This is a genomic window from Pseudomonas sp. 5C2, from assembly GCF_034314155.1.
Lineage (GTDB): Bacteria > Pseudomonadota > Gammaproteobacteria > Pseudomonadales > Pseudomonadaceae > Aquipseudomonas.
Genome location: NZ_JAVIWH010000003.1, coordinates 1,841,015 through 1,956,357 on the forward strand (window position 1 = coordinate 1,841,015; position 115,343 = coordinate 1,956,357).

94 protein-coding genes, 1 other RNA gene and 2 pseudogenes (2 of these 97 running past the window's edge) are annotated in these 115,343 nt (G+C 57.2%); 49 read left to right on the forward strand and 48 right to left on the reverse strand.

From position 1 onward, the window contains the following. A protein-coding gene (gene recB / locus RGU44_RS23075) for an exodeoxyribonuclease V subunit beta (RefSeq protein WP_322278109.1) crosses the window boundary here: on the forward strand, window positions 1-1,938 show its 3' portion. The gene continues 1,788 nt to the left of window position 1, outside the view; the window shows 1,938 of its 3,726 coding nt (coding positions 1,789-3,726); its start codon lies beyond the left edge, outside the window; its stop codon occupies window positions 1,936-1,938. Continuing rightward, window positions 1,935-4,034, forward strand: coding sequence for an exodeoxyribonuclease V subunit alpha (gene recD / locus RGU44_RS23080; RefSeq protein ID WP_322278111.1), 2,100 nt, complete (start codon window positions 1,935-1,937; stop codon window positions 4,032-4,034). Before recB ends, recD begins: the two co-directional genes overlap by 4 nt. Here recD and RGU44_RS23085 read toward each other — a convergent pair. The 5 genes from RGU44_RS23085 to RGU44_RS23105 all read right to left on the reverse strand — a co-directional run bounded on the left by RGU44_RS23085 (window position 4,029) and on the right by RGU44_RS23105 (window position 9,652). Next, window positions 4,029-5,543, reverse strand: coding sequence for an amino acid ABC transporter permease/ATP-binding protein (locus RGU44_RS23085; protein WP_322278113.1), 1,515 nt, complete (start codon window positions 5,541-5,543; stop codon window positions 4,029-4,031). The genes recD and RGU44_RS23085 overlap by 6 nt on opposite strands. A 54-nt stretch (window positions 5,544-5,597) precedes the next feature. Next, window positions 5,598-6,401 carry an ABC transporter substrate-binding protein gene (locus RGU44_RS23090; RefSeq protein ID WP_322278116.1) on the reverse strand — a complete coding sequence of 268 codons (804 nt, stop codon included), beginning with the start codon at window positions 6,399-6,401 and terminating at the stop codon, window positions 5,598-5,600. 63 nt (window positions 6,402-6,464) lie between these two features. Next, the gene (locus RGU44_RS23095; protein WP_322278119.1) at window positions 6,465-7,532 is read right to left on the reverse strand and encodes an isopenicillin N synthase family dioxygenase; all 1,068 of its coding nucleotides are present in this window, start codon (window positions 7,530-7,532) and stop codon (window positions 6,465-6,467) included. A 15-nt stretch (window positions 7,533-7,547) separates the two neighbouring features. Further along, window positions 7,548-8,399, reverse strand: a complete 852-nt coding sequence (locus RGU44_RS23100; RefSeq protein ID WP_322278121.1) for a sugar phosphate isomerase/epimerase family protein — start codon at window positions 8,397-8,399, stop codon at window positions 7,548-7,550. 290 nt (window positions 8,400-8,689) lie between these two features. Continuing rightward, window positions 8,690-9,652, reverse strand: coding sequence for a LysR family transcriptional regulator (locus tag RGU44_RS23105; protein WP_322278494.1), 963 nt, complete (start codon window positions 9,650-9,652; stop codon window positions 8,690-8,692). A 180-nt stretch (window positions 9,653-9,832) separates the two neighbouring features. Between RGU44_RS23105 and RGU44_RS23110 the strand changes: the two genes are divergently transcribed. From RGU44_RS23110 to RGU44_RS23135, 6 genes are all read left to right on the forward strand, one after another. Next, a complete protein-coding gene (locus tag RGU44_RS23110) occupies window positions 9,833-11,161 on the forward strand; it encodes an MFS transporter (RefSeq protein WP_322278123.1) in 1,329 nt (442 codons plus the stop codon). A 63-nt stretch (window positions 11,162-11,224) separates the two neighbouring features. Further along, a complete protein-coding gene (locus RGU44_RS23115; protein ID WP_322278125.1) occupies window positions 11,225-12,763 on the forward strand; it encodes a CoA-acylating methylmalonate-semialdehyde dehydrogenase in 1,539 nt (512 codons plus the stop codon). A gap of 22 nt (window positions 12,764-12,785) precedes the next feature. Then, a complete protein-coding gene (mmsB, locus tag RGU44_RS23120) occupies window positions 12,786-13,673 on the forward strand; it encodes a 3-hydroxyisobutyrate dehydrogenase (protein ID WP_322278127.1) in 888 nt (295 codons plus the stop codon). Between the two features lie 399 nt (window positions 13,674-14,072). Then, complete coding sequence (locus tag RGU44_RS23125; RefSeq protein WP_322278129.1) at window positions 14,073-15,440, forward strand: efflux transporter outer membrane subunit; 1,368 nt, start codon at window positions 14,073-14,075, stop codon at window positions 15,438-15,440. Beyond that, window positions 15,437-16,642 (forward strand): efflux RND transporter periplasmic adaptor subunit, encoded by a 1,206-nt coding sequence (locus RGU44_RS23130; protein WP_322278132.1) that lies wholly within the window; start codon window positions 15,437-15,439, stop codon window positions 16,640-16,642. The genes RGU44_RS23125 and RGU44_RS23130 overlap by 4 nt, the downstream gene beginning before the upstream one ends. Further along, window positions 16,639-19,716, forward strand: a complete 3,078-nt coding sequence (locus tag RGU44_RS23135) for an efflux RND transporter permease subunit (RefSeq protein WP_322278134.1) — start codon at window positions 16,639-16,641, stop codon at window positions 19,714-19,716. Before RGU44_RS23130 ends, RGU44_RS23135 begins: the two co-directional genes overlap by 4 nt. A gap of 44 nt (window positions 19,717-19,760) precedes the next feature. Here RGU44_RS23135 and RGU44_RS23140 read toward each other — a convergent pair whose 3' ends face one another. Together RGU44_RS23140 and RGU44_RS23145 are read right to left on the reverse strand one after the other, a co-directional pair. Beyond that, the gene (locus RGU44_RS23140) at window positions 19,761-20,402 is read right to left on the reverse strand and encodes a DUF1109 domain-containing protein (protein WP_322278136.1); all 642 of its coding nucleotides are present in this window, start codon (window positions 20,400-20,402) and stop codon (window positions 19,761-19,763) included. Further along, window positions 20,399-20,971 carry a sigma-70 family RNA polymerase sigma factor gene (locus RGU44_RS23145; RefSeq protein ID WP_322278138.1) on the reverse strand — a complete coding sequence of 191 codons (573 nt, stop codon included), beginning with the start codon at window positions 20,969-20,971 and terminating at the stop codon, window positions 20,399-20,401. Before RGU44_RS23145 ends, RGU44_RS23140 begins: the two co-directional genes overlap by 4 nt. 283 nt (window positions 20,972-21,254) lie before the next feature. On the opposite strand from RGU44_RS23145, the gene RGU44_RS23150 reads away from it, so the two are divergent. Next, window positions 21,255-21,563 carry a hypothetical protein gene (locus RGU44_RS23150; RefSeq protein ID WP_322278140.1) on the forward strand — a complete coding sequence of 103 codons (309 nt, stop codon included), beginning with the start codon at window positions 21,255-21,257 and terminating at the stop codon, window positions 21,561-21,563. A 472-nt stretch (window positions 21,564-22,035) separates the two neighbouring features. On the opposite strand, the gene RGU44_RS23155 is transcribed toward RGU44_RS23150, so the two are convergent. Further along, window positions 22,036-22,380 (reverse strand): cupin domain-containing protein, encoded by a 345-nt coding sequence (locus RGU44_RS23155; RefSeq protein ID WP_322278142.1) that lies wholly within the window; start codon window positions 22,378-22,380, stop codon window positions 22,036-22,038. A 314-nt stretch (window positions 22,381-22,694) separates the two neighbouring features. On the opposite strand from RGU44_RS23155, the gene RGU44_RS23160 reads away from it, so the two are divergent. From RGU44_RS23160 to RGU44_RS23170, 3 genes are all read left to right on the forward strand, one after another. Then, window positions 22,695-23,279: an NAD(P)H-dependent oxidoreductase gene (locus RGU44_RS23160; protein WP_322278144.1), complete on the forward strand. Its 585-nt coding sequence runs from the start codon at window positions 22,695-22,697 to the stop codon at window positions 23,277-23,279. A gap of 98 nt (window positions 23,280-23,377) precedes the next feature. Next, the gene (locus RGU44_RS23165) at window positions 23,378-24,274 is read left to right on the forward strand and encodes a LysR family transcriptional regulator (RefSeq protein ID WP_322278146.1); all 897 of its coding nucleotides are present in this window, start codon (window positions 23,378-23,380) and stop codon (window positions 24,272-24,274) included. 109 nt (window positions 24,275-24,383) lie between these two features. Continuing rightward, window positions 24,384-25,526 carry an alpha/beta hydrolase gene (locus tag RGU44_RS23170; protein WP_322278148.1) on the forward strand — a complete coding sequence of 381 codons (1,143 nt, stop codon included), beginning with the start codon at window positions 24,384-24,386 and terminating at the stop codon, window positions 25,524-25,526. Between the two features lie 48 nt (window positions 25,527-25,574). On the opposite strand, the gene RGU44_RS23175 is transcribed toward RGU44_RS23170, so the two are convergent. Further along, window positions 25,575-27,158 carry a peptide chain release factor 3 gene (locus RGU44_RS23175; protein ID WP_322278150.1) on the reverse strand — a complete coding sequence of 528 codons (1,584 nt, stop codon included), beginning with the start codon at window positions 27,156-27,158 and terminating at the stop codon, window positions 25,575-25,577. A 331-nt stretch (window positions 27,159-27,489) separates the two neighbouring features. On the opposite strand from RGU44_RS23175, the gene RGU44_RS23180 reads away from it, so the two are divergent. The 5 genes from RGU44_RS23180 to RGU44_RS23200 all read left to right on the forward strand — a co-directional run bounded on the left by RGU44_RS23180 (window position 27,490) and on the right by RGU44_RS23200 (window position 32,560). Then, the gene (locus RGU44_RS23180) at window positions 27,490-28,203 is read left to right on the forward strand and encodes an ABC transporter permease (RefSeq protein ID WP_322278153.1); all 714 of its coding nucleotides are present in this window, start codon (window positions 27,490-27,492) and stop codon (window positions 28,201-28,203) included. A gap of 15 nt (window positions 28,204-28,218) precedes the next feature. After that, window positions 28,219-29,142, forward strand: a complete 924-nt coding sequence (locus tag RGU44_RS23185) for a glycine betaine ABC transporter substrate-binding protein (protein WP_322278155.1) — start codon at window positions 28,219-28,221, stop codon at window positions 29,140-29,142. Then, complete coding sequence (locus tag RGU44_RS23190; RefSeq protein WP_322278157.1) at window positions 29,139-29,792, forward strand: ABC transporter permease; 654 nt, start codon at window positions 29,139-29,141, stop codon at window positions 29,790-29,792. The genes RGU44_RS23185 and RGU44_RS23190 overlap by 4 nt, the downstream gene beginning before the upstream one ends. 14 nt (window positions 29,793-29,806) lie before the next feature. Further along, window positions 29,807-30,976, forward strand: coding sequence for an ABC transporter ATP-binding protein (locus RGU44_RS23195; RefSeq protein ID WP_322278495.1), 1,170 nt, complete (start codon window positions 29,807-29,809; stop codon window positions 30,974-30,976). A gap of 420 nt (window positions 30,977-31,396) precedes the next feature. Then, window positions 31,397-32,560 (forward strand): type III PLP-dependent enzyme, encoded by a 1,164-nt coding sequence (locus RGU44_RS23200; RefSeq protein WP_322278159.1) that lies wholly within the window; start codon window positions 31,397-31,399, stop codon window positions 32,558-32,560. A 69-nt stretch (window positions 32,561-32,629) separates the two neighbouring features. Here the strand turns inward: RGU44_RS23200 and RGU44_RS23205 are convergent, their stop codons facing one another. The 5 genes from RGU44_RS23205 to RGU44_RS23225 form a co-directional block, all read right to left on the reverse strand. Beyond that, entirely contained in the window at window positions 32,630-33,463 is an 834-nt protein-coding gene (locus tag RGU44_RS23205) for a hypothetical protein (RefSeq protein ID WP_322278162.1), read from the reverse strand. Window positions 33,464-33,556: 93 nt separating this feature from the next. After that, the gene (locus tag RGU44_RS23210; protein ID WP_322278164.1) at window positions 33,557-34,567 is read right to left on the reverse strand and encodes an alpha-xenorhabdolysin family binary toxin subunit B; all 1,011 of its coding nucleotides are present in this window, start codon (window positions 34,565-34,567) and stop codon (window positions 33,557-33,559) included. 1 nt (window position 34,568) lies between these two features. Next, entirely contained in the window at window positions 34,569-35,819 is a 1,251-nt protein-coding gene (locus tag RGU44_RS23215; RefSeq protein WP_322278165.1) for an alpha-xenorhabdolysin family binary toxin subunit A, read from the reverse strand. Between the two features lie 200 nt (window positions 35,820-36,019). Then, window positions 36,020-36,793, reverse strand: a complete 774-nt coding sequence (locus RGU44_RS23220) for a tetratricopeptide repeat protein (RefSeq protein ID WP_322278167.1) — start codon at window positions 36,791-36,793, stop codon at window positions 36,020-36,022. A 3-nt stretch (window positions 36,794-36,796) separates the two neighbouring features. Continuing rightward, window positions 36,797-37,477 (reverse strand): Fe2+-dependent dioxygenase, encoded by a 681-nt coding sequence (locus tag RGU44_RS23225; RefSeq protein WP_322278171.1) that lies wholly within the window; start codon window positions 37,475-37,477, stop codon window positions 36,797-36,799. 111 nt (window positions 37,478-37,588) lie between these two features. Here RGU44_RS23225 and RGU44_RS23230 point away from each other — a divergent pair, with 111 nt between their 5' ends. Further along, window positions 37,589-39,844 carry a TonB-dependent siderophore receptor gene (locus RGU44_RS23230; protein ID WP_322278173.1) on the forward strand — a complete coding sequence of 752 codons (2,256 nt, stop codon included), beginning with the start codon at window positions 37,589-37,591 and terminating at the stop codon, window positions 39,842-39,844. 117 nt (window positions 39,845-39,961) lie between these two features. Then, window positions 39,962-42,343 (forward strand): sulfite reductase flavoprotein subunit alpha, encoded by a 2,382-nt coding sequence (locus RGU44_RS23235; RefSeq protein WP_322278177.1) that lies wholly within the window; start codon window positions 39,962-39,964, stop codon window positions 42,341-42,343. A 71-nt stretch (window positions 42,344-42,414) separates the two neighbouring features. Here RGU44_RS23235 and RGU44_RS23240 read toward each other — a convergent pair whose 3' ends face one another. The 11 genes from RGU44_RS23240 to RGU44_RS23290 form a co-directional block, all read right to left on the reverse strand. Next, the gene (locus tag RGU44_RS23240) at window positions 42,415-43,386 is read right to left on the reverse strand and encodes a peptide ABC transporter ATP-binding protein (protein WP_322278179.1); all 972 of its coding nucleotides are present in this window, start codon (window positions 43,384-43,386) and stop codon (window positions 42,415-42,417) included. Beyond that, entirely contained in the window at window positions 43,383-44,354 is a 972-nt protein-coding gene (locus RGU44_RS23245; RefSeq protein WP_322278181.1) for an ABC transporter ATP-binding protein, read from the reverse strand. Before RGU44_RS23245 ends, RGU44_RS23240 begins: the two co-directional genes overlap by 4 nt. A gap of 10 nt (window positions 44,355-44,364) precedes the next feature. Further along, the gene (locus tag RGU44_RS23250) at window positions 44,365-45,276 is read right to left on the reverse strand and encodes an ABC transporter permease subunit (RefSeq protein WP_322278183.1); all 912 of its coding nucleotides are present in this window, start codon (window positions 45,274-45,276) and stop codon (window positions 44,365-44,367) included. 10 nt (window positions 45,277-45,286) lie between these two features. Continuing rightward, window positions 45,287-46,297, reverse strand: a complete 1,011-nt coding sequence (locus tag RGU44_RS23255; protein ID WP_322278185.1) for an ABC transporter permease subunit — start codon at window positions 46,295-46,297, stop codon at window positions 45,287-45,289. Between the two features lie 75 nt (window positions 46,298-46,372). Continuing rightward, on the reverse strand, window positions 46,373-47,968 hold the full coding sequence (locus tag RGU44_RS23260; protein WP_322278187.1) for an ABC transporter substrate-binding protein: 1,596 nt from the start codon (window positions 47,966-47,968) through the stop codon (window positions 46,373-46,375). A 92-nt stretch (window positions 47,969-48,060) separates the two neighbouring features. Then, complete coding sequence (locus RGU44_RS23265) at window positions 48,061-49,437, reverse strand: OprD family porin (protein ID WP_322278189.1); 1,377 nt, start codon at window positions 49,435-49,437, stop codon at window positions 48,061-48,063. Window positions 49,438-49,863: 426 nt separating this feature from the next. Next, complete coding sequence (locus tag RGU44_RS23270; protein WP_322278190.1) at window positions 49,864-51,489, reverse strand: ABC transporter substrate-binding protein; 1,626 nt, start codon at window positions 51,487-51,489, stop codon at window positions 49,864-49,866. Between the two features lie 270 nt (window positions 51,490-51,759). Next, window positions 51,760-53,361: an ABC transporter substrate-binding protein gene (locus RGU44_RS23275; protein ID WP_322278192.1), complete on the reverse strand. Its 1,602-nt coding sequence runs from the start codon at window positions 53,359-53,361 to the stop codon at window positions 51,760-51,762. A 114-nt stretch (window positions 53,362-53,475) separates the two neighbouring features. Continuing rightward, window positions 53,476-54,237, reverse strand: a complete 762-nt coding sequence (locus RGU44_RS23280) for a hypothetical protein (protein ID WP_322278194.1) — start codon at window positions 54,235-54,237, stop codon at window positions 53,476-53,478. A gap of 367 nt (window positions 54,238-54,604) precedes the next feature. Further along, window positions 54,605-58,141 carry a toxin VasX gene (locus RGU44_RS23285; RefSeq protein WP_322278196.1) on the reverse strand — a complete coding sequence of 1,179 codons (3,537 nt, stop codon included), beginning with the start codon at window positions 58,139-58,141 and terminating at the stop codon, window positions 54,605-54,607. Between the two features lie 239 nt (window positions 58,142-58,380). Next, entirely contained in the window at window positions 58,381-59,094 is a 714-nt protein-coding gene (locus RGU44_RS23290) for an SIMPL domain-containing protein (protein WP_322278198.1), read from the reverse strand. A 263-nt stretch (window positions 59,095-59,357) separates the two neighbouring features. Here RGU44_RS23290 and RGU44_RS23295 point away from each other — a divergent pair, with 263 nt between their 5' ends. The 8 genes from RGU44_RS23295 (at window position 59,358) to garD (ending at window position 69,509) form a co-directional block, all read left to right on the forward strand. Beyond that, the gene (locus RGU44_RS23295; protein ID WP_322278200.1) at window positions 59,358-60,620 is read left to right on the forward strand and encodes an ATP-binding protein; all 1,263 of its coding nucleotides are present in this window, start codon (window positions 59,358-59,360) and stop codon (window positions 60,618-60,620) included. After that, the gene (locus RGU44_RS23300; protein ID WP_322177726.1) at window positions 60,613-61,173 is read left to right on the forward strand and encodes a response regulator transcription factor; all 561 of its coding nucleotides are present in this window, start codon (window positions 60,613-60,615) and stop codon (window positions 61,171-61,173) included. Before RGU44_RS23295 ends, RGU44_RS23300 begins: the two co-directional genes overlap by 8 nt. A 98-nt stretch (window positions 61,174-61,271) precedes the next feature. Beyond that, window positions 61,272-63,008, forward strand: coding sequence for an ABC transporter ATP-binding protein/permease (locus tag RGU44_RS23305; protein WP_322278202.1), 1,737 nt, complete (start codon window positions 61,272-61,274; stop codon window positions 63,006-63,008). A 98-nt stretch (window positions 63,009-63,106) separates the two neighbouring features. Then, window positions 63,107-63,856, forward strand: a complete 750-nt coding sequence (locus tag RGU44_RS23310; protein ID WP_322278205.1) for a FadR/GntR family transcriptional regulator — start codon at window positions 63,107-63,109, stop codon at window positions 63,854-63,856. A gap of 189 nt (window positions 63,857-64,045) precedes the next feature. After that, window positions 64,046-64,957 (forward strand): 5-dehydro-4-deoxyglucarate dehydratase, encoded by a 912-nt coding sequence (gene kdgD / locus RGU44_RS23315; RefSeq protein WP_322278207.1) that lies wholly within the window; start codon window positions 64,046-64,048, stop codon window positions 64,955-64,957. Between the two features lie 62 nt (window positions 64,958-65,019). Beyond that, complete coding sequence (locus RGU44_RS23320; RefSeq protein WP_322278213.1) at window positions 65,020-66,465, forward strand: aldehyde dehydrogenase family protein; 1,446 nt, start codon at window positions 65,020-65,022, stop codon at window positions 66,463-66,465. Window positions 66,466-66,570: 105 nt separating this feature from the next. Continuing rightward, the gene (locus RGU44_RS23325) at window positions 66,571-67,944 is read left to right on the forward strand and encodes an MFS transporter (protein WP_322278215.1); all 1,374 of its coding nucleotides are present in this window, start codon (window positions 66,571-66,573) and stop codon (window positions 67,942-67,944) included. Window positions 67,945-67,955: 11 nt separating this feature from the next. Continuing rightward, complete coding sequence (garD, locus tag RGU44_RS23330; RefSeq protein ID WP_322278217.1) at window positions 67,956-69,509, forward strand: galactarate dehydratase; 1,554 nt, start codon at window positions 67,956-67,958, stop codon at window positions 69,507-69,509. Between the two features lie 108 nt (window positions 69,510-69,617). Here the strand turns inward: garD and RGU44_RS23335 are convergent, their stop codons facing one another. Then, window positions 69,618-70,499 (reverse strand): LysR family transcriptional regulator, encoded by an 882-nt coding sequence (locus RGU44_RS23335; RefSeq protein ID WP_322278219.1) that lies wholly within the window; start codon window positions 70,497-70,499, stop codon window positions 69,618-69,620. Between the two features lie 139 nt (window positions 70,500-70,638). Here RGU44_RS23335 and RGU44_RS23340 point away from each other — a divergent pair, with 139 nt between their 5' ends. The 6 genes from RGU44_RS23340 to RGU44_RS23365 all read left to right on the forward strand — a co-directional run bounded on the left by RGU44_RS23340 (window position 70,639) and on the right by RGU44_RS23365 (window position 79,906). Then, entirely contained in the window at window positions 70,639-71,787 is a 1,149-nt protein-coding gene (locus tag RGU44_RS23340; protein WP_322278222.1) for a muconate cycloisomerase family protein, read from the forward strand. A gap of 13 nt (window positions 71,788-71,800) precedes the next feature. Then, window positions 71,801-72,091, forward strand: coding sequence for a muconolactone Delta-isomerase (catC, locus tag RGU44_RS23345; protein WP_322177734.1), 291 nt, complete (start codon window positions 71,801-71,803; stop codon window positions 72,089-72,091). Between the two features lie 54 nt (window positions 72,092-72,145). Beyond that, window positions 72,146-73,075 (forward strand): catechol 1,2-dioxygenase, encoded by a 930-nt coding sequence (catA, locus tag RGU44_RS23350; protein ID WP_322278224.1) that lies wholly within the window; start codon window positions 72,146-72,148, stop codon window positions 73,073-73,075. 616 nt (window positions 73,076-73,691) lie between these two features. Then, window positions 73,692-77,096 (forward strand): PAS domain S-box protein, encoded by a 3,405-nt coding sequence (locus RGU44_RS23355; RefSeq protein ID WP_322278226.1) that lies wholly within the window; start codon window positions 73,692-73,694, stop codon window positions 77,094-77,096. Further along, the gene (locus RGU44_RS23360) at window positions 77,093-78,160 is read left to right on the forward strand and encodes an HD-GYP domain-containing protein (RefSeq protein ID WP_322278229.1); all 1,068 of its coding nucleotides are present in this window, start codon (window positions 77,093-77,095) and stop codon (window positions 78,158-78,160) included. Before RGU44_RS23355 ends, RGU44_RS23360 begins: the two co-directional genes overlap by 4 nt. Window positions 78,161-78,220: 60 nt before the next feature. Then, window positions 78,221-79,906 (forward strand): methyl-accepting chemotaxis protein, encoded by a 1,686-nt coding sequence (locus RGU44_RS23365; RefSeq protein WP_322278496.1) that lies wholly within the window; start codon window positions 78,221-78,223, stop codon window positions 79,904-79,906. A gap of 99 nt (window positions 79,907-80,005) precedes the next feature. Here the strand turns inward: RGU44_RS23365 and RGU44_RS23370 are convergent, their stop codons facing one another. From RGU44_RS23370 to RGU44_RS23380, 3 genes are all read right to left on the reverse strand, one after another. After that, window positions 80,006-80,278, reverse strand: coding sequence for a hypothetical protein (locus tag RGU44_RS23370; protein ID WP_322278231.1), 273 nt, complete (start codon window positions 80,276-80,278; stop codon window positions 80,006-80,008). 117 nt (window positions 80,279-80,395) lie between these two features. Further along, window positions 80,396-80,692, reverse strand: a complete 297-nt coding sequence (locus tag RGU44_RS23375) for a DUF2845 domain-containing protein (protein WP_322278234.1) — start codon at window positions 80,690-80,692, stop codon at window positions 80,396-80,398. Window positions 80,693-80,700: 8 nt separating this feature from the next. Continuing rightward, window positions 80,701-81,345 carry a metalloregulator ArsR/SmtB family transcription factor gene (locus RGU44_RS23380; protein WP_322278236.1) on the reverse strand — a complete coding sequence of 215 codons (645 nt, stop codon included), beginning with the start codon at window positions 81,343-81,345 and terminating at the stop codon, window positions 80,701-80,703. A 98-nt stretch (window positions 81,346-81,443) separates the two neighbouring features. Between RGU44_RS23380 and RGU44_RS23385 the strand changes: the two genes are divergently transcribed. Next, the gene (locus tag RGU44_RS23385; RefSeq protein ID WP_322278238.1) at window positions 81,444-82,856 is read left to right on the forward strand and encodes an MFS transporter; all 1,413 of its coding nucleotides are present in this window, start codon (window positions 81,444-81,446) and stop codon (window positions 82,854-82,856) included. Window positions 82,857-83,389: 533 nt separating this feature from the next. On the opposite strand, the gene RGU44_RS23390 is transcribed toward RGU44_RS23385, so the two are convergent. The 6 genes from RGU44_RS23390 to RGU44_RS23415 form a co-directional block, all read right to left on the reverse strand. Further along, window positions 83,390-84,880, reverse strand: a complete 1,491-nt coding sequence (locus tag RGU44_RS23390; protein WP_322278240.1) for a histidine ammonia-lyase — start codon at window positions 84,878-84,880, stop codon at window positions 83,390-83,392. Window positions 84,881-85,004: 124 nt separating this feature from the next. Further along, window positions 85,005-85,796 (reverse strand): ABC transporter ATP-binding protein, encoded by a 792-nt coding sequence (locus tag RGU44_RS23395; RefSeq protein WP_322278242.1) that lies wholly within the window; start codon window positions 85,794-85,796, stop codon window positions 85,005-85,007. Next, a complete protein-coding gene (locus RGU44_RS23400) occupies window positions 85,793-86,551 on the reverse strand; it encodes an ABC transporter permease (RefSeq protein ID WP_322278245.1) in 759 nt (252 codons plus the stop codon). Before RGU44_RS23400 ends, RGU44_RS23395 begins: the two co-directional genes overlap by 4 nt. 16 nt (window positions 86,552-86,567) lie before the next feature. Beyond that, entirely contained in the window at window positions 86,568-87,290 is a 723-nt protein-coding gene (locus RGU44_RS23405; protein WP_322278247.1) for an ABC transporter permease, read from the reverse strand. 159 nt (window positions 87,291-87,449) lie between these two features. After that, on the reverse strand, window positions 87,450-88,208 hold the full coding sequence (locus RGU44_RS23410) for a transporter substrate-binding domain-containing protein (RefSeq protein ID WP_407074634.1): 759 nt from the start codon (window positions 88,206-88,208) through the stop codon (window positions 87,450-87,452). 197 nt (window positions 88,209-88,405) lie between these two features. Continuing rightward, complete coding sequence (locus tag RGU44_RS23415; RefSeq protein ID WP_322278251.1) at window positions 88,406-89,194, reverse strand: 2OG-Fe(II) oxygenase; 789 nt, start codon at window positions 89,192-89,194, stop codon at window positions 88,406-88,408. 106 nt (window positions 89,195-89,300) lie between these two features. Between RGU44_RS23415 and RGU44_RS23420 the strand changes: the two genes are divergently transcribed. Next, the gene (locus RGU44_RS23420) at window positions 89,301-90,197 is read left to right on the forward strand and encodes a LysR substrate-binding domain-containing protein (protein WP_322278253.1); all 897 of its coding nucleotides are present in this window, start codon (window positions 89,301-89,303) and stop codon (window positions 90,195-90,197) included. Between the two features lie 106 nt (window positions 90,198-90,303). Here RGU44_RS23420 and RGU44_RS23425 read toward each other — a convergent pair whose 3' ends face one another. Continuing rightward, window positions 90,304-91,227, reverse strand: a complete 924-nt coding sequence (locus RGU44_RS23425; protein ID WP_322278255.1) for a LysR family transcriptional regulator — start codon at window positions 91,225-91,227, stop codon at window positions 90,304-90,306. On the opposite strand from RGU44_RS23425, the gene RGU44_RS23430 reads away from it, so the two are divergent. The 4 genes and pseudogenes from RGU44_RS23430 to RGU44_RS25220 form a co-directional block, all read left to right on the forward strand. After that, window positions 91,207-91,545 (forward strand): hypothetical protein, encoded by a 339-nt coding sequence (locus tag RGU44_RS23430; protein WP_322278257.1) that lies wholly within the window; start codon window positions 91,207-91,209, stop codon window positions 91,543-91,545. The two genes, RGU44_RS23425 and RGU44_RS23430, sit on opposite strands and share 21 nt — an antisense overlap. Continuing rightward, window positions 91,521-92,639, forward strand: a complete 1,119-nt coding sequence (locus RGU44_RS23435; protein WP_322278259.1) for an S-(hydroxymethyl)glutathione dehydrogenase/class III alcohol dehydrogenase — start codon at window positions 91,521-91,523, stop codon at window positions 92,637-92,639. Before RGU44_RS23430 ends, RGU44_RS23435 begins: the two co-directional genes overlap by 25 nt. A gap of 91 nt (window positions 92,640-92,730) precedes the next feature. Continuing rightward, window positions 92,731-93,114 (forward strand): VOC family protein, encoded by a 384-nt coding sequence (locus RGU44_RS23440; RefSeq protein ID WP_322278261.1) that lies wholly within the window; start codon window positions 92,731-92,733, stop codon window positions 93,112-93,114. 165 nt (window positions 93,115-93,279) lie between these two features. Then, window positions 93,280-93,456 (forward strand): annotated as a pseudogene (locus RGU44_RS25220) (MFS transporter); the annotation flags it as partial. Here the strand turns inward: RGU44_RS25220 and RGU44_RS25225 are convergent. From RGU44_RS25225 to RGU44_RS23480, 9 genes and pseudogenes are all read right to left on the reverse strand, one after another. Further along, window positions 93,422-93,754, reverse strand: a complete 333-nt coding sequence (locus RGU44_RS25225) for a phage integrase central domain-containing protein (RefSeq protein WP_416194658.1) — start codon at window positions 93,752-93,754, stop codon at window positions 93,422-93,424. The pseudogene RGU44_RS25220 and the gene RGU44_RS25225 sit on opposite strands and share 35 nt — an antisense overlap. Window positions 93,755-93,817: 63 nt before the next feature. Continuing rightward, a pseudogene (locus RGU44_RS25230) lies at window positions 93,818-94,077 on the reverse strand (integrase arm-type DNA-binding domain-containing protein); the annotation flags it as partial. Between the two features lie 143 nt (window positions 94,078-94,220). Further along, window positions 94,221-94,614, reverse strand: a transfer-messenger RNA (tmRNA) gene (ssrA, locus tag RGU44_RS23450). Between the two features lie 118 nt (window positions 94,615-94,732). Then, window positions 94,733-95,002 carry a hypothetical protein gene (locus tag RGU44_RS23455; protein ID WP_219063857.1) on the reverse strand — a complete coding sequence of 90 codons (270 nt, stop codon included), beginning with the start codon at window positions 95,000-95,002 and terminating at the stop codon, window positions 94,733-94,735. Between the two features lie 215 nt (window positions 95,003-95,217). Next, window positions 95,218-98,028 (reverse strand): FAD-binding and (Fe-S)-binding domain-containing protein, encoded by a 2,811-nt coding sequence (locus RGU44_RS23460; RefSeq protein ID WP_322278263.1) that lies wholly within the window; start codon window positions 98,026-98,028, stop codon window positions 95,218-95,220. Further along, window positions 98,025-98,696 (reverse strand): lactate utilization protein, encoded by a 672-nt coding sequence (locus RGU44_RS23465; RefSeq protein ID WP_322278265.1) that lies wholly within the window; start codon window positions 98,694-98,696, stop codon window positions 98,025-98,027. The genes RGU44_RS23460 and RGU44_RS23465 overlap by 4 nt, the downstream gene beginning before the upstream one ends. Next, window positions 98,693-100,168: a LutB/LldF family L-lactate oxidation iron-sulfur protein gene (locus tag RGU44_RS23470; RefSeq protein WP_322278267.1), complete on the reverse strand. Its 1,476-nt coding sequence runs from the start codon at window positions 100,166-100,168 to the stop codon at window positions 98,693-98,695. The genes RGU44_RS23465 and RGU44_RS23470 overlap by 4 nt, the downstream gene beginning before the upstream one ends. Next, window positions 100,165-100,989 (reverse strand): (Fe-S)-binding protein, encoded by an 825-nt coding sequence (locus RGU44_RS23475; RefSeq protein WP_322278270.1) that lies wholly within the window; start codon window positions 100,987-100,989, stop codon window positions 100,165-100,167. The genes RGU44_RS23470 and RGU44_RS23475 overlap by 4 nt, the downstream gene beginning before the upstream one ends. 150 nt (window positions 100,990-101,139) lie before the next feature. Continuing rightward, on the reverse strand, window positions 101,140-102,834 hold the full coding sequence (locus tag RGU44_RS23480; protein WP_322278273.1) for a lactate permease LctP family transporter: 1,695 nt from the start codon (window positions 102,832-102,834) through the stop codon (window positions 101,140-101,142). A gap of 410 nt (window positions 102,835-103,244) precedes the next feature. Between RGU44_RS23480 and RGU44_RS23485 the strand changes: the two genes are divergently transcribed. Then, complete coding sequence (locus tag RGU44_RS23485) at window positions 103,245-104,012, forward strand: GntR family transcriptional regulator (RefSeq protein ID WP_322278275.1); 768 nt, start codon at window positions 103,245-103,247, stop codon at window positions 104,010-104,012. 123 nt (window positions 104,013-104,135) lie between these two features. On the opposite strand, the gene smpB is transcribed toward RGU44_RS23485, so the two are convergent. Continuing rightward, window positions 104,136-104,618: an SsrA-binding protein SmpB gene (gene smpB / locus RGU44_RS23490; protein ID WP_322278498.1), complete on the reverse strand. Its 483-nt coding sequence runs from the start codon at window positions 104,616-104,618 to the stop codon at window positions 104,136-104,138. Between the two features lie 118 nt (window positions 104,619-104,736). On the opposite strand from smpB, the gene RGU44_RS23495 reads away from it, so the two are divergent. Genes RGU44_RS23495 through RGU44_RS23505 form a run of 3 tightly spaced genes read left to right on the forward strand, consistent with a single transcriptional unit; the run spans window position 104,737 to window position 106,895 of the window. Then, window positions 104,737-106,140, forward strand: coding sequence for a sodium-dependent transporter (locus RGU44_RS23495; protein WP_322278290.1), 1,404 nt, complete (start codon window positions 104,737-104,739; stop codon window positions 106,138-106,140). Between the two features lie 7 nt (window positions 106,141-106,147). After that, window positions 106,148-106,582 carry a type II toxin-antitoxin system RatA family toxin gene (locus RGU44_RS23500; RefSeq protein ID WP_322177803.1) on the forward strand — a complete coding sequence of 145 codons (435 nt, stop codon included), beginning with the start codon at window positions 106,148-106,150 and terminating at the stop codon, window positions 106,580-106,582. Then, a complete protein-coding gene (locus RGU44_RS23505; protein WP_322278294.1) occupies window positions 106,575-106,895 on the forward strand; it encodes an RnfH family protein in 321 nt (106 codons plus the stop codon). The genes RGU44_RS23500 and RGU44_RS23505 overlap by 8 nt, the downstream gene beginning before the upstream one ends. Before the next feature lie 78 nt (window positions 106,896-106,973). Here RGU44_RS23505 and RGU44_RS23510 read toward each other — a convergent pair whose 3' ends face one another. Next, a complete protein-coding gene (locus RGU44_RS23510) occupies window positions 106,974-107,495 on the reverse strand; it encodes an outer membrane protein assembly factor BamE (protein WP_322177805.1) in 522 nt (173 codons plus the stop codon). A gap of 98 nt (window positions 107,496-107,593) precedes the next feature. Between RGU44_RS23510 and fur the strand changes: the two genes are divergently transcribed. Beyond that, window positions 107,594-108,001: a ferric iron uptake transcriptional regulator gene (gene fur, locus RGU44_RS23515; protein WP_322278297.1), complete on the forward strand. Its 408-nt coding sequence runs from the start codon at window positions 107,594-107,596 to the stop codon at window positions 107,999-108,001. Between the two features lie 129 nt (window positions 108,002-108,130). Here the strand turns inward: fur and recN are convergent, their stop codons facing one another. Continuing rightward, the gene (recN, locus tag RGU44_RS23520) at window positions 108,131-109,804 is read right to left on the reverse strand and encodes a DNA repair protein RecN (protein WP_322177807.1); all 1,674 of its coding nucleotides are present in this window, start codon (window positions 109,802-109,804) and stop codon (window positions 108,131-108,133) included. A 274-nt stretch (window positions 109,805-110,078) separates the two neighbouring features. On the opposite strand from recN, the gene grpE reads away from it, so the two are divergent. The 5 genes from grpE to carA all read left to right on the forward strand — a co-directional run. Further along, a complete protein-coding gene (gene grpE / locus RGU44_RS23525) occupies window positions 110,079-110,642 on the forward strand; it encodes a nucleotide exchange factor GrpE (RefSeq protein WP_322177808.1) in 564 nt (187 codons plus the stop codon). 104 nt (window positions 110,643-110,746) lie between these two features. Continuing rightward, window positions 110,747-112,660: a molecular chaperone DnaK gene (dnaK, locus tag RGU44_RS23530; protein ID WP_322177809.1), complete on the forward strand. Its 1,914-nt coding sequence runs from the start codon at window positions 110,747-110,749 to the stop codon at window positions 112,658-112,660. A 325-nt stretch (window positions 112,661-112,985) separates the two neighbouring features. Beyond that, on the forward strand, window positions 112,986-114,110 hold the full coding sequence (dnaJ, locus tag RGU44_RS23535) for a molecular chaperone DnaJ (protein WP_322177810.1): 1,125 nt from the start codon (window positions 112,986-112,988) through the stop codon (window positions 114,108-114,110). A gap of 24 nt (window positions 114,111-114,134) precedes the next feature. Continuing rightward, a complete protein-coding gene (gene dapB, locus RGU44_RS23540) occupies window positions 114,135-114,938 on the forward strand; it encodes a 4-hydroxy-tetrahydrodipicolinate reductase (RefSeq protein ID WP_322177811.1) in 804 nt (267 codons plus the stop codon). Between the two features lie 264 nt (window positions 114,939-115,202). Continuing rightward, a protein-coding gene (gene carA / locus RGU44_RS23545; protein WP_322278299.1) for a glutamine-hydrolyzing carbamoyl-phosphate synthase small subunit crosses the window boundary here: on the forward strand, window positions 115,203-115,343 show its 5' end (the start). Its footprint extends 996 nt past the window's final position; only the first 141 of its 1,137 coding nucleotides appear in the window; the start codon lies at window positions 115,203-115,205; its stop codon lies off the right edge, out of view.

Sequence of the window (115,343 nt, forward strand, 5' to 3'; positions counted from 1 at the left end):
GAGGCGCAGGCCGTGCGCGGAGAGCTGTCGGCCCGTGGTGTGCGCAGTGTTTATCTGTCGGACAAGGATTCGGTGTTCGCCGCCCAGGAAGCCCACGACGTCCTGAGCTGGCTCAAAGCCTGCGCCGAACCGGACTCCGAACGCACCCTGCGCGCCGCCTTGGCCTGCATCACTCTGAACCTGTCACTGGCCGAGCTTGAGCGTCTGAATCAGGACGAATTGGCGTGGGAAGCACGCGTCATGCAGTTCCGTGGTTATCGTGCGATCTGGCGCAGCCAAGGTGTGCTGCCGATGCTGAGACGCTTGTTGCACGACTTTCAATTGCCGCAGGCGTTGATCAGCCGCAACGACGGCGAGCGCGTGCTGACCAACTTGCTGCACTTGTCTGAACTGCTGCAACAAGCCGCTGCCGAACTGGATGGCGAACAAGCACTGATTCGCCATCTAGGCGAGCATCTGGCGTTGTCCGGTCAGGCCGGTGAAGAACAGATCCTGCGCCTGGAAAGCGACGAGCAATTGGTCAAAGTGGTGACCATCCACAAGTCCAAAGGCCTGCAATACCCGTTGGTGTTCCTGCCGTTCATCTGCTCCTCAAAACCGGTGGATGGCAGCCGTTTGCCGTTGCACTTTCATGATGCGGACGGAAGGGCACAGATCAGTCTGAAGCCCACGGCGGCCTTGATCGAACAAGCAGATAACGAGCGTCTCGCAGAAGATTTACGCCTGCTCTACGTCGCCCTCACACGAGCAGAATTCGTCTGCTGGTTGGGTGTGGCGGACCTCAAGCGTGGCAACGCTAACAGCTCGACGCTGCACCGCTCTGCGCTGGGTTATTTGCTGGGTGGCGGGACGCCGTTGACCGAATCCGCAGGGCTGAGCCAATGGCTGCACCAACTGAAAGAACACTGCACGGCCCTCAGCGTCGAAGCCATGCCTGCGCCGACGAACATCACGTTCAGTCCGCCGCGCAACGAAGCCGTATTGCTTAAACCACGCCTGCCAAAACGCCGCGCGGCCGAAAACTGGTGGATTGCGTCTTACAGCGCCTTGCGTATTGGCGACACCCTCACCGCAGGCAGCGACGAATCCCCGGACAGCCCGCAGGCGCAAAAACTGTTCGACGACGAACGACTCGATCCCGATGCACCTCGCGAGGTGCTGGTCAGTGGTGGCGACATCCATCGGTTCCCGCGCGGACCTAATCCCGGGACCTTTCTGCACGGCTTGCTGGAGTGGGCCGGGCGTGAAGGTTTTGCCGCAGCGGCAGCCGACCCGGTCAAGCTGGAAAAAGCCATCGGCAGCCGCTGCAATCGGCGTGGCTGGCAGGGCTGGATTCCGACGCTCACCGACTGGATGACGCACTTGCTCAATGTGCCGTTGTGTCTGGAGGCTAATGACCAGCCTATGTCGCTGGGGCAGTTGGGTCAGTATCAGGTCGAAATGGAGTTCTGGTTCGCCTGTCACAAGGTCGACGTGGCACGGATGGATGCGCTGGTTCGGCGCTACACCCATGACGGCGCGCCGCGAGCACCGGCGGAAGCGGCATCGCTCAACGGCATGTTCAAAGGGTTTATCGACCTGACGTTCGAGCACCAGGGTCGTTATTACGTGGCTGACTACAAGTCCAACTGGCTGGGCGTTGATGAAGAGGCCTACACCGAGCAAGCGATGACCGCCTCGATTCTGGACAACCGTTACGACCTGCAATACGTGCTGTACCTGTTGGCCCTGCACCGCCAGCTCAAGGCGCGTCTGCCTGACTACGATTACGACCGGCATATGGGCGGCGCGCTGTACCTGTTCCTGCGCGGCACCCGTGCGCCGAGTCAGGGCGCCTACTTCACCCGTCCGCCGCGTGAGCTGATCGAGCGTCTGGATCGACTGTTTCAAGGCAAGTCGTTGCCCCAGGAAGATGTGCTGTCAGGAGAGCCCGCATGAGTCGTTCATTCGCTGAACTGTTGCCCACACCGCTGGATGCACAAAGCCTGGCCGAGCTGACGCCGCTGAGTCGTGTCGACGATCTGCTGCTGTTGCTTGAACGCTGGGTCGAACGTGGCTGGCTGCGGGCGCTGGATCGGGCCTTTGTCGCGTTCCTCAGTGAACTGGACCCGCAGGCGGATTCGCTGGTGCTGCTGGCAGCGGCCTTGACCAGCCATCAACTGGGTCATGGGCACGTCTGCCTGGACCTGCATGAAACACTGAAGGAGCCGGACTTCGCCCTGTCGTTGCCACCTGAGGGCGATCTGCAGTCAGGTCCGATGCTGTTGCCCTCGCAATTGCTGGTGGCGCTGGACGGTGGCGCCTGGTGTCAGGCGTTGGCTGGCAGTGCCTTGGTGGCGCAGGCCGATGATCACAGCGAGGCCGCTGCGCACAGGCCATTGGTGCTGTCGGGTCGGCGTCTGTATTTGCGTCGTTACTGGAGCTACGAAAGACGTATCGCCGCTGCATTGCGTCAGCGTCTGGCGCAACAGGAAGCCGCACCCACAGATCTGGCGCAACGACTCGATGCGTTGTTCGGCAAGGCCAATCCGGCTCCTGATGCGCTGATCGACTGGCAAAAGCTGGCGTGCGCGCTGGCGACACGCGGCGCCTTCAGCATCATCACGGGTGGTCCTGGTACCGGTAAAACCACGACTGTGGTGCGGCTGTTGGCGTTGTTGCAGGCGCCTGCCGTGGAGAGCGGCCAGCCGTTGCGCATTCGTCTGGCGGCACCCACCGGTAAAGCGGCTACGCGGTTGACCGAGTCCATCAGTCATCAAGTCCAGTCCCTTGAAGTGGCTGAAAACGTGCGGCAAAAAATCCCCAGCGACGTGACCACCGTGCACCGTCTGCTGGGCAGCCGTCCGGGCACTCGTCATTTCCGCCATCACGCGGGTAATCCGCTACCGCTGGACGTGTTGGTGGTCGATGAGGCTTCCATGATCGACCTGGAAATGATGGCCAATCTACTGGCTGCGTTGCCGGCCCATGCGCGCCTGATTTTGCTTGGTGACAAAGACCAGTTGGCCTCGGTGGAAGCCGGTGCCGTGTTGGGTGATTTGTGCCGCGATGCGGAGGCGGGCCTCTACAGCCCGCAAACCCAAGCCTGGCTGCAAGCGGTCAGCGGCGAAGACCTGGGCAAAAGCGGACTGCAGCAAGGTGACGCCACGCAATTCCCGTTGGCCCAACAAGTGGTGATGCTGCGCCATTCCCGGCGTTTTGTGCAGGGCAGCGGTATCGGCCAGTTGGCCCGGCTGGTCAATCAACAACAGGCCGAAGACGCACGGGCATTGCTAGCCGCGCGCAGCCACAATGACTTGTTCGCACTGGCGCTCAAGGGTGAGCAGGACCGCTCGCTGGAGCGCTTGCTGCTGGAGGGGTTGGGACAGGGCACCGAAGGCCCGCAAGGTTATCGGCATTATCTGGGTGTGCTGGCCGATCAGCGGCCAGCCGCAGGGGCCGCGCTTGAAGATCCATGCTGGACACTCTGGGCGCGTTCGGTGCTGGAAGCGTTCGATTCGTTCCAGTTGCTGTGCGCGGTGCGGAAAGGCCCGTGGGGTGTTGAAGGGCTGAATCAACGCATCACTCAGGCGCTGTTCAACGCGGGCCTGATCGAAAGCGACCAGCACTGGTATGAAGGTCGTCCGGTATTGATGACGCGCAATGATTACGGGTTGGGCTTGATGAACGGCGACATCGGCATCGCCCTGCGCTTGCCTGAACGCAGCACCGAGGAGGCGGGACGCCAGGTGCTGCGCGTCGCGTTTCCGCGCAATGACGGCAGTGGCGGCGTGCGTTTCGTGCTGCCCAGCCGGCTCAACGATGTTGAAACCGTGTACGCGATGACCGTACACAAATCTCAAGGCTCGGAGTTCGCCCACACCGCGCTGATCCTGCCTGAGTCCTTGAATCCGGTACTGACCAAAGAGCTAATCTACACCGGCATCACGCGGGCCAAGCACTGGTTCAGCCTGATCGAGCCGCGCCAGGGCATTTTCGACGAGGCGCTCAGGCGCAAGGTCAAGCGCCTGAGCGGTTTGATGCTGGGGTTATAGCGGATGTAACCCCATAAACCGCCTGACCCGCTCACCCGCGTCATGCGCCCTGATCACTTGCGGCGTGGCGTCGACCTGGATGAGCCCGTCCTCCATAAAAATTATCCGGTCGGAGATCGACAGGGCAAAGTCCATTTCGTGGGTGACGATGAGCATGGTCATGCCCTCTTTGGCCAGGTCGCGGATGACGTTGAGCACGTCGCCCACCAACTCTGGATCAAGGGCGGAGGTGGGTTCGTCGAACAGCATGATCTGCGGGTCCATCGCCAAGGCACGAGCAATGGCGACGCGCTGTTGTTGACCGCCAGACAGCTGATGCGGGTATTTGTGGGCGTGGGCCAGCAGGCCGACTTTGTCCAGCAGTGCATAGGCGCGCTGTTCGCTCGGTGGCTGTTCGCGGCCGTGGTAGAACGGTGCGAGGGTGATGTTGTCGACGATGGTGCGGTGCGGGAACAGGTTGAAACTCTGAAAAACCATACCGATGCGCTGCACGCCGTAACGGATCTGGGCGCTGTTAAGGTTGTCGCCGGCATGGATGAAGCTTTCGCCGAACAGGATGATCTCGCCCTGATCAATGCTCTCCAGGCTGTTGATGGTGCGGATCAGTGAGGTCTTGCCCGAGCCGGACGGGCCGATGATGGAAATCACCTGGCCGGCGTTCACGTCCAGATCGATGCCTTTGAGCACGTCATGCTGACCATAACTTTTGTGGATGTTATGCAGCTGTAGCGCGGGTGCGGCACCGATGCCGTTTTGCGGACGGACGACGCTGGATGTCGGTATCAGGCTGGCGCGCAATTGAGCGACGCCGGCCGCGTCGAGGGTTTGTGGCGTGCGGTTGTTCAATTCCAGGTGTTGCTCAAGCCGCTGCAGCAACCAGCCGAACAGGCTGACGATCAACACGTAGTACACCGCCACGGCTGACAGGGTTTCCATCACCAGAAAGTTCTGCGCGTAGAGGCGCTGGCCGACAGTCAGCAGCTCGGTCAGCGAGATGACCGAGACCAGTGACGTCAGTTTCACTACGGTGATGTATTCGTTGATCAGGGTTGGCAGGGAAATCCGAAAAGCTTGTGGGATCACGATCAGCCGTTGCATGCCAATCAGACCAATACCCAGTGCCCGACCGGCTTCCTTCTGCCCTTTGGCGACTGAAATCAGGCCGCCACGATGAATCTCCGCCATGTACGCCGCCTCGGTCACCACCAAGGCGAACAAGCCGGAATAGAAGGGGTTGGACAGCACTTCGCGGGTGAACGGAAACAGTTGGGGCAGGTTGTAGACGAACACCACCAACACCAGCAGCGGGATGCTGCGAAAGAACCAGATATAAATCGACGCGGGCACACTCAACCAGCGTGAGGTCGAGAGTTTGGCCGAGGCCAGCAGAAAACCGAGCAGCATGCCGATGAACCAGGCCAAGGCACTGAGCTCGATCACCGTGATGCAGGCTTCCCAGAAATCCGACACGGAGAACAGAGAAAAAAAGTACGACCATTCAAATTGCATGTACACCTCAAGCTGCCGGCCTCACAGGGGGCCGGCAGGTCACACAGGGAAAAATCAGTGGGTGGGTTCTTCTAGGTTGTATTTCTTCAACAGGGCCGCGTATTCGCCGCTTTTCTTGCTGTCGTCGAAGGCTTTAAGCAACGCCTGATACAGCGCTTCGTTACCCTTTTTGACGAAGATGCCCAGGGTCTGTTGATAGATGGAATGCTCGGTGCTGACCACCACACGGCCTTTGGTGCGCTCGGCGATCATGCCGGCCGCGCCATCGATTTCAACCTGAGTCTGGACGTTGCCGGACAGCAGCGCCTGGGTCACTTCCGGTGCTGACGGAAATTCGCTGACCGCGATGACGCCTTTGTTGTTCGGCACGCAGTAGTCAGTGGACAGCTTGTTGAACTGCGCCACCCAGGTCGTGCCTTTTTCCAGGCCGACTTTCAGGCCGCACAGGTCTTCCGGGGTTTTCGGTTTCAGCGGGCTGTCCTTGAGCACCATGATCGCAGCGCCGGTTTTGGCGTAGGGGATGGTTTGGGCCTGGGTTTGGCGCTCAGGGGTGATGTACATCCCGGAGATGATCGCATCGTAGTGGCCGGAGTTGAGGCCAAGGATCAGGCTCGGAAACTTGGTGTCGACGAATTCGGTCTTGAGGTCCATGTGCCTGGCCAGCAGTTTGGCCAGCTCGGGGTCGGAGCCAACCACGTTCTTGTCTTTGTCATAGGACTCGAACGGCGGGTAAGTAATCTCCATACCCACCTTGAACTGCCCCGGCGTCACCGTTGTAGCGGCGTGGGCCAGGGTGGCGCCAAACACGGCGGCGGCAAGTACGGTCAAGCGAACAGCGGTGTTGTTTTTGTTGCGCATCGTCGGTGACTCCACAGTAGAAAAAAGGCGACATGGGTTAACGGGATCGTGACAGGACTGCATTTAGGGAGCGTCCGGGGTCTGGTTTTTCAGGTGCCCGAAGCTCGACGGTTTGCGGGCTTTTTCCGGCAGTGCTATCTCGCCGTTTTCTACCCGTTTGCGCAGGTATTGGTAGGTCTGCAGGGCCTGGCCGAACATGTGTTCACCGATGGCGATTTCCTCGTAGTCTTTGCCGGCCTGAGCGAAGCTGGGCAGCGGCTTGATCTGGGTGTGGAAGTCGCAGGCGTAGAACAGCGGGAAGGAGTAACGCTCCTCACTCACCGTTCTGACCCGATGAGCCGTAGCAACGAACGTACCAGCGGTCATGACCTCGAGCATGTCGCCGATGTTGACCACAAAGGCGCCCTCAATGGGCGGCGCATCGATCCACAGGCCCAGATCGTTCATGACTTCCAGACCCGGCTTGTCGGCAAGCAATATTGTGAAGCACTCGTAATCGGTGTGTGCACCAATACCGGGCGCGTCCTGCGCAGCGTCGTCGAACGGGTAATGGATCAGCCGCAGCTTGGACGGTGGGCGCGTGACCATCGCGTCGAAGTAGTCTTCTTCCAGGCCCAATGCCAGGGCGAAGCCACCGAACAGCCTGCGGCCAAGGGCGAAAATTGCGGCGTAATAGGCTTGCACCGACGTTTTGAAACCGGGCAGCAGCGGCCACTCGTTGGGCCCCAGCAGCGGCGTATTGGCCAGCACCAACGGGTCATCGGCGGGTACTTCGAAGCCGATGTCGAAGGCTTCTTTATGGTCGGGCTTGCCCTTGGCGTAAACCTCTTCACCTTCGGGCACGAAGCCTTTATGGGTCTTTGAGGTGCCAATGTAGTGCTGCATCTTGGTGTCGAAGGGCTGGTCGAAAAAATCCTTGGCCGCTTGATACAGGCCAGTGATCAGCTGCGCGTCGATGCCGTGGTTTTTGATGTACAGAAAACCGACCTCGCGGGCGGCAGCACCTAGCGCTGCGGCGACGGCCTGACGCTGAGCGACGTCGGTGCTGAACAACCCGGCAATGTCCACCACGGGGATGCTGCTGAAGTTGGCCGCGACCGAGGGTGCCGAGGTTTGGGAGAGATCAGGCATAACGAAAACGCTCCTTCAAAGACAAGTCGATTGAGTGAAACGCTGGAAGTGCTCGCGCTCGGTCTGGCCCATCCACACGTTCAGCGACCACAGATCGGCCACGGGCACGTTGGTGAAGGGCAGGTGATGCAAGTAACCGTCGGCGCCGAATTCCGGGGTCAGAGTGCTAACCTGATAGCCGCGTCTTTTTTGCGAGTGCCAGATCGCTTCCCAATGCTGCTGATGGAAGGCCAGCTCCTTGGCGTATTCCGGCGCGGCCGGGTGCGGGACCTGTGGGCCCTGGTCATAGCCGACCCGGGCTTGAATGTGATGCACGCGATCAACGAACGCGCTGAGGTCGTCCTCGGGGTCGTTGAGCAGGCGCTCGCAGGTGACGATCCAATGGCTGATGTCGCTGGTGAACAACAGATCAGGCAGTTGGCGGATCAGTTCGAGGGTAATCCACGGATTGAACAGCGAGCGCGAGCGATGGGTTTCGAAGCTGCACACTTGACCGTGTTTGCGTGCCAGTTCCAGCGCCCGACCGAAAAAGTCGACCTGCTGTGGCAACTGCCAGCGGTCATTGCCGGCGAGCACATTGACGAAGCGCGGCGACAGTTCGGCGGCCCAGGCGAGTTTTTTGTCCAGGTCGACCAAGTGTTCAGTGACTGGTGCCGCCTGCTCGGGCAAGACGTTGTAGGCGGTGAAAACGGTGCTGATATAGCCGAGTTGGTTGGCCCTTAGAAACGCCGAGAACTCTGCACGCTCGCTGGCTTCCAGCGGCAGACGCGCTTCCATACCGTCGAAGCCAGCATCCAGCAGCTCTTCCAGCGCCTGGGTTTTGCTCGCGGTATAGCCCCAGAGTGTGCGGAAAATATCCAGTTTCATTGATGACCTCAAAGATTCCTCGGGCTACGGCACAGCGCGACGACGGCATAAGCCGGGTCGGCAACGATGGGCAGTAGCGAAGGGGTAATCTTTAGGCCGAATCTCTGGGTATCCGGTCCCTTGGTGGAATGGATCTTAGGGGTGGCGCGGGAGTGGGAAGAATAGGAAAGCTCAAATCCATAGTTCAGAGATTTCTAAACTATCTAGACACAGATCAACTGTAGGAGTGGGCTTGCCCGCGATCCGCCGTGAGCCCGGCTTATCGCGGGCAAGCCCGCTCCTACACAGGGTTAGTGTTCACCCGGCTGGTCTGCAAACAGCATTTTCTTCGTTTCACCCAGTAAAAGCTGGCTGTTTTTCTCGGTCACCGCCCGGATGTAATCCCACAACAGGGTAATCCGCTTGAGCTTGCGCAGGTCTTCGCGGCAGTACATCCAGAATTGTCGTGTGATCTTCACTTCGCTTTCCAGAACGGGCAGCAGGCGCGGGTCTTGTGCTGCCAGGAAGCACGGCAGGATCGCCAGTGACCGACCTTGCAGCGCCGCTACGTACTGGGCAATGACGCTGGTGCTGCGCAGATGCGCGTTGGCGCCGGGGAGTAAATTGCTTAGATAAAGCAGCTCCGAGCTGAAGGCCAGGTCGTCGACGTAACTGATGAACTGATGGTCAGCCAGGTCTGCGCTGCGCCGGATCGGTGGATGGCGGTCGAGGTATTCCTGGGTGGCATATAGGCGCAGGCTGTAGTCGCACAGCTTGCAGCAGACATACGGTCCATGTTCGGGGCGCTCCAGGGCGATGACGATGTCGGCTTCGCGCTTGGACAGGCTGATGAAGTGTGGCAGCGGCAGGATATCCACCGAAATAGCCGGGTACGCGTCGAGAAAGTGCGTCAGCTGTGGCGTGATGAAAAAGCTGCCAAACCCTTCGGTGCAACCCATGCGTACATGGCCGGACAGGGCCACTCCCGAGCCTGACACCTGCTCGCAGGCCAGGTGCAGCGTGCTTTCGATCGACTCGGCATAACCGAGCAGGCGCTGGCCTTCGGGCGTCAGGATAAAACCGGTAGTGCGCGATTTCTCGAACAGTAATGTCCCCAGCGATCCCTCCAGCGAATTGATCCGTCGGGACACCGTCGTGTAGTCCACCGCCAGGCGCTTGGCCGCAGTGCTGGCTTTGCGGGTGCGGGCGACCTCAAGGAAAAACTTCAGGTCGTCCCAATTGAGGAGGTTCAAGGACGTGATGTTTTTTTGCATATTGATCCGGCTTTTATGAGCGTTCTTATTAGAAGTTTGCACATCTATACTCCAAAACACGCCCATGACCAACTTCTTGATCAGCGGCTCAGGAGCAAGACCCGCAAGGCCGCGAGCCACATCCCAGGCAACACCCACCTGCCATAACACCCTGCACAAAAATAATAAGCGGAGGAGTTTATGAAGAACGCTACAACGGCGGACGCTGGCGCAATCGGTGCCAACCCTGCGAAAAAGGCCAAACCTTATCGGCTTGCCGGTATGGCGAGCATGGCCGGTACGACCATCGAGTGGTACGACTTTTTCCTCTATGGCACGGCTGCCGCGCTCATCTTCAACAAGATTTTCTTTCCCGCCCTGGACCCTATCAGCGGTGTGTTGGCAGCTTTCGCTACCTATGCCGTGGGCTTTCTCGGCCGGCCATTGGGCGGCGTGATTTTCGGCCACTTCGGCGACCGTATCGGGCGTAAGTCGATGCTGTTACTGACGCTGCTGATGATGGGGATACCGACCATCATCATCGGCCTGATCCCCACCTATGATCAGATCGGCTACTGGGCCGCATTGATTCTGGTGCTCATGCGCTTTCTCCAGGGCATGGCGGTGGGCGGCGAGTGGGGCGGGGCGGTGTTGATGGCCGTTGAGCATGCGCCTGAAGGCAAGAAAGGCTTTTACGGCAGCTTGCCGCAAACCGGTGTGGGTGCCGGTCTGGTGCTGGCATCGCTGGCCATGGGCCTGGTTGCCAAATTGCCTGAAGCGGACATGCTCAGCTGGGGTTGGCGCCTGCCGTTCATCGCCAGCATCGTGCTGCTCGGCGTCGGCTGGGTGATTCGTCTGAAAGTTCCGGAATCACCCGACTTCGAAAAAATGAAAAAGCAGAATATCGCGGTCAAGATCCCGCTGTTTCAGGTGCTGCGCAATCATCCGCGCGAAACCCTGACCATCATCGGCGCCCGAACGGCAGAAAATGCCTGGTTCTATATGTCGGTGACGTTCGCCCTGGCCTACGCGGCCAACCAGTTGCAGATTCCGCGTGGCGATGTGCTCAACGCCATCACTGCTGGCGCGGCCCTATCACTGATCACCATGCCACTCTGCGGGCACCTGTCCGACAAGGTCGGGCAACGTCGCTTGTACTTCGCCGGGCTATTACTGCTTTGCGCATTCGTCTACCCGTTCTTCGCCATGCTCGAAACACGCGAGCCACTGTTGGTCTGGTGGGCCATGGTGCTGGCGGTCGGCGTGGTGTTTCCGATTCTGTATGCGCCTGAATCGCTGTTGTTCGCCCGGCAATTCCCGGCAGAAATTCGTTACAGCGGCATCTCTGTGTCGGTGCAACTGGCCGGCGTGCTGGGAGGTGGTTTCGCACCGATGATCGCCACCAAATTGTTGGCCTACTCTGATGGTAGCCCTCATTACGTCATCGTTTATCTGATCGGCATGGGCGTGGTGGCATTGTTCTGCACCGCCCTGATGAAACCAGACCCGGCACGGCACAGAACCTTATAGCCGCCGCATGCTTTGACTTTTTTTGCCGCCCGCATCGGGCCGCTCGAATCCAGGAGAACTCCAATGAACGCTTCGCTCAATCCTTCCATCAATAAAAACGGCACCGCCGTGGCTCGCGTCAAACTGCTGATCGGTGGTGAGTGGGTCGATTCTCAGACCAACGAATGGCACGACATCGTTAATCCGGCAACTCAGGAAGTGCTGGCGCAAGTTCCCTTCGCCACCGAGTCTGAATTGAATGCTGCGGTTGCGGCCGCCGAGCAAGCCTTCAAGACCTGGCGCTTGACCCCCATTGGTGCGCGGATGCGCATCATGCTCAAGCTCCAGGCGTTGATCCGCGAACATTCGAAACGCATCGCTGTGGTGTTGAGTGCAGAACAGGGCAAGACCATCGCCGATGCGGAAGGCGACATCTTCCGTGGTCTGGAAGTGGTCGAACACGCGTGCTCCATCGGTACTTTGCAGATGGGCGAGTTCGCTGAAAACGTCGCGGGCGGTGTTGATACCTACACCCTGCGTCAACCGATCGGCGTTTGCGCCGGGATCACGCCTTTCAACTTTCCGGCAATGATTCCACTGTGGATGTTCCCGATGGCCATCGCCTGCGGTAACACCTTCGTCCTCAAACCGTCGGAACAAGACCCGCTGTCGACTATGCTGTTGGTGGAACTGGCCGTCGAGGCGGGCGTACCAGCCGGTGTGCTTAACGTGGTCCACGGCGGCAAGCAAGTGGTGGACGGGATCTGCACCCACAAAGCCATCAAGGCCGTGTCCTTCGTCGGTTCGACCGCAGTGGGTACTCACGTTTACAACCTTGCTGGTCAACACGGCAAACGCGTGCAATCAATGATGGGCGCGAAAAACCACGCCGTGGTGCTGCCCGATGCTAATCGCGAGCAGACCCTGAATGCGTTGGTCGGTGCCGGCTTCGGTGCCGCCGGTCAGCGCTGCATGGCGACGTCTGTGGTGGTGTTGGTGGGCGCGGCAAAACAATGGCTGCCAGACCTCAAGGTTCTGGCGCAGAAACTCAAGGTCAATGCCGGTAGCGAAGCCGGTACTGATGTCGGTCCGGTGATTTCCAAGCGGGCCAAGGAACGTGTGTTGGGCCTGATCGAAAGCGGTGTTCGCGAAGGCGCCAAGCTGGAACTGGATGGCCGTGATGTCTCGGTACCCGGGTTTGAAGACGGTAACTTCATTGGCCCAACCTTGTTCTCGGGTGTGACCACCGAAATGCAGATCTACACCCAGGAAATCTTCGGCCCGGTACTGGTCGTGCTGGAAGTCGACACCCTCGATCAGGCGATTGCCCTGGTCAACGCCAACCCGTACGGCAACGGCACAGGCCTGTTTACCCAAAGTGGTGCAGCGGCGCGCAAATTCCAGAGTGAGATCGATGTGGGCCAAGTGGGTATCAACATTCCGATCCCTGTACCTGTCCCATCCTTCAGCTTCACTGGCTCGCGTGGTTCGAAACTGGGTGATCTGGGTCCGTACGGCAAGCAAGTGGTGCAGTTCTACACCCAGACTAAAACCGTCACCAGCCGCTGGTTCGACGACGACAGCGTGAACGATGGCGTGAACACCACGATCAACCTGCGCTAAGTCGCCTGACAGGAGAACGATTATGAAAATTGCATTCATCGGCCTCGGCAACATGGGCGCGCCCATGGCCCGCAATTTGATCAAGGCCGGTCATCAGCTGAACCTGTTTGACCTCAACCAGACAGTGCTGGCCGAGCTCGCCGCACTGGGTGGTCACATCAGCGCCTCGCCCAAGGACGCGGCGAAGGGCAGTGAGCTGGTCATCACCATGCTGCCGGCTGCAGCGCATGTGCGCAGCGTGTACCTGAATGAAGATGGCGTATTGGCCGGCATCGCCCGAGGGGTGCCCGCAGTGGATTGCAGCACGATCGATCCACAGACGATCCGTGATGTCGCGGCGACTGCGGCCAAACAAGGCGTGGTGCTGGGTGATGCCCCTGTTTCAGGTGGCACCGGCGGTGCGCAAGCCGGGACCCTGACCTTCATGGTTGGCGCCAGCGCAGAGCACTTCGAAGTACTGAAACCGGTATTGGCGCAGATGGGCAAGAACATCGTCCACTGCGGTGACGTCGGCACCGGGCAGATCGCCAAGATCTGCAACAACATGCTGCTGGGGATTTCCATGATCGGCGTGGCCGAAGCCATGGCTCTGGGCAATTCGCTGGGGATCGATACTGGCGTTCTGGCCGGTATCATCAACAGTTCCACTGGGCGTTGCTGGAGTTCCGAGGTCTATAACCCATGGCCGGGTATCGTCGAAACCGCGCCAGCGTCACGCGGTTATACCGGTGGCTTCGGGGCGGAGCTGATGCTCAAGGACCTGGGCTTGGCGACCGAAGCCGCGCGGGTCGCCCATCAGCCGGTGATTCTCGGCGCGGTGGCTCAACAGCTGTATCAGGCGATGAGCCTGCGTGGCGAAGGTGGCAAGGATTTCTCGGCGATTATCGAGTCGTATCGCAAGGCTGAGTAAAGCGGCAAGCCTGATAGCCACCGGCCCGCTCGTTGAACGTCTCAACGAGCGGGCTGAGGGTATTGATGGCGCAAGATCCATTCACCTTCGTGTCGAATGACGTCACCCCATCAAATCACCCCATCAAATCGATCTGACAACCCGGTTCAGCATCCTGCGCGCTCAAAGTCATGTTGTGCGGATGGGCTACTTAAACAATTGTTTAAGTACAGAGGACCGCTCTGACAGTCGTCGTTCGCTATCTTCGTGCCATTCGTGGGTTATGCCACAAGGGTTAACGGAGACAATCAGCACATGCCAGCCGCAACACTACCGTCGGCGCTCACGCAGCGTTTATCTCCAGGGCGAACGATCAGATCAGGACGGGCAGTCCGGTCCCTGGTGTTCACTGGATGGCTGATGCTCGGGGGATGTTCTCTGGTGCCTTCCTACAGCCAGCCCGACGTGCCGCTCGCCCTTGCGTGGACGGGGGCGCAGGGGGGCGCTGAGGCGCCAGCGTCAGGTGGGCTGTGGTGGAAAGAGTTTCACAGTCAGGAACTCGACGGGCTGATCGCCAAGGGGCTGAGCGAAAACTATACGCTCAAGGCCGCCATGAGCCGGATCGATGAAGCGCGGGGCCTTGCACAGGTAGCGGGGGCTGCGCAGTACCCGCTGCTGTCCCTCGGCGGTAATGTTCAGCGCCAGGATAATTACGGGACCACCGCAAAACGCAGCGTGTTTGCCGATGCCACCTACGAGGTTGATTTCTGGGGCAAATCGCGGGCGGCGGCTGATTCTTCCACCGCGCTGGCGAATGCGAGTGTGTTCGACGCCCAGACGCTTCGAATGACCTTGGGCGCGACCATAGCTACCACGTATTTTCAGGTGCTGTCGCTGGATGATCGACTGCGCCTTGCTCAATCGATCGCCGACGATGCGCAGCAGGTGCTTGAACTGGTTGAGGTCCAGGCCAGCCAAGGCGTGGTTTCCAACCTTGAGGTAGAACAGCAACGCAATGCCTTGCAGACGTTTCAGGCTGCGATGCCGCCATTGCGTCAGCAGCGCGATCAGGCGTTGTATCAGCTTGCGGTATTGGTGGGTGTCCCACCGCAAGGTTTCCAGGTTAATCAAACCGGCTTGCAAGACCTTGCGATTCCGCACCCGGCTATGGGATTGCCCATCGGCCTGTTGCGGCAACGCCCGGACGTGCAAGCAGCGGAGGCTCGGTTGAAATCGGCCAACTTCGATGTAGGTGTCGCACGGGCGGCGTTTCTTCCCAATATTTCGCTGGATCTGATGGGGGGTGTCGACACTCTCGCGGGCGGCGGCATCTGGAGTGCCATCGGCACGCTGGCCCAGCCGGTGTTCGCGGGCGGCCGGCTCACAGGTCAATTGAATGTCGATCAGGCCCATGCTCAGGAGTTGACCGCCAGTTACCGGGAGTCAGTGATTGAGGCTCTGCAAGATGTGGAGACGCAGCTCAGCGCCGCGCATCAGCTTGATCAGACCTACAGGCTTAATCAGGCCGCAGTCACTTCCGCGCGTGAAGCCGCCAGGCTGGCTCAGGTCCGTTATCGGCTGGGCTCCACCGACTTCCAGACACTGCTCATTGTCGAGTGCACCCAATACCAGGCCGAAGACAGTCTGTTGCAGGTCCGCTTGCAGCATTTGCAGGCTGCAGTCGGCCTGTTTCGGGCGTTGGGGGGGGACTTCACGCCCGCAACCATTACCGCCTATTCGAAAACCTCAGTGTTTTCTTCACCCACCGTTAAGGCCGACCATCCATGAACTTCATGCCATCCGCTTTGCCTACACGTTGGCGTTTTCCTGGGCTGGTCATCGTGATGATCGTCGTGATTTTACTGGCTCGTTTCGCGTGGGCGGGGCGAACCCAGGCCGCGCCGATTGGCCAACAGGATTCCGCAGTCCCTGTACTCATGCAGCAAGTCCAGCAACAGGACCTGCCTATATGGCTCGAAGCAATCGGTAACGTGCAGCCGCTCAACAGCGTAAACGTGCGGGTTCGGGTCGATGGTGAGTTGCAGAAGGTGCTGTTCGCCGAGGGCCAGATGGTCACCGAGGGCAGTCAACTGGCGCAGATCGACCCCCGGGTCTATCAGGCCCAGGTAGCGCAGGCAGTGGCCTTGGTGGCCAAGGATCAGGCGCAACTGGCGAACCTGCGTGTCAATCTTGATCGGGCCATCAAGCTGGCGCAGGCCAAGGCGGGACCTACGCAGGATGTGGACACCTTCCGCGCTCAACTGGCGGCCCAGCAGGCCACCGTTCAAGCGGATCAGGCGGTGCTCGATAACGCCCGGCTGCAGTTGAGCTTTACCCACGTCATGGCGCCGCTGACTGGGCGCACCGGCCAACGCTTACTGGACGTTGGCTCAATTGCGCATGGCGCGGAGGCCAGCGGGCTGGTCACCATTACCCAGATGAATCCGATTTCTGTGGCCTTTTCTGTCTCCCAGGACGACCTGCCCGAAATACTCGAGGAGAACGGTCGACAGGCATTGCAAGTGGTGGCTGTAACGCGGGACGGTAAAAAGCAGATCGCGACCGGTCATCTCAGTTTCATCGACAGTCAGGTGTCGGCGGCCAGTGGGCAGATCCAGCTCAAGGCCGAGTTCGACAATGCTCAAAGCCAATTGTGGCCTGGTCAATTGGTCAGCGCGCGGTTGCTCTTGCACACCCAGCGCGGTGCCACGGTGGTGCCAGCTACCGCTGTTCAGCAAGGTCAGAAAGGTTCGTTCGTGTACGTCGTCAATGCTGATCAACGGGTGGAGCCACGTCAGGTGGATGCCTCGTCGGTAGTGGCCGATCAACAATGGATTCGCCAAGGTCTGGCTCTCGGTGAAACCGTCGTCGTGCAGGGGCAGTCGCGTATCGCACCGGGTATTCGGGTCGCGGCGATCAAGTCCGAAGCAAGCGCCGCACAAACACTGGCTGAATCGCAATCGACCGCCGTTATAGAGGTTCCTCGATGAACGCACTGTCGAGCTTGATCCCGCGTCGCGTAGGTCTGAGCCTGTTGGCGGTGGGGGTGATGCTGCTGGGGAGCTTCGCGTACTTCCAGTTGCCCGTGGCCCCACTGCCGACCGTGGATTTCCCGACCATTCAAGTCACTGCGAAATTGTCCGGGGCCAGTGCCGAAACCATGGCGACGTCGGTGGCGACCCCGCTGGAGAGAGCGTTTTCGGCGATACCACAGGTCACTTCGATGACCTCCACCAGCGCGGCGGGCAAAACCCAGGTCGTGCTGCAATTCGACCTGTCCCGCGATATTGATGGTGCTGCTCAGGACGTGCAGTCGGCGATCAATACTGCCAGTGCCACGCTTCCAAAAACCATGACCAGCACGCCGACGTTCAACAAGGTCAACCCTGCGGAGTTCACGGTGTTGTCGTTGGCCCTTACCTCACCGACCCGCACCTTGCCCGAGCTGGACCGCTATGCCGATAACTACCTGGCCCAGCAGCTGTCGCAGCTGCCTGGGGTCGGCATGGTGGATTTTCATGGCGAACAAAAACCTGCCGTGCGTATCCAGATCGACCCGGACGCGTTGGCCGCTCGCGGTCTGACACTGGAAGATGTGCGCAGTGTGATCGGCCTGAGTACCCTCGACCAGCCCAAAGGCAGCCTTGATGGCCAGTACCGTTCGATCACCCTTGGCGCCACTGACCAATTGCTTGATCCCAAGGGCTATCGTGATCAGGTCGTGGCCTACAAAAGCGGTGTGCCCATCAAGCTGGGCGACCTGGGTAAGGTCATCGATGGTGCCGAAGACACCCGGCAAGCAGCGGCCATCGGTGGACAGCCGACTATCATTGTCGACATCCATAAACAGCCTGGTTTCAACGTTCTGTCGACGATTAAGACGATTAAATCACGGCTGCCGGAGCTGACCGCTTCATTGCCTCGCGATGTTCAGGTTCAAGTGGTGGGCGACCGTACGCAGACCATCGAAGCGTCGGTTAACGACGTTCAGTTCACCCTGATGCTCTCTATTGCACTGGTTGTCGTGGTCATTTTCGTTTTTCTGCGCAAAGCGACCGCAACGCTGATTCCGAGTCTGACGATTCCGTTGTCGTTGGTGGCGACTTTCGCGGTGATGTACCTGCTCGGCTACAGCCTCGATAACCTGTCGATCATGGGACTGGCGATTGCCGTGGGGTTTGTGGTCGACGATGCCATCGTGGTCATGGAAAACATTGTCCGCCATCTGGAGATGGGAAAGTCCCGAATGCAGGCAGCGGTGGATGGGCTGCGTGAAGTGGCGTTCACCATTGTCTCGATGACGGTGTCGCTGATTGCCGTGTTCTTGCCAATTCTGCTGATGGGCGGCATCGTCGGGCGGCTCATGCGTGAGTTTGCGGTGACCGTCAGTGTGGCCATTTTAATGTCGTGCATTGTGTCGCTGACAATCACCCCGATGCTCTGCGCCTGGTTACTCAAGCACGAGGAGGAATCCCGTCCAGGGCGCTTCTCGCAGGGCTGTGAAAACGCATTTACCGGCATCCTGAATGGGTATCGCCGCAGCCTTGACTGGGTGCTCGACCATCAACGCTTGACCCTGGCGGTCGCGATGGCGACGTTCGTGGCGACGGCGGCATTGTATGTCTACATACCCAAGGGCTTTTTCCCGCAACAGGACAATGGCTTGATTCAGGGCGTGGCTGAAGCTGCACCGGATATTTCGCCCAAGGCGATGCGTGATCAGGTTGCTCTTCTCGCGAATATCGTCGGCCAGGACCCGGCCGTGGCCAAGGTCTATTTCTGGATCGGACCGAACCCTACGATCAGCCAGGGCAAGGTGATGATCAACCTCAAACCCTTCAGCGATCGCACCACGTCTGCCCAGCAGGTGATCGCCCGGTTACAGCCGCAGCTCGACAAAGTCCCCGGGATCAAACTGTTCATGCAAGCCAACCAGGACATACAAGTCGGCGGGCGGGCCAGCAAGACGCAGTATCAATACACCCTTCAGGACCCGGACAGTGTTGAACTGGATCATTGGAGCGGGGTGCTTTTGGAAAAGCTCAAGGGTTTGCCGCAGCTACAACATGTCACCTCCGATCAACAGCACGCGGCGACACAGGCAACCCTAGTGATCGATCGGGCAACGGCGGCTCGGATGGGGGTCTCGGTACAGTCCATCGACGACGTGTTGTATGACGCCTTCGGCCAGCGTCAGGTGGCGACGATGTTCACGCAACTGGACCAGAATCAGGTCATCCTGGAGATCGATCCGCGCTGGCAGTTGTCCATTGCGACACTGGGTCATCTGTACGTCCGTTCGAGTTCTGGCACGTTGGTGCCGTTGAACCTGCTGTCCGACATCAAGAACGAACTGATGCCGATTATCATCAACCATCAAGGTGTGTTCCCGGCGATCACGCTGTCGTTCGACCTGGCACCGGGACACGCCTTGAGCGAGGCCGTTACCGCGATTCAGCAAGCATCGCTGGCGGTGGCGTTGCCTGACAGTGTTGTGGGTAGTTTTCAGGGGACCGCTCAGGCATTTCAAGACTCACTAAAGTCCCAGCCATGGCTGATTCTTGCGGCGATCCTGACCGTTTATATCGTGCTGGGCGTCCTGTACGAAAGCGCGATCCATCCGCTGACGATTATCTCCACGCTGCCATCGGCGGGTTTCGGGGCGCTGTTGGCGTTGATTATGTGCGGACAAGACCTGTCGGTGCTCGGGATGATTGGCATCATTCTGCTGATTGGCATCGTCAAGAAGAACGCGATCATGATCGTCGACTTTACGCTGGCGGCAGAAGCGCAGGGCTTGTCGCCTCGCGAGGCCGTACGTGAGGGTTGTCTGCTACGCCTAAGACCGATCCTGATGACCTCGCTGGCCGCATTGCTGGGTGCAGTGCCGTTGGCGTTCGGTCATGGCGCCGGTTCTGAATTACGGCAGCCACTGGGTATCGCCATCGTCGGCGGTCTGGCGGTCTCACAACTGTTGACGTTGTACACCACACCGGTGGTTTACCTCTGGTTCAACCGTTTTCGAACGCGTCCGGAGGTCGTTCCCGCACTCGTCAACGTCTGAATGTATCTAACGTGCTGGATAAGCCCGCACGGTGAATGCGTTGGTTACCAGCGCAGACAGCGTGGCCCCAATGCTGCGCCGATGACTGTTGGCAGTAACATGCCAAGCGTGTACCAGACACCCCAGAACGGCACTCCCGTCTCGGGACAATGAAGGCAATAGACGAGGGTCGCCATCGATCCCGCGAGCAAGCCACCACAGGCACCGGTCAATGCCAAACGGGTCGGTGCAAGGCCTCTCAGCGCCCAGAACACCGCGATGAATCCGGGGATCGAGAGCAGCATGATATTCAGCACACACACTCGCCAGGTTTTGCCGAGCAGCATGGAGACCCGTGTGCCGGGCGTCGCGACGGCCAGCACATAAACCCCGCTCAACCAGACCGCGGCGACTGCAGCGCTGACCAGTAACCCGCCGTATCCGCTGCTCATGCCCGGTCTGCCCAAGCGGGTTACCATCAACAGCGCCCCGATCGCCAGACTCAGCGGGAAGGCGGTTTTTGCCCAGAAAGTTGCGGTTACTGATACTTGGGCGAGGTCTGCGCGCACACCCAGGGTCGAAACCAGTAGCAGGCCCGCACCGAGCACTCCAATCAGGACTGCGATGCCGAAGCGCTTGGCAAGCGCCCACCGGTCTATTGGTGTGACGCCAGCGGCGAGCAGTGAAACAAGATCATCAGTTTTCATCGTGTGCCTCGGATCTTTGCCGCCAGGGCTTTGAGCCCGCGGTGTACGCCAATCTTTACCGCTGACTCGGACAATCCCGTCATCTGAGCTGTTTCTGCGACCGACCAACCTTCGAGTTTCACGTGCATGATGGGTAGGCGCTGACGGTCGGGTAACTGCTCAAGCAGTTTGTCCAGGTCGCGGCTAGCCTGCGCAGGCTCTAGATGTGACTCGGCAAGCAGCTCCATCGCATCGTCGATGGAGTCATTGAATACGTCGTGACGCGAACGTGCCCGGAAAAGATCCGTGAGTTTATAACGCGCAATGGCGAAAACCCAGGCGGTCAAAGGCTGCTCGCCCCGGTATGTCTGGCGTCCGTTATGCACGGCCAGCAATACCTCTTGCAGCAAATCTTCGATTTCGCCCGGCTGGCGCTGAAGCCTGGCCCTGAGAAAGCCGCGTAGATGCGTGCTCAATTCAGAAAGAAACGTCCGGTAGGCCGTTTCATCACCCCTCAGTCCTGCGAGGAACAGCGCTTGAAGATATATTTCGCGGCTGCGTAACGACTCGTTATGTGTAGTTCGGTCCATCGCTCGCTCTGGTTACACAATAGGTGAATTATTTTTTAGCACGGCCTTCCGCTGGCCATCTCGCAGCGAGCGGGGATCGAAACTGCTGTGAGCGTTGATTACGCCAAAACCGCAAACATTCTTGCCGGGGTTGACGGAGCAGGCCAGAAAAAACGTTCGAAAAAATATTTCCAGATCGCTGTAACCAGATGGCGAGCGACGGCGAACTACCTTACGGATCGTAAGTACAGTGCTCGAGCGCACTGGCATGCGGACTACCCCTCATTGCTCTGGAGAAGTCATCATGAACATTCTTAAACTCGTTGCCGTGGCACTCGCGTTCTCTTCGATGGCCACTGGCGCCATTGCGGCTGACACTATGGCTCCTGGCTCTATGGCGGCTGGCACTAAAGCTGCTGGCGCCATGGCTGCTGACACTATGGCTCATGGCTCTATGGCGGCTGATACCATGGCTCATGGCTCTATGGCCGCAGGCACCAAAGCTGCTGGCGCCATGGCGGCTGATACCATGGCTCCAGGCGCCATGGCTCCAGGCACTAAAGCTGCTGACTCTATGGCTCCTGGCGCCATGAAGTCAGGTGCTATGAAGTAATGTTATTGCGTGGTGATGGCTGGTCATAACGATTGCAACGCGGGCGCGGGCCCAGCCAATGGACTACCAATCCAATGCCTGGGAAAACGCCTCCGCCGTGACATGCACCAGCATCAAGACGCTATACGGCATGGGCACTTTCAAAGTGATGTAATTGCAGGCTCACAGGGGGCGCTCCGATCATAAAGGCATCACTCGAGATGGGCGGCAGGGCATCAAACCGAAGCACTATGAGGCTGCATTCGAATGCGCAGCTAGTGGTGTGTAGCTCGAAGTCCATCTTGAAAGCCGATGTGGTCGGTAGTAGTCCGGGCCTGCAGCGTCCGAGGGCACTCGCGGATCGCGCCAGGCACTCATTTCCGAGCGCCTGGCGCGGCCAGCGTTCCACGTACAGCCGTCGCTGGACCTCTCCGGTCTACTTGGTCACGGCTGATGTTTTCACCATGACTGGCGCTGATCGATAAACAACAGCTCAAGCAAAAACAAAATACTTGCGCACAGTCTCAACGACTTCCCACGTCCCCTTCATTCCAGGCTCAACAATAAAAATATCGCCCGCCCGCAGGTGGATCGGCGCCATGCCGTCAGGGGTGATGATGCAGTAGCCTTCCTGGAAATGGCAGTATTCCCACTTCACATAATCCACCCGCCACTTGCCAGGGGTGCAGATCCAGGTGCCCATGATCTTGCTGCCATCCTCGGAGGTGTAGGCGTTGAGGTTGACGGTGTGCGGGTCACCTTCGAGTTTTTCCCATTTGCAGGCGTCGAGCAGGGGCAGTGGGTGAGTATTGCGAAGGACGGTAATCGGCGTAGACATGACAACTCCAAGGGTGGGGGCGCGGTTGTCAGACGGTGCAGTCCGCGCTCGGACACCATAGGTCGGTTACGTCAGGGGCAATTGTCTGTGCTCGACACTGAGCTATCCAGAAGCGCGGGGCCCGCACGCGATGCCTCAAAACCCAGCAGCAATAATCTAAGTGCTATTCGTGCGCTTGAGTCAAAAGTATTTTGCCCGGCTGCGGCTTATTCATTCGCGGTCTTATCGGTACTCTGCCGTCAGTCAATTTTTTAACCTCCTCAATCAGCCGCGTCTGCAGTGCGGCTTGCAATTGAATACTGATGAGACCTTTCATGAAAAAAATTCTGTTATTGAACGGCGGCAAAAAATTCGCGCACTCCGAAGGTTTGTATAACGCCACCTTGCATAATGCGGCAGTGGCGTTCCTTGATCACTCCGGTTTTGATATCAAAGAAACCCAAATCGACGCCGGTTATGACGTGGCTGAAGAAGTGGCCAAATTTATCTGGGCCGACGTGATCATTTACCAGATGCCAGGCTGGTGGATGGGCGCGCCGTGGACTGTGAAGAAGTACGTCGATGAAGTGTTTACCGAAGGTCATGGCAGCCTGTACGCCAACGACGGTCGTACCCGCTCCGATGCATCGCAGAAATACGGTAGCGGTGGTTTATTGCAGGGTAAGCAGTACATGATTTCCGCCACCTGGAACGCGCCACAGCAAGCATTCGATGACCCGAGCGATTTCTTCGAAGGGGAAGGCGTGGATGCGGTGTACTTCCCGTTCCATAAAGCCAACGAGTTTTTGGGCCTGACAGCGTTGCCGACGTTCCTCTCTGTCGACGTGATGAAAGTCCCGGCCATAGAGGCTGATGTGAAGCGCTATGAGCGGCATCTGGCTGACGTATTCAGCATCTGATTCTGTAGGCGCAACCAGGGACATGCGTCGCGAATGAACAGCCTGTCTTTTGCGAAAAACAAGGCTAATATTTAGCCGGTTTTGAGCAGGAGACAAAAGTGAAAGCCAGATCAGATGAGTTGCAGGTATTCGTTTCGGTGATTGAAAGCGGCTCGATTTCCGCTGCTGCCGAACACATGGGGCAAACCCCTTCGGCGATCAGCAGGACATTGTCGCGGCTTGAGGCGAAGCTGGAAACCACCCTTATCAATCGCACCACGCGACGCATGGACTTGACGGAAGAGGGCAAGTTTTTCCTCGAAAAAGCCAAGCAGATTCTGGCGCAAATGGATGAACTTGAAGAACGCTTGTCCCTGCGCCAACACGTGCCCTCCGGCCGTTTACGGATCAACGCCGCGTCGCCGTTCATGCTGCACGCGGTGGTGCCTTACGTCGCCGAGTTCCGCACGCTGTACCCGGACATTCAGCTTGAACTGAACAGCAACGACCTGGTCATCGACTTGCTTGAGCAAAGCACGGATGTGGCGATTCGCATTGGTGTCCTCGCCGATTCGACGCTGCATGCGCGCTCGTTGGGCAGTAGTCCGTTGAGTATTCTCGCCAGCCCGGCTTACCTCAAAAAACATGGCACGCCGACCACCGTTGAGGCACTGGCAAGCCATGCTTTGCTCGGCTTTACCCAGACAGAAAGCTTGAACCATTGGCCGTTGCGTCACGCTGAGGGTGATCGATTGCAGATCCAGCCTGCGGTGTCCGCCTCCAGTGGCGAGACCTTGCGTCAATTGGCGTTGGCCGGGGAGGGCATTGTCTGCCTGTCGCACTTCATGACTCACGAAGACATCCGCCTTAAGCGCCTGCAGGTGATTCTGCCGGAAGCCAACAGCGGTTATCGGCAACCGATTCATGCGGTGTACTACCGGAACTCGCAGTTGGCGCTGCGCATTCAATGCTTTCTGGATTTCATCCAAAAGAAGTTGGCGAACTACGCCGCGTAGGGATGATTTACCTATTATTTACCGTGCCCCACTCGTTGCATGAGGCCGGTACGGTTAGGCTTGCTCGTTATGGCCGAGCCAACTGATAGGGATGAACTTTGTGGGGCATATGATTCTTCAACCGCGACACTGGCTTGCTGCAAGTGTGCTGATCGGCACCCTGGGCCTGATAGCTGGCTGCGCCAGCGACCCAGCTGACCCGCACATCAAATTCGCCGAATTGGTTAATCAGGATCTGGCCACGGCCTATCAACCTGCCCGCAACGACATTTCCAACTGGAATGAGACCTGGCAGCTCGGGCGGCAATCGGTCGATGTTGCTTGGTTGGCGCCCGACACCCACGAGCGTTTACCGCTGATTATCTACTTGCCGGGCCTCGGCGAGTCCGCCACGGCAGGTGAAGAGTGGCGTAATGCCTGGGCGCAGGCCGGGTACGCGGTGTTGTCGATTCAGGGGCAATACTACGGCCCGGCACTCTATTCCACGAGTCAGGCCCAAGCGGTTGTATTTCGTGAGCTGGCGGCTGATCGCTACTCCGGTCCAGCCCTGCGCGACCGTCTGGCAACCCTGCAAAAGGTGCTGACTGAAGTACGGGCACGGGCAGCGAAAGGTGATGCGCAACTTGCTTCCATCGACTGGAATCAAGTGGTCGTGGCCGGTTTTGACTTGGGTGCGCAGACTGCCGCTGCGGTGGCTGGCGCGGGAGAAGCGGGAGTCGCATCGGGCGTTGATATTCAGCCCAAAGCCTTGCTGCTGCTCAGTCCTTATGTTGACGTCGGGGCCAGGCCTGAGGTGTTCGCTCGCATAACTTCGCCGGTACTGACGATAACCAGCCCGGACGACGAAGACCCCTTTAATTGGGTCAGCTCTTACCAACAGAGGGAATTACTCGGCGAGTCGGTGACGGTTGCTGGCAGCTATCGCCTGAAGCTGGCGCGCTCTACTTACAAAACCTTGTCCGGCTCTGATTTGGTACCTATTCCGCCTGACAGAAAAGGTATAAGCAAGCCGCCAGGCGACGAGCACACCCCTGGCGGGAAAAGTCATGCCAAGGGCAAAAGCGCCCGATCTGCAAGCTCCAGTCACAGCCCGGTCGGTGCCGAGCCTGTTCCGGACCCTAAACAAGTCGCCGCCATTCAGGTGATCAGCCAGGCCTTTTTCGACAGCCGCGTCAGGCACAATCCGGTCGCCAGCGAGTGGCTGCAAAAAGCTGCGCCGGGCTGGCTGGGGCGCGCGGGACAGCTGCAATAGCGACCGCTGGAGCCATCTTCGTGCCTGAGCTGACTGCCGACAAGACTGTCAGTGATGCTCACGCGTTGCGCGGAATTTCACATCGGGCCAGCGCTCTTCCATCAGGGCCAGGTTGACCCGGGTCGGTGCCAGGTAGGTCAGGTGACCGCCGCCATCGACTGCAAGGTTTTCCACGGCCTTGATCTGGAATTCCTCGAGCTTTTTCTTGTCGCTGCATTCAATCCAGCGGGCTGACCACACGGTGATCGGCTCGTAGGCGCACTCGACTTTGTATTCTTCCTTCAGGCGGCTGGCAACCACATCGAACTGCAGAACGCCCACGGCGCCGAGGATGATGTCGTTGCTGCGCGTCGGGAAGAACACCTGCGTGGCGCCTTCTTCGGCCAATTGCTGCAAGCCCTGACGCAACTGCTTGGACTTGAGTGGATCCTTCAGACGCACGCGGCGGAACAGTTCCGGTGCGAAGTGCGGGATACCGGTAAAGCCCAGGTTCTCGCCTTCGGTGAAGGTGTCACCAATCTGGATCGTGCCGTGGTTGTGCAGGCCGATGATGTCGCCAGCGTAGGCTTCTTCCAACTGCTCACGTTCGGAGGAGAAGAACGTCAGCGCGTCGCCGATCCGCACTTCTTTACCCAGACGCACGTGGCGCATCTTCATACCTTTGTCATAGCGACCCGAACAGATACGCATGAAGGCGATACGGTCACGGTGTTTAGGGTCCATGTTCGCTTGAATCTTGAACACGAAACCGCTGAACTTTTCTTCGTTCGGTTCTACCGTGCGCTCATTGGCAACCCGGGCCAACGGTTGAGGTGCCCAGTTCACAACAGCGTCCAGTACGTGATCGACACCGAAGTTACCCAGTGCCGTGCCGAAGAACACCGGGGTCAACTGGCCGTCGAGGAACTCTTGCTGGTTGAACTCGTGGCAGGCGCCTTGCACCAATTCGAGCTGATCGACGAAGCGTTTGTACTCATCACCCAAGTGGGCGCGGGCTTCATCCGAATCGAGCTTTTCGATGATCTTGACGTCGGTACGCTCATGGCCGTGACCGGCGGTGTAGACAATGATGTAGTCGTCGGCCAGGTGGTACACGCCCTTGAAATCGCGGTAGCAGCCTATGGGCCAGGTGATCGGCGCAGCCTTGATCTTGAGGACGGCTTCGATTTCGTCGAGCAGTTCGATAGGGTCGCGGATGTCGCGGTCGAGCTTGTTGATAAAGCTGATGATCGGTGTGTCGCGCAAACGGCAGACATCCATCAACGCGATGGTCCGTGGTTCGACGCCTTTACCACCATCGAGCACCATCAATGCCGAGTCCACTGCCGTCAGGGTGCGGTAGGTGTCTTCGGAGAAGTCTTCGTGGCCCGGGGTGTCGAGCAGGTTGATCATGTGATCGCGATACGGGAACTGCATGACCGATGTGGTGATGGAAATCCCGCGCTGTTTCTCCATCTCCATCCAGTCGGACGTCGCATGGCGGTCGGATTTACGTGACTTCACCGTGCCGGCGATAGCAATGGCCTTACCCATCAACAGCAATTTTTCGGTGATGGTGGTCTTACCCGCATCCGGGTGGGAAATAATGGCGAAAGTGCGGCGTTTCGCGACTTCGGCGGCCTGGTTGCTCATGGGAAATCGCCTGGCAGGTGATTCAAAAAAGGGCGCCGATTATAGCCCAAATTGATGCAATAACCGAACCGCTCAGTCGATCAAAGGTGGCGAAATAGTGTCTTTCGTGGGAACCTTTCAGGTCGTGGAGACGTCCACTCCCCTGTTACAGCCAACGTCAGGGGTTGAAAAATCAGCAAGTTAGCTTGACGAAGCTGCGCTTATGGCTTGTGTTTTCGCCGAGGTTAACCCCTTAACGGCGACCCACCCGCTGCTCTTCGCGAACGTTTGTGTGCTGCCAGTATTGGCTGGCCTTGCAACGCGTTTGCCGACTGAAATAAGGAGTCCGCCTGTGGCTAATCGCTATGGCAAGGGGCTATTGGGAGGTGCGGTTGTCATCGCATTTCTGGCCCTGCTGATCCACTGGATCGGCATCAGTACCCTCTTACAGTACCAAGACGATCTATTGTTTTATCTGCAAGCCCATTTGATTCTGGTGATGTTTTCAATGTTGGCAGCCCTGTTGGTCGGAATCCCGGCTGGCATTGCCCTCAGCCGACCGAACATGGTTGGCCGCGCCGAACGCTTCATGCAGATTTTCAATATTGGTAACACCGTCCCACCTCTCGCCGTGCTGGCCATTGCCCTTGGTATTCTCGGGATTGGCAGCGGACCGGCCATCTTCGCCCTGTTCCTCGCCTCATTGTTGCCCATCGTGCGCAACACCTATGAAGGCCTGAAAAATGTTCAGGGTTCACTCAAGGAAGCCGCAGTCGGCATCGGTATGACACCCACCCAGGTGCTGCTGCGTGTCGAATTGCCGAATGCCGTGCCGATTATCGTCGGTGGTGTGCGGGTGGCCTTGGCGATCAATGTCGGGACGGCACCGCTGGCCTTTCTGATTGGCGCCAACAGTCTGGGCAGTCTGATTTTTCCCGGCATCGCCTTGAACAATCAGCCGCAGCTATTGCTCGGCGCGGCGTGTACCGCCTTGCTCGCACTGCTGCTTGATGGCGTGGTGACACTGGCGAGCCGACTCTGGCTGGAACGCGGTCTGACCCGCTGATTGAAAGGAATTCCAATGAAAAGATCATGCTTATTTATAGGCTTTGCCTTGCTGCTCTCGGGATTTGCCCAAGCGGCTGAAAAGCCGGTAATCCGCGTCGGTGCCCGAGTGTTTACCGAGCAAACGATCCTCGCGGAACTCACCGCTCAGTATTTGCGCACTAAGGGCTACGACGTCAACGTGACCGGTGGCCTGGGTAGTACTCTGGCACGTAGTGCGCAAGAAAGCGGGCAACTGGATTTGATCTGGGAGTACACCGGGGTATCCCTGGTGAGTTACAACCATGTCGACGAAAAACTCGATAGCGCGCAGACCTTTGAACGGGTCAAAACGCTGGATGCGAAGAAGGGGCTGGTCTGGCTCTCGCCGTCGAAATTCAGTAACACCTACGCGTTGGCGTTGCCGAAAAAAGTCGCTGACCAGTACCCGCAGATCAACACCATCAGCGACCTGAGCCGCGTCCTGAAAGACCAGGTGAAAGACAAACACATCGTTGCGCTGGATACCGAGTTCGCCAACCGTTCCGACGGTTTGATTGGGATGGTCAAGCAATACGACATGAACCTGAACCGCGAGAGCATCCGCCAGATGGATGCCGGGCTGGTCTACACCGCGCTGCGTAACGGCCAGGTTTTCGCCGGGTTGGTCTACACCACGGACGGGCGCCTGAACGCGTTCCAGCTCAAGCTACTCGAAGACGACAAACATTACTTTCCGGACTACACCGCCGCACCGGTGATTCGCCAGGAATACCTGGACGCTCATCCGGACCTCGCTGCGCAGCTAAAGCCGCTGGCCGAACTGCTGGATGACACCACCATGCGCGCGCTCAATGCGCGGGTCGATGTCGATCACGACAGCCCCTCTATCGTTGCTGCGGACTTTCTGCGCGAGCACCCACTGCACCCTGTCCCTCAAGACAATAAGGAGAAGCAATGAATATCTTCAGCACCTTCTCCCATCTGGACTGGCCGCTGGTCCTGCACCTGACCTGGCAGCACATCACCCTGGTCGGGATCGCCGTGACCCTGGCCATCGTGGTTGGCGTCCCGTTGGGCGTATTAATGACGCGCTTCCCGGCATTGGCCGGTCCGCTGCAAGCCAGCGCCACGGTTCTGCTCACCGTGCCCTCGATTGCTTTGTTCGGTCTGTTGCTGCCGTTCTATTCGAAGTTCGGCCAGGGCCTCGGGCCGATGCCGGCGATCACCGCGGTATTTCTGTACTCGCTGCTGCCGATCATGCGTAACACCTACCTGGCATTGACAGGGGTCGACCCTGGCATTCGTGAAGCGGCCAAAGGCATCGGTATGACCTTCGGTCAGCGCCTGCGGATGGTCGAGTTGCCCATCGCCGTGCCAGTGATTCTCGCCGGAGTGCGTACTGCCGTGGTGATGAACATTGGCGTCATGACCATTGCCGCGACCATCGGTGCCGGTGGCCTGGGTGTACTTATTCTCGCTTCAATCAGCCGCAGCGATATGTCGATGCTGATCGTCGGCGCCGTACTGGTCAGTCTTCTGGCCATCTTCGCCGACCTGCTTCTGCAATGGTTGCAACGCACGCTGACTCCAAAAGGTCTATTGAAATGATGAATCCAAAGCAAATGATCGAACTTCAGAACCTGACCAAGACGTTTCACACCAACGGTAAAGACGTCATCGCCGTGGATTCCGTGAGCCTGACCGTCAACGAAGGCGAGATCTGTGTATTCCTCGGGCCTTCTGGGTGCGGCAAGAGCACCACGCTGAAAATGATCAACCGGCTGATCATGCCGACTTCCGGCAAGGTGTTGATCAACGGCGAAGACACCGCTGATTTGGATGCAGTGACCCTGCGTCGCAATATCGGCTACGTGATTCAGCAGATTGGTCTGTTCCCGAACATGACCATCGAAGAAAACATCACCATCGTTCCGCGTTTGCTGGGCTGGGACAAACAGAAATGCCACGACCGTGCCCGCGAGTTGATGAGCATGATCAAGCTTGAGCCCAAGCAGTACCTGAGCCGCTACCCGCGTGAGTTGTCCGGTGGTCAGCAACAGCGAATTGGCGTGATTCGTGCTTTGGCGGCCGATGCCCCGTTGTTGCTGATGGACGAACCCTTCGGCGCGGTCGACCCGATCAACCGCGAGATGATTCAGAACGAGTTCTTCGAGATGCAACGGGCGCTGAACAAGACCGTGATCATGGTCAGCCACGACATCGACGAAGCGATCAAGCTGGGCGACAAGATCGCGATCTTCCGTGGCGGCAAGCTGATTCAGTTCGATCATCCAGACACCTTGCTGGCACACCCGGCAGACGATTTCGTCAGCAACTTCGTGGGGCAGGACAGCACGCTCAAACGCCTGCTGTTGGTCCGCGCCGAAGATGCTGCCGACAACGCACCGTCCGTCAGCCCGGAAACCCCGGTCGCCGAAGCGCTGGAGTTGATGGACGAACTCGACCGCCGCTACGTGGTGGTCACCGATGCCGATAACAAAGGCCTGGGCTATGTCCGCCGACGCGACCTGCACCGTCAGCAAGGCACTTGCGCACAGTACCTGCGCGAATTCAATGCTACCGCCGCGTTCGACGAACACCTGCGGATACTGCTGTCGCGCATGTACGAGTTCAATCGGTCATGGTTGCCGGTGATGGACGCCGAGCGCGTATTCCTCGGGGAAGTCACCCAGGAATCAATTGCCGAGTACCTGAGCTCGGGCCGTTCGAAGGGCGGCAAAACCAGCATCACCTCGCCTGCAGAGTTGGCTGAGCAGGCAGCGCCAGTCTGATCTGATGCCATCGCGGGCACGCGCGCTCCTACAACGGATCGCGCAGGTCCGCGACTTTGGGCGATTCGGTTCCCCTCAAAATCCCGGCTCGGGGAACATCAGGCTGTCACATCGGTCCGTTACATAAGTCAGTGATCCTCGTCTGGCGACGGACGTGTGCAAAAACGCGACATTTTTTGTTGATCTCAAGCGCCTCAAGTCCTAAAGTTCGCGCCGAACGTCCATGCTGGAAACGATCCATCCGGCTCAAGTACTGACGACGAGACAGCAAGGTCACCCAGACGCCCTCAGGGCCCGGTTGACCTTTTTTGCTTTCGGCGGACATGCCTTGGGAAGTAGGCGAACCAAAGTGGGGATACACACGGAGGACGTTCATTTGCACCCATTGATTAATTTAGTTTGCCAGTAGGAGTTCCCAGCATGACGATCCAGGTCGAAGACTATTTTGAGCGCGAAACCTTCAACAAAATGAAAGCGTTCGCCGACAAGCATGAAACCCCGTTCGTGGTCATTGATACCCAAATGATCAGCAAGGCCTACGACGACCTGCGCGCAGGCTTTGATTTCGCCAAGATCTATTACGCTGTCAAAGCCAACCCTGCGGTGGAAATCATCGACCTGCTCAAAAGCAAGGGTTCGAACTTCGATATCGCTTCGATCTACGAGCTGGACAAGGTCATGAATCAGGGCGTTGGTCCAGACCTGATCAGCTACGGCAACACCATCAAGAAATCCAAAGACATTCGCTACTTCTACGAGAAGGGCGTGCGTCTGTATGCCACCGACTCTGAAGCCGACCTGCGCAACATTGCCAAGGCCGCGCCGGGTTCGAAAGTCTATGTGCGTATTCTCACTGAAGGCTCGACCACGGCTGACTGGCCATTGTCCCGCAAGTTCGGTTGCCAGACCGATATGGCCATGGACCTTCTGATCCTCGCACGTGAACTGGGCCTGGTGCCTTACGGCATCTCGTTCCACGTAGGTTCGCAGCAGCGTGACATCAGTGTGTGGGACGCAGCCATCGCCAAGGTCAAAGTAATCTTCGAGCGATTGAAAGAAGAAGACGGCATCATTCTCAAGCTGATCAATATGGGGGGCGGCTTCCCGGCCAACTACATTACCCGTACCAACAGCCTGGAAACCTACGCGGAAGAAATCATCCGCTTCCTCAAGGAAGACTTCGGCGACGATTTGCCGGAAATCATTCTGGAGCCAGGCCGTTCGTTGATTGCCAACGCAGGTATTCTGGTCAGCGAAGTAGTATTGGTTGCACGTAAATCGCGTACCGCCGTAGAGCGATGGGTTTACACGGACGTGGGAAAGTTCTCTGGCTTGATCGAAACCATGGACGAAGCCATCAAGTTTCCGATCTGGACCGAGAAGAATGGCGAGATGGAAGAAGTGGTCATCGCGGGCCCAACCTGCGACAGCGCCGACATCATGTACGAGAACTACAAGTATGGCCTGCCACTGAACCTGGCCATCGGCGACCGCTTGTACTGGTTGTCCACCGGCGCGTACACCACCAGCTACAGCGCAGTTGAGTTCAATGGCTTCCCACCATTGAAATCTTATTACGTGTAAACGTTCCTGGAATAAAAAACCCATGACGTGTCATGGGTTTTTTTATGCGTTTAAGTGTGCTATTGCATGTTAGATATTTATGATTAACAAACGCCCCATGCTCTTGGATAATGTCAATATCTCCATGAGCGATGCCGACATCAGTCTCATGGAAAGATCAAAGTTTGACCAAGTGGAATGCTTGTTTAACAGGGGTAATTTGTTCTGCGCTCTCGCGATCAGGTAGTTGATGCGAAAACAGTAAACCTTCATATTACACGCGGAGGACGTATACTGCTCGTACTGTTTTTTTGTCAACAGTACTCGGCTCTTCGCCGTTTCCAACCGATCGGGAGGGTAGGACGCAGAGTGTCCATGCGCGTTGATATGATTGTTCATGAAATCAATGATGCGAGGGATAATGCTGTAGGCCGAACGCTCCAGTTCGGAAGCGATAGAACCTTTCTCGACAAAGATATGCTGATAGTGATTTATTTCCTCTGCGCACTGCCGGAGGATATCGTTCACGCTGTTGGTCGGCTCTTTTTTCAACGGACCGAATAAGTCGATCAGCAGATTTTCATCTCCGTCTTGTCCGATAGAACTTCTCTTGCCCGTGCTGCTGAGTCGCCCCACATGCGCGGACACCCGTTCGGAAAATGCAATCAGTGCTTTGAGTGAGTCGTCCAGTTCCCCATGAAGCTGTTGCAGAGGTTTACGGTTGATGGTCCAGAGGTTCGATAGCTTTGTGGCTTGTGGAACGATATGGTCGAGCGCAGGTTCGATGTACGTGCCATAGTCTTTCGGACTCACCAGGTCGAAGTTTATTTTAAACGACTCAATGTATTCGGGGAGCTCGCTCAAGAAATACATATAATTATTCAGGCCAGCAATATCTCTCTCGTTGATCAAGAAAACGGTCATACACTTCCCCTTCTCAGTTCAATACTGTTGACAACAAGGCCAGGCCCGTTCACCGCAGTGCCCGGCCCAGCCATACACGCTGGCGTGCCGTACTTATTGCGTTGGCGATTTATCGATCACGTTTAAATAGTCACTGAAAGCAACAGCGCCTTCGATAAACACGGCCACACGTTCTTCAGTGGATGCGGAGTGGGCACTCTGGGTGTCAATGAACCGCTGGGTCGACAGATTGATCTTGCGGGCCTCATTAACGTATAGCACTCGTTGATCATCAATGCTGTATAGCGTGTTGATAAACTCGATGCGCTGTTCCATGAGTCGCTTTTCATTATTTTTTAGAGCGTCGGTGTCGCGAGTTCTGTTGATTTTACTTACCAGTGCATCGCGTTCTTTGACAAGAGTGAAGAAAGTAATACCTTTTCCAATCTCTTCTACCAGTTTCTTCATCTGCTCCAAGGCTAGCTTGATGAGTTCGACTTCCGGCGGCGTCACCCCCAGAGCCAGCACCTTCTCGGCAGTCAGAATGCTATCTTTTCCGAATGCAGTTATGTCTTTGGTTTCCAGCGCGTCAATCCCCGCGGTCAGCACCTTACGCTGCTCATTCAACCTATCGACCGTGGTGGTGGCTTGATCAATGTCCTGGGTGATGCGTGTGATGTCATCCGTCAGGCCAGCGATAAACGAGTCAGTACTTTGACGATCCAGCGGCCAACTGACTGCGCTTAGACGGGCTTCCAGTTTTCCACCTTCTAACTTCACGACATCAAGGGTATCGCTGATCATCTCGATGCTTTCGGCCGTACGCTCGTCGGTTAACGGGGCCGGCGCTGTTTCATTGAGTCTTACGGTCTTGAGTGCGGCCATCAGCTGGTGCATCAATTTCTGGGAAGACTCGCGGACCTGGCTATTACTGTCGTAGACGTCTCCGGTCAGGCGCTTGAACTTGTCGTGCAGGTTTGGCAAGTAGCTGACCTTCAGGAACTGCACGTCGGTGTTGGCACTCAAGTCCCTGATTGCACGCACGGCGCCGGTCAGTTGCTGCATATCGGGCGCTGCAAAATTAGCATGGGCACCGAGGGTGACGACGTTATTGGTGGTGGTCATCTTATTGCTCTCCATAAATTCGTTTGTATTCTTCATCCGCGTCGTTAAATATTTCCAACAGAAATGAAGCTTCTTTTTCGATATCAGACCACGGTTCAATAACTTGTTGGAAACGGGTCATGAAACGGCGAACACTCAACGCATTATCGATTTTTTGCGTGTGTAAATGAGAACGCTCGATAAACTGATAAACCGAGTTCCAGGAGTGTCGTAAATTTTGCGTGGCGACATCAGCGTCCAATACAACGGTTTGTAAGTCTTGCATGTCGAATTTGACACGGCTTAATGAACCGAGAACGTTGTTCTTCTTCTGAAGCTCCTGAATATCGAGTGCCTGTTTTTTCATCAGCTCATTTCGCTGCTTACGTATATTGTCCGCCTCGATTCCGAAATAGATACCCAAGATCAAACCACCGCCGGCGAGCGCCGTAGTAATAGCCTTTTTGACCCCTTCGCCATAGGCTTTATTGAGCTCGTCAATTTCTTGGGCGCGTAATTCAATGGTGGCCGTCAGTTGCATGGTCAATTCAGGGAGCGAGCTGGTGTCGATCAGACGTACTTTTTTTTGTATCTCGGGGAGCACATAGATGCTCAAGTCACGGCTAAAATCGTCCAGTTGTTTCTTAATCGCTTCGGCGTCGTTCTTGCGCGCCTCAACCGTTTCAAGGATTTGCCCCAGATAAAAGGAAAAGTCCGAAGCGGTTTTTTTGTCCGCTTCATTGAGCAGGATGCCAGGAAATTTTTCCCCCAGATCGAGTTCGAGCTTTTTCACATCTTCAAGGGTTTCGATGGAGTACTCCTTCAGTACCTTCATCTGCTCGATGTCGTCGTTAACCTTCTCCATGGAATCGCCGTACACTTGCATGTCTTTGGCAAATAGCCGGAGCTCACCGCCCACGAGTTTAAGTTGCGTCCGCAGGGGGGCCCAGCGTTGCGCATGCTTGTGGATAAGCAGGAAACTCTTCTGGAAGTCTTCTGGCTCTAGTCCGTTGTCGGCACCGTCACCGGTGTCATATTTCAAATAATTTTTTACGTCCTGCAGTGTCGTTGGCAGCGCCAGTGCCTGCAATTCGTAATGCCGTAGACTGATAATCTGCTCTTTGGTCACGACGATGCCAGGAGGACGATTGACGCCCTTCATGGCGCCGGTCGAGGCACCAACAAATTCGGCGGGTATCGTCGCGGCATTATCGGCTAGCTTATCCAGTTCATCGTCGGTTATACCGTTTAAAGACAGGGCTTCATTGCTCATACTGTTAATTCCTTTTGATGTTTATCCATGAGGCTCGTAGAGAGAGTCTCGACAGAGCACTGTGAATACTTTCGTGGGTTGATTAGTTGCTGATGAAGAGAGTAGAGCGTGCACGCAGGGGTGTCAAAATGGAAAAAGGAGCGTGGGATGTAGGAAGTAAGTAGTTATCGAGTAAGTGTAATTATAGGGAGCGAAGTGTATTATTTAATTATGTACTTCAGCGAGTTTTTACGTGCCGTTATCCGTTCGCGGTACTTGACCGCCAACGCTCTTATTTCCGAATGTGCCGCGCCTGATAGCGTCGTGCTGCTCACACGCAGAAAATTCAGATTGCCGTTCTCCAGGGCGATGCTTAGCCAATGCAAGGCTTCGTCGACTTTCCCATTGTCCGCAAGGATCGCGGCATGGCTGAACTGGCCGCGAAAGTCGCCGCCTTCGGCCGAACACCGATACCACTCATGGGCGGCTGGCAGGTCAACGGGACAGACGCAGCCTTCTTCGAGATAGCGGCCTACCAGGTTCATGGATTTGGCGTGACCCCATTCGGCTGCCTGGCGGTAACAGGCCAGCGCGCGTTGCTGATCCTGGGTAACGCCACGCCCGGTGGCCAATAGGTTGCCCAGGTTATATAGCCCCCAGTCCAGCCCGGCGTCAGCGGCCGCTTGATAGTACGCGGCTGCTTTAAGCGGGCTGGCGCAGCAGCCCCAGCCATGTTCATGGCAGCGCCCCAACATGTTCTGCGCCATGGCATGGCCGTTTCTGGTCGCAATCTGAAACCAGGTCACCGCCAGCTCCGGGTCGCGCTCGATACCATTGCCGTCGAGCAGAATCTGTCCCAGCAACGCCTGAGCGTCGACGAAGTTGGCTTTCGCCGCGCTGAGGATCGCTTGTGCGGCGCGTACGGGGTTTTGCACCAGCATCGCGCTGAGCTGGTCGCCGTCCACAGTTTCTTCACGTAGCAGGGAGAAGGTCATGCTTCACACCTCGACCCAACGGCGCAGCAGGTTGTGGTAAGTGCCGGTCAACTGGATCAGTGAAGGATGATCGGGCACGTCCTGGGTCAGTTGCTGGATTGCATTGTCCATTTCAAACAGCAGCGCACGCTGGCTGTCTTCACGAACCAGGCTTTGCGTCCAGAAGAACGAGGCGTAACGCGCGCCGCGAGTCACCGCATTGACTTTGTGCAGGCTGGTACTGGGGTAGAGCAGCAGATCGCCAGCAGGCAGTTTGATCTGGCGGGTGCCGTAGGTGTCCTGAATTTCCAGCTCGCCGCCGTCGTACTCATCAGGGTCGCTGAAAAACAGGGTGGACGACAAGTCGGTACGCACCCGCTCCGGGCTGCCCTTGGCCTGACGCACAGCGTTATCGATATGGAAATCAAAGCTGCCACCGGCGGTGTAGCAGTTAAGCAGCGGGGGAAACACCTTGCGCGGAAGGGCTGCCGACATGAACAGCGGATTGGCCCACAGTCGATCCAGCAGGGCGGAGCCGATCTCGATCGCCAACGGGTGGCCTTCGGGCAGTTGCAAGTTGTGCTTGGCCTTGGCCGATTGGTAGCCCGCAGTGACCTTACCGTCTGCCCAGTCCGCCTGCTCCAGAGCCTTGCGGATGCGCAGCACCTCTTCGCGAGAAAATAAGCCGGGAATATGTAGGAGCATGCCGCAGAACCTGTAGGAAGAAAGATTGCGAATAATAATCTATCTCAATTGATAGTAATACCTGTTTGCACTATATTCCTTCGCCTTAACTCCTTGGGGAAGGAACTCACCATGTCGTGCCAACAACTAAAATCTTCTGCCAACTCGTCGCGTTCACTGGCTTCAGCGGTCGGCGTGGCCATCGCTACGATGTCCGTGGGCCACATGGCTCAGGCGGCTGAGAGTACTGAGGACAAGGCCGTTGCTCTGGGTGCCACCACTATCACTGGCGAGCAGACAGACACGGCTTACAAGGCCGACGACTCCGCGTCGAAGAAATACACCGCTCCATTGCGCGAGACGCCGAAGAGCGTCACCGTGATCCCGCAACAAGTCATCCGCGACACCGGGGCCACCAGTCTGGCCGATGCATTGCGCACCACGCCCGGCATCACCTTTGGAGCAGGCGAGGGCGGTAATCCCGCCGCCGACCGGCCGATCATTCGCGGCTTCAACGCCGAGAGCGACGTATTTATCGACGGTATGCGCGACATCGCCGCGCAAAGCCGCGAAATCTTCAACATCGAATCGGTGGAAGTGAGCAAGGGTCCAGGCTCGGCGTTCACCGGAGCGGGTTCTACCGGTGGCAGCTTGAACCTGATCACCAAGGGCGCCCACTTGGGAGACGCCTATAACGGCGGCTACACCTTCGGCTCCGACCAGACCCAACGTTATACGCTGGACATCAACCAGCAGATGACCGACACCTCAGCGTTCCGCCTGAACCTGATGAAGCACGAGGCCAACGTGGCTGGCCGTGATGCTGTGGACGTCAGCCGCTGGGGCGTGGCGCCATCCTTCGCGTTTGGCTTGGGCACCGATACCCGGGTGAGGGTCGACTACTACCATCTGGACACCAATGACATGCCGGACTACGGCATCCCGTTGACCAATAGCGGTACCGCCCGCAGCAAATACAATGTCGACAAACCCGCAAGCGTCAGCAAGGACAATTTCTATGGCCTGACTGATCGCGATTACCGCAAAAGCACCAACGACAGCGGTACGATCAGGATCGAGCACGACCTGAACGACAGCCTGACGGTGTCCAACAGCTTCCGCATGTCGCGCTCGACCCTGGACTACATCGTCACTAATCCGGACGACAGCCGTGGCAACGTGGCAAACGGAACCGTTTCGCGCTCGGCCAAAAGCCGTAACTCGACCTCCAGCGGCTTCGTCAACCAGACGGACCTGAGCGCCAGGTTCAACAGTGGCTTCATTGAGCACAGCCTGGTGACCGGGCTGGAGTTCAGCTATCAGGACACCCACAACCGCAACTACAACGTGCTCAACGCCAGCGGCGGCGCCATGGCATCGACATGCTCATCGGCGTTGCTGGCGTCCGGCGATTGCACCAGCCTGTACAACCCGACGCCCGGTGACGCGTGGAACGGGACCATCACGGACAGTCAGGCGTTCACCGATACCGACACCAAAACCAGCGCTGCGTATGTGTTCGATACCCTGAAGTTCGACGAACAATGGTCGCTCAACCTAGGCCTGCGCTATGACCACTACGACGTTGAGTCCAGCGGGTATGCGACTGCCGGGCGCACCACGTCTGCCGGCACCTTTTCCCGGCAGAAAACCAGCGGGCTGCTGAACTACCAGGTTGGCCTGGTTTTCAAGCCACTGCCTAACGGCAGCGTTTACGCGGCATGGTCCACCTCCAGCAACCCGGCGGGTGAAACCAGCGGTAACGGTGGTCTGGAAATCGCCGCCAACAACGCCGATCTCGAGCCAGAAAAGAACCGCAGCTATGAGGTGGGCACCAAGTGGGACTTCTTTAACGATGACCTGTCGTTAACCGCTGCGCTGTTCCGCACCGAAAAAACCAACGCCCGCATCAACGACCCGGATAACGCGACCGTCCAGGTCCTGGATGGCGAACAGCGCGTCGATGGTTTGGAGTTCACTTACGCCGGCAACATCACCCGCAAGTGGAAGGTCTACGGCGGCTACACCTACATGGAAAGCGAACTGGTCAAAACCACCCTTGCGGCGGACCAGGGCAATCACATGCCAAGCACCCCGCGTAACAGTTTCAATCTGTGGTCGACCTATGACGTGATGCCGAAACTGACCCTCGGCGCTGGAGCCACCTTCGTCGATTCACGTTTCGGCAACGAAGCCAACTCGGTGGAAGTCCCGTCCTACTGGCGCTATGACGCGATGGCGACCTATCGCCTGACCAAGAACGTCGACTTGCAGCTCAACGTGCAGAACCTGACCGACAAGCGTTATTTCGATCAGGTGTTCCAGACCCACTACGCGCACGTTGCGGCCGGTCGTACCGCGCTGATGGGTGTCAATTTCCACTTCTAAGCCATGGTCATTCAACGCCCGGTTCATTTACGTGACCCGGGCGCTTGCCTGTGCAATCGAGAATGCATGCTGCCTGGGCGCGTGATGTGCCGCAGCGGTTGAGTGAGGTAAGCCACGGTGTTGAAAAAAAACCTGTTTCAGGTGCACTGGTTCTTTGGTATCAGCGCCGGACTGGTCCTGGCCTTGATGGGTGTTTCGGGGGCGATCAACTCGTTTCAGGACGAGCTATTGGAGGCGCTCAACCCGAGTCAGTTACGCGTGGAGCAACGCGTCTCAGGGGTTTTATCGCCGGTTGAACTGGTCAGCAAACTTGAGGCTCAGACGGGCAAGGTGGTCGCTTCGCTGTGGGTCGATGCCGACAGTGACAAGGCTGCACGGGTGGCATTTACGCCGCCGCCGGGGGAGCGTCGTGGCGAGCTGAAGTACTTCGACCCCTACACCGGCCAATTGCAGGGAGAGGTCTTCGGGCAGGATTTTTTCGGTCTGAATCTGCAGTTGCACCGTAGCCTGGTGTTGGGCGAGTTCGGTAAGCAGGTCACCGCTGCCAGCACCTTGATTCTGGTGTTTTTATGTCTGTCTGGTCTTTATATGCGTTGGCCGCGCAGAGCCTTGAACTGGCGCATTTGGTTGACCCTGGACTGGGCAAAAAAAGGCCGAGGTTTCAAATGGGATTTGCACTCGGTTTTGGGCACGTGGTGCCTGGTGTTCTATCTGGTGTCAGCGCTGACTGGCCTGATGTGGTCCTACGACTGGTACAGCAACGGTGTGACTAAACTGCTGGGCGACGCGCCCGCTGGCGAGCAGCGCAAGGGCGGCGGCGGTCGCCCAAGTCGTGGGCAGCCGGCAGCAGAAGGTCCGTTGCCGATGGTTGACTACCCTGCGGTGTGGACCAGTATTCAAAGCGTCGCAGGCCCTGAACTGAGCAGCTGGAACCTGCGACTGCCCCCTGTGGCGGGGCAGGCAGCGACGGTCTATTACCTGCTCAAGGATTCGCCGCACCCGCGAGCCCTGAACCAGATCACCCTCGACCCGGCCACGGGTAAGGTCGGCGCCGTATCCCGCTATGCCGACAAGAGCCTCTCCACGCAGGTGTTGATCAGCAATTATGCGCTGCACGTGGGCAGTTATTTCGGGATCGTCGGGCGCGTGGTGGTGACGGTTGCATCGCTGATGATGCCGCTGTTTTTTATCACCGGGTGGTTGTTGTACCTAGACCGTCGGCGCAAGAAACGCCAGATCAAAACTGCGCGTGGCCAACTGATGCGAGATGTCGGCACGGCCAGCGACGCGCCTGCCTGGCTGATCGGCTTCGCCAGCCAAAGCGGTTTCGCTGAACAGCTGGCGTGGCAGACAGCCGGGCAGCTACAGGCGACGGGCTTGCCGGTGCGTGTACAGCGCTTGGCGGACATCACGGCGCAGGATTTGAAGCAAAGCCACAATGCCTTGTTCGTCGTCAGCACTTTTGGTGACGGCGAGGCACCAGACAGTGCTCGAGGCTTCGAGCGCACGTTGCTCGGCCAGCCCTTGTCGCTGAGTAACCTGAACTACGCGGTGCTGGCCCTGGGCGACCGCCAGTATCAGCATTTCTGCGGCTTCGCCAGACGCTTGCACGGCTGGCTGGCCGAGCGCGGCGGTAACACGCTGTTCGCGCCGATTGAAGTCGACAGTGCTGACAGCGTCGCGCTGCAGCAGTGGCAACGGCAGCTCGGGGAATTGACCGGTAGCGCGCCGTCGATGGCTTGGCAGGCACCGGCGTTCAGCCATTGGACATTGAGCCGACGTGAGTGGCTGAACCCCGGCAGTGGAGGTTCGAAGGTGTTTTTGCTGAGCCTGACGCCACCGACTGCGCAGGAGTGGGACGCTGGGGACCTGGTCGAAGTGCTGCCGCCTGACAGTGCTGTCGTACGCGAATATTCCATCGCGTCGATTCCGGCGGACGGCAGCCTGCAGCTCATCGTTCGTCAGGAAGTGCATGCAGATGGCCGCCTTGGGCTGGGTTCAGGCTGGCTGACTGAGCAGGCCACGCTCAGCGCGTCCATCAGTCTGCGTCTAAGACGAAACAGCAGCTTTCATCTGCCACGCGAGGCGGTGCCGATGATCCTGCTGGGCAACGGCACGGGTCTGGCGGGGTTGCGCAGTTTGCTTAAAGCGCGCATTGCCCAAGGACAGCAACGCAACTGGCTGTTGTTCGGCGAGCGCAATATCGCCCACGACTTTAATTGCCGAGAGGAGCTGCAAGGTTGGTTGGCGGCAGGTGATCTGGCACGACTGGACCTGGCGTTTTCTCGCGATCAGGCCGAGAAAATCTATGTGCAGGACCGTTTGCGTGAATCCGCGGATGAGTTGCGCAAGTGGATGGCTGAAGGCGCGGTCATTTATATCTGCGGCAGCCTGCAAGGCATGGCAATGGGTGTCGAAGATGTACTGGTCGACGTGCTAGGGGCGCTAGAGGTCGCGAGTTTAGTCGAGCAGGGGCGTTATCGACGGGATGTGTATTGAGCGCGGTGTGTCAGACACACCGCGTCAAACGTTCGCGAAGGCGGTGTGGTTGACACACCGCCTTCAGTCCGTCACACGATGAACTGTTCTGCGTGATGGCAGGCAACCTGGCGGTTGTCCAGCAGACGCAGGGCTGGTTCTTCGATAGTGCAGCGCTCGGTCGCGTAGGGGCAACGCTTGTGGAAGGCGCAGCCGCTTGGCGGGTTGAGCGGGTTGGGCAGTTCACCGATGATTTTGATCTTCGGCTTCAGCGGGTCCGGGTGGATAGTCGGGGTCGCCGACAGCAGTGCCTGGGTATAAGGGTGCAGTGGCCGGTTATAAATTTCTTCCTTGGGTCCCATCTCCGCCGGACGTCCGAGGTACATCACCAGTACCGTGTCGGCCACGTGACGCACCACCGACAGGTTGTGGGAGATGAACACGTAAGCGGTATTGAACTCCTTCTGCAAATCCATGAACAGGTTGAGTACCTGCGCCTGAATCGAAACGTCCAGCGCGGAGGTCGGTTCATCCGCCACCAACACCTTGGGTTGCAGCATCATGGCGCGCGCCAGGGCGATACGTTGGCGCTGACCGCCAGAGAACATGTGCGGGTAACGCTGATAATGCTCGGGTCGCAGCCCGACCTGTTGCATCATCGCCTGGACTTTTTCCCGGCGCTCGGCACGGGTCAGATTGGTGTTGATCAGCAACGGCTCGCCCAACTGATCACCGATTTTCTGCCGTGGATTAAGCGATGCATAAGGGCTCTGGAACACCATCTGCACGTCGCGTCGCATCTGTTTGCGTTCGGCTTTGCTGGCACCGGTAACTTCTTGCCCGGCGATTTTCAGCGAGCCGGAGGAGGGCTCTTCGATCAGGGTCAGGGCGCGCGCCAGGGTGGACTTGCCACAGCCCGATTCGCCGACCACCGCCAGGGTCTTGCCAGCTTCCAGCTCGAAGGACACGCCGTTAAGGGCGCGAACCAGAGCGTGCCCTTTGAACAGGCCAAGGGATACTTCGTAGTGACGGGTAAGGTCGCGGGCGGTAAGAACGACGCTCATAACACCAGCTCCTGATTCAGCGGGTAAAAACAGCGGGCAAGGCTATGGGCTTTCGAGTCCAGGCCTGGACGCTGTGTCCGGCAGTTGTCTTGCACGTAGGGGCAGCGCGGTGACAGCAGGCAGCCCTGTGGTCGGTCATAACGTCCTGGCACCATGCCGGGCAGTGTCGCCAGACGTTCTGCGCCCATGCTGTGTTCGGGGATCGCGGCCAGCAAGGCTTCGCTGTAAGGGTGAGCGGGGACGTCGAACAACCCCGGCACCTGACCGATTTCAACGGCTTGCCCCGCGTACATCACGCACACGCGCTGGGCCGTTTCGGCGACTACCGCCAGGTCGTGGGTGATCAGCACCAGTGCCATGTCCTGCTCTTTTTGCAGGCTCAGCAGCAGGTCCATGATTTGTGCCTGAATGGTCACGTCCAGCGCCGTGGTCGGTTCGTCGGCGATCAGCAGTTTCGGCTCGCCGGCAATCGCCATGGCAATCGCCACACGCTGGCTCATGCCGCCGGACAGTTGGTGCGGGTAGGCGTGCAAGCGAGCAGCAGCGCCGGGGATCTCTACTTTCTCCAGCAGTTCCAGTGCGCGTTGGCGGGCGGCTTTGCCAGACATGTTCAAGTGCTGGCGCAACACTTCCTCGATCTGGAAACCCACGGTATAGCTGGGGTTGAGTGCGGTCATCGGGTCCTGGAAGACCATCGCCATGTCTTTGCCGATGATCCGTCGACGCTGACGCGCACTGAGCTTGAGCAGTTCCTGGCCATCGAAGCTCAGGGAATCGGCAGAGACCACGCCGGGTGGATCGATCAAGCTCATCAGCGCCATCATGGTGACCGATTTACCGGAACCCGATTCGCCGACAATGGCCAGTACTTCGCCTTTTTCCACGCTGAGGTCCAGGCCGTCGACAACCGGCACGGCCTTGGCGTCGCCGAAGCGAACGTTGAGATTCTTGATTTCTAAAAGTGACATACGAATCTCCTCAGGCGGCATTCTTGAGTTTCGGGTCCAGCGCGTCGCGCAGTCCGTCACCCATCAGGTTGATTGCCAGCACGCTGAGCAAAATGGTCAGACCGGGCAGACTTACGACCCACCAGGCGCGTTCGATGTAGTCACGGGCCGACGCCAGCATGGTTCCCCATTCAGGGGTTGGCGGTTGCACGCCCAGGCCAAGGAAGCCCAGAGCCGCGGCATCGAGAATCGCCGAGGAAAAGCTCAAGGTCGCTTGTACGATCAGCGGCGCCATGCAGTTAGGCAGCACGGTGATGAACATCAAGCGCGGCAGATTGGCACCGGCCAGACGGGCAGCAGTGACGTAGTCGCGGTTCAGTTCGCCCATCACTGCGGCACGGGTCAGGCGCACGTACGAAGGCAGGGACACGACAGCAATTGCGATGATGGTGTTGATCAGGCCAGGGCCGAGGATGGCGACAATGGCTACAGCCAGCAGCAGCGATGGCAGGGCCAGCATGACGTCCATCAGGCGCATGATCGACGGGCCGAGAATACGCGGGAAGAACCCGGCGAGCAGGCCCATCAGAATCCCCGGAATCAATGACATGACCACCGAGGACAAACCGATCAGCAGCGATAGGCGCGAGCCTGTGATCAGACGCGACAGCAGGTCGCGGCCCAATTCATCGGTGCCGAGCAGGAATTGCCATTGGCCGCCTGCGAGCCAGACCGGTGGGGTCAGCAGGAAGTCGCGGTATTGCTCGGTGGGGTCATGGGGCGCGACCCACGGGGCGAAAAGGGCACAGAACACGATCAAGGTCATGAATATCAGACCGGCAACGGCGCCTTTGTTTTGCGCAAATGCTTGCCAGAATTCTTTGTACGGCGAGGGGTACAGCAGGCTTTGATCGACTGCTACCACGGGAGTAGGTGTGCTCATTAGGATGATCTCAGCGCTGGTGACGGATGCGTGGGTTGGCAAAGCCGTAGAGGATGTCCACCACGAAGTTGACCAGAATCACCAGGCAGGCGATTAACAGGATGCCGTTTTGCACCACGGGATAGTCCCGGGCGCCAATGGCTTCGATCAGCCACTTGCCGATACCGGGCCAGGAGAAAATCGTTTCGGTCAGTACCGCACCCGCCAGCAGTGTGCCGACTTGCAGACCGAATACAGTCAGTACCGGGATCAGCGCATTACGCAGGCCGTGAACGAACACTACCCGCGCCGGCGACAGGCCTTTGGCCCGGGCGGTACGCACATAGTCTTCACGCAGCACTTCGAGCATCGAAGAGCGAGTCATCCGGGCGATCACCGCCAAGGGGATGGTGCCCAGCACGATGGCCGGCAGAATCAAGTGATGCAGGGCATCTAGGAAGGAGCCTGCTTCATCACTGAGCAACGTATCGATCAGCATGAAGCCGGTTCTCGGCGGTATGTCGTACAGCAGGTCGATGCGCCCGGACACGGGGGTCCAGCCCAGCGATACCGAGAAGAACATGATCAGGATCAGGCCCCACCAGAAGATCGGCATCGAATACCCCGCGAGGGAGATGCCCATGACCCCATGGTCGAACAGCGATCCCCGCTTGAGTGCCGCGATCACCCCGGCCAGCAGGCCCAGGATGCCCGCGAAAATCAGCGCGGTAGTCGCCAGCTCCAGGGTGGCGGGGAACAGCGCGGTGAACTCCGTCCAGACGCTTTCGCGCGTGCGCAACGATTCGCCGAGATCGCCGTGGGCGAGCTTGCCGACGTAATCGAGGTACTGCGCATACAGGGGTTTGTTCAGGCCAAGACGTTCCATGGCTTGAGCGTGCATTTCCGGATCGACCCGGCGCTCCCCCATCATGACTTCGACCGGATCACCCGGGATCAAGCGAATCAAGGCAAAGGTCAGCAGGGTGATGCCGAAGAAGGTGGGTATCAACAATCCCACGCGGCGGGCAATAAAACTAAACATCTTCTGGTGTACCTCATCAGCCGGTTAGGCGTGCCCCGGTGAAGCTCGGGTTACGAGCGGCACCGGTGTTTTTATCTACTTCACCCGAGTGGTGGCGAAGTTGTTATTGGTCAGCGGACTGATGTGATAGCCCTCGACATTCTTGCGCATCGCCGTAAACAGTTTGGGGTGGGCCAAACTTATCCACGGTTGTTCCTGGTGAAAAATGTGCTGGGCTTGCTCGTAGAGTACGGCTCGTTCTGCGGGGTCGGTCGTCGCGCGTGCCTTGGAGATAGCTTCTTCGAATGCCTTGTTGCACCAACGGGCGTAATTTTCACCATTTTTTGCGGCGTCACAACTGAGGATCGGTGTCAGGAAATTGTCCGGGTCACCGTTGTCACCTGCCCAGCCGGCGAACACCATGTCATGTTCTCCGTTCTTGGCGCGCTTAAGCATCTCGCCCCATTCCAGAACGCGAATATCCACCTTGATACCTATCTGCGCCAGATCCGATTGCAGCATCTGAGCGCCGACCAGCGGATTCGGGTTGGTGACGGCACCACCGTTACGGCTGAACAGGGTGAACACCTGCCCTTTTGGGACACCGGCTTCTTTCAATAGTGCGCGGGCCTTGTCCAGATCACGAGGTGGATTCTGGATATCTGCAGCGTAGCCGAGAAGCGTTGGCGGATACGGGTTGACCCCTTCGGTGGCTTTGCCTTCACCGAACAAGGCTCTGATATAGGCTTTTTTGTCGAAGGCCATATTGATCGCTTCACGCACCCGCACATCGCTCAAATAAGGGTGTGACGTATTGATCGCAATGTAACTGGTCATCATGGCTTCCATCTCGTCAATCTTGAGATTGGGGTCAGCCTTGATGCTGGCAATGTCGTCAGGTTTTGGATAAAGCGCGATCTGGCACTCGTTAGCCTTGAGCTTTTGCAGGCGAGTATTGTTGTCGAGCGTGATGGCGAAAATCAGCGCTTCGCTGGGCACAGTCCCCTTCCAGTAGTCAGGGTTGGCTTTAAAACGGACCTGTGCGTCTTTGGCGTAGCGAACCAGGATGAACGGGCCGGTGCCAATAGGTTTGCTGTTCAGCTCGCCGGTTTTACCGGCCTTGAGCAATTGATCGCCGTACTCGGCTGAGTAGATCGACGTAAAGGGCATTGCCAAGTCGCGCAGGAAAGGAGATTCAGGACGGGACAGGGCGAACTTGACGGTGTAGTCGTCGAGTTTTTCGACGCTTTTGAGCAGGTCATTAAAACCCATGCTCTCGAAATAGGGGAACCCGAGGAGTGATTTATCATGCCATGGGTGCTTCGGGTCCAGTTGACGCTGGAAGCTCCACAGGACGTCATCGGCATTCATCTCACGCGTCGGCTTGAAGTAATCAGTGGTCTGGAATTTCACCCCGTGGCGCAAGTGGAAGGTATAGCTGAGGCCGTCCGGGCTGATGTCCCAACGTTCGGCCAGACCCGGTGCGGTATCGCTGGTGCCGGGTATGAACGCTACCAGTCGATCAAGGATAGTTTCCGCCGAGGCGTCGGCTGTGACGGCCGTCGAGTACTGCACAATATCGAAACCTTCAGGGCTGGCCTCGGTGCAGACCACCAGGGGTTTGGCTGAAACACTGACGGCGACGCTGAGCAGAGCTAACGCAATCGAGGTTCGTAGAGAAAGCAATTTCATATAGACCCTCCGTAAACACATGAGCGGTGATGGCCTGTGCGGCTGATTGCGGAGGGCTCCGGGTTTCAGCCGCACAAGGCGCTATCGACGATTTAAAGAATGTTGAATGGAATCGTGGTCACCAGACGCAACTCGTTCAGGCTGCCGTCGACTTGGTTCTCACTGGCGCGGTGGGTGGTGTAAGTCGCGCGCACAGTGGTGTCCTTGAGTGGGCCATTCTGCAGGGTGTAGCTGGTGCCGATCCCGTATTCCTGGTGTTTCTCACCGTCCATCTTTTTCACGTCGTAGGCAGTGCCGGTGTAGTGAGTACCGTCGATGCCCCAGCCACGAGCCTCGTACACATTGAATTTCAGCCCTGGTACGCCGTACGCAGCCATGTTCAGCACGTAACCGATCTGGAAGGATTTTTCGTTCGGTCCGTTGAAGTCCGAGAGCAGGGAGTTGGCCAGAAAAATACCGTTGGTCTCGTGGGCGTAGTCGAAGTACTCGTTACCGGCCACTTCCTGGTACGCGAAGGTCAGGCTGTGCGCAAGGTGAGTCGCGGTGAACGACAGGCTGAAGGTGTCGTTGTCGATCGCGCCGAGTTTGCTTTGGCCTGAGTCCTTGGTTTTGTAGTAGTTGAACCCGGTGGTCAGGCCCACGATCGAGGTGTCACCCAGGTCGTGAGTGATGCCGACGTAGTACTGCTTCCAGAAGTCTTCCAGGTCAGATGCGTAGAAGCTGGCCGTCAGGGCTTTGGAGGGTTTGTAGTCGACACCGGCCATGCTCAGGCGGTCGGCGGTGGCGGTGCTGCTGGCGTACTCGGAGCGGAATCGGGTCATGCTCTGTTCGGTACGCGGCGATACGCGGTCGAAACTGCCCGCCTGAAATGACAGGTTGTTGAACTCTTCGCTGAGCAGGCTGAAACCGTTGAAGCTCGAAGGCAGCGCACGGTTGCCAATGTAGGCAATGACCGGCGTGTTCATGGACTGGCGACCGGCGGTCAATGTGCTGTTGGAAATACGCGCCTTGACGTTGCCCAGGCCCATTTTGCTCCATTGGTCGACGGCATCACCGTTGCTATCGGTGAGGGTACGGTTTCCGCCGCCGGCGATACGCGCATGGCCCGCTTCAAGCGCGACTTCGTTGTAAATGGCGACTTCAGTGCCAATCCCGACCGTGCCTTCGGTGAAGCCCGAGGTGTAGTTGAAGATGGTGCCTTGGGTCCAGGTATCACGACGGTTGGTGGGAACTTTTTGGCCGTTTTTTTGATAGCTGAAGAGGTCTTCGCGCGTACTGCGTTCCCGTGCGTAGAAGTTACGGGTGGATCCTGTCAGATGCTGGTCTTCGATAAAGCCTTTGGCGCCGTCTTGAGCGTTGGAGGTACTCAACGTTGTCGGGACGAACGCCTGGCTGGCGTTTTCTGCATGAGCCATGGCGCCCAAGGTGGTAACGGACACGGCTAATAGAACGGTACTGGTCTTTCTCACGATATGAAGCTCCCTTTACTACTTTTATAAGGGCCAGTCTTATGGGTGATCTGGCTTGATGGAACACGGCTAGCGCACGCTTCAATGCCTCTGTGCACGCAAGGCATCAAATCGCCGGAATAGCGTTGCCGGAAGCGAAGATCTCGCCCCAGCGTGAATATCGAGCAAACGACGACGGAACATCCGTGATCCAGACGTGTGCTCTGATCACTCAGTTATGTTCGCCAATAGCAAAGCCATAAGCCTTCGAAGGTATGTTCGTCAGGCCGTCCAGTAAATAGTCCCGAGTGCTTCAGAACTTGTAGGAAACATACCTAGAGAGTGTGGGTAACTGCCGATTCGGCAGTTACCCAACTGACCTGAGTTTCTATAAGTCCCGGAAGTGGATGTCACTGCGCCGTGTATAACAGCGCAGTGACAACACCCTTACTTGCTAACGCTCACACCGTAAAAGGAGTTCAGAGCAAATGGGCTGATCTTGAAGTCCTGCACGTTGCTGCGCATAGGTTGGTAGACGGTGGAGTGCGCGATAGGCGTCATCGGCACGGCGTCTTTGAGGAGGTGTTGCGCCTGTTTGTACAGTTCGGTGCGCTTGGCCTGATCCGGGGTTGCCTTGGCTTGCTTGATGATGGCGTCGTACGGTTTGTCACACCATTTCGAGAAGTTGTTGCCGTTCAGTGCGTCGCAACCGAACAGGGTGCCCAGCCAGTTGTCCGGGTCACCGTTATCGCCGCTCCAGCCAATCAGCATCGCGCCGTTTTCACCCGCTTTGGCGCGTTTGATGTACTCGCCCCATTCGTACGTGACGATCTTGGCCTTGATACCGATCTTAGACCAGTCGGACTGGAGCATCTCGGCCATCAACTTGGCGTTGGGGTTATACGGACGCTGAACCGGCATCGCCCACAGGGTGATCTCGGTCCCTTCTTTAACGCCGGCTTCCTTGAGCAGCGCTTTGGCTTTCTCAGGGTTGTAGCCCGCATCTTTGATGGTGGTGTCATACGACCATTGAGTCGGCGGCATGGCGTTGACGGCCAGTTGGCCCGCACCCTGATACACGGAATCGATGATCTGCTGTTTGTTCACCGCCATGTCCAGCGCTTGACGTACTTTCAGCTGGGCCATCGGGTTTGGCGTGTCGCTGCCCTTGATCTTGTCCATGACGTTGTAAGCGATGTAGCCAAGGTTGAAACCTGCCTGGTGCGGCATTTTCAGCTCTTTGTCCGCTTCGAGCGCTTTAAGATCGGCTGGGCGCGGGAACAGGGTGATCTGGCATTCGCCTTTCTTGAGCTTCTGCATACGCACCGACGGGTCGGTGGTGATGGCGAAGATCAGGTTGTCGACTTTGACGTCTTCAGGCTTCCAGTAATCCTTGTTGCCGGTGTAACGGATGTTCGAATCTTTTTGGTAGCTCTTGAACACAAACGGACCGGTGCCGATCGGCTTCTGGTTGATGTCCTGAGCCTTGCCTTCCTTGAGCAACTGCGCGGCGTATTCAGCGGACTGAATGGACGCGAAGCTCATGGCCATGTTCTGGATGAACGCAGCGTCGACAGTCTTGAGCGTGAACTTGACGGTGTGGTCGTCAAGTTTCTCGACCTTATCGATATTGGTATCCATGCCCATGTCGGTGAAGTACGGGAACTCGGTCGGGTAGGCTTTGCGGAACGGATCGTCTTTGTTGAGCATGCGGTTGAACGTGAACAGCACGTCATCGGCATTGAAGTCACGCGTCGGCTTGAAGTAAGGCGTGGTGTGGAACTTCACCCCGTCGCGCAGATGGAAAGTGTAGGTCAGGACGTCAGGAGAAATGTCCCAACTGGTCGCCAACCCTGGAATGACCGCAGTGCCCCCGCGCTCGAACTGGCTCAGACGGTTGAACATGGTCTCGGCTGACGCGTCGAAGTCGGTGCCGGTGGTGTACTGGCCTGGGTCGAAACCGGCCGGGCTGCCTTCGGAGCAAAACACCAGGTTGGTAGCGGCTTGGGCGAAGGGAGCGCTGGCAATCAAACCTGCGCTGAGTAGAAACGGAATGACCGCGTTTTTGAGCATGGTGGCCTCATGTTGTTGTCATTTTTTAGATAGAGGGTGCGACCTCGTGAGTCGATCCTGCCGATACTTATGCAGGGGCCGTACCCAAAGCAAGATGGTGGCGCCAAGGAATCGTCAAACAGTGGTACGAGCGTACAAGAATGTCGCATTCATGTACGTTCGTGCCTATTTGATCGTTTGCGTGGTTGTTTTCAGAGGAGTTCGCTGCACCGCAGGAGGGCAGCCGGGCGTGTGAAATGCACCCGGTTAGCGCGAGAGTGTTACTGATTGCTATTTATTCAGACTGACACCATAGAACGGAGTCAGGCCAAACGGGCTGAGTTTGAAGTTCTGCACCTCTTTGCGCAGTGGCTGAAATACCTTGGAATTGGCAATCGGAGTAATCGGCACCTGCTCCTTGAGAATGTGCTGAGCCTGCTGATAAAGCCTGATCCGCTCTGCGCGGTCACGGCTCAATTTGGCCTGCTGCACCAGCGTGTCATACGCCGGATCGCACCACTTGGCGAAGTTGCTGCCGTTGACCGCCGCGCAGCTGTAGAGCACGCCGAGCCAGTTGTCAGGGTCGCCGTTGTCGCCGGTCCAGCCATAAATCATCACGTCGTGCTCGCCATTCTTGGCGCGCTTGATGTACTCACCCCATTCGTAACTGACGATGTTGGCCTTGATCCCGATTTTTGCCCAGTCGGCCTGGATCATCTGCGCTGACATTCGCGCATTGGGGTTCGACGCCCGCTGTACGGTCATGGCCCACAGGCTGATTTCGGTGCCCGGCGCGATCCCTGCTTCCTTGAGCAGTTGCCTGGCCTTGGTTGGGTTGTAGGGTGCATCCTTGATCGTGGGGTCATAACTCCACTGGTTGGGTGGCAGGGCGTTTTGCGCGAGTTGCCCGGCGCTCTGGTAAACCGCCTTGATGATCGCCGGCTTGTCGATGGCCATGTCCAGCGCCTGGCGTACCTTGAGCTGATCCAGCGGTTTGTGAGTGACGTTATAGGCGAGAAAACCAAGGTTGAAGCCGGGTTGGCTGAGCACCTGGATGTTCGGGTCTTTTTCCATCAGTTCGATGTCTTGTGGGCGCGGGTAACCGCTGACCTGGCATTCGCCGGTCTTGAGTTTTTGCAGACGCACCGCAGCATCGCTGTTGATAGAAAACACCAGATTGTCGAGTTTCACATCCTCTGGCTTCCAATACGTCGGGTTGGCGCTGTAGCGGATCTGCGAGTCCTTTTGATAGCGCTTGAACACGAAAGGCCCCGTGCCAATCGGCTTTTGATTGATGTCGGCGGCCTTTCCTTCCTTGAGCAACTGCGCGGCATATTCAGCGGACTGGATCGAGGCGAAGCTCATGGCCAGATTCTGGATAAAGGCGGCATCGACGTTGTTCAGGCTGAAACGCACGGTGTGTTCATCAACCTTGTCGACGCTCTTGATCGTGGTGTTCAGGCCCATGTCGTTGAAGTACGGCGACTCGGACGGGTAAGCCTTGCGAAACGGATGATTCGGATCGAGCAGGCGATCAAAGGTGAACAACACATCGTCGGCGTTGAAATCCCGAGTGGGTGTGAAGTAATCGGTGGTGTGGAATTTAACGTTTTCGCGCAGGTGGAAGGTGTAACTCAGGCCATCGCTGGACACCTCCCAGCGGGTGGCCAGGCCAGGTTCGACTTCCGTGCTGCCGCGCTCGAATTGCGTCAACCGATTGAACACGGTTTCGGCCGACGCATCGAAGTCAGTGCCACTGGTGTATTGGCTTGGATCGAAACCTGCAGGGCTGGCTTCCGAGCAGTACACCAGGGTGCTGGCGGCCTGGACGACAGGCGTGCAGGTCAGCAATACGGCGGCGAGGAGCAGTGGTTTAAAGGCAGTCTTGTCCATAGTGGCCTCGAGAAAGTGATGCAAGCGCATCGTCCGGAATCATGCGGCGATGTGGATAGACACAATAAACGCTGAGTTCGTAAAAGCCATCCTTGGGGCGAGAATCGCGAAGCGTCATCCGCGTTTCGCTTCAGCGATCTGCACTTCAACGAAATGCTGAATCAACGAGACCTGCGGCTCTTGCTGGCGCAGGTCTTTGACCATTTTGCTCATGCGCTGCAACTTCTCGCTGGGTTTGGCCCATTCAGCTTCCGGCAGCGGAGCGGACCACGCCTGCATCGCCTCGGGCACGGCGGCGCGGCCCATGCTTTTGATGCGGCGGATTTCCCATTCGGTGAGATGGTTGGGCAGGGTCCAGAGGGTCATGACGTGGTACAGGTACCACCAGAACGGATAACTCCAGCCGACTTCGCCCGCCTTGCGCCGCCGGCGCATGCGTTCGCGAGCGTTGTAGAACGTGTGCAGCCCTTCATGCGGCGGATCGGCGGGGCCTTGCAGGTCGAGAGGGTCCTGAATGTCCTTGAGCGTGTGGACCTCATACTCCATGTACGCGCGAATGGCTTCCCAGTTGCAGATGGCCAACTCAAAACCGGCGCAGTGAAACTCCAGGGTGTACTGCTGATCATGAGGCGGGTGGTAAAAGCCGAGGCCCATGGCGTACTGGATGTTCAGACCGTATTGGGTGACACCTCTGGCCTGGACGACCCACGCCGAGAGTGATTCCCAAGGGACGAAGATCGGTTCGGTCTGGCCTGCGGGGACGAAACAGACTTCACGGCGTTGGCGGTTGAAGCGGGTAGGGACGAGGGTTTCGTATTTTGCGAGGTGGTTGATAGTAGTGATTAGAAATATGGCAAGTGTTATGCCAGCGCCCAAAGCTCCGTATCTCAAGCCAGACGGAATCATATCCAACGTAAAGTTGACAGAGCTTTTTAGATCCTCCCCTACGAGTAGTCCCATTAGGCCGAATATCGCTGGAGCCAGGAAAGCAGTCATACAAAAAAAGCTAAAGGGACCACCTAGTGTTGCCTGCCAACTGAACACCGATGGCGTTCCAAACCCAAACTCCATGTAGGTTTCATTTACTTCACCTACCGCACTTCCGTAGTCCTGAGCCGGCCTGTCGGTGGGCAAAGGAACGGGGGCCAGATAAATAACCTGGCCGCTGGGGAAGTTTTCGATCATCCCGGCATACGGTTCACGACTGATTGGTGGCGGCGCGTCAGGTGGCTGTTTAGCCATATCAGTCGTCCTCCTGTGGCAGGTGGAGGGGATCGATCAGGTAAAAAGTGCATTTCTCCCCTTGAGGTTCAAGGTTCTTATCAGCGATCTCACCGCCTTGGCCGTCGAGAGGTACGCGGAATTGATAAACGTTGAGTAAGTAAACGCCATCCTCGGGGCTAAAGTCTCCGAGTTCAACGGTCACCACCAACTCGTCGCGCTCGGTGGCGGTGGGGCGATACTTGCGAGTGGGCGCCTCAAACTCCAGAACCAGGGGTGTCGCTTGTTTGATCTGCAGTTTTTGGATTAGGGCGTCAGTCGCTACAGTCCAGCGTTCAACGGCGTTGACTCGTGTGGTATGAGTGCGGACTTCATAGCCACCTATCCTGAGCACGGTTTTGGCTTTGCTGTTGCCAAAAGGTTTCATCAAATCGGCGCTGGAGGTGGTGGGCAGGTGCAGCACTATTCGTGTCGCGGGCTGGGTGCCCTGATTATCGGGTTGCTCAGGCCATACTACGATTTTTGGGGCCTTGACCTGAACGTGCAGACTTTTTTGGTACTCGCTTAATGGCAGCGACAAACGTCGATCCGGATCCTGACTCCAGGGTGTCGTTTGCAGCCATCGATCATGGCGACTGAGGTTATAGCGGTTGTAAAACCAGGTGCCCGACAGCTCTAGCGCGGTAATCAGAATACCGGCTACGTTGAAACGGAAAAATACCGTTGCCAAACGAGGTCCCGACACTGCCCAAGCGGTTGCGCGAGCTTCGGGTTGCCAAATAACGGCGAGAATATTCCGTAAAGCCACACCGCTTTGTTGCACCCCGTAAGCATTATTAAAGAATGCGCCGCTATTACCGACCATGCTTAGAGCTGCTCCCGCTTGGGCTCCTGCATTGCCCTCGCGGGTGGCATTTAGCCAATTATCGTGTGAGATATTTAGATTGGTCAGAGCAGCAACCATTCCAGCTGAGTAACCCACAATCCCTAGACCGATGTGTAGTTTGCCCATCTGGACATGAATACCCTTCAACTCAGCCACTTTTAGGTTTCTACCCAATTGAGCTGCGTGAGCACTGAGGGCGGTATCGGCAATCCCTTGGGCGGCCCCAAACCCTGCTGCGGCAGTAGTAAAAAATGGACCCCACAATAGCCCGGTGTCCCTTTTTTGTTCGGGTTGAGCCATTACCTCTTTCCACACCTGCACAAAATTCACCAACTGCGCCGCAAACACCAGTACCCCGGCCCCATCCCCCAACAACCCCGCTGTAGGCGCAACCCTCACCCCCTGCCGATAGTTATCCAGCAACGAGCGCATTTGCGCCTGCTGCTCTGGAGGAAACACCAACGCTAACCCCGGCGTGCCGGCCGTCGCCGTTTGCAGATGAACCGCGCCCTCTGGTAGTTCACGAATCGGGCTCAGCATCCGGGCCAGTCGCTCTTCCAGAACGTTAAGTTTCTGTTGAGTCTCAGGCCGCTGGTTTTCCAGCTCTTGAGCCAGCCAGTGATCTTTTTCCGCACGATAGCGACGGGCATTGTTGTTCAGGGAACGCAGGTATCTACGTTTCGCCTGCACCTCCTTGACCGTCTCACCCAGGGCTTTCAGGTCGTCGGCATCTGCTATTTGAAAGCTGACCTTCTCGCGCCGGGCCGCGTCGAGCAACGAAACCCCGAAGGTCTTGGGCAGGTACCGAAACAGTGCCTCGATGTCCGGCATCTGGCCTTTGTCCAAGGCCTGCATGAAGTCGTGCAGCCCTTGTTGCACGCCCCACTGCACGGCGGGGGCGAGGGTGCCCCAGGCGGCGGTGGCATTGACTTGCGTGGGGTGGGGCAGGGTCTCGATGTCCGGCAGGTGGCCGGCAAACAGCGTTTTCAGCTTCTCGATCCACTCCGGCGCGCTTTTAAGCAGTCCCCAGCCCGCATTGGTGAACAAGGCGAATTGCGCGGCCAGTTCGGTCTGTACGCTCAGCGGCAAGGTAAAAAACAGTGCGCGGCTCTGCTGCGGGTTGCGGTTCAGCCAGGCAACAATGGTGTCGTAGGCAGTGTCACTGCGGCACAGGTCTTTCAAGCAGTCGTATTGGGTGAGCAAGGCGTGATCGATCTGCTCCAGATCGTTGGTGTCGTAATACCAGGCGGCGCGGTGGAAACGGTTGAGGGTGAGCATCTCCAGTCGGTCGTGGGTGATGCGATCAAGCAGGGTGTTCCAATGCGCGAGCTTGGGGCGTTGCGCCTTAAGAAAAGCGTCCATGCGCGGACGGTCGATCAGGTCGTTGATTCCGCGCTGGCCCCAGCGGGCGCCGTACAGCAGGTCTCTTAGCCGCTTATCTTGTTCTCGGTGCAGTTTGACCAGGGTTTGCCAGTGGGTGGCGACAAAGTCGGGGTCGGCGGTGGCGAGATTTTGCTTGAGGTAATACAGCTCGACGGTTTTTTTCAGTTCGTTGACCATGTAGCCATAAGTTCGCGCAGGTCTGGCCTGGATGTTTTTTAGCTGTGCCTTGAGGTCGGCTGGCAGATCCGAATCGGAAGCGTCTGGCAGCGGATTGGCAACAGGATCAAGACTCAGCACCTCTAGCAATGCCTGCCGTGTCTCCCCACGCTGGGGTTCGGGCAGCTTTTCCAGATCAAGCAATAACGCCTTGAGCGCAGGGTCATCGGTGCTCTCGGCCATCTTGCTGAGGTGGGCGGCACTGATCTGGCTCAGCGATTCGATGTAGCAGCCCAGCAAGTAATCACGCTCCGTGTGGCCCGCTTCCTGACCGCTGCGGGCCCAGTCATCGATCCAGCCCACCACCTTGTCCTGATAGTTCGCCAGGTCGCGCATCACGCCGATATCGTCGCGCACGGCGAGGAACAGGAAGTCGCTTTTGTGATCATCGCTGACCTGGCTGGTCAGCTCCTCGATCAAGGTCTGACGAAACAGCGGTGGGTGTTCCCACAGATACGGAATGTTTTCTTCCGGGGTAAGGCCTTGATGAGGGGCATCGTGATCCTGCACCACCTCGGCCAGCCATTTCTTCGCGTGCCGCTCATGCAGCAGCGGCGCGACGATGTGTTCGCTGTTGACCGGCGCAAGGTCGATGCACTGCATGAAGTGCTCGCGCTCGGTGGCGCTATCGAGCACCTGCCGGCACTTGGCGACGGTCCACTGCACCTCCGAGTAGGCGACATGCAGGACGCTGCTCTTGGAGAAGATCATTTCGGGAGGATCGCCCAGGGCGAGGGTCCGGTGATCCTCTTTGACCTCCTTGCCGTCGAACAGCCAGTGTTCCAATGACCCCTGCTTGATGCTGTACTCGTTCAGGCCGGTGGCGCTGTCGATCACGTACAGATAACCGTCACGCAACATGCGTAGACCCAAGGGGCGGCTTTGCAGCGTGTAAGGCATCGCCAGATCAGCGCTCGGATCGAGACCGTCTTCAACCAGGCCGTAACGTACCGGCAGCAGGTGAATGGTTGTTTGCATGAGTGGGCAAACCCCGACTTCGCCGAAGGGCGTGGCGCTTTTGGCTTGGGCGACCAGATTGGCCAGATGACCGCGAGGGGTCATGAAATCGGTCATGGCTGGCCCCCGGCACGCTGCCAGAGGAAATCACCCAGTAAAGCAAGTTGTGGCTTTTTTGCCGTGGTCGAACTCATGAGCACAGTTCTTCGCGTTTATCGAAAGCGGCGACTATGGCGGGATTTTAACTTCGGGGATGTCGGCGGCAAGCGCGGCGACCGGTAGGATTTTTCCGGCGCAAAAAGCTCCGCCGGTTCAAGGGCAGGGCTTTTTGCGACCGACCGAGTGTCAGCTTTGCATCACTGCATCAACACTTCGATCACGCCATCGGCGTTGACACTGACCTGGCTGGTACCGGCTTCGACTTCCGGGGTGGGGGCGGACTCGGCGCGGGCGGCTTTCATCATCATGACGGGGGCGCGCTGGTATGGCTGCGGATAACCCGACGTATTGAGGTTCAGGTTGACCAGTTTGTAACCCTTGCCACCCAAGGCATCGGTCACCAGCTGAGCACGGTTTTTGAAAGCGGCGACGGCGTCCTTGAGCAGGGTGTCTTCGCTGGCTTTGCGCGTGGGAGGGGAGATGGCGAAGTCCATGCCGCCCATTTTCAAATCTTCCAACAGTTCGCCGGTCAGTTTGGAGAGTGCGGCAAAGTCCGCGCTCTCGAGGCGCAATTCGGAGCGTTCGCGCCAGCCGGTGATTTTCTGGCCTTTGTCATCATAGATCGGGTAGCTGTTGCGGCTGCCCTGACGAATCGTGATGTCTTTGACCTGGCGCGCCTGGCCGAGGGCTTTGTTCATGGTTTCGGTGATTTGTGCAGCCAGTTTGGCCGGATCCGTGTCCTGCGCTTCGCTGTACAGCGTGACCATCATCAAGTCGCGTTGGACTTCCTGGCTGACTTCGGCACGTACAGAAACCTGGTTGTAACGAACCTCTTCAGCCAACGCAGGCAGACTGGCAAGCGTTGTGGCGCCAAGGGCGAAGAGGGCGGCAGTGGGGCGAAGGCTGAACATAAAAACTCCTTGTTAACGAACCGGCTGCGACGGGTAACCGTCAGACGGAAAACTATAAGACTGTAGACGAACCATTCAGGTTCCGGCAGCCGTTTCCCTGTGGGAGAATTCATTCGTGAATGAATCCGCTCCCACGCGGCCTTTTGTATAGAGGCGTTTGCGTCTTTTCAGCGTATGTGGCGCTTTGACGCAGTTTTCGCTGTTTTCACCTTCGCTTGGTTATACTCGCTGCGATTCGCCTGCAGCGCTCATCAGGAGAGCTCATGCTCGCCCCCGTTCAACTGCTTTCAGCTACCCGCCAGAACCTGTGGCGCCTGACCGTTATCCGTACTTTGGTACTGGCCGCGCAAGCGGGTTCGGTGGGTATTGCCTATTTGTTCGACTTGCTGCCTTTGCCGTGGCTGCCCTTGGCTGTCACCCTCGGGGTCTCCATGGTGCTGTGCGTGATGACGGCCATTCGCCTGCGCACGTCGTGGCCGGTTACCGAGCTGGAATACGCCGTACAGCTGGCGCTCGACATGCTGATCCACAGTGTGCTGCTGTATTTCTCCGGCGGTTCGACCAACCCGTTTGTCTCTTATTATCTGGTGCCGTTGACCATTGCTGCGGTGACCCTGCCGTGGCTGTATTCACTGACGCTCTCGGGCCTGGCGCTGGTCAGCTACACGCTGTTGCTGGTGCAGTTCTATCCGATGGGCACCTTTCCCATCGCCCGCGAAAACATGCAGATCTATGGCATGTGGCTGAGCTTTGCTCTGGCGGCGGCGGTCATTACTTTCTTCGCGGCGAAGATGGCCGAGGAGCTGCGGCGCCAGGAGCAGCTGCGTGCAGAGCGTCGGGAGGAGGGCCTGCATGATCAACAATTGTTGGCGGTCGCGACCCAGGCAGCTGGCGCGGCCCACGAATTGGGTACACCCTTGGCGACCATGAGCGTGCTGATCAAGGAAATGCGCCAGGACCATAGCGATCCGCTGTTACAGGAAGACCTCGGCGTGCTGCAAGAGCAGGTCCAACAGTGCAAGCAAACCCTGCAACAGCTGGTGCGCGCGGCTGAGGCTAACCGGCGATTGGTGATCGATGAACAAGACGTCACCGATTGGCTGGACCAAGCCCTTAACCGTTGGCACCTGATGCGCCCCGAAGCCAGCTATCGCTTCCAGCGCCTGGGCCAAGGCACAGTGCCAAGCCTGGCGCCGCCGCCGGACTTGACTCAGGCATTGCTCAATCTGCTGAACAACGCCGCCGATGCCTGCCCGGAAGGGCTGGAAGTACATCTGGGCTGGGACGCCGAAGAAATCTGCATCAGTATTCGTGACCATGGGGCGGGTGTGCCGCCGGCAATCGCCGAACAAATTGGCAAACCGTTTTTTACCACCAAAGGCAAAGGCTTCGGCCTAGGCCTATTTTTGAGCAAGGCCAGCGTGACCCGCGCAGGTGGCTCGGTAAAACTCTACAGTCATGAGGAAGGCGGGACGCTCACTGAGCTTCGCCTGCCCCGTGGCGCCCGAGGAGACAAACATGAGTGACGAGATCCAAGTGGAAGGCGAAGAGCTGCCGCATTTATTGCTGGTAGACGATGACGCCACCTTCACCCGCGTGATGGCGCGGGCTATGAGCCGCCGTGGTTTCCGCGTCAGCACCGCAGGTTCGGCAGAAGAGGGGCTGGCCCTGGCCTTGAATGACGTGCCTGAATACGCTGCGCTCGACCTGAAAATGAATGGCGACTCCGGTTTGGTTCTGCTGCCCAAGCTGCTGGAAATCGACCCGGAAATGCGCGTGGTGATCCTCACCGGTTATTCGAGCATCGCCACTGCTGTCGAAGCAATCAAGCGTGGCGCCTGCAACTACCTGTGCAAGCCGGCCGACGCTGATGATGTGCTGGCGGCCTTGCTGTCCGAGCACGCTGATCTGGATACGCTGGTGCCAGACAACCCGATGTCGGTGGATCGCCTGCAGTGGGAGCACATTCAACGTGTGCTCACTGAGCACGAAGGCAATATTTCCGCGACGGCGCGGGCGCTGGGCATGCATCGCAGGACCTTGCAGCGTAAATTGCAGAAGCGGCCGGTTCGGCGCTGAACGGGGACTGAACGAATGTCTCAGGACTTCGCGAAGCAGCAAGCCGATCATCTATGATCGGCCCGACGCGAGTTCTCTATCCCAATCGAGCCTGAATAATGAATCGCAACGCCGAGTATTCTGCGGTCAATGACGCCGTACGCGGAGAGTTCTTTCGCCGCGTCTGGAAGCTGATAACGCCGTACTGGCGCAGTGAAGAAAAGGGTATGGCCTGGCTACTGCTGGTCTCCGTGATCGCGCTTTCGCTGTTCAGCGTGGCGATCTCGGTGATGATCAACAGCTGGTACAAAGACTTTTATAACGCGCTGCAAGAGAAAGACCTGGCAGCGTTTACCCACCTGATTCTGTATTTCTGTGGCATCGCCACGGTGGCGATTCTGGGGGCGGTATACCGTCTCTATCTGACGCAGATGCTGACCATCCGCTGGCGTCGCTGGCTGACCGAACAGCACTTTACCAAATGGCTCAGCCACAAGAACTACTACCAGTTGGAGCAACACGGCTACACCGATAACCCTGACCAACGGCTGTCCGAAGACCTCAACAGTTTCACCACCAGCACCCTGAGTCTGGCACTGGGTTTGATCCGGACGGTGGTCAGTCTGGTATCGTTCTCGATCATTCTGTGGGGTGTGTCGGGCAGTATCGACCTCTTCGGCATCACGATTCCCGGCTACATGTTTTGGGCCGCGTTTCTGTATGCGGTAGTGGGCAGCTGGCTGACCCACAAAATTGGGCAGCGTCTGATCAAGCTGAGCAACCAGCAAGAGCGCTACGAAGCCGATTTGCGTTTCGCCCTGGTGCGGGTTCGCGAAAATGCTGAAAGCATCGCGTTCTCCAACGGTGAGCCTAATGAAAACAAGCGCTTGAGCGCACGCTTCGGCATGATCTGGAGCAACTACTGGAACGTCATGAAGGTCTCCAAACGCCTGACCTTCTTCACCGCGGGTTATTCGCAGATTGCCACCGTATTTGCTTTCGTCGTGGCGTCACCGCGTTATTTCTCCGGCGCGATCGAGCTGGGCGGTCTGATGCAGATCAACTCTGCATTCGGCAACGTGCAAGAAAACTTCAGCTGGTTCATTGATGCGTACACCACGCTCGCCTCGTGGCGCGCCACGTGTGACCGGTTGCTGAGCTTCCGGCAGGGCATGGCGGACAATGAAGCGCGCACCTCAACCATCAATTTGGACCGAGACGGTGATGGCCTGCATTTTGACAATCTGGCGCTGAACCTGGCGGATGGTCGTGAGCTGCTGGCTGGCGCCAACCTGAACATCGTTCGCGGTGACCGGGTCATGCTCAGCGGTCGTTCCGGCAGCGGCAAAAGTACCTTGCTGCGAGCGTTGGGCGGGTTGTGGAGCGATGGGCAGGGCAACGTGAAGCTGCCCGCCGAGCGTTATCTGTTTTTGCCGCAAAGGCCTTATTTGCCAATCGGCACACTGCGCGAAGCCTTAAGTTATCCACAGGCACCCGAAGCGTATCCCGTCGAGCGCTTTGCTCAGGTGCTTGAAATCTGCCGTTTGATGCACTTGGTACCGCGTCTGGATGAAAGCGATCACTGGCAGCGCATGTTGTCCCCAGGCGAGCAACAGCGTGTGGCCTTCTCCCGGGCGTTGCTCTATGCACCCAGCTGGCTGTACCTGGATGAAGCGACTTCAGCCATGGACGAGGAAGACGAGGCGGTTCTGTACCAGGCGCTGATCGACGAGTTACCGGACGTGACCTTGCTTAGTATCGGCCATCGCAGCAGTCTCAAACGCTTCCATCGACGGCATCTGCGGATTGACGGTGGGCAACTGCGCGAGCAATCTCATCCTGAATTGGTTGTTTGAAACCAATAATCTGAAACCGGCCGAGTTGTTACGAGTGTTGTCGTACAACTCGGTTGAGCTATCATGTGTTTTTTATCGCCTTGGGACAAATGTTCGACATGGATAATCAGAGTCCTGCGCCCCGCGTTCGCAGAAAGCACCGCAGCCTCGCTCAGGAATTGGTCACTGAACTGTCTGAACGGATTCGCGACGGCCAATTGAAGCGCGGAGACAAGTTGCCGACCGAGTCGGCGATCATGCAAGAGCAGGGCGTCAGCCGGACAGTGGTGCGCGAGGCGATCTCGCGTTTGCAGGCGTCCGGGCTGGTGGAAACCCGGCATGGCATCGGCACTTTCGTGCTGGATACGCCGAGCCCGAGCGGCTTTCGAATCGATCCGGCGACCATTGTCACTTTGCGTGATGTGTTGGCGATTCTTGAGTTGCGCATCAGCCTTGAGGTGGAATCCGCAGGATTGGCCGCGCAACGTCGCACCCCTGAACAACTTGCCGCCATGCGTGCTGCGCTGGATGCCTTGATTGAAAGTGCGTCCCAAGCCGGTGATGCGGTGGCATCAGACTTTCAATTCCACTTGCAAATAGCCTTGTCCACCGGCAATCGCTACTTCGTCGACATCATGACTCATCTGGGTACCAGCATCATTCCGCGGACCCGGATCAATTCGGCGCGACTGGCTCATGATGATCAACAGCACTACTTGAACCGCTTGAGCCGCGAGCACGAAGAAATCTTCGAGGCCATCGCCCGCCAGGACTCCGACGCTGCCCGCGCGGCCATGCGCCTGCACCTGACCAATAGCCGCGAACGCCTGCGTCATGCCCATGAACAGGCGGAGTCGCAGCAGGCTTAGCAGGCAAGTCATAATTCCTAAATGTGAGTCGATGCAGTTTCCCTGACTGCTGATCGGCTCTCACGCCCCCAAACCAAATTCCCGCACATTCCTGTTGAGTGATCTTATCTTCAGTTGTACGATGACGTACGACATCAGTTTGGAGCTGATGTGCTTCCTCCACATTTTGCTATCCAGGGTGTTCAAATAATGAATCCACAAGAACTGAAGTCCATCCTCTCTTCCGGCCTGTTGTCCTTCCCGGTCACCGATTTCAATGCTCAGGGCGATTTCCATCGCGCGGGCTATATCAAGCGTCTTGAGTGGCTGGCCCCTTACGGCGCCACGGCCTTGTTCGCCGCTGGCGGCACCGGTGAGTTCTTCTCCCTGGCGGCCAGCGAATACTCCGAAGTGATCAAGACGGCTGTAGACACCTGCGCCACCAGTGTGCCGATCCTGGCCGGTGTCGGTGGCTCTACCCGTCAAGCCATCGAATACGCTCAAGAAGCCGAGCGCCTGGGCGCCAAAGGCTTGCTGTTGTTGCCGCACTACTTGACCGAGGCCAGCCAGGACGGGGTTGCCGCGCACGTTGAAGCCGTGTGCAAATCGGTCAATATCGGCGTGATTGTTTACAACCGTAACGTCTGCCGCCTGACTGCGCCGCTGCTGGAGCGTCTGGCTGAGACTTGCCCGAACCTGATCGGTTACAAAGACGGTCTGGGTGACATCGAACTGATGGTGTCGATCCGCCGTCGTCTGGGTGATCGTTTCAGCTACCTGGGTGGCTTGCCGACCGCCGAAGTCTACGCCGCGGCTTACAAGGCGCTGGGCGTTCCGGTCTACTCCTCGGCGGTGTTCAACTTCCTGCCGAAAATGGCGATGGACTTCTACCACGCCATTGCCCGTGACGATCACGCCACCGTCGGCAAGCTGATTGATGACTTCTTCCTGCCTTACCTGGACATCCGTAATCGCAAATCGGGTTACGCGGTCAGTATCGTCAAGGCAGGCGCGAAAATCGCCGGTTACGACGCAGGTCCCGTACGGACCCCACTGACCGACCTGACCCCTGAAGAGTTCGAAATGCTGGCTGCGCTGATCGACAAGCAGGGCGCGCAGTAAAAGTCGTATGAATCAAGGCCGCTGATCCGTCAGCGGTTTTTTGCCTTTTCAGGAGAATGTCCGTGTCTGATTCAAAGCGTTTCGATAACTACATGGGTGGTGAGTGGGTTGCCGGTGCGACCTACTCTTCCAACATCAACCCGTCCGATCTGTCGGATGTGATCGGTGAATACGCCCAAGCCGACGTGGCGCAGGTCAATGCCGCCATTGATGCAGCCCGCAGCGCATTCCCTGCGTGGTCGACGTCCGGTATTCAGGCGCGTAGCGACTCGCTGGACAAAGTGGGTAGCGAAATCCTCGCCCGTCGCGAAGAGCTCGGCACCTTGCTTGCCCGTGAAGAAGGCAAAACCTTGCCTGAAGCAATTGGCGAAGTGACCCGCGCGGGCAACATCTTCAAATTCTTCGCCGGTGAATGCCTACGCATTTCTGGCGATTACATCCCGTCAGTGCGTCCGGGCGTCAACGTTGAAGTGACTCGCGAAGCGCTGGGTGTGGTCGGACTGATCACGCCGTGGAACTTCCCGATTGCCATTCCGGCCTGGAAAATCGCTCCAGCGCTGGCCTACGGCAACTGTGTGGTGATCAAGCCTGCGGACCTGGTTCCGGGTTGTGCTTGGGCGCTGGCTGAAATCATCTCCCGTGCAGGCTTCCCGGCGGGTGTGTTTAACCTAGTAATGGGCAGTGGGCGTGTGGTCGGTGACGTGATGGTCAAAAGCCGCAAGGTTGATGGCATCAGCTTCACCGGTTCGGTCGGCGTTGGTCGCCAGATCGCGGTCGATTGCATTGCGCGTCAAGCCAAAGTACAGCTGGAAATGGGTGGCAAGAACCCGCAGGTCATTCTCGATGACGCTGACCTCAAACAAGCGGTCGAGCTGTCGGTCCAGAGCGCGTTCTACTCCACCGGTCAACGTTGCACCGCTTCCAGCCGCTTTATCGTAACGGCTGGCATTCACGACAAATTCGTTGAAGCCATGGCCGAGCGCATGCGTTCGATCAAGGTTGGCCATGCGCTGAAGTCAGGCATCGATATCGGTCCAGTTGTATCCAAGGCCCAGCTTGATCAAGACATGAGCTACGTCGCCATCGCGCAGGATGAAGGCGCACGTCTGGTAACCGGCGGTGAGTTGGTCACTTGCGACACCGAAGGTTACTTCCTGGCACCGACCCTGTTCGCTGACAGCACCGCAGAGATGCGCATCAGCAAGGAAGAAGTTTTTGGTCCGGTTGCGAACATTGTTCGCGTCGCGGATTACGAAGCAGCGCTGGCCATGGCCAACGACACCGAGTTCGGTCTGTCGGCGGGCATCGCGACGACGTCGCTGAAGTACGCCAACCACTTCAAACGTCATTCTCAGGCCGGGATGGTGATGATCAACCTGCCAACGGCCGGTGTTGATTACCACGTGCCGTTCGGTGGTCGTAAGGGTTCGTCCTACGGTTCGCGTGAGCAGGGTCGCTATGCGCAAGAGTTCTATACCGTCGTAAAAACCAGCTACATCGGTTCGTAAGTCGACGATCTGTAGACGCTGCCGCAGCCTTCGGCAGCGTCTACATGAGCCACACATAAAAATGTTTTACCCGCACAAAAAAATAATTAGTGGGAGTACATGCACATGCAACAGGCCAAGCCGACTCACGTCCGCTATTTGATTTTGCTCATGCTTTTTCTGGTGACCACGATCAACTATGCCGACCGTGCAACCATCGCGATCGCGGGCTCCAGCCTGCAAAAAGACCTCGGCATCGACGCGGTTACCCTCGGTTATATCTTCTCTGCATTCGGCTGGGCCTATGTGGCTGGTCAGATCCCTGGCGGCTGGCTGCTCGACCGTTTCGGTTCGAAAAGAGTCTATGCCTTGAGCATCTTCACGTGGTCGCTGTTCACCGTGCTGCAAGGCTATGTCGGTGAGTTCGGTGTCTCGACCGCCATCGTTGCGCTGTTCATGCTGCGCTTCCTGGTCGGTCTGGCTGAAGCGCCATCCTTCCCCGGCAATGCCCGTATTGTGGCCGCCTGGTTCCCGACCGCCGAACGCGGCACGGCCTCGGCCATCTTCAACTCTGCGCAATACTTCGCCACCGTGTTGTTCGCGCCGCTGATGGGATGGATCGTCTACACCTACGGCTGGCAGCATGTATTCGTGGTCATGGGCGGCGTCGGTGTCGTGTTCTCGCTGATCTGGCTGAACGTTATCCACAGCCCGCGCAATCACCCAAAGATCAACGAAGCCGAGTTCAACCATATCGCTAACAATGGCGGCATGGTCGACATGGATCAAGACAAAGGCAAAGGCGCCAGCGGCGGTCCGAAGTGGGATTTCGTGCGTCAGCTGTTGACCAATCGCATGATGCTTGGCGTTTACCTGGGCCAATACTGCATCAATGGCATCACTTACTTCTTCCTGACCTGGTTCCCGGTGTATCTGGTTCAGGAGCGTGGAATGACTATCCTCAAGGCGGGCATTATTGCTTCGCTGCCTGCCATCTGCGGCTTTATCGGTGGGGTGCTGGGCGGGATCATTTCCGACTACCTGTTGCGTAAAGGTCACTCCCTGACCTTTGCTCGCAAGGCGCCGATTATCGGTGGTCTGCTGTTGTCGACCACTATCGTGGCCTGTAACTACGTTGATATCGAATGGATGGTGGTCGGCTTCATGGCGCTGGCCTTCTTCGGCAAAGGCGTTGGTGCGCTGGGTTGGGCAGTGGTGTCCGACACCTCGCCGAAACAGATCGCCGGTTTGAGCGGTGGCCTGTTCAATATGTTCGGCAACATCGCTTCAATCACTACCCCGATCGTGATTGGCTACATCATCAGCGCCACCGGCTCATTCAAATGGGCTTTGGTGTTCGTCGGCGCCAATGCGCTGGTGGCGGTGTTCAGCTACCTGGTGATCGTCGGGCCAATCAAGCGTGTCGTCTTGACCGAGCCGCCAGCCAAGGGGCCTTTGACCGGTGACAACGCCGGCACACTTTCTCAAGCAAAATCCTGAGGAAAACCGTGATGAACCTGATTCAACATGCCGACTCGCCGCGCTACATCCGCTTGCATGAACTGGATAATGTGGCGGTTGTGGTCAATGACCAAGGCGTCCCGGCCGGTACACGGTTCGATAACGGCCTGGTGACCCTCGATAACGTGCCGCAAAGCCACAAGGTCAATCTGGTGGACATCGCCGAAGGCCAACCGGTGATCCGTTACGGACAAACCATCGGTTATGCCTTACAAGCGATTCCGCGTGGTAGCTGGGTGAGAGAAGACCAACTGCGCATGCCCACCGCGCCACCGCTGGACAGCTTGCCACTGTCTACCGATGTGCCGGAAAAACAGGCGCCGCTGGAAGGTTTCACGTTTGAAGGTTATCGCAACGCCGACGGTACCGTCGGTACGCGCAATATCCTCGGCATCACCACCACCGTGCAGTGCGTGACGGGTGTGCTCGATCATGCGGTCAAACGTATCCGTGATGAGTTGCTGCCCAAGTACCCGAACGTCGATGACGTGGTGGCACTGACCCACAGCTATGGCTGTGGCGTGGCGATCACCGCGACTGATGCTTATATCCCGATTCGTACCGTGCGCAATCTGGCGCGCAACCCGAACCTGGGCGGTGAGGCCTTGGTGATCAGTCTGGGCTGCGAGAAGTTGCAGCCAGGGCAGGTCATGCATGAAAACGACAGCTCGGTGGATCTCGATGACCCCTGGCTGTATCGCCTGCAGGATTCCAGCCACGGCTTCGTTGAAATGATCGAGGAGATCATGGCGATGGCTGAAGCTCGCTTGAAAAAGCTCGATCAGCGTCGTCGCGAAACCGTGCCGGCGTCCGAGCTGATTCTGGGCATGCAGTGCGGCGGCAGCGATGCGTTCAGTGGCATCACCGCTAACCCTGCGTTGGGCTTCGCCTCGGATCTGTTGCTGCGGGCGGGGGCGACGGTGATGTTCTCCGAAGTCACCGAAGTGCGCGACGCCATTTACCTGCTGACTTCCAGGGCCGAAACCAAAGAAGTCGCGCAAGAACTGGTCCGTGAAATGGACTGGTACGACCGTTACCTCGCTAAGGGCGAAGCGGATCGCAGCGCCAACACCACGCCAGGCAACAAGAAGGGCGGGTTGTCGAACATTGTCGAGAAGTCCTTGGGCTCCATCGTCAAGTCCGGCAGCAGCGCAATCAACGGCGTGCTTGGCCCAGGTGAACGGTTCAAGCGCAAAGGACTGATCTTCTGCGCGACACCAGCCAGCGACTTTGTCTGCGGTACGTTGCAGCTGGCGGCGGGGATGAACCTGCATGTCTTCACCACGGGGCGGGGTACGCCGTACGGTTTGGCCATGGCGCCGGTGGTGAAAGTGTCGACTCGCACCGAGCTGGCTCGGCGCTGGCCGGACCTGATCGACATTGATGCCGGGCGCATCGCCACGGGGCGCGCGAGCATCGAAGACCTGGGTTGGGAGTTGTTCCACTTCTACCTGGACGTTGCCAGCGGCAAGAAAAAAACCTGCGCCGAAGCGCTGCGGCTGCACAACGACATTACTTTGTTCAACCCTGCACCGATTACGTGATATCGCATCAACCCTTTCGCGAATAAATTCGCCCACAGAGGTTGTGCAGGGGCCTTGTGGGGGCGAGGTTATTCGCGATATAGAACTTCCCACGGGGCATCAGCAGACTCACTCCACCAACAACTCATCAATCAAACTCAAACAATGAGTCAGGCTGGGCGTCACATCACCAACGCGGCGGCTGAGGATGATGGGTGAGGTGGCGTTTGATTCGAGCAACGTGGTGTAGCCAATGTCCACCCGGTGCAGCAATTGCACTGACGCGGGCACCAGGGTGATGCCGATGCCTGCGCCTACCAAACCAATCGCCGTCTGCATTTCGTTGGTCCATTGCGCGACGTTGATGCTCAGGCCATGAGCGGCGAATAGCGCCAGGATGTGGTCGGCATAGCTGGGTCGCGGGTTGCCGGGATACAGCACAAAAGGCTCGCGTGCCAGTTGCGCGAGTGTAGCGGGCCCCGCGAGCAGCGGATGGCCGGCGGGGAGGGCGGCGACAAGCCGGTCTTCGGTGAGGATGCGTTGATGGATCGCTAGATCGTCGATGCGAATCCGACCAAAACCGATGTCGATGCGTCCGGCTTTCAAGGCCTGCACTTGCTGCAGCGTGGTCATTTCCGACAGCCCCAGTTCCAGATCAAGCTGCCCGTCGCTGCGCAGTCGACGAATTAACTCTGGCAACACGCCATACAGGGTCGAAGGGGCGAAGCCGATGCCCATCCAGGTCTTCTGGCCAGCGCCAATGCGTCGAGTGTTGTCGCAAACGGTGCCAAGTTGATTGAGCAGGGTATGAGAGTGTTCGTAGAAATAACGCCCGGCCTCGGTCAGGCGCAACGGGCGACCGCGCTCCAGCAATACAACTCCGAGTTCATCTTCGAGCTGTTGGATTTGCCGGCTCAACGGTGGCTGGGCGATGTGCAACCGCTCCGCAGCACGGGTGAAGTTCAGGGTCTCGGCGAGCACCTGAAAGTAACGCAGATGACGAAGCTCCATAGGGACTCCTTGGGCAGCGCCGCGTGAGGGGCTTCTGCATACCTTTAAAGTATCGAACGAGACTAATTCTATATTGGAAAGAGTAAAAAGGTCGGCTCAATATCAAGTTCGAAAACAAAAGAACCTGATGGGTATTGAAATGACCGTTACCGTGATCACGTCGCTGGAGACGATTATCGTCGACCTGCCGACCATCCGCCCGCACAAGCTGGCCATGCACACGATGCAGAATCAGACACTGGTGGTGATTCGGGTGCGCTGTTCCGACGGTGTTGAAGGCGTCGGCGAGTCCACCACTATAGGTGGCCTGAGCTACGGCAACGAAAGTCCGGAAAGCATTAAAACCAACATCGACACCCACTTGGCACCCCTGCTGGTGGGCCTGGATGCGGGCAATATCAACGCAGCCATGCTGCGCCTTGATCGCGCCGCCAAGGGCAACACTTTCGCCAAATCCGGGATCGAAAGTGCACTGCTCGATGCGCAAGGCAAGCGTTTGGGGATGCCCGTCAGCGAACTGCTCGGTGGCCGGGTCCGCGATGCGTTGCAAGTGGCCTGGACCCTGGCCAGTGGCGACACTGTGCGTGACATCGCCGAAGCCGAAGAAATGCTCGATATCCGTCGCCACCGGATCTTCAAATTGAAAATCGGTGCCGGAGACGTACACAAGGATCTGGCCCACGTTATCGCGATTAAACACGCCTTGGGCGACCGCGCCAGTGTGCGGGTCGACGTCAATCAGGCGTGGGATGAAGCCGTGGCAATCCGTGCTTGTCAGGTATTGGCCGACAATGGCATCGACCTGATCGAACAACCTATTTCGCGCAATAACCGTGCGGGCATGGCCCGCCTGAATGCGCGCAGCCCGGCACCGATCATGGCCGATGAATCCATCGAATGTGTTGAAGATGCCTTCAACCTGGCTCGCGAAGGCGCAGCCTCGGTGTTCGCCCTGAAAATCGCCAAGAACGGCGGCCCACGTGCGGTGTTGCGTACAGCTGCAATCGCCGAAGCGGCAGGTATCGGTCTGTATGGCGGTACCATGCTCGAGGGCGGCATCGGCACGCTGGCTTCTGCTCACGCGTTCCTGACCCTTGCCAAACTGACCTGGGACACCGAGCTGTTCGGGCCACTGTTACTGACCGAAGATATTTTGACCCAACCGCTGGTGTATCGCGATTTCCAACTGCACGTTCCACGCACGCCTGGCCTGGGTTTGAGCCTGGATGAAGAGCGCTTGGCGTTCTTCCGCCGTGACAAGACGTCCACTGCTATCAGCCTTGCCTGAGGAGGCCATCAACATGTTGTTCCACGTAAAAATGACCGTGAATATCCCCCTCGACGAGGACCCGGAAAAGGTCGTCCGGCTCAAGGCTGAAGAAAAAGCGCTCTCCCAGCGTCTGCAGGAATCCGGCAAGTGGCGACACATCTGGCGCATCGCCGGGTTGTACGCCAACTACAGCGTGTTCGACGTCGACAGCGTTCAGGAGCTGCACGACCTGCTGATGCAATTGCCGTTGTATCCGTACATGGCCATCGAAGTGAATGCCTTGTGCCGTCACCCTTCATCCATTCGCGAAGACGACCGATAGCCGACTCCCGTGCTTGCGTGCTTCCTAATAAATACAAAATTTGAGGCTCTGATAATGACTGTAAAAATTGCTCAAACCGAAGGCGTCCAGCAGTTCCTCAAGGAAGCCAGTGGTCAGCTCAATGACGCGGGTAATCCGAGGGTCAAGACGCTGGTGCATCGCATCCTGAAAGACACGGTAAACATCATCGAAGAGCTGAGTGTGACCCCGGAAGAATTCTGGAAAGCGGTCAACTACCTGAATGAACTCGGTGCTCGCCAGGAAGCAGGCTTGTTGGTTGCAGGTCTTGGCCTGGAGCACTACCTCGACTTGGTGATGGACGCCCAAGACGAAGAGGCCGGCAAGTCAGGTGGCACGCCGCGCACCATCGAAGGTCCGTTGTATGTGGCTGGTGCTCCCCTGAGCAAAGTCGAAGCGCGACTGGACGATGGCACTGATGCCGGTACCGTGTTGTTCATGAAAGGCCAGGTCAAGGATCTGGACGGCAAGCCAGTCGCTAACACCATTGTCGATGTCTGGCATGCCAATACCGGGGGTACGTACTCGTACTTCGACGGCACGCAATCGGAATTCAACCTGCGTCGCCGTATCGAGACCGATGCCCAAGGCAACTATCGTTTTCGCAGCATCGTGCCGTCGGGTTACGGCTGCCCACCGGACGGTCCAACGCAAAAGCTGCTCGACCAATTGGGGCGCCACGGGCAGCGTCCGGCGCATATCCACTTCTTCATCTCGGCCCCCGGTCATCGCCACCTGACGACCCAGATCAACCTGTCAGGTGAGCAGTACCTGCACGACGACTTCGCCTACGCCACACGTGACGAGCTGATCGCCGACATTCGCTTCAGTGAAGACCCGGCTGCCGCGCGAGCCCATGGTGTCGAAGGCCGCTTTGCCGAAATCGACTTCGACTTCACCGTGCAATCCTCCGACACGACCCAAGAGCAGGGGCGAATGGAGCGGGTGCGCGCGCTGGAAAGTTGACAGGCGGGTTTAAACTGTAAAAAAACAGGTGCTTCGGCGCCTGTTTTTGTAGGTGCCAGGTATGTGCACTTAGGCATTGGATTGCACATGACATACTTCATGGCAATAGGCATAGCTTGCTGGCAAAGTTGCCGTATCACAGGGTCGATTATCAAGGCGGCCAAGTGCGGAACCGGAGGAAACGGTATGACTTTATTCGGGCAACGTTACATTGATAAATGCTCTTGATAGGCAGCTATCGGTTAGAGGAGGCGTCAAGGCTTAATTTGATTAGATCAAAGTACTATAGACGAAAGGTGTGCCCCCAGAAAGGTGTCAATGCTACACGCATTCTTCAAGGATATTTTTAATTAAGTTGATATTTTTCAATGGGTTGCGTAGATCTTATTTTAACTCGATTTTACGCAACGAGACCGGTGACTGCCCATATGAGTGAAGGCGGTGGCACGTTTAGCGATGGACACAATAGCGAATAGCCCTTCTAATGACCTGACATTGTACAGGGGGAATGTATTGGCTAATCCGTCTAGCCCCTCCTGGTGTGGTTCGACGAATTGATGTTGGTACCCAGTCATTGATAATAATAACGCTCGGTGAATTCTCTACGGAGATGTCGTTGCTTGTAACGCGCCTCGATTTAAAAGGATTCGAGGTTAGTGAGTGTCGCAGTCTCAAATTACTCCCCGCTCCATCGGGCCGCCAAGAGGTGCTGCTGACAGAGCAGTCGTGGCTCAGTACACGCTCATTAACCGAGCGAGGGGAGTTAAGTGAACGCGCACGCGATGCAGCCGAGTGGATTGTGTTATCCGACGCAGCGGATAGCGTCCCGGATCAAATTGAATGGCTGCGACTCGGGGTCAGTCTTTTTTTCCAGTGCCCGCTGGATGTCGATGGTGTCGTTTCTCTCATCGAAGCCGCTCAGGCTCGATGCAACGCACAGCCATTGCGCGTCATTTTGCTTGACTGCGATCAGTCAAGCTTGACCTCCAAGTCAGAAGCCTTAAGAGATGTCGGTGTTAATGTTTTCTCCACCTCCGACCCGCTGGCGGCGTTAGACGCCGTTAATCATTTCAAACCGGACGTTTTGGTGGCGAGCGCTCATTTGCCCTCCCTATCAGCCGGGGAACTCTTGGTCATTGCACGGCAACGACCTGACAACGCTTTATTGCCCATCATCTTTTTAACGAGAAGCGCTGACGTTGAGGCGATGCCGCAGGCCAAGGTGTCGAGCGGCGTTTGTTTTCTGACCGAGCCTGTCGGCTTAGCGTTATTGGTGGCGACCCTCACCTCGCAAGCGTTGGGTTATCGTTCTGTAAAAAGTGCTTTTGTTCGCGTACGCGAGGATGCACTTCGAGCGCGTGTCCGTCTTAAAGCGTTGCGTTCCGCGATCGATCAACATGCCATCATTAGCGTCGCGGATGGCGCTGGCAATATTGTGCATGTGAATGATCGCTTCTGTCAGATCAGTGGTTACAGCCGGAAGGAGTTGCTGGGAAAAAATCACCGGCTGATTAAGTCAACTGTTCACGACTCAACCTATTATCAAGCGTTGTGGGGAACCATCAGTGCCGGTAAAACATGGCGCGGCGAACTGTGCAATAGAGCCAAAAATGGTGATGCCTATTGGGTTGAGGCAACGATCATCCCTTTTTTAGATGCTGCCGGAAAACCCGTTCAATACATGTCCGTTCGCACGGACATTACCGCATTGAAATGCAGTGAAAACGCGCTGCGCTTAAGCCACGAAAGGCTTCGCTTAAGTCAGGAAGTCACCCATATCGGTACCTGGGACATGAACCTGGCGAACGGTGATGTCTCCTGTTCGGACCGAACCTTACAACTTTTTGGCTATCCGGCAGGGATACTAAAGAGGGACTACGGTGACTTTCTCATCGCGGTGCATATTGATGATCGTCAAAACCTGACCCGCATCATTAACGCCAGCATTGAAAACCGCTCATCCTATGAAGTTGAGTTTCGAGTCGTGTGGCCAGACAACACGGTGCATTGGCTGCAAGAAAAAGGGGCTGTTGTCAGTGACGAGACCGATGGCGCTCTTCACATGCTGGGTGTTGTGCAAGATGTTCACGTGCGCAAGATGGCCGAAATTGCGTTAGCAGAAAGTGAAGTTCGCTTTCGCGGGGCGTTCGAAGCTTCTGGTATCGGCATGGCCTTGATCTCATTGTCAGGCGCTTGGTTGTTGGTCAACAGCGCCTTGTGCTCAATGCTCGGTTTTAGCGAGGATGAACTACTCGCCACCGATTTCAAAACCTTGACCCACCCGGATGATATCGCGGTCGATCAAGCTTTTTTAAGCCAGTTTCTCAGTAGCGAAATGTCAAACTGGCAGCACGAAAAGCGTTACTACGCCAAGGGTGGCCGGGTTGTTTGGGTGTTGCTCAATATTTCGGTAGTGCATAACGACGACGGGCAGTACGTCCATTTCGTCTATCAAGTGCAGGACATTACGGCGCGCAAAATTGCCGAGCAACGCTTGGCCCTGTTTCGCAATGTGTTTGACGCCAGTGGTCAATGCGTCAGTATCACCGACGGTCAAGGGCTGATTATTTACCAGAATAAGCGGCATGCTCAAGAATTAGGCTATTCAGACAAAGAGTGTATCGGGCAACCGTTTACTTTTTTTCTGCCCGAGAAGACTGCAGGGACCTACATCACTGAGCTGTTAAGTTCAGCGGCTGAGGGTAAAGACTGGGTGGGGTATATTCCCATTCGCCGCAAGGATGGCAGTGTCTATATCTCCGCCAGCAGCATTGGTTTCGTCAGAGGCGAGCGAGGGGAACTGCAGAATTTATTTAACATCTTCACCGACTTTAGTGAAGAACTGGCCCGTCGCAGTGAACTCGCCGACGCCAGGAAAGCGGCGGATCAAGCGAACCAGGCTAAATCTGATTTTCTCTCGAGCATGAGCCACGAGCTGCGCACGCCAATGAACGCCGTCCTCGGTTTTGCGCAAATGCTCGAATGCGACAGTGACCTGAACGCTGATCAGAAAGACAGTGTCCAGGAGATTCTAAAAGGCGGTAAACACCTACTGGAACTCATCAATGAAGTGCTTGATTTAGCCAGCATTGAATCGGGGCATGTCAGCCTCTCACTCGAGACAATAGAGCTGGGCAGCCTGTTCAAGGAGTGTTGGAGTTTTATCCAAATTCTGGCGGAAGCAAAGCACATTACCTTGCATTTCAATGTACCCGCGGGGAGCGTCGTGTGTGCGGATCGAGTTCGGTTGAAACAGGTCCTTTTGAACCTGCTTTCAAACGCCGTTAAGTATAACCGTGAGGGCGGTGATATTAGCGTCGGTGTACAGTCTGTTGACGATGACACACTTAGAGTCACGCTGACGGACACGGGAATTGGCATTCCATCTGACCGTATCCACGAACTTTTTCAACCCTTCAATCGACTGGGCGCAGAACACAGTGATATTGAAGGTACCGGTATCGGGCTCACTATTTCTCGTCGTTTGATAGCGTTGATGCGTGGGACGGTCGGTGTTGTCAGCGAGGAGGGGGTTGGTACGACCTTCTGGGTTGAGCTGCCTACTCAATCCACAGAAGAGAGGCCCGATTCGAATAACAACGTCGGCAATACAATGCCCGTTGGCAATGAGCCCTCGCGCCAAGAGTGTGTGCTGTACCTTGATGATAACCCAGTCAATATAAAGTTGATGGCGGGCGCGTTTGCAAGGCACAGTCATATACACTTGGTGACCGCAGCCACACCACAGTCAGGTCTTGAGTTGGCGTTAGCCTATCGGCCTGATGCGATACTTTTAGACCTGAACATGCAGAACATGGACGGCTATAAAGTATTCAACGTACTGGAAGGGCGCTTTGAGAAAACGCCCATTATCGCGTTGACGGCTAATGCCATGCCCCATGACATCGAAAAAGCCCTTTCCGCCGGCTTCGCCAAATGTCTCACCAAACCCATCGACTTCGGCCTGCTCATGAGCACGGTAGAAGGCTGTTTGGCTGACAGTAAGGAGGCTCAGACATGAGCGTACAGCCCACGAACCATTCCTGCATTTTTGTCATTGACGATGAGACGACCAACCTCAAACTGCTGCACAAAATGCTAGTCAGTGAGGGGTATTCCAACCCGGTCTTGATACAGGATTCGCGCCTAGTTCTTGACCGCTATAAGGCGTTACAGCCCGATCTGATTTTGCTCGACATCAATATGCCCCACCTGGACGGTTATCAGGTGATGGAGCAGCTTAAAGCGCTTGATGATCCCTTGTTGCCGCCCATCATCATGTTGACCGCTCAGTGCGGCCAGGACTATCTGCTGAAAGCGCTTGCGGCGGGGGCGCGGGATTTTGTCATCAAGCCCTTTATGCGTGTCGAGCTACTGATGCGTGTGCGTAATTTGCTGGATGCTCATTTGGCTCATCGATTAGTGCACGGGCAGAAAGCAACGTTGGAACGCATGGTGCAGCACCGTACGGATGCTCTGTACCAGGCACGGATACAGGTTGTGCATTGTCTTGGTCGTGCCGCGGAATACCGCGACAACGAAACGGGACTGCACATTGTCCGAATGAGTCTGTATTCGGCACTGCTGGCCAAGAGCATGGGATGGTCTGACAGCGAGTGTGAGCTATTGCTGCACGCCAGCCCGATGCACGATGTCGGCAAGATTGGTATTCCGGATTCGATTCTGCTCAAGGCCGGCAAGTTTGAACCCGAAGAATGGGAGGTGATGAAAACCCACGCGGCGATTGGTGCGGAAATTCTGGAACATGGAGATTCAGAGTTACTGTGCCTGGCACGTGTTATCGCGTTAAGCCATCACGAAAAATGGGACGGTAGTGGCTACCCCAACGGGCTGGCGGGTGAAGCCATTCCTGAAGCAGGGCGTATCGTTGCGGTGGCCGATGTCTTCGATGCCTTGGCTTCAGCACGTCCCTATAAGAAAGCCTGGCCGGTGGAGGACGCGGCCGCGTACATCGGAGACAATGCCGGCAAGCACTTTGATCCGACAGTGGCCGAGCACTTTTATAAAAACTGGCCCGCTATTCTGGCGATTAATAACAGTCATATGGAGCCACAGGAGCCCTAGGCATTTGCGTTAACAGATTCGATTACGTGCGCCATTATTAATAACTAGAAGGGGTCTTCCATACTCACTAATTTGCGGTTGAGAAGTAAGCTGTTGCTGCTAACGCTGGTGCCCATTTGTGCGCTGGCTTTTATCGTTTGCGCGATCGTCGTCCAGGCGTTGCAGACGCTGGCGGATCAACAAGAAACCCAGACCCGCGAGCGTCTGATTGAAGATCATCGCGTCGAAATAAAGCAATATGTAGAGTTGGCGATGAATGCCATCGCACCTATTTATGACCGGTCGGATAATAACGACATAACGGCGCGTGACGAGGCAGTCACCCTACTGAAGCGTTTAAACTACGGTAAAAGTGGTTATTTCTGGGGATATGACAGTCATGCTGTGCGTATTTTTCAAGGCAACACCAATGATAAAATTGGTCAAAGTTTCTATGAGTTCAAAGATCCCAATGGCGTGTATGCAATTCGCGAGTTGGTGAGTGCGGGGCGAGACAATAGTCACTATGTCAGCTACAGTTTTCTCTTGGGTGATAGCAATGTGTTAGTGCCGAAAGTGGGGTACTCCCTGTCCCTCCCCAAGTGGGACATGGTCATCGGCACGTCCGTCAATCTTGATGATGTAGAGGTGCAAGTAAAAGCCGCGCGCAGTAAATTTGATACCAGCGTTCACAACCTCTTGATGGTGATGATCGGCTCTGCGGTGGGTCTACTTGTCTTCATGGCGGTGCTGGCCGTCATGATGAGCAGCACCTTGCTCAAGCCACTGTTACGGATTAAACGCAATCTGGACGATATGGCTTCTGGCGAGGGCGATTTGACTCAGCGCTTGCTGGTGACAAGCCAGGATGAGCTGGGGGAACTGGCCAACTCCTTTAACCTGTTCGTTGCAAAGATTCATGTGTTGGTACAACAGGTCGCGGGCACTACCGGCAAACTCTCCACGCTCGTCACGGCCGTGACCAATCAGGCGCATCGTTCCGAGCAGGCGATCAGTGCTCAGCGCCATGAAACTGACCAGGTCGCCACAGCCATCAATGAAATGTCCGCTGCCGCCCATGAAGTTGCTCACAGCGCTCAGCAAGCTGCCGACGCAGCGAGCGAGACTGACAAGGAAGGGCAGACGGCCAAGCAAGTCGTGGATAAAAGTATCGCCCAAATCCATCAGTTGGTGACCGAGGTTCGAGGCTCCAGCGATACCATGGAAACATTACGTCAGGATGTGCAGAGCATCGTGAGCGTTCTGGACGTGATCCGTTCGATTGCCGAGCAGACCAATTTGTTGGCGCTCAACGCGGCGATCGAAGCGGCGCGAGCGGGTGAAGCGGGACGTGGCTTCGCGGTGGTTGCTGATGAAGTACGCGCCTTGGCAAGCAGGACCCAGCACAGCACGGGTGAAATCCAGGTAATGATTGATCGTTTGCAAACGGCCACCAGCAAAGCTGTTGCGGCCATGCAGCATGCCAGTCAGATGGGAGAGGACACTCAGGAGCACTCCAATCTTGCCGGTACGTCGCTGGACGCCATGGCCCAGTTGATCACAACGATTAACTCGATGAATGCCCAAATTGCCAGTGCTGCGGAAGAGCAGACCGCAGTCGCTGAGGAGATCAATCGTAGCGTTCACCAGATAGCTGTCGCCGTGGACAGTGTCGCAATCGACGCTGTAGAAGGCGCGCAGACAGCCCGCGAGCTGAGTAGTCTGGGTGCTCAACTGCAAGGGTTGGTGGGGCAGTTCAAAGTTTAAGCAAGGGGAGCAACAACAAGCGGCCAGTTGCCGTGTCGAGCCCCATCACCTGCCGCCTGGAGCGGAGTTGATGAGGCTCGCCGCGACTTACCTGTCGCCTTAATGGCTCTGGGCTTTTTGCAGTGCCTGGGTCGTTAGAGAAATGCATTCTCGCGCGCCTTCATCGTTGTTCCTGGCGAGGGCTGCTTCGGCTCTATGGATGGTGGTCTCGACATCGCCCTTCAGTTGCTCGTTCAATTGGGGATTGCTCACCAGAGCGTCTCTGACTTTTTGCAGGTTTATCTGGCACAGGCTGCTTTCGTTCCCGGCAAACACCGGGGCCACCAATAGTGCAGTGGTAAGGAACAATCCAGTCATTACTACGCGCTTCATGGACATCTCCTTGAGCATGGGGGCTCGGCGGACGCGGCGTAATCTGCGTGGGTCGCCGGGATTGGATACAGGCTCTGATCCATTGGACCGAAGCGCATCGATTATAGCGATACGCAATTATTTCCGCTTGAACTCAATCCCTACCAGTTTGCCATCTATGAATTTAAGGTATCGGTAACCACCGTTGGCAGGTCCATAGACCCAATGTTCAACGGTCACAGATCCTTGCTTTGGATATCCGTTCTCGCCGATGACGGGGTTGATCACGCTGGACTCCGACGGTTTGCCGCACTTTTCGATGACCTCTGAGGTGGTCTCTCCTCCGGAAACGATGCCGCTACCACAACGCATCGACCCTTGTGCGCTTGCGCTCAGCGTTAGCAGCAGACTTATGATTAAGTATCGATTGATCATAGAAAGCGTCACGTCGTGGTCATTCGAATGCAGGCAATGCGGTAGACGCAGCGTCGTGCGGCGCTGAGTAGATGCTCTTCCCGGATAACCGTCGCGCCCTGTCCGGCGATTTCCTGAAACAGCTGCAACTCGGAACGGCAGAAGCCTTGGCATGTGCGGGCGGCTGCACAAATCGGGCAGTGGTCTTCAATCAGCAACCAATCCTTGCCGTCGCGCTCGACGCGCGCCATATACCCTTCCTGTGTGCGAATCATCGCTAACTGCTCCAGTCGCTCCTGCAAGGAGTCGCCAGTACAGACCTGTTGATAGCTCGCTCGCGCTTCCACTTCGCGTTGCGCAATCAAGCGATCCAGACCTTCGTCCCCAAAAATCTGGCGCACCGAACCAATCAACTGCACGGTCAATTGGGCATGCGTATCAGGGAAGCGGCCGTTACCGGCCTCGGTGAGCACCCAGTTCTGGTGGGGGCGACCGACGCCGGATGCTGCTTCCAGTCGACCTTCGATCAAGCCCGCTGCTACCAGCTTTTGCACCTGCTGACGCGCCGCCTCGGCAGTCATGTCCAGGGCTTTGGCAATGGCTGCGTTTGAAACGGAGCCCTTGGTTTTGATGAAGAACAGGATGCGATCCGACGTTGGCAGTGAATCCGACATATCAAAGCTTTCACTTGTGTAATTCAATGTAGCCACCTAATATCCAAGCCAATGCTTGGATATTAGGCGTTGGTTGTCCACTTGTCGAGGGAATGAGAATGCACACAGATTCACTGACTGTCACCGCTTGGGGTGACTTGCTGCGAGGCAGAAATGGTGTGCTGGCGCTGGCACTGATGGGGGGCGTGGCGCTGCATGCGATCAACGTACACATTGTCACTACGGTGTTGCCATCAGTGGTGCAGGACATTGGAGGACTCGACTGGTACGCCTGGAACACCACGCTCTTCGTGGTGGCCTCCATTGTCGGTGCGGCGCTGTCTGTCTGGCTGCTGGCGGTGCTGGGTCAACGGGGAGCCTGTGTTGCGGCGCTGGCGGTGTTCGCCGTGGGGTCGGCCGGTTGCGCACTCGCCACTTCAATGCCCTGGATGCTGGCAGGTCGCAGCGTGCAGGGTCTTGGTGGCGGCACCCTGGCGGCGCTCAGTTATGCGTTGATTCGGGTCGTGTTCGAGCCGCGGCTATGGCCACGGGCTGTGGCACTGGTCTCTGGTATGTGGGGGGTGGCCACGCTATGCGGACCGGCATTGGGCGGGCTGTTCGCCGAGTCGGGACATTGGCGCTGGGCGTTCTGGACGCTGTTGCCGGTGGCGCTGTTGCAAGGAATGCTGGTGATCGGGCAATTGCGCCCGATGGATGAGCGGGAATCCTCCGTGGATAGCACGCCTCGTATTCCTTTCATGCAGATCGGGCTGCTGGCAACCTCCGTGCTGGCCATCGCTGCGGGCAGCTTGTCGGCAGCCCTGATTTGGCAGTGCCTTGGTGTCGTCGCTGGTCTGGCCTTGGGTATGAGTGCCGTCGTGTGTGATCGGCGTGCCACGGTGCGCTTGCTGCCTGTCGGCGCGACCGCTATCGGCACGCCGCTGGGCGCTGTCTATGCGAGCGTGGCCCTGCTGTTGATCGGTACCACGACGGAAATCTTCGTGCCCTATTTCCTGCAGAAACTGCAGGGTCTGACACCGCTGGCGGCAGGCTATCTGACTGCGGCGATGGCGGCTGGCTGGAGCATGGCGTCGCTGTTTTCGTCAGGCCACGGCGGTGTTACTGCAACGCGTCTATTGCGCGCCGGTCCAATGCTTTGTGCCGCCAGCTTACTGGTGCTGGCAATACTGATGCCGGCGGTCGACGACCTGCCTGCAGGTATACGCACACTTTTCTGCGGTCTGGCGCTGGCCGGTTTGGGTGCGGGGGTCGGCATTTGCTGGCCTCATCTGCTGACCCGCGTTTTGACCCTGGCGCCACCCGGTGAAGGCGGCATGGCGTCTGCCGCAATCACCACGGTTCAACTGTACGGCATGGCCATGGGCGCGGCTGTCGCAGGATTGGTTGCGAATGCGGCAGGGCTCGGCGGGCAGGACGGCATCGCGGGCACGCAGTCGGCTGCCGTGTGGTTGTTTGCCAGTTTCGCTTTGGCACCGGTGTTGGCCATGCTGCTGGCTCGTCGGATAGGTTAGCGCGTCGACAGGCATGGAAGGTTCGAGCTCCGTTGCGAGCCGTTGTAGAAAAAGGACCTGCTGCATCACGCCATCACGCCATCACTTGGAAGCTTGCAAAACGTCGACCCTCCCAGAGTTTCTACAGGCAGTCATCGCCATTGGGTTGCAGGTACTTATGGATGCAACCGATCAGTTCGGCAAGATTGCCAAATTCCCTGACGATCATTTCAACTCGGTTTTTGCGGCGATGAATCAGAAGTGGAGTAGCGTCTTAGACAAACGCGTGGAGCGCTAAAGTCCCCTCGATGGCTGCTTCACAGGAAAGTATGGGAATCTGGGCCAGCGCCCCAAACGGGTACGAATCGCGTCATAAAAAAGCGTCGACATTACTGCCGGCGCTTAGAAGCTACGATGCCATTAGGATGTATTTATACATCGCAAGGACTTGATGCATAAAACCTTGTGCTGCCTAGGTTTTCTGGTTGCTCACTAAAAACTATGTATCGCTAGGGTATAAGTCGTTTACGTTGGGCTCTCGGTGACTCAGCACATCATCGGGACAGTGAGCCACTGCGCAAACTATCTAGCTGAGGTTCTTTTCGAACCAGGCGAGCGGCGCTTTCGATATCAGGCGCGAGCCAGCGATCTTCATCATAAGGTGGAACCTGCTCGCGCAGGAGGCGCCAGGCAGAACCGGTGCCGACCCCGAAGCGCTGTTCCTTGAGAAATTCGAATGCCTGGGCTGCCAGAAGGTATTCGATAGCGAGAACCTGGGTCGTATTGTCGATGACTTTGAGCAGTTTAAGGGCTGCTCCGGTACCAAGACTGAGGTGGTCTTCCTGCAGGGCAGAGGTCACAAAGTTATCGACCACTGCTGGCTGTGCCAGATGGCGATTTTCTCCGACCAAGGAGGCTGCCACGTACTGCGCGATCATCATTCCCGAGTTAACTCCGGGTTGACTGACCAGGAACGCTGGCAATCCGCTGACCAAGGGGTTGATCAAACGATCCAGGCGGCGTTCGGCAACTCCCGCGAGTTCAGCGACCGCGATGCATAGTAGATCGGCAGCCATTGCCAGGGACTCGCCATGGGGGTTGGATTGAGACAGAACGCGATAATTTTCAGGTGTACCCATTACCAGAGGATTGTCGGTGGCCGAAGCCAGTTCAGCATTGATCTGCCGCTCGGCGTGAATCAATTGATCGCGGCATGCGCCATGAATCTGAGGAATCGAGCGAATACTCATGGCATCCTGCGTTCGAATACCTCGGCTGCTGGCAATGACTTCGCTTCCCGCCAGTAACGCGCGCAGGTTGGCACCGACTCGCTGGATACCGGGGTGGGGTTTGAGCGCCAGGACCACTTCATCGAAGGCATCAATCTGACCTCTCAGTGCCTCGAAGCTCATTACGCCGATGATGTCTGCCCATTCGGCCAGATTGAAGGCATCGGCTAGTCCCAAACAGGCCAGGCCGGTCATGCAGGGAGTGCCGTTGACCAAGCTGAGGCCGTCTTTGGCGCGCAGCTCCAGCGGCGCCATGCCCACTTCGCGCAACGCTTGCATCGCCAGCATTGGCCGACCTTGCCACATCACTTCGCCGAAGCCCAGTAAGGCGACACCAATGTGCGCCATGTGCGTCAAATAGCCAACAGAGCCTTGTGACGGCACGCTTGGCGTGATGTCCAGATTGAGTAGCGCAATCAGCGCTTCTACCACGCTGCGGCTGATACCTGAGTGACCATGCGCATAGTTGTTAACAGCTGCGCACATGATGGCCCGGGTTTGCTCGACCGTTAGTGGTGCGCCGACACCACACGCGTGGCTCAGCAGGGTGTTTCGAGACAGCTGCGCCAGTTGCGGACCTTGCAGCATAACGTCGCTTAGAGCGCCCAAACCGGTGCTGATACCGTAAGCCCGCTCACCCTGTGCCACAATGTGGTCGACGATGGCGCGAGCGTTGTCGATTCTTGCCCAGGTCGAGTCGCAGAGGTGCAATTTGGCACCCTGTCGTGCGACCTTGACGATCTCTCTCCACGTCAACGGGGTGTCGGCAAGAGTAACGCTATGGAGGTTTCAGTTGTGAGGTCGGCGGTCAGGTGCAGAGGTGATAAGGCGTCCTCTGATACTGGACTCATATCGATGTCACCTGCAGGGGCGGTTCTAGTCATTCTGCGCTCCTCAACTGATGGCTGGCCACGAATTGACGAAAACGCTCGGTGGGCAAGCCTTCGAACAGCTCCGCTGGAGTGCCTTGAGCATCGATACGGCCGCCCTGCATGAAGACCACTCGATTGGATACGTGCCGGGCAAAACCCATCTCGTGGGTGACTACCAACATGGTGCGGCCTTCTTCCGCAAGCGAGCGCATGACTTTGAGTACCTCACCGACCAACTCGGGGTCCAGTGCTGAAGTGGGTTCATCAAATAGCATGACCTGTGGATTCATCGCCAAGGCCCGGGCAATCGCAACCCGTTGTTGCTGGCCGCCGGATAGATGGGCAGGGTAGTAATCACGTCGATCGTACAGTCCTACCTTCTGCAATAAGTGTTCTGCCTCTTCAATGCATTCGGCATAAGAGCGTTTGAGAACCCGCATTGGCCCCTCTATAACGTTCTCTATTACGGTCCTGTGCGACCACAAGTTGAAGCTTTGAAACACCATGCCGAGACGACTGCGTATCTGCTCAACCTGGCGTGTATTACTCGGTACTTGGCGTCCGTCACGCAGGCGCTTCATTTCGATGGTTTCGCCATTGAGGCTGATACTGCCCTCATCGGGTGTTTCGAGCAGATTGATGCAGCGCAAAAATGTACTTTTTCCGGAGCCGCTTGCACCGAGAATCGACACGACGTCGCCCTTATGGGCTTTCAGGGATATTCCCTTGAGCACATGCGCTTGCCCATAAGATTTCTGGATATTGGTAACCGACAGGGCGGCCGTTGACTGACTATTCATAGTGAGCTCCGCAGGGATTTCGGATTGCTGCTGGCGTCGAGGTTGGCTTTCGTCGGCACGTACGCTGGCCGCTCACGCAAGTGCGGAGTCAAGCGATGCTCGAACCAACCGATGGCGCGCACGATGATGTAGTTGAGCACCAGGTAGATCAGTGCGGCACAGGCGAACACTTCCATCGTGCGGTAGGTCCGCTGGATGATCTGTTGAGCGATACCGGTGACATCCCAGACGGTTATCAGGCTGGCAAGTGCTGTGGCCTTGAGCATCAGGATGGCTTCCGTGGAGTAGGCCGGCAGCACCTGGCGCAAGGTGATCGGGGCGATGACCCGGCGCAATAACTCCCAGCGCGACATGCCGATGGCTTGCCCGGCCTCGATCTGACCATAGGGAATACTGAGCAGTCCGCCACGGATGATTTCGGCGGTATAGCCTGCTGTGCACAGCGCCAGCGAGACGACTGCGCAGCCGTAGGACGAACGCAGAACAACCCAGGCGACGCTATCGCGGACCGCTGGGAATTGACCCAGCCCGTAATAGATCAGGTACATCTGAATGATCAGCGGCGTGCCGCGAAAAATCATGATGTAGCAGCGTGCCGGATAGCTCAGTAGTGGCCAACGGCAAACGCGCATGCTGACAATGGCGAATGACAACAATAGCCCCAGTGACAGCGAGCTGAAGAATAAAGTCAGCGTGGTGGGCAGCGCCGCCAGCAACTTGAGTAGCGTATCGAGCAAAAATGCGAAGTCGATCATTCGAGGCTCACCTGTCTCAGTGTTGGATAGGACTGTGGCGCTGCGTACGACGCACGCGAGCCTCGGCGATATTGAATATTCGCCCCGACAACCCGGTCAGCAGCAGATAGCCGATGCCTCCGATGATATAAAAGGTGAAATATTGGCGAGTAGAGCCGGCGGCCATCAGGCTGGCGCGCATCAGTTCGATCAAGCCGATGACGGATATCAGTGCGGAGTCTTTCAGGGTCATCTGCCAGACGTTGCCCAAGCCAGGGAGCGCGTAGCGCAATATTTGCGGGATCAACACGCGCCTGAAACGCATTGCGCGGCCCATGCCAATGGCCAGTGCCGCTTCCAGTTCACCGCGGGGGACTGCGAGGAATGCGCCACGATAGACTTCGGCCTGATAAGAGCCCGAAAGCAGGCCGACCGCGAGCGCGCCGACCGCAAAAGGCGGCATGTCGATATAACCTGTGGCGCCGAACCAGTGACCGACGGCAGACACTACCGTGGCACCGCCAAAGTAGAACAAGTAAATCACCAGTAGCTCGGGAACGCCTCTGAACAGCACCGAGTACGAGTCACCTAACAATCGCAGGCTACGTCGATGTGACAGTTTGGCCGCTGCCACCAGGCTGCCGAATACGGCACCGACCAGCAACGACACCAGTGTCAGTGACAGCGTCATGCCTGCGGCTTTCAACAACGTGAAGCCCCAGCCGGTGTCACCGAAACTGAGCATCTGCAAGGTATCCATAACTGTATCCTTTTATCGAAACGCTCATCGTTGACCCTTAGCCAATGGGCTAGGCTCGCAACGACGGGTCAAGGAGTTATTGGGCCGGCATTGAATTACCGCGTATCCGCAAGCGCGGGAGCAATTCTCTATTACCATTACCGGCCCGATGTCAGTCTTTTATGGCGTGATGTCAGCCTTGAACCATTTTTCGGAGAGTTTCTTCACCGTGCCGTCCGCCAACGCAGCACTCAACGCCTCGTTGAATTTCGCTTTCAACTCAGGTGTGTCTTGACGAAAGCCAAGTGCCTCGCCCGGACCCCAGATAGTGCCGCCGATCCTGGGCCCGACCATGGATAGCGATTTGTTCTCGGGCTGGTCGAGTACGGAGCTGAAAAAGGTCACGTCATCGAAGGAGAAATCGATGCGCCCGGCCTGCAGATCCAGCACATGCTCATCGGACTTTTTGTACTCACGAATGGTCGCGATGTCCTTGAAGTTGGTTTCGACAAATTGGGTATACGCCGTGCCGGAGGCAATGCCGATAGTTTTACCCTTGAGTAAGATCCGCATCTTGTCGATATAGGGTTTGTCCACCTTGGCATCCCCGGTTAACTTGACTATCTCCCCGGCTACACCTGCTTGGGCGATCAGTTTCGGGTCGCTTGCAGCCAGTACACCCTGGGTTGCGGCGTAGGGCCGAGAGAAGGTAATGACTTTCTCGCGCTCGGGGGTGATCACAATGGCATCCATGATGAGGTCGAACTTGCCGGCTTGCAGACTAGGGATCATCCCATCCCAATCCTGGGCGAGCAGGGTGCATTGAAGCTTGATGCGTGCACATAGATCTGCCATCAACTCAGGTTCGAAGCCGCCGATGGCGCCACCTGGAAGCGTCATGTTCCAAGGTTGGTAAGCGGCTTCGGTGGCGATGGTCACAGAGGTCCACTCTTTAGCCTCGGATGCTGATGCGCAGAGCCAAGCAGCGCCGATCAGGGCGTACTTCGCCAGTTTTGCTGAGTTTTTTATTTTTGTTGTTTTCATAAATGCTCCGCATTGCAGTGAGCGATAGATGGCATAGGTAATGGCTTGCGGTGTGGACCGCGAAGCCGTTGTTGCTTACCAGGGGAAACTAATCAAGACGCGCGCCCGTAAAATCCGATGCTTTCCTCATCGCTGAACATTACGCCTGTGTTCTCGTAATAGGAGAAGATGGCGATCATGCGTTCCTTCGACCCTTGTACGGGTGTCACGCGGTGCAACGAGTTCACACCACGAAATACGTTTAAGGTTCCGGCCTCAAGTGTAAGGGTTTTAACGTCGGGGTCACGTCCGTCGAGCACGGCCGCAATGCCTTCGTAGTTGGGGTTCTCTGCCGTACGCAGATTGCTCCGGTATTGGAACTTGCCGCCGTCGAGTGGCTCCTGCAGCAGTAATGTGGTGGTGAATTCACACCGATCGAAGTGCCAGTTCAACGCTTCACCTTCGCGATAGCTCATGACATTGGCGCGTGCCAGAGGGTCCTCCATTACATGCAGGGTTGGCTTGCCCATGACTGCGGCGATAAAGCGCAGCAGAGGTGGATATTCATAGATGGCCAGCACTGTACTCTGCACGATTTGATCGGCGCACAGCGTGTGGTTGGTTGATTCGACCTCGCGCAGCGCTGGGTGCTTGGGGTCGAGTCCCTTGAAGTCGGGCTGGAAATAAATGTTGTGTCGGCGCTTGTGAGCATGCGACTGGCTGTCCATGACTGGTTTGATTTCCGCTGTGGCCTTTTTCAAGGCTTGCGGTTTCATCAACTGGTTCAGATTGAACATGCCCGTGGTTTGCATCTCGACAGCGGCACGGTCGACTGCGGCCTGCCATTGTGGGCTGCCTTCTTGGTCCAGTGGATAGCGCTCGAGATCTAGAATGTCTTTCATCAGTACCTCCCCCGTGAGTGAAGTACGAAATTACCCCCTGAAAAACTTTCCAACAACGGCATAAATTGTTAGCGTTTCCTTAGAAAATCTTTCGAAGGAGTTCGATATGAACCGGCTTCCACCGCTCAATGCAGTTAAAACTTTCGAAGTTGCCGCGCGGATGGGCAGCTTCGTATTAGCGGCCGCGGAGTTGGGCGTATCCTCCGCGGCCGTTAGCCAGCAAGTCAGGCATCTTGAAGACTTCCTCGGGCGCAAACTCTTCGTGCGAGCCGGCAACCGCCTCACCCTGACGGATGCCGGGCATGCCATCTATCCGCAGGCCTCCCGGGCGCTGAGCGATATAGCCGCCATGACAACGCGGATTCTCGAGGGGGACTTGCATGCGCGGCGGCTGGTTGTCAGCGTTCCGTATTCCCTCGCCGAATCCTGGCTCGCGCCGAAGTTGCCAGCGCTGCTGGAGTTCTATCCGCAGCTGTCGATCGATATCCGCGTGGAAGATGACCCAGTGGATCTCGCGCGCCATGATATTGACCTTAGAGTTAGTTATGGGGATTACCACTATCCTGGCCTGGAAGTGATACCTCTGGTGCATGACGAAGTGATCCCGGTCTGTTCTCCCGAGTTCTGGCATACCCATGGCAACCAGGAATTCGACCTCGCGCAAATCCAGCAGAACCTATTCATTCATACTCACTGGGGGATCAACTATGCGTCCCATCCGACCTGGCGCGATTGGTTTTCCCAGGTGGGAAGTAGCCACTATCCTGACCCGAAACAAGGTCGACGTAGCGGATTATCCAGTCTGTCGATTTCACTGGCGCGCCTGGGCCTGGGTATCGCACTGGGGCAAAAGCTTATGGCGCGCAGTGATCTGGAGTCTGGACAACTGATCGCCTTGTCATCGGTGTCACTACGACTGGGTCATCCTTACTGCTCCTTTGTGCCCATCGCCAAGACCGGCCGTGCCGATATCAAGCGGATGCTGGCACTGTTGAGGAAATAACGACTACGGCCAAATAGTTTTTGACAGTTGCGCGAGGTGACGCCATGTGTGGTCAGGTTGAGCCCACCAGAGTTGTTGGTTGGGCGAGCGCAATCTTTAGGCTGTGTTAGGGCAAGTCCTGAAAGTTTTCAGCGTTTCTCTGCGTAGTCATCCAGCTAGTCAGTTCTGTAACCATCTGATTCACCTCGCTGCCCTCCGGCTCCGCGGGCCTGACAATGGCATTCCAGGCAATATCGAGCCCGTCATTAAGGGCCGCCCAGGCAAGCTCACCTCGCTCCAGGCTGGGTGTCACCAGATCACGCTGCAAGATGCTGAGGCCGTAGCCGGAGCGCACCAGCTCGATAATGGCTTCGATCACCTCCACCGTGATCATGCGACGCGGCAGAACACCGGCCGGGGCAAAGAAACGGTCGTATTCCCAGCCTTTGGATCGCTCGGTCGAATAGGTGACCAGGTTATAGGTCTTGAAATCTTCAGCGTGAATAGTGTGCCTTCCGGCCAAGGGATGATCTGTCGCCATGATGGCGATCAGCTCGTCACGAAACAGTGGGAGTTTAGCGACGCTACTTGGCACCATCCCATCGTCAATGATCGAGACATCCAGCTTGCCTTGAATCAAGCTGGTGTAAATTTCGTCGCGATGCACCATGACCAGCGTGATTTCGATATCGGGACGCAGTGCGGCGTAATGCTTGATGAATTTCGGAATCCAGCGGAAGGGGCCATAGGAAGTGACCCCCAGCCGTACGAAGGCGGATACGCCGCCAGCCATGGAACTAGCATCGGCCTCCGCCTCGTTCAGAATCGCTGTGATATCTCTTGCCGCCCGCTCCAGTCGCACGCCGGCGGGACTCAGTCGCAACTTGCCTCCCGCGCGCTCCGTCAGCTTCACACCCAAGCGCCGTTCCGCCTCACGGATACGATGACTGACCGCCGAAGGCGTCACCCATAACCGCTCGGCAACCGCCGTTATCGAATCGACTTCCGACAGGCACTGCAGCATTACCAGATGATCCAAACTGAGTTTCATGGACAGAACCTGAAAAAAATTCACAAAAAAGCCAAGAATAATGAGCGTGACTTGGAATTTGGTCGGGCGCAATCTGTTTTCGGCAATAGCCACTGGAGGGCTACAGATGACCGCGCTTACCCCGCTGGCACCGAAACGTTCAGCGGACGGGTTGATCGGCAGTGCGACCCGATCACCGCGCACGTCATCGTCGCCATGGCGGAGCAGGTGCTTGCCTTGCAGCGCGCAATGATTCGCTTCAGTGAGATGCACATGGCTTATATCAATCCGCAGAAAGAACAGGAATTTAGATCATGCTCAAATCGCGCGCCGCTGTAGCTTTCGCTGCCAACCAACCATTACAGATTGTTGAGGTGGATGTCGCGCCGCCACAGGTCGGTGAGGTGCTGGTGCGTATCGTCGCCACTGGCGTTTGTCACACCGATGCCTACACCCTGTCTGGGGCTGATCCAGAAGGCATTTTCCCAAGTATTCTCGGTCATGAGGGGGGTGGTATCGTCGTCGCAGTGGGGCCTGGCGTCACCTCGCTCGAGGTCGGCGACCATGTGATTCCGCTGTACACAGCCGAATGTCGTGAGTGCAAGTTTTGTAAATCCGGCAAAACCAACCTCTGTCAGGCGGTTCGCAGTACTCAGGGGCGCGGCGTGATGCCCGATGGCACTAGCCGTTTCTCCTATCAGGGGCAGCCAATTTATCACTACATGGGCTGCTCGACTTTTTCCGAGTACACCGTGCTGCCAGAGATTTCCTTGGCCAAGATTCCTAAGGACGCCCCGCTGGAAAAGGTCTGCCTACTCGGCTGCGGCGTCACCACCGGCATCGGTGCGGTGCTCAATACCGCCAAAGTCGAGGAGGGCGCTACGGTGGCGATCTTCGGTTTGGGGGGCATCGGTCTGGCGGCGATCATTGGCGCGAGCATGGCCAAGGCCGGACGAATCATCGTGGTCGACATCAATCCGGCCAAGTTCGAGATCGCCAGGCAGCTGGGCGCCACCGACTTCGTCAATCCGAAGGATTACGACAGGCCGGTTCAGGAAGTCATTGTCGAGATGACCGATGGAGGCGTCGACTACTCCTTCGAGTGCGTCGGCAACGTGCAGTTGATGCGCGCCGCCCTGGAAAGCTGCCACAAGGGCTGGGGTGAGTCGGTAATCATCGGCGTCGCCGGTGCTGGTCAGGAAATCAGCACCCGGCCATTCCAACTGGTGACCGGTCGCGTATGGCGTGGCTCGGCCTTCGGTGGCGTAAAAGGTCGTACCGAGCTGCCGAGCTATGTGGAAAAGGCGCAGAAGGGCGAGATCCCGCTGGATACCTTTATCACCCACAATTTGCCGTTGGAAGAGATCAATAAGGCCTTCGAGTTAATGCACGAAGGTAAGAGCATCCGCACCGTTATTCACTTCGATCGTTGAGTCAATAAGCACAACGGATAACTGTCGGGGTAACCCTCCCTGACGGAGCTGCAACACCCACCCCCCTCGTTTTACCTTAGAGAGATAATAAATGAGCATATTCACCCACGTTACAGTCGGCACCAACGACCTGAACAAAGCCCGTGCTTTCTACGACAGCGTATTGGGTAAGCTGGGCCACAAGCGTATCGCCGACCTGGCCGACAACGGCTCGATCTGGGGCGAGAGTGCACCATCCTTCTTCGTCCTTAAACCGGCCAACGGCGCTCCCGCCAGTGTGGGTAACGGTGTCACTGTCAGCTTCGAGGCGCAGAACCGAGCTGCAATAGATGCTTTTCACGCTGCCGCCCTGGCTGCCGGCGGTACCGACGAAGGCGCTCCAGGTACTCGCGACTGGGCACCAAACGCCTATGCCGCTTACACCCGCGACCTCGACGGCAACAAGCTGGCCGCTTACTGCTTCAAACCGGCCTAAGCGTTATGGCGAGGACTAAACAGGTCCTCGCCATATTTCCCCACCCGGCAGGTGCAGTCACCACGGTCTGGACAGGATGCAGGTTGGCGCTTCTTTGCAAGAGGGGAGATACAAGTGCTCAGGCTTGTAAAAGGTTTCAGTGCTTTGTATCTGGCCTCATTACTGATGCAGTTTGGCTCGTGCCTTCTCAGCACTTATCTGGCGCTGCGCCTGAGCGTTGAGGGTGTCAGTGAGTTCTGGGTCGGGGCTCTGATGGCGGTCAACTTCCTCGGATTGATTCTTGGCAGGGCGGTCGGCCACCGACTGATCAGGCGGCTCGGCCATATGCGTGCCTATGTTTCTTGGCAAAGATCATTCCCGAGTTCACGCCATAGGTCATGATCTCGTTGAGCCGTGGGGTCAGTCGCTTCACTGTCTCCAGACTGCCTTTGGTTTCTAGAGGGCGCAGCAGCTCGATGACCGTCGGGGCATTGATCTGCGAGATAGGTGTTGTTCCCAGCGATGGAAAAACATGCAGCGTGAGCGAGCGCCAGATGTCCTCGGCATAAGCCTGAGTTACAGAATCCTTTTTCAGTTCAAGCCAAGCAGACGCGACGTTCTCGAATGTGTGCTCGGTTGCCTGCCTTTTTGTCTGCTCCAACGCGCTACGTTGTTCTTTCGGGTCAATGCCCTGAGCGAGAAGTTCTCTGGCTTCGACCGTTTTCTTCCTGGCTTGAGCGAGCGAGAGTTCTGGGTAGGTGTCGAGGCCCATGTTGATACGGTTCTTGGTAACCGGTGCCGGTAGTTGAAGTTCCAGAGCGTAGAGCCATTGACCCTCACGCGCAGCTGTAAGCCGTCTCCATCGCTGAGGACGTAGTCCTTGTCTTTCGGTTTTACAGCTTTGAGTTGGCGATCAGAGAGGCGGGTGGCTTGGGCGCATATGAGGTATTCCACGACATCATTCGGTATTCCAAAAATTACCACTGAGGGGCTTGGAATACCATGTGGAATACCAGGTGATGTGGATTCTGTCGGACGTCCATGGACGTTGGTGGCTCTGAAACCCCTGTATTCACTGGATTTCAGGCACAAAAAAAGACGCCCGTGGACGTCTTTTTTTGTGGATTTGGTGGAGCCGGGGGGATTTGAACCCCCGTCCGCCAGTACTCCGCTTTCGGGACTACATGCTTAGCCGTGTCTATTAAGTTAACCCTCAGCGGCCCGACGGGCAGGGTGCATTGGGCGAGCTGTGTAATTTTTAGCCGATTCGTCCACAACATACTGCACGGCGATTCTGTTCTATATGACAATCACTTCGGGTTTACAGACATCCCCTAGTGATTGCTGGCGCCGAAGCGACCAGGAGGGAAGGGCTAAGGCTGCTTACGCAGCGAGAGCGTATTCCCCGTAGGTTTCGTCATTGGCAACTATAAGAAGTTGCAACAGTGGATTTACGAGTTCTGTTACCAACTCGGCATGCCCCTAGAGTTTCGCGACCGGCGTCGAATCCTAATCGGCCCCAATTACAACTGCTCTAGCAGTCAAGTGGTGAGTCTACCTCAATGCAGGGAGGACGTCGACTTTCTGTCAGGCGACGGGGTGAAACAGGCCAGCCCCAGGGCTGGCCTTGGCAATGCTTTTACCTGTCCTCACCCTTGTCGGCCTCTTCCAAGGCCTTTTCGGTCAGCTCGATGCATTTTTTATTGTCGCCAGCTGCTTTTGCGGCCATGGCTTCCTTTTGCGCTTCCTTGAGGTTCATCAGGGTGTCGTCGCCCATGTCGGTTGCGCCGGTGGTCAGGTCATCTTTGATCTGCTGCAGATTGGCGTCGCACAGATCATCAGCGGCAAATACCGGGGAAGCCAACAGGGCGGCGGTGAGGAACAATCCAGTGAGTGCAGTGCGCTTCATGTGTGTCTCCTTAGCCTGTGGACTCGGGGATGGACGGTCTATGAGTCCGATGGCCCGAGCGCTGTGGTAAGCCCGGTTCACTTCTGGGGAGGGCCTGAATAGATTGACTCTTACCTGGCGCAGGGGTTCTATTTTTTCTTGAACTGCCTGTGAAAAAGCCGTTCTTGCGACGTCCGGCGCTCTGACGGGGGCGTGTGGGCCCCGTCAGGGAGGTCCTACGCAGACTTGGCTTGAGTCACTCGGTCCACCAGATAAACCAGGCCGTGGTAATCGATACCGCCGTGTTGCGACAGGCCGATTTCACAGGTCCGGCTGGTGGAAATACCTTCGTTGCAGTACTGCACCGCGTCTTTCAAGGTGCGCAATGAATGCGCGTTCAGTTCTGGCGTAGTGAAGCCCTTGTCACCGGCAAAGCCGCAGCAATGGATGCCTTCGGGTATCACCACATTCTGGCTGCACAGGCGCGCCAGCTCAATCAAGGCCTGGCTCTCGCCCAAGTGTTGGGTGCTGCAGGTGACGTGCACCGCGATGGCTTCCTGCTGGGGGGTGAAGTGCAGCTTGTCCAACAGGTGAGTGCGGATGAAGCGCACCGGGTCGTACAGGTCCAGGCGCGTGTCTTTCAGGTCCTGAACCAGGCGCAGGGTGCATGGGCTGGTGTCGCAATAGATCGGGTCGAGACCGCCGCGACTGGCCTTGATCAAGGCTGCGAGCAGTTCCTGGCGTTTGTCCTCGGCTTGCTCGTTGTAGCCTTTTGAGGCAAAGGGTTGCCCGCAGCACAGGCTGTCCTGATTGTCGGGGAATACCACCTGATACCCGGCCTTCTCTAGCAGCCCACGGGTTTTGTCCAGCAGCGACATCTGTTCGCGGTCACTCGCAGCGGGGCCCATGACGCGTGATACGCAGGCCGCCAGGTACACCACACGTGGACGCTGATCATTGATCGGTGGGCTGAAACGAATGGCCCGTTCCGGCTGCGGCATGGCGGCGGTCCATTGCGGCACGCGACCTGACGACGCCTTACTCAGCGCTGCGGATATTTTCGCCAGGCGTGGAGCGCCCAAGAGCATCCGCGCACCGTTGGCCACGTGCAGCGTGAAGCGCGCACCTTGCAGGGCGGTCTTGAAATTATGGGCCAGCCAATCCGCAGTTTTGCCATGGGTCGCTTCGCGGCTGCGCAGCTTCTTCACCAACTCGCCGGTATTGATCCCGACCGGGCAACGTTGCGCACACAGCCCTGTCGCGGCACAGGTGTCGATGCCCTGATAGTGGTAGTCGCGCTCCAGATCAGTGGTGTCGATGCCCGCGCGTTTTTTCGCCTGGATATCGCGCCAGATCACGATGCGTTGTCGTGGGCTTAGCGTCAGCCCTTTGGACGGACACACCGGCTCGCAAAAACCGCACTCGATGCATTTGTCGACGATTTCGTCGGCGGCGGGCAGTGGCTTGAGGTGTTTCAAATGGATCTGCGGATCGGTGCTGAGCACCACGTCCGGGTTGAGGATGCCGTTAGGATCAAGCAGCCGTTTGAGCTGCCACATCAGTTGATAGGCATCGCTGCCCCATTCCAGCTCGACAAAGGGCGCCATGTTGCGTCCGGTGCCGTGCTCGGCTTTCAATGAGCCGCCGAACTCTACGGCCACCAGTTGCGTGACGTCGTCCATGAACGCTTGATAACGGGCGACTTGCGAAGGGCTGTCGAACCCCTGAGTGAACACGAAGTGCAGGTTGCCTTCCAGCGCGTGGCCGAACAGGATCGCTTCGTCGTAGTGATGCTTGTCGAACAGCGCGATCAGTCGACGCACGCCAATCGCCAGTTGTTCGACCGGGAACGTAACGTCCTCGATGATCACTGTGGTACCGGTTTTACGCACGGCGCCAACGGCGGGGAAGGTGTCTTTGCGAATCGCCCAGAGACGGGCGTTTTCCACCGGGTCTTCGGTAAAGTCGACCTGCTTTTCCACCGGGAATGATGCCAGCGAGGCCATAATCTGCGCGAGCTGCTCATGCAGTAATGCCTGGGAGGCGGCGCGGGATTCGATCAGCAGTGCGCAAGCGTTTTCCGACAATTCACGGACGAAGGCAGGCATGCCTGGTTTGTCTTGCACCGACCGCATGCTGCGTCGGTCCAGCAGTTCGACTGCGGCAACCGGTTGGCTTTTCAGGACGGTGACGGCGGTGCAGCAGGTTTCCACATCGGGGAACACGATCAGCGCCGATGCTTTGTACGGGTGGTCGATGACGGTGTCGTAAGTGACCGCGCTGATAAAACCGAGGGTGCCTTCGGAGCCGACCAGCAAGTGGCTGAGGATATCCAGTGGCTCATCGAAATCCACCAGGGCATTGAGTGACAGGCCGGTGGTGTTTTTCAGGCGGTATTTGTGGCGAATCTTTGCGGCCAGTGTGCTGTTGGCACGTGTCTCGCGGCCGAGTCGGGCCAGTTGTTCCAGCAGGTCGGCGTGGCTCTCGCGAAACGCGGCGACGCTGGCGGAATCTTCGGTGTCCAGGCGGCTGCCATCAGCCAATACCAGGCGAATCCCGGCAAGGGTGTGATAGGTGTTCTGCGCGGTGCCGCAGCACATGCCGCTGGAATTGTTGGCGACGATGCCGCCGATTTTGCAGGCGTTGATTGACGCCGGGTCCGGCCCGATCTTGCGCCCGAACGGTGCCAGCCAAGCGTTGGCCTGGGCGCCAATGACCCCGGGTTGCAGGCGGATCTGCGTGCCCTGACCGCGAATCTCTCTGCCGTTCCAATTGTCGCCGAGTACGATCAGCACTGAATCGCTGATGGCCTGGCCGGACAAGCTGGTGCCTGCAGCCCGAAACGTCACCGGCACGTTTTCAGCTTGAGCCAGCTTGAGCAGCGCGACCACTTCGTCTTCGGACTCGACGCGGATCACCAGTTTCGGGATCAGCCGGTAGAAGCTGGCATCAGTGCCGAAGGCCAGGGTTGAAAGCGGGTCGTCGAAGCGTCTGTTCTTGGGAATCAGGCGCTCGGCTTCGCGCAGGAATACAGCGGGCAGGCTCATGCATCCTCCAGAATCAGTACCACCAGATCTTTCGGGCCGTGAGCGCCGTAGGCCAGGATCTGTTCAATGTCTGCGGTTTTTGATGGGCCGGACACCAGCAGTGCGTTGGTCGGCATGCCGGCTGCCCAGTTCTGTTGTTGCTGGACCTGATAAAAGTTGTCGTAGATTTCGCTGGCCTTGAGCAGGGCGAAATGCACGGGCGGCACCAGACTCATCAGGCGCGGTTCTTCGCGGGTCGGCCATAGAATCAGGCTGCCCGTGGCGGCAATGGCGCCCAAGGTGGTGGTGAAGCTGGCGGGCGTGTCGTCGAACAGCTCGGTTTTCCACGTCTCTACCGCACGGTCATAGGCCTTCAGCGGCGGTAGCTCGGGGTGCACAGTCCAATGCTCGGTGACGCGTCGACCGTGGGGCGTGCCAGGCGCGATCAACAGGCTCGGCAATTGGCGATCATGCACCAATTGTCCGAGCAGCTCCGGCCAGCCCTGTTCAGTGCTGAGATGGATTTCGGTGTGCACAGCTTCCATCAGTTTGCGCAACTGCGCGAGCCGTTGTTCGGGGGCGTAACTCCACGGGGTGGTCACCAGGTCTTCGTCGAAGTTGTCGGCAATCGGCGTGGCACCGGTCAGGCTGTGGCGCAGCTTGTTGAGGATGTTTTGTTTGGCGCTCATCGCTTGGCTCCCGGTTGCTTCTCTATCGACTGCTTGGCCAAATGTTCACGGGCCAGCTCATGCAGCGAGCGAGCTGCCGGTTTCGGTGCGCTGTGATTCTGCGTCCACGGGCCGATGTTGCTTGGGGTCAAATTGCGTAGGCGGGTAGCGAAAAAACCGAACAAACGGTAAAGCGCTGGCGAGCTATTGAGGCGCGACCAGGCATTCCAGATAAAGCGTTCTGTGCGTGAGTATTTGCTGCCCTGGCCGCGCATGACTTTATTCGGCGCGTCCGGCGATTTGACGTTTTCTTCGCGCAGGCGACGCAATAGGGCCGGGATCGGAATCTTCACCGGGCAGACTTCGCCGCAGGCGCCGCACAACGACGAAGCGCTGGGGTGGTCCGGGACTTTGTTCAGGCCGACCATGTGCGGGGTGATGATTTTACCGATAGGGCCTGGGTACACCTCGCCATAGGCATGACCGCCGATGCGGGTATAGACCGGGCAGTGGTTCATGCAGGCGCCACAGCGGATGCAGTTCAGGGTCTGACGCAGTTCACTGTCGGCGAACGCTTGGCTGCGACCGTTATCGAGCAGTACCAGATGCACTTCTTGCGGGCCATCCAGTTCATCGGCTTTGCGTGGACCGGAGATCATGTTGACGTACGTGGTGATGGGTATGCCCAGCGCCGAGCGGGTCAACAGCGACAGCAGTGGGACGGTGTCGCGTAGGTTCTCGACGACTTTTTCGATGCCGGTCACGGCGATATGCACCGGCGGAACCGTGGTGCACATGCGGCCGTTGCCTTCGTTTTCGACCAGCAACAGGGTGCCGGTTTCAGCCACGGCGAAGTTGACACCGGAGACGCCGATGTCGGCTTCGAAGAATTTTTGGCGCAGCACTTTGCGACCGATCTGGATCAGTTTGTCGACGTCTTTGGTGTAGTCCACGCCCAGTTTGTCGTGGAACAAGGTGCCCACCTGGACGGCGTTTTTGTGAATCGCCGGCATGATGATGTGCGACGGTTTCTCGTGGTCGAGCTGGACGATGTATTCGCCCATGTCCGATTCCAGGCATTCAACGCTGCGGGCGGCGAGGAAATCATTCATTTCCATTTCTTCGCTGACCATCGACTTGCCCTTGATCACTTGCCGGGCTTCATGAGCCTCGACGATCGAGAGGACAATGTCATTGGCTTCTTCTACCGTTTCCGCCCAATGCACCTTCACGCCATTACGGGTCAGGTTTCGTTCCAGCTGCTCAAGCAAATCGGGCAGCTTGGACAGGGCGCGCGCACGAATCGCATTGCCCAGGGTGCGCAGACGTTCACGCTCGTCAGCATCGCTGAACGCGGCCGCGCGCTTGGTCATCAGCGAGTCCATGGCGGTGCGGAAGTTGTTGCGCAGTTGGCTGTCGCCCAAGGCTTTGTGGGCTCGGGCACGGAAATCTTCGTGTACCTCAACGGTGGGGATCAGTGTTTGCGTGCTCATTGTCCACCTCCGGTGCGTTGCCACAGGAAAGTGGCCACGTGTTGGCCGCGTAGCGATTCCCGTTGTTTCTCCAGCGAGCCGTTGATGTTCATCAAACAGCCGCAGTCGGCGGTCAGCACTTGATGCGCGCCCGACTCTTTTAACGCACGTGTCTTGTCCGCGACCATGGCCCCGGAAATATCCGGCATGCGCACGCTGAACGTCCCGCCAAAACCACAGCATTCACTTTCGTGACTGTGGTCTACCCGCTCGACGTTGACCATTTGCGACAACAGTTCCCGGACGTGCAAATGGGTATTCATTTCGCGGCGTGCCGAGCAGGACGTATGCAGTGCAACCTTGATCGGTGCGCCACTGTCCTTGAGCTTCACTTTGCACACGAACAGCAGAAACTCCGCCAGTTCATAGGTGCGGGCGGCGAGAGCACGGACCTGCTTTAAGGTTTCCGGCTCGTCCTTGAACAAGTCGGGGTAGTGCTCGCGCAGCATGCCGGCGCATGAGCCGGACGGTACGACCACAGGGTAATCACCAGAGAACAATGCCAGTTGCGCTCGCGCGACTTCACGCGCCTGATCGGTGTAACCGGAGGTGTAGGCCGGTTGTCCGCAGCAGCTTTGCCCTTGGGGGAACTCAACCCGAATGCCTTCGCGTTCGAGCAGATGAATCGCGTCCATGCCGGCTTCTGGATAAAACAGGTCGACCACGCAGGTACCGAACAGGTAGACCCGCTCAGGTTTCGCATCAGGGTAGTGCCGTGGTTCCGCCTGTGGCGGTGCGACGCGGGTCGCATTAGGTACGGCATTGTAATAGAGCTCGCTCATCAGGCGTTTCTCCGGGTGGTCCCGGTTATCCGTCCAGCGCCGCGGTCGAAAGATGCATCATTGACGCTTTCAGCCGCTTTGCAGACCCGGTCATGAATGGTTGACGCCGGGGATTAGCCCGGCGCCAGGTCGTTGCGGGTGTGGATGCTGTTAGTGAACCAGCATGCCGGTGAACCAATAAGCCTGAGCCAGGGTGATGCAGCCGACGATGGTGGCAAAGAACAGACTGTGTTTGAGGGTGAAGCGGAACAGGTCGGATTCTTTACCCACCAGGCCGGTGGCGGCGCAGGCAACAGCAATTGACTGCGGTGAAATCATTTTGCCGGTCACGCCGCCGGTGGAGTTTGCGGCCACCATCAGCACATCGCTAACGCCGACCTGGTGTGCGGTCGTTGCTTGCAATGAGCCAAACAGCGCGTTGGAGGAGGTATCGGAACCTGTCAAGAACACGCCCAGCCAGCCAAGGAATGGCGAGAAGAACGGGAATGCAGCGCCCGTGGATGCCAGAACCAGTGCCAGAGTGGTGGACATGCCGGAGAAGTTCATCACGAAGGCGAACGCCAACACCATGCCAATGGACACGACGGCCCAGCGCAGTTCAAACAGGGTTTCTTTGAAAGTGGTCAGACCGGTTTTGACCCCGATTCGCAACACCAGCATCGACAGCAATGCGGAGATCAGAATCGCGGAGCCGGAGGCTGCGATCAGGTCTAACTTGAACACGGCTGGCATGGCAGTCTGGTTGGCGACGATCGGCGCTACCTTGAACACCAGTTGGTCCAGATGCGGGATGGCAAAGTTCATGGTCCATGCCTGCATCGCACCACCCGCGGCGAACATGGCCTTGAACGGCTTAAGCGTCCAGATGGTGACGATGACGGTCAGAATCAGGAAGGGTGACCACGCTTTGAAAATCTGGCCCACGGTGTATTCAGACTTGACCGACGTGCGTGGCAGACCGAAGCCGCCAGCGCTGGCGACTACTGGGCCGGTTGGGGTAGCACCGGCCATTTGCGCGCCAGCGGTACGTTTAGGCTGCCAGACTTTGAGGAACAGGGTCAGGGCAATCAGGCTGAGTAGCGCTGAGGTGATGTCCGGCAGTTCCGGGCCGATGAAGTTCGAGGTAAGGAACTGGCTGGCGGCGAAGGTAAAACCTGCGACCAGAGCGGCTGGCCAGGTTTCCTTGACGCCACGCATGCCGTCCATCATGAACACCAGCCAGAACGGTACGAACAGCGACAGCAACGGCAGTTGACGGCCGGCCATGGCGCCGATCTTGAATGCGTCGATACCCGAAACCTGGCCCGCCACGATAATCGGAATACCCAATGCGCCGAAAGCGACCGGGGCCGTGTTGGCAATCAGGCACAACCCTGCGGCATAGATCGGGTTGAAGCCCAGGCCCACCAGCAACGCTGCAGTAATCGCCACTGGCGCACCGAAACCTGCTGCACCCTCAAGGAATGCGCCAAAGCAGAAGGCGATCAGCAGCACTTGCAGGCGCGGGTCGTCGGTGATGGTCAGGACCGAGCTGCGGATAATCTCGAACTGACCGCTTTTAACCGTCAGTTTGTAGAGGAATACCGCTGCGATGATGATCCAGGCAATCGGCCAGACGCCATAGGCAAACCCGTATCCGGCGGCTGCAACGGCCATATCAGCAGGCATTTTGAAGGCGAAGATCGCGATCAGTACCGATAACAGCAGCGTAATGCTGCCTGCAACATGGCCCTTTAGCCGGAACACGGCCAAGGCCATGAAGAAAAACACGATGGGGATGACTGCGGCGATGGCGGAAAAGCCAAGGCTGCCGAGTGGGGTATAGAACTGTTGCCAGGTTTGCATATGGGGTGGCCCCTAATTGTTGTTGGTCAGGCCCGGTGTTCCGTATCGCAAGATCGCAGCTCGTTGCCGACGGTAAACACGCTAGATCGCGGTCGTCGAATCGAAGCTGACGAACAAGTCGCACAGCTCACCAGCTCAAGCCTTTCGCTATGACGAGAGGTCTTGCGGCGTCGTGGATGGTGGCCACTGAATGCCGGCATTGTAAATTGGTAATACCAATTTACAATGTCTGGACGCTAGGTTAAAAGCCTAGCTATTGATGTGTCAATTTGCCCTTCTAATACTTTCGTCGATTTGCGAAAAAATTAGCATTGATGTGGCATTTTCAGCTGAACCTGAAGGGTGTCGGCGCGGTGGCAATCGGCGAGAATAGGCGGTCCCGACAGATGATCGGGGAGGTGGAGTGAGTTATGGGGTTTGATCAGGTGCGTCAGCGCCGTTTGTCTGACGATATTGTTGAGCAACTGGAAGGGATGATTCTCGAAGGCACATTGAGGTCTGGAGAGCGCTTGCCTGCCGAGCGTGCGTTGGCAGAACAGTTTGGTGTATCGCGCCCATCCTTGCGTGAAGCGATTCAGAAACTTACAGCCAAAGGTTTGCTGATCAGCCGCCAGGGCGGCGGCAATTACGTGGTCGAGAATCTGGGGTCGACGTTCAGCGATCCGTTGCTGCATTTGCTGGAAAGCAATCCGGATGCTCAGCGTGATCTGCTTGAGTTTCGCCATACGCTGGAAGCCTCGTGTGCGTATTACGCAGCCTTGCGCGCGACAGACGTCGACCGTGAGCGGCTGCGGGCGGCCTTTGATTTATTGCAGGACTGTTATTCGCGGGTCGGCGAAGTAAGCCGAGCCGAGGAGGGGGCTGCCGATGCGAGCTTCCATCTGGCTATCGCTGAAGCGAGCCATAACGCAGTGCTGTTGCACACGATCCGTGGTCTGTTCGATCTACTCAAACGTAATGTTGTGACCAATATCGGTGGCATGTATAAGCAACGCACGGAGACCCGCGACATGCTGATCAGTCAGCATCATGAGTTGTATCTGGCGATTATCGAAGGCCGTGCGGAAGACGCGCGCGAAGTTGCCAGCCGCCATCTGCTCTATGTGCAGGAGGTGCTGGAAGAGGTGCGGCAGCAAGTGCAGCGTACGGCGCGGGCGGAGAGACGTAACGCGCTGTGAGGTCTGGCCCGGACTATTTCGCAAATGAATTCGCTCCCACAGAGATTGCGTATCCTCGGTGAGAGCGAATTTATTCGCAAATGAAGCGCCTGAGTGCGTCAGGCAACTCGCACATGCGAGGTGTCAGTCATCTTTACCCTTGGTGCGAACCGCTCGTTGCAGCTCACGATCAGAGTCGCGCTCGCGCTCGGTGTGGCGCTTGTCGTATTCCTTCTTGCCTTTGCCAAGCGCAATTTCACACTTGATCAAGTGTGCTTTCCAGTAAATGGAAAGGGCCACGCAGGCATAGCCTTTCTGCTGAACCGCGGTGTTGAGCTTTTCTAGCTCGCGCTGGTTGAGCAGCAGCTTTCGGGTACGTGTAGGGTCAGCGATGACGTGCGTGCTGGCGGCCGCGAGCGGCGTGATATGGCAGCCCATCAGCCAGGCCTCGCCATCCTTGAGCAGCACATAGCTGTCAACCAGCTGCACCTTGCTAGCACGCATACTCTTTACTTCCCAGCCAGCCAGGACCAGACCGGCCTCGAACTTATGTTCGATGAAGTAATCGTGACGCGCCTTTTTATTTTGCGCGATGGTCCCTGTGGGGTATTTCTTGAGCTTAGCCATAGGGGACGCATTATAGGGAGACAACGCGCTGTCGGCTACGGTGAAGCTGCGTGCTTGAGCAGCTTGATTGAATCCCGGACAATGCGGCCTCTTTTTTGAACGGTTGAGCGTGTTAACGATGTCGACGGACAAGGTTTCTGTCCACGGCGGCTGGGCGAGCCGCTGGGTGTTCATTCTCGCAGCGACCGGTTCTGCGGTGGGTCTCGGCAGCATATGGAAGTTTCCCTACATGGTCGGCGTCTATGGCGGCGGCGCTTTCGTGTTGGTGTTCCTGGCCTGTATTGCCCTGATCGGTGTGCCGGTGATGCTCGCCGAAACGCTGATTGGCCGGCGCGCCCGGCAAAGTCCGGCCAACGCCTTGAAGGTGTTGGCGCTCGAGGCGGGGCATTCGACGCGTTGGTCCTGGGGGGCATTCGCCGGAATGATCACGGCATTGTTGATCCTGTCCTTCTATAGCGTGGTAGGTGGCTGGTCGCTGGATTACATCATTGATATGGGCCGTGGCGATTTTCAGGGTGTCGCGTCCGATCAAGTGGGGGCTTACTTCGGCAAGGTCATCGCCGACCCTTGGCGCCTGACCCTGTGGCACACGGTGTTTATGCTGCTTTCTGCTGTGGTGATCGCCAAAGGCGTGGTTGCGGGACTTGAGCGCAGTCTGCGGATCATGATGCCGCTGCTCTTTATCCTGATGGTGATTCTGTTGGGTTATAGCCTGACGACCGGACACTTCATGGAGGGCGTGCATTTCATGTTCGACTTCGACGCGTCGAAGCTGCTCGATGGTTTGCTGCCCGCGATGGGGCATGCCTTCTTCTCGCTGAGTGTGGGCGTAGGGTCGATCATGATTTACGGCGCATATATGCCGAAGAACTCATCGATCTCCGGGACCATCGTCGGTGTGGCGTTGCTCGATACGTTTGTTTCACTATTAGCAGGCTTGGCGTTGTTTCCAATTGTATTTGCGGCGGGCCTAAACCCCAGCGAAGGCCCGGGCCTGATGTTCGTGACCTTGCCATTTGCGTTTGGCAACGTGGCGTTCGGCCAGCTCATGGGCGTAATCTTCTTCGTGTTGGTGGCGGTAGCGGCCTGGAGTTCGGCTATTTCATTGCTTGAGCCAATGGTGGCCTATCTGATCGAACGGACTAAAGTTCGCCGCGGTTGGGTGACATTCTGGCTGGCATTCATCTGCTGGTTCGTGGGTTTGGGCACGGTTTTTTCGTTCAATATCTGGGAGCAGGCCAAGTTTTTTGTGATCGATGCCGGTGTTTTTCACCTCTACCAATGGGGCGCAGTGGGGGGGCTGAACTTCTTTGGGGTCATCGATTTTTTCACCTCGCGGATCATGTTGCCGCTCGGTGGGTTCTGTTTTGTGGTTTTTGCAGGTTGGGTGATGGGTCGTGAGGCGGTGCGTGATGAGTTATCGATGCGCAGCCCGGTGCTTTTCGCTTTGACGTTCTTTTTGATGCGCTATGTGGCGCCGTTCGGCATTCTTGTTGTGTTTGCCGCTCAGCTTTGGAAGTGACGCTGACATGACTACCCATATTCAACGCTCTGCCCTGTTGCCTTACCCGGCCCAGGCACTTTATGACTTGGTAAATGACGTAGCGCACTACTCGGAATTTTTGCCGTGGTGCTCATCGGCTGTGATATTGGACGCCGGTGAGGGGCACATGCGCGCTCGGGTCGAAATAGCCAAGGGCGGTCTTAAGCAGCATTTCGTGACGCGAAACACGCTGGTGCCAGGGCAGTCGATCGAGATGAATCTTGAAGAAGGGCCATTCAACCAGTTACACGGGGTTTGGGTGTTCAAGCCGTTGGGAGAAAAGGCCTGCAAGATCAGCCTGGACCTGTCGTTCGATTACGCCGGCCCCATCGTGCGCGCAACGTTAGGGCCGCTGTTCAATCAGGCGGCCAACACCCTGGTCGACGCTTTTTGCCAGCGGGCAAAACAGCTGCATGGTTAAGCCGCTGATTGAAATCGAAGTGGTTTACGCTGGGATAGATCGCCAGGTGCTGCTTAGCGTTGGCGTGGCATCGGATTCGACGGTGCGCGACGCGCTGCAGGCTTCCGGGATCAGCCAGCATTTTCCTGAGTTGGATCTTGCGCATTGTTCCGTAGGTATTTTCGGCAAAGTGCTGAGCGACGCCGAAACCCGAGTGCTGGTGGCGGGTGATCGAATAGAAATTTATCGTCCGTTGTTGGCTGATCCAAAAGAGGTTCGCCGGTTGCGTGCGGCCAAGGCTGCCCAGTCCAGGATGAAAAACGATTCGCAGTAATCTTTTTTTGAACCCGGAGACGCAAAAAAACCCGGCATGCCGGGTTTTTTTGAAGACGCTGGTGGCTGCTTTTCACAACTACCGCGGCGATGGTTCCAGAGGTTCCTGAGTGGGTACTGGAGCGGATTCGCTCTTGTCCACGTCATCCTGGATCTGCTTGAGCAATGAGCCAGGTTTAGGCGCCTCTTCGGCTTTAGGCTGTTCACCCTGAGCGGGAGTAGCGGAAGTACCGCTATTCTTACCAAGAATGGCCTCGTCGCGACTCACGCCAGGCATGAAGTCACCGGAAAGGCTGACGAGCTGATCATTGCTATTAAAGACAATGGTCATGCGTTCTTGTTGGCGTTCACCGCCCCCAGGTTGCAGGCTATACAGGTAATCCCAGCGATCGGCATGAAACGTATCGGTCAGCAGAGGGTTACCCATGATAAACCGTACTTGCCGACGGGTCATTCCGGGGCGTAACTGGTTTATCATATCCTGCGTGACGACATTGCCCTGCTGGATGTCGATTTTGTAAACCCCGGGGAATGAACAACCGGCGAGTGCGAGCAGTCCCACAAAGGTGAAACTGGTTAGCAGGTGCTTGGTGTTTTGCATCGGTGGGCGACTTCCACTATCTTGGCTGGGACAACGTAAACCCCGATCATACCCGCATTAAGAGAAGCTGCGAAGCAGCATCCGCGAGAAAGCTGACCATGGTTGAAAATAGCGAACTGCGTAAAGTCGGACTAAAAGTGACCCTGCCTCGGGTCAAAATTCTACAGATGCTTGATTCTGCTGAGCAGCGTCACATGAGTGCCGAGGATGTTTACAAGGCACTCATGGACGCGAACGAGGATGTGGGTCTGGCCACGGTTTACCGTGTACTGACTCAGTTTGAAGCTGCCGGGCTGGTGGTTCGCCACAATTTCGACGGAGGTCACGCAGTTTTCGAGCTGGCCGACGGCGGCCACCACGACCATATGGTCAACGTGGAATCCGGTGAGGTGATCGAGTTCTTCGAAGAAGAAATCGAGAAGCTTCAGAAAGCGATTGTGGAGAAGCACGGCTACGAGTTGGTGGACCACAACTTGGTGCTCTACGTGCGCAAGAAGAAGGTGTAAACCTTCTGACAGCCATAATAACGAAGGCGACCTCAGGGTCGCCTTCGTGCTTTCTGTTGTCTGATTTTTATGCCGCTATCGCGAACAAGACGCCGGCGACGCCTTGCTCCACGGTTTTTGATTGAATGATCAAATCTTCGCGGTGAGGACCATTTTTTTCGCGTGGGCCAATGACTCTTTGGTGAGATCAATGCCGCCGAGCATGCGTGCGACTTCCTCGACGCGTTCGGTTTTGCTGAGTTTGGACACGGCGGTGCGAGTGGCATCGCTGTCACGTACCTTGTGTACGAACAGGTGCTGGTGGCCTTGCGCTGCGACCTGCGGCAAATGCGTGACGGTCATGACTTGCCCGCGCTCGCCTAAACGACGCAACAGCTGGCCGACAATTTCTGCGGTCGGCCCGCCGATCCCGACATCGACTTCATCGAATACCAGTGTGGGCACCCGTGAGGTTTGTGCGGTGATGACTTGAATCGCCAGGCTGATCCGCGACAACTCACCACCTGAAGCGACCTTGGCCAGCGCTTTCAGTGGTTGTCCAGGGTTGGCGCTTACCAACAATTCGACCTGCTCCAGACCATTGGGCAGCAATTCTTTGCTGACATTAGGGCGCAGTTCGATGCTGAACCGCCCACCAGGCATGCCCAAGCGTTGAATTTCCTGCTCCACAGCACTGGCCAGAGTCGGCGCTGAACCTTGACGTAGATCACTCAATTCGCGAGCTTTGTCCTGATAATGTCGAGCATAGGAGGACAATTCATTCTCGAGGCATTCAATGGCTTCATCGTTTGCATTCAATGTCTCGATTTCGTCCAGCAGTTTTTGCTGGAGCGCGGCGACTTCGGTGGGCTGAATGCGGTGTTTGCGGGCCAGGGTGTAGATCGCATCTAGACGTTCTTCAAGTTGTTGCAGGCGCGCCGGGTCGGCATCGAAGTGATCGAGGAAGCGGTTCAGTTCTCCCACTGCTTCTTCGACCTGAATCTGCGCGCTGGACAGCAGGCTGGCGGCTTCGCACATGGCAGTCGGTGAGCTGTTGATGCCAGACAGACGATTGAGGCTGGCGGTCAGTGCGTTCAGGACATTGCCCGAGTCGTTTTCGCTGCATTGTTCTACGACCTGACGGCAGATGCTCAGTAGGCTTTCGGCATTGGTCAGAGTTTTGTGTTCCTGCTCCAGTTGATCCAGTTCGTTTTCGCCAAGGCTGAGGCTTTCCAGTTCTTCGAGTTGATAGCTGAGCAATTGATGGCGCGAGCGTTGCTCATCGCCTGAATTGGCGAGTCGCTCCAGCTCTTGCCGGGTCTGGCGCCAGCGCTGTGCCGCCAGATGTACTTGGCGTGCCAGGTCGGTGGCGCCCGCGTATTCGTCAAGCAGGCGGCGATGGGTGTCCGTCTTGAGCAATGACTGATGTTCATGCTGGCTGTGAATATCGATCAGGAATTCGCCCAGCGCTTTCAAGTCACCTTGAGGGCAGGGCGAACCATTGATGTAGGCCCGCGAGCGACCCTCTGCGGTGATAACCCGGCGCAGGATGCACGGTCCGTCGTTGTCCAGATCTCGCTCTGCGAGCCAGGCGCGGGCTTCGGGGATATCGGTCAGGTCGAAGGTGGCAAGGATATCGGCCTTGTCGGCACCGGGGCGGACCACACCGCTATCGGCGCGATCACCCAGGGTAAGGCCGAGAGCGTCGAGCATGATTGATTTGCCGGCACCGGTTTCGCCAGTGATCACGCTCATGCCTCGGTCCAGCTCGAGATCGAGATGTTCGACGATGGCGTAGTTATGTACTGACAGGTGCACCAGCATAGAGGCGGCTCCCAAGCTATTTGTCTGGTTATTTATACAGTGTTTTGCTTTCTGCTGACAATGCCCTGTCTTAGCTCGATTTGGTTGAATTACGGCTTTTTTTAGTCCGTTATGTGATTTGTTCATGTGCGGCCTGGGCTTAAGGCGAGGCGGGTTATTGATGAAAATGGACGTTATTGTGCTTTTGGTTGCACTTGAAGCTGGAAATTAAGACCCCATATAGCGGGACAGAAGCGCGAGTTGAGCTCGCGGACGTTATTGAAAGGAGAAATCTATGGCTGACGAACAGAATCTGGATACGCAGACTCAGGATCAGGCCGCTGGTGCGGCTTCGGTTGATGACGTGATAGCGCGTGTGCAAGTGCTTGAAGAGCAATTGGCTGCTGCGCAGGATCAGTCTTTGCGAGTTGCTGCGGATCTGCAGAATGTCCGCCGTCGCGCCGAGCAGGATGTCGAGAAAGCTCACAAATTCGCACTGGAAAAATTTGCGGGTGATTTGCTGCCGATCATTGACAGCCTTGAGCGCGGCCTGGAGTTGTCCAACCCGGACGACGAAAGTATCCGTCCGATGCGTGAAGGGATCGAGCTGACGCTGAAAATGTTTCAGGACACCCTCAAGCGTTATCAGTTGGAAGCGATTGATCCCCACGGCCAACCCTTCAATGCCGAACATCATCAGGCGATGGCCATGCAAGAGAGTGCCGACGTTGAGCCTAACAGCGTGCTGAAGGTGTTCCAGAAGGGCTATCAGCTCCACGGTCGCCTGTTGCGCCCGGCGATGGTTGTGGTCAGCAAGGCAGTTTCGCCTGTTAGACCATCGATTGATGAGCAGGCTTGAAATCAGCCATCAGGCCCCCATTTAGAAGTCATGCGTTTAAGAGCTACCGCAATGTGTGAACGCAGTTGCGGCATCCAAATTTAAAATTTCCGGAGAAAGTTAACATGGGCAGAATCATCGGTATCGACCTGGGGACCACCAACTCCTGCGTCTCTATTCTCGAAAACGGCAAAGTAAAAGTTATTGAAAACGCCGAAGGCACTCGTACTACGCCTTCGATCATTGCGTACGCCAACGACGGCGAAATTCTGGTTGGCCAATCGGCCAAGCGTCAGGCAGTGACCAATCCGCACAACACCCTGTATGCGGTGAAGCGTTTGATCGGTCGTCGCTTCGACGAAGAAGTTGTGCAGAAAGATATCCAGATGGTCCCTTACAAGATCGTCAAGGCTGATAACGGCGATGCATGGGTCGAAGTCAACGGTCAGAAAATGTCTCCTCCTCAGATTTCGGCTGAAATCCTGAAGAAGATGAAGAAGACCGCTGAAGACTATCTGGGTGAAACAGTCACTGAGGCGGTCATCACCGTTCCAGCCTATTTCAACGATAGCCAACGTCAAGCCACCAAAGATGCCGGTCGCATCGCGGGTCTGGACGTCAAGCGCATCATCAACGAACCAACCGCAGCCGCTCTGGCTTACGGTATGGACAAAGCGAAGGGCGATCACACGGTCATCGTCTACGACTTGGGCGGCGGTACATTCGACGTTTCGGTTATCGAAATCGCTGAAGTCGATGGCGAGCACCAGTTCGAAGTACTGGCTACCAACGGCGATACGTTCCTGGGTGGTGAAGACTTCGATATCCGTCTGATCGACTACCTCGTTGACGAATTCAAGAAAGAAAGCGGCATGAACCTTAAAGGTGACCCGCTGGCGATGCAGCGCCTGAAAGAAGCTGCTGAAAAAGCTAAGATCGAGCTGTCCTCCAGCCTGCAGACCGACGTTAACCTGCCGTACATCACTGCAGATGCGACCGGTCCTAAGCACTTGAACGTGAAAATCTCTCGCGCCAAGCTGGAATCGCTGGTTGAAGATCTGGTTCAACGCACCATTGAGCCTTGCCGTATTGCACTCAAGGATTCGGGCATCGACGTAGGCAAAATCGACGACGTGATTCTGGTCGGCGGTCAGACACGTATGCCGCTGGTACAGAAGCTGGTTACTGAGTTCTTCGGTAAAGAAGCGCGTAAAGACGTGAACCCGGACGAAGCTGTTGCCATGGGTGCTGCTATCCAGGGCGCAGTATTGGCTGGCGACGTGAAAGACGTGTTGCTGCTTGACGTTAGCCCGCTGACCCTGGGTATCGAAACCATGGGCGGCGTGATGACCGCGTTGATCGAGAAAAACACCACGATTCCTACCAAGAAATCGCAAGTGTTCTCGACTGCTGATGACAATCAGGGCGCGGTAACCATTCACGTGCTGCAAGGCGAGCGTAAGCAAGCGGGTCAGAACAAGTCGCTGGGCAAGTTCGACCTGGCCGAGATTCCACCTGCTCCACGCGGCGTGCCACAAATCGAAGTGACCTTCGACATCGATGCTAACGGCATTCTTCACGTAGGTGCTCAAGACAAGGCGACTGGCAAGAAGCAGTCGATCGTGATCAAGGCCAACTCCGGTCTGTCTGAAGAAGAAATTCAGCAGATGGTGCGTGATGCTGAAGTCAACGCTGAAGAAGATCGCAAGTTCGAAGAGCTGGCCTCTGCCCGTAACCAGGGTGATGCGCTGGTCCACTCGACACGCAAAATGATCAGCGATGCTGGCGAAAAAGTGACTGCGGAAGAAAAAACCGCCGTCGAAGCTGCACTGACTGCTCTGGAAGCGGCCATCAAAGGCGACGACAAAACAGTCATCGACGCCAAGGTTGAGGAACTGTCCAAAGTTTCCGCGCCAATCGCTCAGAAAATGTACGCCGAAGCTGAGAAGCCGGAAGCGGCTGGCAAGCCTGCTGAGGAGGCCAAAAAGCCTGACGACGTTGTTGATGCAGAGTTTGAAGAAGTGAAAGACCACAAGTAAGCGCAGGCTCACTTGCAAGCCGGTTGACTGCATTCAAGCGGTGGCTGGTAGGATGTCGCCGCGCGGGAGCTTGCTCCCGCGTTGGCGTGTCTGGAATAGACGAATTTTCAAGCTTGGGGGTTTCGGCCCGCAAGCGATGCGGCAAAGTCGACATGCTCCTGCATGTGGCTTGTTTTGCTGCTTCTCTCGGTCAGTGAACTGGCCGTAGAGCCAAGACCGGAATCGTTGAATCGACGTGAGTTGAGTCCGGGCCTGTATTGGGCTCAACGAGTTTGGCAAGACTCAGGAGGGTTTTGTCGGACGTCCTCAAGAGTGCATAAGACTTATGGCTAAGCGTGACTATTACGTGATTTTGGGTGTGGAGCGCGACTCCAGTGAGGCTGATCTGAAGAAGGCTTATCGCCGACTCGCGATGAAGCATCACCCGGACCGCAACCCAGACGATAAAACGTCCGAAGACATGTTCAAAGAGGCCAATGAGGCCTATGAAGTGCTTTCCGACACCAGCAAACGTGCGGCCTACGATCAGTACGGTCATGCCGGCGTCGACCCAAGCATGGGTGGCGGTGGTGCAGGTTTCGGCGGCTCGAACTTCTCCGATATTTTCGGCGACGTGTTCAGTGATTTCTTTGGTGGCGGCCGTGGCGGTGCTCGCGGTGGCGCTCAGCGCGGGAGTGACTTGCGTTACACCCTGGAGCTGAATCTCGAAGAGGCTGTGCGCGGCACGACCGTCAGTATTCGTGTGCCGACGCTGGTCAATTGCAAGCCATGCGATGGCTCCGGCGCGAAGAAAGGCTCGGCGCCTATTACCTGCCCGACGTGCGGCGGTATCGGTCAGGTGCGCATGCAGCAAGGTTTCTTCTCGGTGCAGCAAACCTGCCCGCGCTGCCATGGCCACGGCAAAATCATTTCCGATCCGTGTGACTCATGCCGCGGCGAAGGCCGGGTCGAAGAGTTCAAGACCCTGTCGGTGAAAGTGCCGCCAGGTGTCGATACGGGTGATCGCATTCGTCTTTCCGGCGAAGGCGAGGCGGGTACTCAGGGCGGGCCGACCGGCGATCTGTATGTTGTGATCAACGTTCGCGAGCACGCCATTTTTCAGCGCGACGGCAAGCACCTGTACTGCGAAGTGCCGATCAGCTTTGCTGATGCCGCGCTGGGTGGCGAGTTGGAAGTGCCGACGCTGGATGGTCGGGTCAAACTGAAAATCCCTGAAGGTACTCAGACCGGCAAGCAGTTCCGTCTGCGTGGCAAGGGTGTGGCGCCGGTACGTGGTGGTGGTGCGGGCGACTTGATGTGTCGTGTTGCGGTCGAAACCCCGGTCAATCTGGGACGTCGTCAGCGTGAATTGCTCGAAGAGTTCCGTGCTTCGCTCGAAGGCGACAGCTCGCATTCACCCAAGGCCAGCGGTTGGTTCGAAGGTGTGAAACGCTTCTTTGGCGATTTGTAAGGGCTAACAGGTCAGGAGCAAGGCATGCGACGTATTGCAGTAATGGGCGCCGCTGGGCGCATGGGTAAAACCCTGATCGAGGCGGTCCAGCAAACGCAGGGCGCGGGTTTGACCGCTGCGGTCGATCGTCCGGACAGCTCATTGGTCGGTGCGGATGCGGGTGAGCTCGCAGCGCTGGGCCGTATCGGCATTCCGTTGTCGGGCGATCTGGCCAACGTGGCTGATGAGTTCGACGTGCTGATCGACTTCACTCATCCGTCGGTGACCTTGAAGAACCTGGCGTTCTGCCGCAAGGCGGGCAAGGCCATGGTCATCGGTACCACGGGTTTCAGTGCGGAAGAGAAGCTGCTTTTGGTAGCCGCGGGTAAAGACATCCCGATTGTGTTTGCTGCCAACTTCAGCGTCGGGGTCAATCTGTGCCTTAAATTGCTCGACACTGCCGCTCGTGTGTTGGGTGATGACGTCGATATCGAAATCATCGAAGCCCATCACAGGCACAAAGTGGATGCACCGTCGGGCACCGCGCTGCGTATGGGGGAAGTGGTTGCTCAGGCGCTGGGTCGTGACCTTGAAAAGGTCGCGGTCTATGGGCGTGAAGGACAGACTGGGGCGCGTGATCGTCAAAGCATCGGTTTTGCAACGATTCGTGCGGGCGATATCGTCGGTGACCACACCGTGATGTTCGCAGCGGACGGTGAGCGAGTAGAGATCACGCACAAGGCTTCCAGTCGCATGACCTTTGCCAAGGGGGCTGTCAGGGCTGCCTTGTGGCTCGACGGTCAGGCGCCCGGCTTGTACGACATGCAGGACGTGCTGGGGCTGCGTTGACCGCCTAAACAGGGTTGAAGCTCAATAATTACGTGGGCTTTGACTCTGTTTTCAGCCTTTGGGTGGCGTTCTGTCGCATTACCCTGTCTTTAAGGCTCATTGGCGGTAGACCAAAAAAGGCTTTTTCTGTAAGCTACAGCTTTAGTGTGTCCACTAAAAGCGCGCAGATAATTCGAAGAGAAAGCGGGGTGACGTGTCTATACGTCATTCCGCTTTTTTGCAACCTGCGAACGCCCTTTCAGGCTTTATTTACGGGAGGTCTTCTTGACTAAGCCAGCCATACTCGCCCTTGCTGATGGCAGCATTTTTCGCGGCGAAGCCATTGGAGCCGACGGTCAAACCGTTGGTGAGGTGGTGTTTAACACCGCAATGACCGGCTATCAGGAAATCCTTACCGATCCTTCC

What these genes read in the sequence shown, in the direction of transcription:
- recD (WP_322278111.1), top strand. Translation starts at nt 1,935, where the DNA reads ATGAGTCGTTCATTCGCTGAACTGTTGCCCACACCGCTGGATGCACAA.
- RGU44_RS23085 (WP_322278113.1), bottom strand. Translation starts at nt 5,543, where the DNA reads ATGCAATTTGAATGGTCGTACTTTTTTTCTCTGTTCTCCGTGTCGGAT.
- RGU44_RS23090 (WP_322278116.1), bottom strand. Translation starts at nt 6,401, where the DNA reads ATGCGCAACAAAAACAACACCGCTGTTCGCTTGACCGTACTTGCCGCC.
- RGU44_RS23095 (WP_322278119.1), bottom strand. Translation starts at nt 7,532, where the DNA reads ATGCCTGATCTCTCCCAAACCTCGGCACCCTCGGTCGCGGCCAACTTC.
- RGU44_RS23100 (WP_322278121.1), bottom strand. Translation starts at nt 8,399, where the DNA reads ATGAAACTGGATATTTTCCGCACACTCTGGGGCTATACCGCGAGCAAA.
- RGU44_RS23105 (WP_322278494.1), bottom strand. Translation starts at nt 9,652, where the DNA reads ATGCAAAAAAACATCACGTCCTTGAACCTCCTCAATTGGGACGACCTG.
- RGU44_RS23110 (WP_322278123.1), top strand. Translation starts at nt 9,833, where the DNA reads ATGAAGAACGCTACAACGGCGGACGCTGGCGCAATCGGTGCCAACCCT.
- RGU44_RS23115 (WP_322278125.1), top strand. Translation starts at nt 11,225, where the DNA reads ATGAACGCTTCGCTCAATCCTTCCATCAATAAAAACGGCACCGCCGTG.
- mmsB (WP_322278127.1), top strand. Translation starts at nt 12,786, where the DNA reads ATGAAAATTGCATTCATCGGCCTCGGCAACATGGGCGCGCCCATGGCC.
- RGU44_RS23125 (WP_322278129.1), top strand. Translation starts at nt 14,073, where the DNA reads ATGCTCGGGGGATGTTCTCTGGTGCCTTCCTACAGCCAGCCCGACGTG.
- RGU44_RS23130 (WP_322278132.1), top strand. Translation starts at nt 15,437, where the DNA reads ATGAACTTCATGCCATCCGCTTTGCCTACACGTTGGCGTTTTCCTGGG.
- RGU44_RS23135 (WP_322278134.1), top strand. Translation starts at nt 16,639, where the DNA reads ATGAACGCACTGTCGAGCTTGATCCCGCGTCGCGTAGGTCTGAGCCTG.
- RGU44_RS23140 (WP_322278136.1), bottom strand. Translation starts at nt 20,402, where the DNA reads ATGAAAACTGATGATCTTGTTTCACTGCTCGCCGCTGGCGTCACACCA.
- RGU44_RS23145 (WP_322278138.1), bottom strand. Translation starts at nt 20,971, where the DNA reads ATGGACCGAACTACACATAACGAGTCGTTACGCAGCCGCGAAATATAT.
- RGU44_RS23150 (WP_322278140.1), top strand. Translation starts at nt 21,255, where the DNA reads ATGAACATTCTTAAACTCGTTGCCGTGGCACTCGCGTTCTCTTCGATG.
- RGU44_RS23155 (WP_322278142.1), bottom strand. Translation starts at nt 22,380, where the DNA reads ATGTCTACGCCGATTACCGTCCTTCGCAATACTCACCCACTGCCCCTG.
- RGU44_RS23160 (WP_322278144.1), top strand. Translation starts at nt 22,695, where the DNA reads ATGAAAAAAATTCTGTTATTGAACGGCGGCAAAAAATTCGCGCACTCC.
- RGU44_RS23170 (WP_322278148.1), top strand. Translation starts at nt 24,384, where the DNA reads ATGATTCTTCAACCGCGACACTGGCTTGCTGCAAGTGTGCTGATCGGC.
- RGU44_RS23175 (WP_322278150.1), bottom strand. Translation starts at nt 27,158, where the DNA reads ATGAGCAACCAGGCCGCCGAAGTCGCGAAACGCCGCACTTTCGCCATT.
- RGU44_RS23185 (WP_322278155.1), top strand. Translation starts at nt 28,219, where the DNA reads ATGAAAAGATCATGCTTATTTATAGGCTTTGCCTTGCTGCTCTCGGGA.
- RGU44_RS23190 (WP_322278157.1), top strand. Translation starts at nt 29,139, where the DNA reads ATGAATATCTTCAGCACCTTCTCCCATCTGGACTGGCCGCTGGTCCTG.
- RGU44_RS23195 (WP_322278495.1), top strand. Translation starts at nt 29,807, where the DNA reads ATGATCGAACTTCAGAACCTGACCAAGACGTTTCACACCAACGGTAAA.
- RGU44_RS23200 (WP_322278159.1), top strand. Translation starts at nt 31,397, where the DNA reads ATGACGATCCAGGTCGAAGACTATTTTGAGCGCGAAACCTTCAACAAA.
- RGU44_RS23205 (WP_322278162.1), bottom strand. Translation starts at nt 33,463, where the DNA reads ATGACCGTTTTCTTGATCAACGAGAGAGATATTGCTGGCCTGAATAAT.
- RGU44_RS23210 (WP_322278164.1), bottom strand. Translation starts at nt 34,567, where the DNA reads ATGACCACCACCAATAACGTCGTCACCCTCGGTGCCCATGCTAATTTT.
- RGU44_RS23215 (WP_322278165.1), bottom strand. Translation starts at nt 35,819, where the DNA reads ATGAGCAATGAAGCCCTGTCTTTAAACGGTATAACCGACGATGAACTG.
- RGU44_RS23220 (WP_322278167.1), bottom strand. Translation starts at nt 36,793, where the DNA reads ATGACCTTCTCCCTGCTACGTGAAGAAACTGTGGACGGCGACCAGCTC.
- RGU44_RS23225 (WP_322278171.1), bottom strand. Translation starts at nt 37,477, where the DNA reads ATGCTCCTACATATTCCCGGCTTATTTTCTCGCGAAGAGGTGCTGCGC.
- RGU44_RS23230 (WP_322278173.1), top strand. Translation starts at nt 37,589, where the DNA reads ATGTCGTGCCAACAACTAAAATCTTCTGCCAACTCGTCGCGTTCACTG.
- RGU44_RS23240 (WP_322278179.1), bottom strand. Translation starts at nt 43,386, where the DNA reads ATGAGCGTCGTTCTTACCGCCCGCGACCTTACCCGTCACTACGAAGTA.
- RGU44_RS23245 (WP_322278181.1), bottom strand. Translation starts at nt 44,354, where the DNA reads ATGTCACTTTTAGAAATCAAGAATCTCAACGTTCGCTTCGGCGACGCC.
- RGU44_RS23250 (WP_322278183.1), bottom strand. Translation starts at nt 45,276, where the DNA reads ATGAGCACACCTACTCCCGTGGTAGCAGTCGATCAAAGCCTGCTGTAC.
- RGU44_RS23255 (WP_322278185.1), bottom strand. Translation starts at nt 46,297, where the DNA reads ATGTTTAGTTTTATTGCCCGCCGCGTGGGATTGTTGATACCCACCTTC.
- RGU44_RS23260 (WP_322278187.1), bottom strand. Translation starts at nt 47,968, where the DNA reads ATGAAATTGCTTTCTCTACGAACCTCGATTGCGTTAGCTCTGCTCAGC.
- RGU44_RS23270 (WP_322278190.1), bottom strand. Translation starts at nt 51,489, where the DNA reads ATGCTCAAAAACGCGGTCATTCCGTTTCTACTCAGCGCAGGTTTGATT.
- RGU44_RS23275 (WP_322278192.1), bottom strand. Translation starts at nt 53,361, where the DNA reads ATGGACAAGACTGCCTTTAAACCACTGCTCCTCGCCGCCGTATTGCTG.
- RGU44_RS23285 (WP_322278196.1), bottom strand. Translation starts at nt 58,141, where the DNA reads ATGACCGATTTCATGACCCCTCGCGGTCATCTGGCCAATCTGGTCGCC.
- RGU44_RS23290 (WP_322278198.1), bottom strand. Translation starts at nt 59,094, where the DNA reads ATGTTCAGCCTTCGCCCCACTGCCGCCCTCTTCGCCCTTGGCGCCACA.
- RGU44_RS23295 (WP_322278200.1), top strand. Translation starts at nt 59,358, where the DNA reads ATGCTCGCCCCCGTTCAACTGCTTTCAGCTACCCGCCAGAACCTGTGG.
- RGU44_RS23300 (WP_322177726.1), top strand. Translation starts at nt 60,613, where the DNA reads ATGAGTGACGAGATCCAAGTGGAAGGCGAAGAGCTGCCGCATTTATTG.
- RGU44_RS23305 (WP_322278202.1), top strand. Translation starts at nt 61,272, where the DNA reads ATGAATCGCAACGCCGAGTATTCTGCGGTCAATGACGCCGTACGCGGA.
- RGU44_RS23310 (WP_322278205.1), top strand. Translation starts at nt 63,107, where the DNA reads ATGGATAATCAGAGTCCTGCGCCCCGCGTTCGCAGAAAGCACCGCAGC.
- kdgD (WP_322278207.1), top strand. Translation starts at nt 64,046, where the DNA reads ATGAATCCACAAGAACTGAAGTCCATCCTCTCTTCCGGCCTGTTGTCC.
- RGU44_RS23325 (WP_322278215.1), top strand. Translation starts at nt 66,571, where the DNA reads ATGCAACAGGCCAAGCCGACTCACGTCCGCTATTTGATTTTGCTCATG.
- garD (WP_322278217.1), top strand. Translation starts at nt 67,956, where the DNA reads ATGAACCTGATTCAACATGCCGACTCGCCGCGCTACATCCGCTTGCAT.
- RGU44_RS23335 (WP_322278219.1), bottom strand. Translation starts at nt 70,499, where the DNA reads ATGGAGCTTCGTCATCTGCGTTACTTTCAGGTGCTCGCCGAGACCCTG.
- RGU44_RS23340 (WP_322278222.1), top strand. Translation starts at nt 70,639, where the DNA reads ATGACCGTTACCGTGATCACGTCGCTGGAGACGATTATCGTCGACCTG.
- catC (WP_322177734.1), top strand. Translation starts at nt 71,801, where the DNA reads ATGTTGTTCCACGTAAAAATGACCGTGAATATCCCCCTCGACGAGGAC.
- catA (WP_322278224.1), top strand. Translation starts at nt 72,146, where the DNA reads ATGACTGTAAAAATTGCTCAAACCGAAGGCGTCCAGCAGTTCCTCAAG.
- RGU44_RS23360 (WP_322278229.1), top strand. Translation starts at nt 77,093, where the DNA reads ATGAGCGTACAGCCCACGAACCATTCCTGCATTTTTGTCATTGACGAT.
- RGU44_RS23370 (WP_322278231.1), bottom strand. Translation starts at nt 80,278, where the DNA reads ATGAAGCGCGTAGTAATGACTGGATTGTTCCTTACCACTGCACTATTG.
- RGU44_RS23375 (WP_322278234.1), bottom strand. Translation starts at nt 80,692, where the DNA reads ATGATCAATCGATACTTAATCATAAGTCTGCTGCTAACGCTGAGCGCA.
- RGU44_RS23380 (WP_322278236.1), bottom strand. Translation starts at nt 81,345, where the DNA reads ATGTCGGATTCACTGCCAACGTCGGATCGCATCCTGTTCTTCATCAAA.
- RGU44_RS23385 (WP_322278238.1), top strand. Translation starts at nt 81,444, where the DNA reads ATGCACACAGATTCACTGACTGTCACCGCTTGGGGTGACTTGCTGCGA.
- RGU44_RS23395 (WP_322278242.1), bottom strand. Translation starts at nt 85,796, where the DNA reads ATGAATAGTCAGTCAACGGCCGCCCTGTCGGTTACCAATATCCAGAAA.
- RGU44_RS23400 (WP_322278245.1), bottom strand. Translation starts at nt 86,551, where the DNA reads ATGATCGACTTCGCATTTTTGCTCGATACGCTACTCAAGTTGCTGGCG.
- RGU44_RS23405 (WP_322278247.1), bottom strand. Translation starts at nt 87,290, where the DNA reads ATGGATACCTTGCAGATGCTCAGTTTCGGTGACACCGGCTGGGGCTTC.
- RGU44_RS23415 (WP_322278251.1), bottom strand. Translation starts at nt 89,194, where the DNA reads ATGAAAGACATTCTAGATCTCGAGCGCTATCCACTGGACCAAGAAGGC.
- RGU44_RS23420 (WP_322278253.1), top strand. Translation starts at nt 89,301, where the DNA reads ATGAACCGGCTTCCACCGCTCAATGCAGTTAAAACTTTCGAAGTTGCC.
- RGU44_RS23430 (WP_322278257.1), top strand. Translation starts at nt 91,207, where the DNA reads ATGATCCAAACTGAGTTTCATGGACAGAACCTGAAAAAAATTCACAAA.
- RGU44_RS23425 (WP_322278255.1), bottom strand. Translation starts at nt 91,227, where the DNA reads ATGAAACTCAGTTTGGATCATCTGGTAATGCTGCAGTGCCTGTCGGAA.
- RGU44_RS23435 (WP_322278259.1), top strand. Translation starts at nt 91,521, where the DNA reads ATGCTCAAATCGCGCGCCGCTGTAGCTTTCGCTGCCAACCAACCATTA.
- RGU44_RS23440 (WP_322278261.1), top strand. Translation starts at nt 92,731, where the DNA reads ATGAGCATATTCACCCACGTTACAGTCGGCACCAACGACCTGAACAAA.
- RGU44_RS23455 (WP_219063857.1), bottom strand. Translation starts at nt 95,002, where the DNA reads ATGAAGCGCACTGCACTCACTGGATTGTTCCTCACCGCCGCCCTGTTG.
- RGU44_RS23460 (WP_322278263.1), bottom strand. Translation starts at nt 98,028, where the DNA reads ATGAGCCTGCCCGCTGTATTCCTGCGCGAAGCCGAGCGCCTGATTCCC.
- RGU44_RS23465 (WP_322278265.1), bottom strand. Translation starts at nt 98,696, where the DNA reads ATGAGCGCCAAACAAAACATCCTCAACAAGCTGCGCCACAGCCTGACC.
- RGU44_RS23470 (WP_322278267.1), bottom strand. Translation starts at nt 100,168, where the DNA reads ATGAGCACGCAAACACTGATCCCCACCGTTGAGGTACACGAAGATTTC.
- RGU44_RS23475 (WP_322278270.1), bottom strand. Translation starts at nt 100,989, where the DNA reads ATGAGCGAGCTCTATTACAATGCCGTACCTAATGCGACCCGCGTCGCA.
- RGU44_RS23480 (WP_322278273.1), bottom strand. Translation starts at nt 102,834, where the DNA reads ATGCAAACCTGGCAACAGTTCTATACCCCACTCGGCAGCCTTGGCTTT.
- RGU44_RS23485 (WP_322278275.1), top strand. Translation starts at nt 103,245, where the DNA reads ATGGGGTTTGATCAGGTGCGTCAGCGCCGTTTGTCTGACGATATTGTT.
- smpB (WP_322278498.1), bottom strand. Translation starts at nt 104,618, where the DNA reads ATGGCTAAGCTCAAGAAATACCCCACAGGGACCATCGCGCAAAATAAA.
- RGU44_RS23495 (WP_322278290.1), top strand. Translation starts at nt 104,737, where the DNA reads ATGTCGACGGACAAGGTTTCTGTCCACGGCGGCTGGGCGAGCCGCTGG.
- RGU44_RS23500 (WP_322177803.1), top strand. Translation starts at nt 106,148, where the DNA reads ATGACTACCCATATTCAACGCTCTGCCCTGTTGCCTTACCCGGCCCAG.
- RGU44_RS23505 (WP_322278294.1), top strand. Translation starts at nt 106,575, where the DNA reads ATGGTTAAGCCGCTGATTGAAATCGAAGTGGTTTACGCTGGGATAGAT.
- RGU44_RS23510 (WP_322177805.1), bottom strand. Translation starts at nt 107,495, where the DNA reads ATGCAAAACACCAAGCACCTGCTAACCAGTTTCACCTTTGTGGGACTG.
- fur (WP_322278297.1), top strand. Translation starts at nt 107,594, where the DNA reads ATGGTTGAAAATAGCGAACTGCGTAAAGTCGGACTAAAAGTGACCCTG.
- recN (WP_322177807.1), bottom strand. Translation starts at nt 109,804, where the DNA reads ATGCTGGTGCACCTGTCAGTACATAACTACGCCATCGTCGAACATCTC.
- grpE (WP_322177808.1), top strand. Translation starts at nt 110,079, where the DNA reads ATGGCTGACGAACAGAATCTGGATACGCAGACTCAGGATCAGGCCGCT.
- dnaK (WP_322177809.1), top strand. Translation starts at nt 110,747, where the DNA reads ATGGGCAGAATCATCGGTATCGACCTGGGGACCACCAACTCCTGCGTC.
- dnaJ (WP_322177810.1), top strand. Translation starts at nt 112,986, where the DNA reads ATGGCTAAGCGTGACTATTACGTGATTTTGGGTGTGGAGCGCGACTCC.
- dapB (WP_322177811.1), top strand. Translation starts at nt 114,135, where the DNA reads ATGCGACGTATTGCAGTAATGGGCGCCGCTGGGCGCATGGGTAAAACC.